Annotated in this window: 111 protein-coding genes and 1 riboswitch; of the genes, 71 read left to right on the plus strand and 40 right to left on the minus strand. The window is 72.3% G+C overall.

All coding sequences use genetic code 11. The annotated features are described in order from the left end of the window. Positions 1-80: 80 nt before the first annotated feature. On the minus strand, positions 81-767 hold the full coding sequence (locus tag ACTWLT_RS24135; RefSeq protein WP_445320338.1) for a hypothetical protein: 687 nt from the start codon (positions 765-767) through the stop codon (positions 81-83). 70 nt (positions 768-837) lie between these two features. Here ACTWLT_RS24135 and ACTWLT_RS24140 point away from each other — a divergent pair, with 70 nt between their 5' ends. Genes ACTWLT_RS24140 through ACTWLT_RS24150 form a run of 3 tightly spaced genes read left to right on the plus strand, consistent with a single transcriptional unit; the run spans position 838 to position 5,224 of the window. After that, complete coding sequence (locus ACTWLT_RS24140) at positions 838-3,456, plus strand: valine--tRNA ligase (RefSeq protein WP_445320339.1); 2,619 nt, start codon at positions 838-840, stop codon at positions 3,454-3,456. Further along, entirely contained in the window at positions 3,453-4,787 is a 1,335-nt protein-coding gene (locus ACTWLT_RS24145) for a bifunctional folylpolyglutamate synthase/dihydrofolate synthase (RefSeq protein ID WP_445320340.1), read from the plus strand. Before ACTWLT_RS24140 ends, ACTWLT_RS24145 begins: the two co-directional genes overlap by 4 nt. Next, positions 4,784-5,224: a DUF4233 domain-containing protein gene (locus ACTWLT_RS24150; RefSeq protein WP_445320341.1), complete on the plus strand. Its 441-nt coding sequence runs from the start codon at positions 4,784-4,786 to the stop codon at positions 5,222-5,224. The genes ACTWLT_RS24145 and ACTWLT_RS24150 overlap by 4 nt, the downstream gene beginning before the upstream one ends. 12 nt (positions 5,225-5,236) lie before the next feature. Here ACTWLT_RS24150 and ACTWLT_RS24155 read toward each other — a convergent pair whose 3' ends face one another. Continuing rightward, entirely contained in the window at positions 5,237-6,661 is a 1,425-nt protein-coding gene (locus tag ACTWLT_RS24155; protein WP_445320342.1) for a VOC family protein, read from the minus strand. A gap of 142 nt (positions 6,662-6,803) precedes the next feature. Here ACTWLT_RS24155 and ndk point away from each other — a divergent pair, with 142 nt between their 5' ends. Further along, complete coding sequence (ndk, locus tag ACTWLT_RS24160) at positions 6,804-7,229, plus strand: nucleoside-diphosphate kinase (RefSeq protein ID WP_252420166.1); 426 nt, start codon at positions 6,804-6,806, stop codon at positions 7,227-7,229. 36 nt (positions 7,230-7,265) lie between these two features. On the opposite strand, the gene sigJ is transcribed toward ndk, so the two are convergent. The 4 genes from sigJ to ACTWLT_RS24180 all read right to left on the minus strand — a co-directional run bounded on the left by sigJ (position 7,266) and on the right by ACTWLT_RS24180 (position 11,227). Beyond that, on the minus strand, positions 7,266-8,189 hold the full coding sequence (gene sigJ, locus ACTWLT_RS24165) for an RNA polymerase sigma factor SigJ (RefSeq protein WP_445320343.1): 924 nt from the start codon (positions 8,187-8,189) through the stop codon (positions 7,266-7,268). Next, on the minus strand, positions 8,138-8,569 hold the full coding sequence (locus tag ACTWLT_RS24170; protein ID WP_256483702.1) for a carboxymuconolactone decarboxylase family protein: 432 nt from the start codon (positions 8,567-8,569) through the stop codon (positions 8,138-8,140). The genes sigJ and ACTWLT_RS24170 overlap by 52 nt, the downstream gene beginning before the upstream one ends. Before the next feature lie 117 nt (positions 8,570-8,686). Beyond that, a complete protein-coding gene (locus ACTWLT_RS24175; RefSeq protein WP_445320344.1) occupies positions 8,687-9,862 on the minus strand; it encodes an acyltransferase family protein in 1,176 nt (391 codons plus the stop codon). Between the two features lie 159 nt (positions 9,863-10,021). Beyond that, complete coding sequence (locus ACTWLT_RS24180) at positions 10,022-11,227, minus strand: acyltransferase family protein (RefSeq protein ID WP_445320345.1); 1,206 nt, start codon at positions 11,225-11,227, stop codon at positions 10,022-10,024. Positions 11,228-11,590: 363 nt separating this feature from the next. On the opposite strand from ACTWLT_RS24180, the gene ileS reads away from it, so the two are divergent. Next, complete coding sequence (ileS, locus tag ACTWLT_RS24185; RefSeq protein WP_445320346.1) at positions 11,591-14,737, plus strand: isoleucine--tRNA ligase; 3,147 nt, start codon at positions 11,591-11,593, stop codon at positions 14,735-14,737. Positions 14,738-14,895: 158 nt separating this feature from the next. Beyond that, complete coding sequence (locus ACTWLT_RS24190) at positions 14,896-15,585, plus strand: lysophospholipid acyltransferase family protein (protein WP_445320347.1); 690 nt, start codon at positions 14,896-14,898, stop codon at positions 15,583-15,585. 13 nt (positions 15,586-15,598) lie between these two features. On the opposite strand, the gene ACTWLT_RS24195 is transcribed toward ACTWLT_RS24190, so the two are convergent. Continuing rightward, positions 15,599-16,945: a hypothetical protein gene (locus ACTWLT_RS24195; protein ID WP_445320348.1), complete on the minus strand. Its 1,347-nt coding sequence runs from the start codon at positions 16,943-16,945 to the stop codon at positions 15,599-15,601. A 118-nt stretch (positions 16,946-17,063) separates the two neighbouring features. Here ACTWLT_RS24195 and ACTWLT_RS24200 point away from each other — a divergent pair, with 118 nt between their 5' ends. From ACTWLT_RS24200 to ACTWLT_RS24250, 11 genes are all read left to right on the plus strand, one after another. Then, a complete protein-coding gene (locus tag ACTWLT_RS24200) occupies positions 17,064-19,058 on the plus strand; it encodes a TIGR03960 family B12-binding radical SAM protein (protein ID WP_445320349.1) in 1,995 nt (664 codons plus the stop codon). A 269-nt stretch (positions 19,059-19,327) separates the two neighbouring features. After that, positions 19,328-19,768: a hypothetical protein gene (locus tag ACTWLT_RS24205; RefSeq protein ID WP_252420148.1), complete on the plus strand. Its 441-nt coding sequence runs from the start codon at positions 19,328-19,330 to the stop codon at positions 19,766-19,768. Positions 19,769-19,778: 10 nt separating this feature from the next. Next, positions 19,779-21,248: a hypothetical protein gene (locus ACTWLT_RS24210; RefSeq protein ID WP_445320350.1), complete on the plus strand. Its 1,470-nt coding sequence runs from the start codon at positions 19,779-19,781 to the stop codon at positions 21,246-21,248. A 10-nt stretch (positions 21,249-21,258) separates the two neighbouring features. Beyond that, positions 21,259-22,623, plus strand: a complete 1,365-nt coding sequence (mycP, locus tag ACTWLT_RS24215; RefSeq protein WP_445320351.1) for a type VII secretion-associated serine protease mycosin — start codon at positions 21,259-21,261, stop codon at positions 22,621-22,623. A 240-nt stretch (positions 22,624-22,863) separates the two neighbouring features. Continuing rightward, positions 22,864-23,583, plus strand: coding sequence for a TIGR03936 family radical SAM-associated protein (locus ACTWLT_RS24220; protein WP_308209609.1), 720 nt, complete (start codon positions 22,864-22,866; stop codon positions 23,581-23,583). A 131-nt stretch (positions 23,584-23,714) separates the two neighbouring features. Continuing rightward, positions 23,715-26,774 carry an Rne/Rng family ribonuclease gene (locus tag ACTWLT_RS24225; RefSeq protein ID WP_445320352.1) on the plus strand — a complete coding sequence of 1,020 codons (3,060 nt, stop codon included), beginning with the start codon at positions 23,715-23,717 and terminating at the stop codon, positions 26,772-26,774. A 118-nt stretch (positions 26,775-26,892) separates the two neighbouring features. Beyond that, positions 26,893-27,396, plus strand: coding sequence for a hypothetical protein (locus tag ACTWLT_RS24230; protein WP_445320353.1), 504 nt, complete (start codon positions 26,893-26,895; stop codon positions 27,394-27,396). A gap of 166 nt (positions 27,397-27,562) precedes the next feature. Beyond that, on the plus strand, positions 27,563-27,877 hold the full coding sequence (gene rplU / locus ACTWLT_RS24235; protein ID WP_074313742.1) for a 50S ribosomal protein L21: 315 nt from the start codon (positions 27,563-27,565) through the stop codon (positions 27,875-27,877). 11 nt (positions 27,878-27,888) lie between these two features. Then, positions 27,889-28,143, plus strand: coding sequence for a 50S ribosomal protein L27 (gene rpmA, locus ACTWLT_RS24240; protein ID WP_007464062.1), 255 nt, complete (start codon positions 27,889-27,891; stop codon positions 28,141-28,143). Between the two features lie 92 nt (positions 28,144-28,235). Beyond that, a complete protein-coding gene (gene obgE, locus ACTWLT_RS24245; protein WP_445320354.1) occupies positions 28,236-29,705 on the plus strand; it encodes a GTPase ObgE in 1,470 nt (489 codons plus the stop codon). 70 nt (positions 29,706-29,775) lie between these two features. After that, positions 29,776-30,225: a GNAT family N-acetyltransferase gene (locus ACTWLT_RS24250; protein ID WP_252420136.1), complete on the plus strand. Its 450-nt coding sequence runs from the start codon at positions 29,776-29,778 to the stop codon at positions 30,223-30,225. Positions 30,226-30,249: 24 nt separating this feature from the next. Here the strand turns inward: ACTWLT_RS24250 and ACTWLT_RS24255 are convergent, their stop codons facing one another. Then, positions 30,250-30,909: a DUF6766 family protein gene (locus tag ACTWLT_RS24255; RefSeq protein ID WP_445320355.1), complete on the minus strand. Its 660-nt coding sequence runs from the start codon at positions 30,907-30,909 to the stop codon at positions 30,250-30,252. A gap of 71 nt (positions 30,910-30,980) precedes the next feature. Then, positions 30,981-31,472, minus strand: coding sequence for a DUF4383 domain-containing protein (locus tag ACTWLT_RS24260; protein WP_252420132.1), 492 nt, complete (start codon positions 31,470-31,472; stop codon positions 30,981-30,983). A 230-nt stretch (positions 31,473-31,702) separates the two neighbouring features. Between ACTWLT_RS24260 and ACTWLT_RS24265 the strand changes: the two genes are divergently transcribed. The 3 genes from ACTWLT_RS24265 to ACTWLT_RS24275 are packed head-to-tail and all read left to right on the plus strand — an operon-like array spanning position 31,703 to position 33,619. Beyond that, positions 31,703-32,473, plus strand: a complete 771-nt coding sequence (locus ACTWLT_RS24265; RefSeq protein WP_445320356.1) for a hypothetical protein — start codon at positions 31,703-31,705, stop codon at positions 32,471-32,473. Between the two features lie 31 nt (positions 32,474-32,504). Further along, complete coding sequence (locus tag ACTWLT_RS24270; protein WP_252420128.1) at positions 32,505-32,972, plus strand: phage holin family protein; 468 nt, start codon at positions 32,505-32,507, stop codon at positions 32,970-32,972. Further along, on the plus strand, positions 32,969-33,619 hold the full coding sequence (locus ACTWLT_RS24275) for a DUF3618 domain-containing protein (protein ID WP_445320357.1): 651 nt from the start codon (positions 32,969-32,971) through the stop codon (positions 33,617-33,619). Before ACTWLT_RS24270 ends, ACTWLT_RS24275 begins: the two co-directional genes overlap by 4 nt. Positions 33,620-33,786: 167 nt before the next feature. Here the strand turns inward: ACTWLT_RS24275 and ACTWLT_RS24280 are convergent, their stop codons facing one another. Together ACTWLT_RS24280 and ACTWLT_RS24285 are read right to left on the minus strand one after the other, a co-directional pair. Further along, the gene (locus tag ACTWLT_RS24280; protein WP_445320358.1) at positions 33,787-34,932 is read right to left on the minus strand and encodes a glycosyltransferase family 2 protein; all 1,146 of its coding nucleotides are present in this window, start codon (positions 34,930-34,932) and stop codon (positions 33,787-33,789) included. Further along, on the minus strand, positions 34,929-35,669 hold the full coding sequence (locus tag ACTWLT_RS24285; protein ID WP_445320359.1) for a class I SAM-dependent DNA methyltransferase: 741 nt from the start codon (positions 35,667-35,669) through the stop codon (positions 34,929-34,931). The genes ACTWLT_RS24280 and ACTWLT_RS24285 overlap by 4 nt, the downstream gene beginning before the upstream one ends. Before the next feature lie 148 nt (positions 35,670-35,817). Between ACTWLT_RS24285 and ACTWLT_RS24290 the strand changes: the two genes are divergently transcribed. Next, a complete protein-coding gene (locus ACTWLT_RS24290) occupies positions 35,818-36,453 on the plus strand; it encodes an SRPBCC family protein (protein ID WP_445320360.1) in 636 nt (211 codons plus the stop codon). After that, positions 36,450-37,619, plus strand: coding sequence for a zinc-dependent alcohol dehydrogenase (locus tag ACTWLT_RS24295; protein ID WP_445320361.1), 1,170 nt, complete (start codon positions 36,450-36,452; stop codon positions 37,617-37,619). Before ACTWLT_RS24290 ends, ACTWLT_RS24295 begins: the two co-directional genes overlap by 4 nt. Positions 37,620-37,666: 47 nt before the next feature. Here ACTWLT_RS24295 and ACTWLT_RS24300 read toward each other — a convergent pair whose 3' ends face one another. Beyond that, complete coding sequence (locus ACTWLT_RS24300) at positions 37,667-38,965, minus strand: cytochrome P450 (protein ID WP_445320362.1); 1,299 nt, start codon at positions 38,963-38,965, stop codon at positions 37,667-37,669. A gap of 243 nt (positions 38,966-39,208) precedes the next feature. Here ACTWLT_RS24300 and ACTWLT_RS24305 point away from each other — a divergent pair, with 243 nt between their 5' ends. After that, positions 39,209-39,616 (plus strand): hypothetical protein, encoded by a 408-nt coding sequence (locus ACTWLT_RS24305; RefSeq protein WP_445320363.1) that lies wholly within the window; start codon positions 39,209-39,211, stop codon positions 39,614-39,616. An 81-nt stretch (positions 39,617-39,697) separates the two neighbouring features. Here ACTWLT_RS24305 and ACTWLT_RS24310 read toward each other — a convergent pair whose 3' ends face one another. After that, positions 39,698-39,916: a DUF397 domain-containing protein gene (locus ACTWLT_RS24310; RefSeq protein WP_030491749.1), complete on the minus strand. Its 219-nt coding sequence runs from the start codon at positions 39,914-39,916 to the stop codon at positions 39,698-39,700. A gap of 69 nt (positions 39,917-39,985) precedes the next feature. On the opposite strand from ACTWLT_RS24310, the gene pepN reads away from it, so the two are divergent. Further along, positions 39,986-42,502 (plus strand): aminopeptidase N, encoded by a 2,517-nt coding sequence (pepN, locus tag ACTWLT_RS24315; RefSeq protein ID WP_445320364.1) that lies wholly within the window; start codon positions 39,986-39,988, stop codon positions 42,500-42,502. Positions 42,503-42,550: 48 nt separating this feature from the next. On the opposite strand, the gene ACTWLT_RS24320 is transcribed toward pepN, so the two are convergent. After that, complete coding sequence (locus ACTWLT_RS24320) at positions 42,551-43,765, minus strand: FAD-dependent oxidoreductase (RefSeq protein ID WP_445320365.1); 1,215 nt, start codon at positions 43,763-43,765, stop codon at positions 42,551-42,553. A 157-nt stretch (positions 43,766-43,922) separates the two neighbouring features. Beyond that, complete coding sequence (locus ACTWLT_RS24325; protein ID WP_445320366.1) at positions 43,923-44,585, minus strand: PadR family transcriptional regulator; 663 nt, start codon at positions 44,583-44,585, stop codon at positions 43,923-43,925. Between the two features lie 143 nt (positions 44,586-44,728). Between ACTWLT_RS24325 and nadD the strand changes: the two genes are divergently transcribed. From nadD to ACTWLT_RS24350, 5 genes are all read left to right on the plus strand, one after another. Next, positions 44,729-45,325 (plus strand): nicotinate-nucleotide adenylyltransferase, encoded by a 597-nt coding sequence (gene nadD, locus ACTWLT_RS24330; RefSeq protein WP_252417960.1) that lies wholly within the window; start codon positions 44,729-44,731, stop codon positions 45,323-45,325. Between the two features lie 110 nt (positions 45,326-45,435). Continuing rightward, positions 45,436-45,843 carry a ribosome silencing factor gene (gene rsfS / locus ACTWLT_RS24335; protein ID WP_252417959.1) on the plus strand — a complete coding sequence of 136 codons (408 nt, stop codon included), beginning with the start codon at positions 45,436-45,438 and terminating at the stop codon, positions 45,841-45,843. Continuing rightward, positions 45,840-46,469 carry a histidine phosphatase family protein gene (locus ACTWLT_RS24340; RefSeq protein WP_445320367.1) on the plus strand — a complete coding sequence of 210 codons (630 nt, stop codon included), beginning with the start codon at positions 45,840-45,842 and terminating at the stop codon, positions 46,467-46,469. Before rsfS ends, ACTWLT_RS24340 begins: the two co-directional genes overlap by 4 nt. 86 nt (positions 46,470-46,555) lie before the next feature. After that, positions 46,556-47,410: a DegV family protein gene (locus ACTWLT_RS24345; RefSeq protein WP_445320368.1), complete on the plus strand. Its 855-nt coding sequence runs from the start codon at positions 46,556-46,558 to the stop codon at positions 47,408-47,410. A 3-nt stretch (positions 47,411-47,413) separates the two neighbouring features. Next, positions 47,414-48,187: an SDR family NAD(P)-dependent oxidoreductase gene (locus tag ACTWLT_RS24350; RefSeq protein ID WP_445320369.1), complete on the plus strand. Its 774-nt coding sequence runs from the start codon at positions 47,414-47,416 to the stop codon at positions 48,185-48,187. A gap of 31 nt (positions 48,188-48,218) precedes the next feature. Here the strand turns inward: ACTWLT_RS24350 and ACTWLT_RS24355 are convergent, their stop codons facing one another. Beyond that, positions 48,219-48,464 (minus strand): flavin reductase, encoded by a 246-nt coding sequence (locus ACTWLT_RS24355; RefSeq protein WP_445320370.1) that lies wholly within the window; start codon positions 48,462-48,464, stop codon positions 48,219-48,221. Next, positions 48,461-48,742 carry a hypothetical protein gene (locus ACTWLT_RS24360; RefSeq protein WP_445320405.1) on the minus strand — a complete coding sequence of 94 codons (282 nt, stop codon included), beginning with the start codon at positions 48,740-48,742 and terminating at the stop codon, positions 48,461-48,463. Before ACTWLT_RS24360 ends, ACTWLT_RS24355 begins: the two co-directional genes overlap by 4 nt. Positions 48,743-49,035: 293 nt before the next feature. Between ACTWLT_RS24360 and ACTWLT_RS24365 the strand changes: the two genes are divergently transcribed. Beyond that, entirely contained in the window at positions 49,036-49,785 is a 750-nt protein-coding gene (locus tag ACTWLT_RS24365) for a DUF5753 domain-containing protein (protein ID WP_445320406.1), read from the plus strand. After that, entirely contained in the window at positions 49,782-49,976 is a 195-nt protein-coding gene (locus ACTWLT_RS24370; RefSeq protein WP_445320407.1) for a DUF397 domain-containing protein, read from the plus strand. Before ACTWLT_RS24365 ends, ACTWLT_RS24370 begins: the two co-directional genes overlap by 4 nt. An 84-nt stretch (positions 49,977-50,060) precedes the next feature. Here ACTWLT_RS24370 and ACTWLT_RS24375 read toward each other — a convergent pair whose 3' ends face one another. After that, a complete protein-coding gene (locus ACTWLT_RS24375; protein ID WP_445320371.1) occupies positions 50,061-50,822 on the minus strand; it encodes an inositol monophosphatase family protein in 762 nt (253 codons plus the stop codon). A 138-nt stretch (positions 50,823-50,960) separates the two neighbouring features. Between ACTWLT_RS24375 and ACTWLT_RS24380 the strand changes: the two genes are divergently transcribed. Next, positions 50,961-51,194, plus strand: a complete 234-nt coding sequence (locus tag ACTWLT_RS24380; RefSeq protein WP_445320372.1) for a holin — start codon at positions 50,961-50,963, stop codon at positions 51,192-51,194. Between the two features lie 148 nt (positions 51,195-51,342). Here the strand turns inward: ACTWLT_RS24380 and ACTWLT_RS24385 are convergent, their stop codons facing one another. Then, entirely contained in the window at positions 51,343-52,530 is a 1,188-nt protein-coding gene (locus ACTWLT_RS24385) for an erythromycin esterase family protein (protein ID WP_445320373.1), read from the minus strand. A gap of 189 nt (positions 52,531-52,719) precedes the next feature. Here ACTWLT_RS24385 and ACTWLT_RS24390 point away from each other — a divergent pair, with 189 nt between their 5' ends. The 4 genes from ACTWLT_RS24390 to ACTWLT_RS24405 all read left to right on the plus strand — a co-directional run bounded on the left by ACTWLT_RS24390 (position 52,720) and on the right by ACTWLT_RS24405 (position 57,522). Then, a complete protein-coding gene (locus ACTWLT_RS24390) occupies positions 52,720-53,556 on the plus strand; it encodes a ComEA family DNA-binding protein (RefSeq protein ID WP_445320374.1) in 837 nt (278 codons plus the stop codon). Further along, entirely contained in the window at positions 53,553-55,946 is a 2,394-nt protein-coding gene (locus tag ACTWLT_RS24395; RefSeq protein WP_445320375.1) for a ComEC/Rec2 family competence protein, read from the plus strand. The genes ACTWLT_RS24390 and ACTWLT_RS24395 overlap by 4 nt, the downstream gene beginning before the upstream one ends. 176 nt (positions 55,947-56,122) lie before the next feature. Continuing rightward, complete coding sequence (holA, locus tag ACTWLT_RS24400) at positions 56,123-57,103, plus strand: DNA polymerase III subunit delta (RefSeq protein ID WP_252417986.1); 981 nt, start codon at positions 56,123-56,125, stop codon at positions 57,101-57,103. Continuing rightward, the gene (locus ACTWLT_RS24405) at positions 57,100-57,522 is read left to right on the plus strand and encodes a hypothetical protein (RefSeq protein ID WP_252417948.1); all 423 of its coding nucleotides are present in this window, start codon (positions 57,100-57,102) and stop codon (positions 57,520-57,522) included. Before holA ends, ACTWLT_RS24405 begins: the two co-directional genes overlap by 4 nt. Positions 57,523-57,621: 99 nt before the next feature. Here ACTWLT_RS24405 and rpsT read toward each other — a convergent pair whose 3' ends face one another. Together rpsT and ACTWLT_RS24415 are read right to left on the minus strand one after the other, a co-directional pair. Beyond that, entirely contained in the window at positions 57,622-57,888 is a 267-nt protein-coding gene (gene rpsT, locus ACTWLT_RS24410; protein WP_252417947.1) for a 30S ribosomal protein S20, read from the minus strand. Positions 57,889-58,085: 197 nt separating this feature from the next. Beyond that, a complete protein-coding gene (locus ACTWLT_RS24415; protein ID WP_445320376.1) occupies positions 58,086-59,138 on the minus strand; it encodes a phosphotransferase family protein in 1,053 nt (350 codons plus the stop codon). Between ACTWLT_RS24415 and ACTWLT_RS24420 the strand changes: the two genes are divergently transcribed. The 8 genes from ACTWLT_RS24420 to ACTWLT_RS24455 all read left to right on the plus strand — a co-directional run bounded on the left by ACTWLT_RS24420 (position 59,137) and on the right by ACTWLT_RS24455 (position 67,037). After that, the gene (locus ACTWLT_RS24420; protein ID WP_445320377.1) at positions 59,137-59,673 is read left to right on the plus strand and encodes a DUF4240 domain-containing protein; all 537 of its coding nucleotides are present in this window, start codon (positions 59,137-59,139) and stop codon (positions 59,671-59,673) included. The two genes, ACTWLT_RS24415 and ACTWLT_RS24420, sit on opposite strands and share 2 nt — an antisense overlap. Before the next feature lie 134 nt (positions 59,674-59,807). Further along, a complete protein-coding gene (gene lepA / locus ACTWLT_RS24425; RefSeq protein WP_252417944.1) occupies positions 59,808-61,685 on the plus strand; it encodes a translation elongation factor 4 in 1,878 nt (625 codons plus the stop codon). A 368-nt stretch (positions 61,686-62,053) separates the two neighbouring features. Continuing rightward, positions 62,054-62,338, plus strand: coding sequence for a GlsB/YeaQ/YmgE family stress response membrane protein (locus ACTWLT_RS24430; protein ID WP_074313648.1), 285 nt, complete (start codon positions 62,054-62,056; stop codon positions 62,336-62,338). Positions 62,339-62,721: 383 nt separating this feature from the next. Beyond that, the gene (locus tag ACTWLT_RS24435; protein ID WP_179780540.1) at positions 62,722-63,006 is read left to right on the plus strand and encodes a GlsB/YeaQ/YmgE family stress response membrane protein; all 285 of its coding nucleotides are present in this window, start codon (positions 62,722-62,724) and stop codon (positions 63,004-63,006) included. A 222-nt stretch (positions 63,007-63,228) separates the two neighbouring features. After that, a complete protein-coding gene (locus ACTWLT_RS24440) occupies positions 63,229-64,515 on the plus strand; it encodes a sugar ABC transporter substrate-binding protein (protein ID WP_445320378.1) in 1,287 nt (428 codons plus the stop codon). After that, on the plus strand, positions 64,512-65,498 hold the full coding sequence (locus ACTWLT_RS24445) for a carbohydrate ABC transporter permease (protein ID WP_252417942.1): 987 nt from the start codon (positions 64,512-64,514) through the stop codon (positions 65,496-65,498). Before ACTWLT_RS24440 ends, ACTWLT_RS24445 begins: the two co-directional genes overlap by 4 nt. Then, positions 65,495-66,325: a carbohydrate ABC transporter permease gene (locus ACTWLT_RS24450; protein WP_252417941.1), complete on the plus strand. Its 831-nt coding sequence runs from the start codon at positions 65,495-65,497 to the stop codon at positions 66,323-66,325. The genes ACTWLT_RS24445 and ACTWLT_RS24450 overlap by 4 nt, the downstream gene beginning before the upstream one ends. A 70-nt stretch (positions 66,326-66,395) precedes the next feature. Further along, on the plus strand, positions 66,396-67,037 hold the full coding sequence (locus tag ACTWLT_RS24455) for an MOSC domain-containing protein (protein WP_445320379.1): 642 nt from the start codon (positions 66,396-66,398) through the stop codon (positions 67,035-67,037). Positions 67,038-67,103: 66 nt separating this feature from the next. Here the strand turns inward: ACTWLT_RS24455 and ACTWLT_RS24460 are convergent, their stop codons facing one another. The 3 genes from ACTWLT_RS24460 to ACTWLT_RS24470 all read right to left on the minus strand — a co-directional run bounded on the left by ACTWLT_RS24460 (position 67,104) and on the right by ACTWLT_RS24470 (position 70,376). Continuing rightward, positions 67,104-68,006: a phytanoyl-CoA dioxygenase family protein gene (locus ACTWLT_RS24460; protein WP_252417939.1), complete on the minus strand. Its 903-nt coding sequence runs from the start codon at positions 68,004-68,006 to the stop codon at positions 67,104-67,106. A 222-nt stretch (positions 68,007-68,228) separates the two neighbouring features. Next, a complete protein-coding gene (locus tag ACTWLT_RS24465; RefSeq protein ID WP_445320380.1) occupies positions 68,229-69,089 on the minus strand; it encodes a hypothetical protein in 861 nt (286 codons plus the stop codon). A gap of 498 nt (positions 69,090-69,587) precedes the next feature. Then, complete coding sequence (locus ACTWLT_RS24470) at positions 69,588-70,376, minus strand: enoyl-CoA hydratase-related protein (RefSeq protein WP_445320381.1); 789 nt, start codon at positions 70,374-70,376, stop codon at positions 69,588-69,590. A gap of 19 nt (positions 70,377-70,395) precedes the next feature. Between ACTWLT_RS24470 and hemW the strand changes: the two genes are divergently transcribed. Beyond that, complete coding sequence (gene hemW / locus ACTWLT_RS24475; protein WP_445320408.1) at positions 70,396-71,619, plus strand: radical SAM family heme chaperone HemW; 1,224 nt, start codon at positions 70,396-70,398, stop codon at positions 71,617-71,619. A 60-nt stretch (positions 71,620-71,679) separates the two neighbouring features. Here hemW and ACTWLT_RS24480 read toward each other — a convergent pair whose 3' ends face one another. After that, positions 71,680-72,321 (minus strand): DUF4870 domain-containing protein, encoded by a 642-nt coding sequence (locus ACTWLT_RS24480; RefSeq protein ID WP_445320382.1) that lies wholly within the window; start codon positions 72,319-72,321, stop codon positions 71,680-71,682. Between the two features lie 223 nt (positions 72,322-72,544). Here ACTWLT_RS24480 and hrcA point away from each other — a divergent pair, with 223 nt between their 5' ends. From hrcA to ACTWLT_RS24495, 3 genes are all read left to right on the plus strand, one after another. Continuing rightward, a complete protein-coding gene (gene hrcA, locus ACTWLT_RS24485) occupies positions 72,545-73,567 on the plus strand; it encodes a heat-inducible transcriptional repressor HrcA (protein WP_445320383.1) in 1,023 nt (340 codons plus the stop codon). Between the two features lie 73 nt (positions 73,568-73,640). Continuing rightward, a complete protein-coding gene (gene dnaJ, locus ACTWLT_RS24490; RefSeq protein WP_252417984.1) occupies positions 73,641-74,786 on the plus strand; it encodes a molecular chaperone DnaJ in 1,146 nt (381 codons plus the stop codon). Positions 74,787-74,809: 23 nt separating this feature from the next. Beyond that, positions 74,810-75,544: a 16S rRNA (uracil(1498)-N(3))-methyltransferase gene (locus ACTWLT_RS24495; protein ID WP_445320384.1), complete on the plus strand. Its 735-nt coding sequence runs from the start codon at positions 74,810-74,812 to the stop codon at positions 75,542-75,544. A 174-nt stretch (positions 75,545-75,718) separates the two neighbouring features. On the opposite strand, the gene ACTWLT_RS24500 is transcribed toward ACTWLT_RS24495, so the two are convergent. After that, a complete protein-coding gene (locus ACTWLT_RS24500) occupies positions 75,719-76,480 on the minus strand; it encodes an SDR family NAD(P)-dependent oxidoreductase (protein WP_445320385.1) in 762 nt (253 codons plus the stop codon). Between the two features lie 92 nt (positions 76,481-76,572). Between ACTWLT_RS24500 and ACTWLT_RS24505 the strand changes: the two genes are divergently transcribed. The 8 genes from ACTWLT_RS24505 to ACTWLT_RS24540 all read left to right on the plus strand — a co-directional run bounded on the left by ACTWLT_RS24505 (position 76,573) and on the right by ACTWLT_RS24540 (position 84,045). Then, complete coding sequence (locus tag ACTWLT_RS24505) at positions 76,573-76,932, plus strand: histidine triad nucleotide-binding protein (protein WP_252417931.1); 360 nt, start codon at positions 76,573-76,575, stop codon at positions 76,930-76,932. Further along, positions 76,929-78,326, plus strand: coding sequence for a serine hydrolase domain-containing protein (locus ACTWLT_RS24510; RefSeq protein WP_445320386.1), 1,398 nt, complete (start codon positions 76,929-76,931; stop codon positions 78,324-78,326). The genes ACTWLT_RS24505 and ACTWLT_RS24510 overlap by 4 nt, the downstream gene beginning before the upstream one ends. 131 nt (positions 78,327-78,457) lie before the next feature. After that, positions 78,458-79,516 carry a PhoH family protein gene (locus ACTWLT_RS24515; RefSeq protein WP_252417929.1) on the plus strand — a complete coding sequence of 353 codons (1,059 nt, stop codon included), beginning with the start codon at positions 78,458-78,460 and terminating at the stop codon, positions 79,514-79,516. A gap of 15 nt (positions 79,517-79,531) precedes the next feature. Further along, entirely contained in the window at positions 79,532-80,005 is a 474-nt protein-coding gene (gene ybeY / locus ACTWLT_RS24520) for an rRNA maturation RNase YbeY (protein WP_252417928.1), read from the plus strand. Then, entirely contained in the window at positions 79,981-81,402 is a 1,422-nt protein-coding gene (locus ACTWLT_RS24525; protein WP_445320409.1) for a hemolysin family protein, read from the plus strand. Before ybeY ends, ACTWLT_RS24525 begins: the two co-directional genes overlap by 25 nt. Next, positions 81,395-81,781 carry a cytidine deaminase-like protein gene (locus ACTWLT_RS24530; protein WP_252417926.1) on the plus strand — a complete coding sequence of 129 codons (387 nt, stop codon included), beginning with the start codon at positions 81,395-81,397 and terminating at the stop codon, positions 81,779-81,781. Before ACTWLT_RS24525 ends, ACTWLT_RS24530 begins: the two co-directional genes overlap by 8 nt. Positions 81,782-81,789: 8 nt before the next feature. Next, positions 81,790-82,686, plus strand: coding sequence for a GTPase Era (gene era / locus ACTWLT_RS24535; protein ID WP_445320410.1), 897 nt, complete (start codon positions 81,790-81,792; stop codon positions 82,684-82,686). Between the two features lie 189 nt (positions 82,687-82,875). Further along, positions 82,876-84,045, plus strand: coding sequence for an acyltransferase family protein (locus tag ACTWLT_RS24540; protein ID WP_445320387.1), 1,170 nt, complete (start codon positions 82,876-82,878; stop codon positions 84,043-84,045). Here the strand turns inward: ACTWLT_RS24540 and ACTWLT_RS24545 are convergent. Continuing rightward, on the minus strand, positions 84,032-84,841 hold the full coding sequence (locus ACTWLT_RS24545; RefSeq protein ID WP_445320388.1) for a DUF4097 family beta strand repeat-containing protein: 810 nt from the start codon (positions 84,839-84,841) through the stop codon (positions 84,032-84,034). The genes ACTWLT_RS24540 and ACTWLT_RS24545 overlap by 14 nt on opposite strands. A 102-nt stretch (positions 84,842-84,943) precedes the next feature. Between ACTWLT_RS24545 and recO the strand changes: the two genes are divergently transcribed. The 5 genes from recO (at position 84,944) to ACTWLT_RS24570 (ending at position 88,008) form a co-directional block, all read left to right on the plus strand. Continuing rightward, complete coding sequence (gene recO, locus ACTWLT_RS24550) at positions 84,944-85,819, plus strand: DNA repair protein RecO (RefSeq protein ID WP_252417923.1); 876 nt, start codon at positions 84,944-84,946, stop codon at positions 85,817-85,819. An 8-nt stretch (positions 85,820-85,827) separates the two neighbouring features. After that, positions 85,828-86,628, plus strand: coding sequence for an isoprenyl transferase (locus ACTWLT_RS24555; protein WP_252417982.1), 801 nt, complete (start codon positions 85,828-85,830; stop codon positions 86,626-86,628). Positions 86,629-86,696: 68 nt separating this feature from the next. Further along, positions 86,697-86,882, plus strand: coding sequence for a hypothetical protein (locus ACTWLT_RS24560; RefSeq protein ID WP_252417922.1), 186 nt, complete (start codon positions 86,697-86,699; stop codon positions 86,880-86,882). A 167-nt stretch (positions 86,883-87,049) separates the two neighbouring features. After that, complete coding sequence (locus ACTWLT_RS24565; RefSeq protein ID WP_252417921.1) at positions 87,050-87,250, plus strand: thioredoxin reductase; 201 nt, start codon at positions 87,050-87,052, stop codon at positions 87,248-87,250. Beyond that, complete coding sequence (locus ACTWLT_RS24570; protein WP_445320389.1) at positions 87,247-88,008, plus strand: pirin family protein; 762 nt, start codon at positions 87,247-87,249, stop codon at positions 88,006-88,008. Before ACTWLT_RS24565 ends, ACTWLT_RS24570 begins: the two co-directional genes overlap by 4 nt. Positions 88,009-88,044: 36 nt before the next feature. Here the strand turns inward: ACTWLT_RS24570 and gnd are convergent, their stop codons facing one another. Together gnd and ACTWLT_RS24580 are read right to left on the minus strand one after the other, a co-directional pair. Beyond that, a complete protein-coding gene (gene gnd, locus ACTWLT_RS24575) occupies positions 88,045-89,487 on the minus strand; it encodes an NADP-dependent phosphogluconate dehydrogenase (protein ID WP_445320390.1) in 1,443 nt (480 codons plus the stop codon). Positions 89,488-89,590: 103 nt separating this feature from the next. Beyond that, positions 89,591-89,887, minus strand: coding sequence for an MTH1187 family thiamine-binding protein (locus ACTWLT_RS24580; RefSeq protein WP_445320391.1), 297 nt, complete (start codon positions 89,885-89,887; stop codon positions 89,591-89,593). A 289-nt stretch (positions 89,888-90,176) separates the two neighbouring features. Between ACTWLT_RS24580 and ACTWLT_RS24585 the strand changes: the two genes are divergently transcribed. Next, entirely contained in the window at positions 90,177-90,602 is a 426-nt protein-coding gene (locus ACTWLT_RS24585) for a hypothetical protein (protein ID WP_445320392.1), read from the plus strand. 134 nt (positions 90,603-90,736) lie between these two features. On the opposite strand, the gene ACTWLT_RS24590 is transcribed toward ACTWLT_RS24585, so the two are convergent. From ACTWLT_RS24590 to ACTWLT_RS24600, 3 genes are all read right to left on the minus strand, one after another. Beyond that, positions 90,737-91,537, minus strand: coding sequence for an energy-coupling factor transporter transmembrane component T family protein (locus ACTWLT_RS24590; RefSeq protein WP_445320393.1), 801 nt, complete (start codon positions 91,535-91,537; stop codon positions 90,737-90,739). A 19-nt stretch (positions 91,538-91,556) separates the two neighbouring features. Next, on the minus strand, positions 91,557-92,972 hold the full coding sequence (locus tag ACTWLT_RS24595) for an ABC transporter ATP-binding protein (protein WP_445320394.1): 1,416 nt from the start codon (positions 92,970-92,972) through the stop codon (positions 91,557-91,559). Between the two features lie 138 nt (positions 92,973-93,110). After that, a complete protein-coding gene (locus ACTWLT_RS24600; protein ID WP_445320395.1) occupies positions 93,111-93,701 on the minus strand; it encodes an ECF transporter S component in 591 nt (196 codons plus the stop codon). 77 nt (positions 93,702-93,778) lie between these two features. Next, positions 93,779-93,883, minus strand: a riboswitch (TPP riboswitch). A gap of 105 nt (positions 93,884-93,988) precedes the next feature. On the opposite strand from ACTWLT_RS24600, the gene ACTWLT_RS24605 reads away from it, so the two are divergent. The 5 genes from ACTWLT_RS24605 to ACTWLT_RS24625 all read left to right on the plus strand — a co-directional run bounded on the left by ACTWLT_RS24605 (position 93,989) and on the right by ACTWLT_RS24625 (position 99,143). Then, positions 93,989-94,819 (plus strand): alpha/beta fold hydrolase, encoded by an 831-nt coding sequence (locus tag ACTWLT_RS24605; RefSeq protein WP_445320396.1) that lies wholly within the window; start codon positions 93,989-93,991, stop codon positions 94,817-94,819. Positions 94,820-94,847: 28 nt separating this feature from the next. Then, positions 94,848-95,654, plus strand: coding sequence for an AAC(3) family N-acetyltransferase (locus ACTWLT_RS24610; protein WP_445320397.1), 807 nt, complete (start codon positions 94,848-94,850; stop codon positions 95,652-95,654). Next, positions 95,651-96,400: a sugar isomerase domain-containing protein gene (locus ACTWLT_RS24615; RefSeq protein ID WP_445320398.1), complete on the plus strand. Its 750-nt coding sequence runs from the start codon at positions 95,651-95,653 to the stop codon at positions 96,398-96,400. The genes ACTWLT_RS24610 and ACTWLT_RS24615 overlap by 4 nt, the downstream gene beginning before the upstream one ends. Positions 96,401-96,516: 116 nt before the next feature. Next, positions 96,517-97,017, plus strand: coding sequence for a DUF6328 family protein (locus tag ACTWLT_RS24620; protein WP_445320399.1), 501 nt, complete (start codon positions 96,517-96,519; stop codon positions 97,015-97,017). Positions 97,018-97,136: 119 nt separating this feature from the next. After that, positions 97,137-99,143 (plus strand): acyl-CoA dehydrogenase family protein, encoded by a 2,007-nt coding sequence (locus tag ACTWLT_RS24625; protein WP_445320400.1) that lies wholly within the window; start codon positions 97,137-97,139, stop codon positions 99,141-99,143. A gap of 33 nt (positions 99,144-99,176) precedes the next feature. Here ACTWLT_RS24625 and ACTWLT_RS24630 read toward each other — a convergent pair whose 3' ends face one another. The 8 genes from ACTWLT_RS24630 to ACTWLT_RS24665 all read right to left on the minus strand — a co-directional run bounded on the left by ACTWLT_RS24630 (position 99,177) and on the right by ACTWLT_RS24665 (position 103,709). After that, positions 99,177-99,344 (minus strand): hypothetical protein, encoded by a 168-nt coding sequence (locus tag ACTWLT_RS24630; RefSeq protein ID WP_252417909.1) that lies wholly within the window; start codon positions 99,342-99,344, stop codon positions 99,177-99,179. A 10-nt stretch (positions 99,345-99,354) separates the two neighbouring features. Next, the gene (locus tag ACTWLT_RS24635; RefSeq protein WP_445320401.1) at positions 99,355-99,975 is read right to left on the minus strand and encodes a hypothetical protein; all 621 of its coding nucleotides are present in this window, start codon (positions 99,973-99,975) and stop codon (positions 99,355-99,357) included. 106 nt (positions 99,976-100,081) lie between these two features. Continuing rightward, complete coding sequence (locus ACTWLT_RS24640; protein ID WP_252417907.1) at positions 100,082-100,480, minus strand: Fur family transcriptional regulator; 399 nt, start codon at positions 100,478-100,480, stop codon at positions 100,082-100,084. Further along, positions 100,477-100,776: an ArsR/SmtB family transcription factor gene (locus ACTWLT_RS24645; protein WP_252417906.1), complete on the minus strand. Its 300-nt coding sequence runs from the start codon at positions 100,774-100,776 to the stop codon at positions 100,477-100,479. The genes ACTWLT_RS24640 and ACTWLT_RS24645 overlap by 4 nt, the downstream gene beginning before the upstream one ends. 43 nt (positions 100,777-100,819) lie before the next feature. Next, positions 100,820-101,686: a metal ABC transporter permease gene (locus ACTWLT_RS24650; protein WP_252417905.1), complete on the minus strand. Its 867-nt coding sequence runs from the start codon at positions 101,684-101,686 to the stop codon at positions 100,820-100,822. A gap of 2 nt (positions 101,687-101,688) precedes the next feature. Beyond that, positions 101,689-102,450, minus strand: coding sequence for a metal ABC transporter ATP-binding protein (locus ACTWLT_RS24655; protein ID WP_445320402.1), 762 nt, complete (start codon positions 102,448-102,450; stop codon positions 101,689-101,691). Beyond that, positions 102,447-103,397, minus strand: coding sequence for a metal ABC transporter substrate-binding protein (locus ACTWLT_RS24660; protein WP_445320403.1), 951 nt, complete (start codon positions 103,395-103,397; stop codon positions 102,447-102,449). Before ACTWLT_RS24660 ends, ACTWLT_RS24655 begins: the two co-directional genes overlap by 4 nt. 54 nt (positions 103,398-103,451) lie before the next feature. Beyond that, positions 103,452-103,709: a hypothetical protein gene (locus ACTWLT_RS24665; RefSeq protein ID WP_445320404.1), complete on the minus strand. Its 258-nt coding sequence runs from the start codon at positions 103,707-103,709 to the stop codon at positions 103,452-103,454. 29 nt (positions 103,710-103,738) lie between these two features. On the opposite strand from ACTWLT_RS24665, the gene ACTWLT_RS24670 reads away from it, so the two are divergent. The 4 genes from ACTWLT_RS24670 (at position 103,739) to dusB (ending at position 107,314) form a co-directional block, all read left to right on the plus strand. After that, positions 103,739-104,080 carry an antibiotic biosynthesis monooxygenase gene (locus ACTWLT_RS24670; RefSeq protein WP_252417901.1) on the plus strand — a complete coding sequence of 114 codons (342 nt, stop codon included), beginning with the start codon at positions 103,739-103,741 and terminating at the stop codon, positions 104,078-104,080. A 24-nt stretch (positions 104,081-104,104) separates the two neighbouring features. Next, complete coding sequence (locus ACTWLT_RS24675; RefSeq protein ID WP_252417900.1) at positions 104,105-104,584, plus strand: hypothetical protein; 480 nt, start codon at positions 104,105-104,107, stop codon at positions 104,582-104,584. Positions 104,585-104,697: 113 nt separating this feature from the next. Continuing rightward, the gene (locus ACTWLT_RS24680; protein ID WP_252417899.1) at positions 104,698-106,077 is read left to right on the plus strand and encodes a glycine--tRNA ligase; all 1,380 of its coding nucleotides are present in this window, start codon (positions 104,698-104,700) and stop codon (positions 106,075-106,077) included. 64 nt (positions 106,078-106,141) lie between these two features. Further along, positions 106,142-107,314, plus strand: coding sequence for a tRNA dihydrouridine synthase DusB (dusB, locus tag ACTWLT_RS24685; RefSeq protein WP_308209493.1), 1,173 nt, complete (start codon positions 106,142-106,144; stop codon positions 107,312-107,314). Positions 107,315-107,452 lie beyond the last annotated feature (138 nt).

The raw sequence follows: 107,452 nt of genomic DNA on the forward strand, positions 1-107,452 counted from the left end.
CCCCCATTTTGGGGGTGGCCCTGACGCATTTCCGTATCCGGAACAGGGGCCGGCACTCTCCCGTGCCGGCCCGCCGTTGGTCAGCCCCGGGTCTGCATGTCGGCGCGCAGGTTACGCAGCAGGCCCCCTGCGTCGCCGACCGAACGCCCCGGGAACATCGCCATCACGACGCTGCCGTGGTCGGCCCAGCCGCACACCGCGAAGTCGCCGCCTTCGCCGCTGGTGCTGCCGCACTTCATGACGCCGCCCAGCTCGCCTGCGGGCACCTCCCGCAGGCCGGTCACCGCGCCGGTCTCGTCGGACATCAGGCCGAAGAGGCTGTCCAGGTCCCGCTCCGGCTGCCAGAGCAGGGTGGTGCCGCCGAAGATGAGCACCGACCGCTTGTCGTCGGCCGGGTCGCGGTAGACCGTGCCGAAGCTGGTGTCCAGCTCGATGTCGGCGGCCAGGCCGCTGCGCAGGTAGTCCGCCGTGCTCTTGGCCCGCTCGCTGTCGTCGCGGGTCAGGCCCGCCACCCGGTCCGGCGAGGTCAACTGGGTGTCCTTCTGCTGCGCGACCCGCCACCCGCCGACACCCAGCACTCCCGCGCCGGCCAGGCCGACGACCAGTGCGGCCGCCCAGCCGATCCTGCGGCGCCGGGACCAACCACCCCGCGGCTCGTCGGGGTCGCCCCCGGGGTCCCGGGTGCTGAGCTGGATCGGCTCCTCGGTGAGCTCAACCGGCTCGCGACCGTCGTCGAGCGGGCGCTCAGTGAGATGTGCGTCGGACATAGCCGACACCGTACGCGAATGGCAGGTGGTGCACGTCAGGTCCGCGGAAGCCCTCCGTAGACTTTCCAGGGTGACCGACAGACTCGATGCCCGACGCCCCGACGCCCCCACCCTGGCCGGCCAGTACCAGCCCGGCGAGGTAGAGCAGCGACGGTACGAGCAGTGGGTAGCCGCCGGGCACTTCCGGGCCTCCGCCGACAGCGACAAGCCTCCCTTCACCATCGTCATCCCGCCGCCGAACGTCACCGGCTCGCTGCACATGGGCCACGCGTTCGAGCACACGCTGATGGACGCGCTGACCCGGCGCAAGCGCATGCAGGGCTTCGAGGCGCTCTGGCTGCCCGGCATGGACCACGCCGGCATCGCCACCCAGAACCTGGTCGAGCGTCAGCTCGCCGGCGAGGGCCTCTCCCGGCACGACCTCGGCCGGGAGAAGTTCGTCGAGCGGGTCTGGCAGTGGAAGGCCGAGTCCGGTGGGGCGATCCTCGGTCAGATGCGGCGCCTCGGCGACTCGGTCGACTGGGACCGGGAACGCTTCACCATGGACGCGGGCCTGACCCGCGCCGTCCAGACGATCTTCAAGAAGCTCTTCGACGAGGGCCTCATCTACCGGGCCAACCGGATCATCAACTGGTGCCCGCGCTGCCTCACCGCGCTCTCCGACATCGAGGTCGAGCACACCGACGACGACGGTGAGCTGATCTCCATCCGGTACAGCGACGAGGTCGTGGTGGCCACCACCCGGGCCGAGACGATGCTGGGCGACACCGCCGTGGCGGTGCACCCGGACGACGAGCGGTACCAGCACCTGATCGGCACCGAGGTGGAAGTGCCGCTGACCGGCCGCCGCATTCCGATCGTCGCCGACGCGCACGTCGACCCGTCCTTCGGCACCGGCATGGTCAAGGTGACCCCGGCGCACGACCCGAACGACTTCGAGATCGGCCAGCGCCACGACCTGCCCGCGCTGACCGTCATGGACGAGCGGGGTGTGATCACCGTGCCCGGCCCGTTCGAAGGGCTGGACCGGTTCGAGGCGCGGCCCGCGATCGTGGCGGCGCTGCGCGAACAGGGTCTGATCGTGGCCGAGGAGCGGCCGTACGTGCACGCGGTCGGCCACTGCTCGCGGTGCAAGACGACCGTCGAGCCGCGGCTGTCGCTGCAGTGGTTCGTCAACACCGCCCCGCTGGCGCAGGCCGCCGGCGACGCGGTCCGCGACGGCCGGGTCCGCATCGAGCCCGCCGAGCTGGCCAAGCGCTACTTCGCCTGGGTCGACAACATGCACGACTGGTGCATCTCCCGCCAGCTGTGGTGGGGGCACCGGATCCCGGTCTGGTACGGCCCGCAGGGCGAGATCGTCTGCGTCGGCCCGGACGAGCAGCCGCCGACCGGGGACGGCTGGCGGCAGGACGAGGACGTGCTGGACACGTGGTTCTCCAGCGCGCTCTGGCCGTTCTCCACCCTCGGGTGGCCCGAGCAGACCCCGGACCTGGCCAAGTTCTACCCGACCAGCGTCCTGGTCACCGGCTACGACATCCTCTTCTTCTGGGTCGCCCGGATGATGATGTTCGGCCTGTACGCGATGGACGGCCGGCAGCCCTTCGACGTGGTCGCTCTGCACGGCATGGTGCGTGACGAGCACGGCAAGAAGATGTCCAAGTCGTTCGGCAACGTGGTCGACCCGCTGGACTGGATCGACCGGTTCGGCGCCGACGCGACCCGGTTCACCCTGGCCCGCGGTGCCAACCCGGGCCAGGACGTCCCGGTCAGTGAGGACTGGTGCCAGGGCTCCCGCAACTTCTGCAACAAGCTCTGGAACGCCACCCGCTTCGCCCTGATGAACGGGGCGCACACCTCGGGTGACCTGCCGGCCGCCGAGCAGCTCTCCACCGTCGACCGGTGGATCCTCTCCCGGCTGGCGCACGTCACCGCCGAGGTCGACGAGCAGTTCGAGTCGTACGAGTTCGCCAAGGTGTGCGACCTGCTCTACCACTTCGCGTGGGACGACGTCTGCGACTGGTACGTCGAGCTGAGCAAGCCGGTGCTCGCCGAGGGCGGTGCGCGTGCCGACACCACCCGACGGGTGCTCGGCCACGTGCTGGACCAGCTGCTGCGGCTGCTGCACCCGGTCATCCCGTTCGTCACCGAGGAGCTGTGGCTCGCGCTGACCGGTGGCGAGACGGTGCAGAAGGCCGCCTGGCCGGTGGCCGACCGTTCGCTGATCGACGACGCCGCCGAGGCGGAGCTGGCCAGCGTGCAACGGGTGATCACCGAGATCCGCCGGTTCCGTTCCGACCAGGGGCTGCGCCCGACGCAGCGGGTCGCCGCCCGGCTGGACGGGCTGACCGGGGCCGGCATCGCCGCCCACGAGCCGCTGATCCGCTCGCTCGCCCGGCTGGACCCGGTCGACGAGGACTTCCAGGCCAGCGCCACGCTGGCCATGCCCGGGGCGGTGGGTGTCGCGTTGGACACCCGGGGGTCGATCGACGTGGCCGCCGAGCGGGCCCGGCTCACGAAGGACCGCGCGGCGGCCGAGAAGGAGGTCGCGCAGGCCCGGGCGAAGCTCGACAACCCGGCCTTCATCGGCAAGGCCCCCGAGCCGGTGGTCGCGAAGATCCGCGACCGGCTCGCCACCGCCGAAGCCGACCTGGTTCGGATCGACGCTGCTCTGGAGACGCTTACCTCGTGACCGACCCCACCGATTTCGCCACCGCCGAGGCCGAGCTGGCCGCCCGCGGCTTCACCCGTATGGTCTTCAAGCTGGACCGGATCGAGTCGCTGCTGGACCTGCTCGGCAGCCCGCAGCGGGCGTACCCGGCGATCCACCTCACCGGCACCAACGGCAAGACCTCCACCGCGCGAATGATCGACTCGCTGCTCCGGGCGTTCGGCCTGCACACCGGCCGGTACACGAGCCCGCACCTGGAGACCATCCGGGAGCGGATCAGCCTGGACGGCGAACCGGTCAGCGAGGAGCGCTTCGCCGCCGTGTACCGGGAGATCCGGCCGCTGGCGGAACTGGTCGACGCCGGCTCGGACGAGCCGCTGACGTACTTCGACATGACCACGGCGCTGGCGTTCGCGACGTTCGCCGACGCTCCGGTCGACATCGCCGTGGTGGAGGTGGGTCTCGGCGGTGCCGAGGACGCCACGAACGTCATCCAGGCCGGGGTCTGTGTCATCACCCCGATCGGCCTGGACCACACCGAGTGGCTCGGTGACACGCTCCAGGACATCGCGCTGGCCAAGGCCGGCATCATCCACCCGGGTGCCACCGTGATCTCGGCGGCGCAGGAGGAGGAGGCGGCCCGTCCCCTCCTGGAACGCTGCGCCGAGGTGGGCGCGACCATCGCCCGCGAGGGCGCCGAGTTCGGCGTGCTGAGTCGGGCCATCGCGGTCGGCGGCCAGGTGCTCACCCTCCAGGGGCTCGGCGGCATCTACGACGACGTGTTCATCCCGCTGCACGGCGCGCACCAGGCGCAGAACGCCGCGGTGGCGCTCGCCGCGGTGGAGGCGTTCCTCGGTGCCGGGACCACGCGGCAGCTGGATATCGAGGCGGTCCGGGAGGGCTTCGCCGAGGCCAGCTCCCCGGGTCGGCTGGAGCGGGTCCGGAACGCCCCGACCGTCCTGCTGGACGGCGCGCACAACCCGCACGGGATGGCCGCCACCGTCACCGCGTTGCAGGAGGAGTTCGCGTTCAGCAAGCTGGTGGCGGTCGTCGGCGTGCTCGCCGACAAGGACGCGTCCAGCCTGCTGGAGCTGCTGGAGCCGGTGGTCGACCTGGTGGTGGTCACCCGCAACAGCTCGCCACGGGCGATGCCGACGGCGGAACTCGCCGAGCTGGCCGCCGAGATCTTCGGCGAGGAGCGGGTCGAGGTGGCCGAGGAGATGCCGGACGCGATCGAGGTGGCGGTTGCGCTGGCCGAGGAGGACGTCCCCGGTGAGCTCAGCGGGGTCGGGGTCCTGGTCACCGGGTCGGTGGTGACGGTGGCCGACGCACGTCGGCTGCTGAAGCGATGACCGGCCCGGAGCGGGACCCGCAGGCCCCCGAGTTTCCGCCCACCGACCCGCCCACGGCCGAGCAACCCGCAGCCGATGAGCCGGCTCCCGGTCAGCCGCGACGGTCCGGGCTGCGCAACCCGGAGCGGGCGGTACGCGGCCTGGGTGCCGGGACACTCGGCCTGGAGGCGCTGGTGCTGCTGCTGGCCATCCAGCCGATCCGCGTGGTCGGCGGCGACCTGAGCGGCGCCGCGATCGGTGTCGTGGTGGCCCTGGCGGTGGTCGCCATCCTGCTCGCCGGCATGATGCGCCGCCCCTGGGCCTGGCACGCCGGCACCGTCCTGCAGGGCCTGCTGCTGCTGGCCGGGCTGCTGCACTGGTCGCTGTTCGCGTTGGGCCTCATCTTCGCCCTCGTCTGGGCGTACGCGTTGCACGTCCGCCGGGTCATCCTCGGCTGACGCCCGACCGGGTCAGGCGTCGGCGCGTTCCCGCCACTGGGTGAGGGCGATGCCGTGGCCGTCCGGATCGCGGAACGCCGCCGCCCACACCTCCAGCCGGGTGCCCCGGTTCACCACGCGCGGCGCGTACGTGAAGCGGACACCCGACTCGCGCAGCCGCCCGTACGCCGCCTCGATGTCGTCGACCTCGAGGTTGACGTGCACGAGACGGCGGCTGATCGGCGCCGCCCCGGTCACCTCCCGCAGCACCAAGCGAGTCGTGCCGGAGGCGAGCACGGCGTTGCCGGCGCCCTGGTCGACCTCGGTGAAGCCCAGCACGTCACGGTAGAAACCGAGCGACCGGGCCAGGTCGGTGACCAGCAGGGTGAGGCCCACCCCGCTGATCGGGGCGGCCGGGTCCGCGGCGGCGCCCTCGTCGTACCCGAAGATCGCCTCGTCCAGCTCCTCGGCGGTGACGGCCTCGCGTGCCTCGCCCGGCGTGGTGGGATCGTCCAGCGGCAGGTCGAGCGGGTCCAGCGGATCCGTCGCGAACGGGCCGGACCGCTGCGCGGGAGGTTGCTCGAAGCGGTGCGGGGCCGGTGGGTCGAAGGGCCCGTCCGCCGCCGGGGCGGGCCGGTCGTCCGCCGGCTGGTCGAAGCGGTCGGCGTCGGGCTCGTCGAAATGCTCCTCGGCGGGCGGACGCGGCGCGGGAGTGGCGCGCCGGGGCAGCCCGCCGCCGGCCTGCTGCTCGACCAGGACACCCTCCAGCACCACCGGGCCACCCGGGCTCTGGTGCACCACCACCGGCTCGCGCTCCTCGGGCGGGACACCGAGGTCGTCGCGCAGCGGGTTGGGGTCGAGAGGGTCGCGGAACACCTCGCCGGCGCGCGGATCGCGGAAGTCGTCCCGGAAATCGTCGTCCGGCGCGCGATCGGCCCACGGCGGCGCGTCCTGCTGGATCAGCACCTCGTCCAGAGGTTCGGCGTCGGCGAACTCCGGCGGGAGGTCGGCGACGGCCGCGGCGGTCTCGGCGTGGGTGAGCACCTCGTCCCAGAGGACCTTGACGTGGCGCTGGTCGTCCAGCGCGACGCGGATCGGCAGGGTCTGGCCCAGCGACGGCCACTTGGAGACCGGCACCCGTGGCTCGATGATCTTCTTGGATCGGGGCGGCAGGCCGGGCGCGTCGATCACCAGTTGCAGCTCACAGCGGCCGAACGCGTACTGGGTGGGTGGCTCGGAGGCGCTGTGCACGTGCCCGACGCCGACCACCCAGGTGCGCCCGCCGCCGCGCACGGTGGCCAGCGCGATCGCCAGCACCAGCAGGGCGACGCCGAGCGCCACGATGGCCCAGCTGGTCATGCCCAGCCCGAAGAGGACGACGAACGTGGCCACGGTGCCCAGCACCGTGCCGATCAGCTTGCGTACCGGCGCGATGGGTCGGTTCCCGCCATTCGCCACAGTGGACCTCCCGGGGGTCAGGGCCAGGCTAGGCCGGATCGGCCGCCGGGGGAAAGACCGGCCGCCGCGCCGGCGCCGGGACCGGGTCGCTAGGCTGACCGTACCGACCCCGAGCGTTCAGCGCGTACAGGAGGAACCCAGCGTGTCCAGCAACAGCCCGGATGAGCGCAGCCTCGTTCTGATCAAGCCCGACGCGGTCCGCCGCGGCCTGGTCGGCGAGGTCCTCTCCCGCTTCGAGCGCAAGGGGCTGCGGATCGACGCGATGGTGTACCGGACGATGGACGCCGCGCTCGCCGACGAGCACTACTCCGAGCACGTCGACAAGCCGTTCTACCCGCCGCTGAAGGACTTCATGACCGGCGGCCCGTTGGTCGCCCTGGTGCTCTCCGGCGACCAGGTCATCGACGTGGTCCGCGGGCTGGTCGGCGCGACCGACGGGCGCAGGGCCGTCGCCGGCACGATCCGGGGCGATTTGTCGCTGTCCAACCGGGAGAACCTGGTGCACGCCTCCGACTCTCCGGACAGCGCCAAGCGCGAGATCGCGCTCTGGTTCCCCGACCTCGGCTGAGACGCCCCAGCGCGGTCTGGCCGGCGGCGCCCCGTCTCAGTCGACCGGCCGCAGCTTCTCCGGATTACCGATCACGTAGATCCCGGTGATCCGGCCGTCTGCCGCCGTGACGCTCACCGTGTACCGGGTGCCGTCCTCGCGGGTCGTCAGCGCGGCGGGTTCCCCGTTCAGCTCCAGCCGTTGGACGGCCCAGCGATGACGCCGACCGTAGATCCCGGCGAAGAAGCGGGCGATCCGATCCGCTCCGCTGATCGGCTTGCGGGCGGCCGACACCCGGCCACCACCGTCGCTCCAGGCGGTGGCGTCCGCGGCGACCAGGCCGGTGAGCGTCGCCAGGTCGCCCTCCCGGGCGGCGGCCAGGAACGCGTCCAGCAGCCGTTCCCGTTCGGAGCGGCTGGCGGTGAACCGCCGCTGCTCCTGGCGTACCCGCGCGGTCGCCCGGTGGTGCAGTTGCCGGCAGTCCTCGGGAGTCCGATCCAGGATCTCCCCGATCTCGGCGTAGGGCAGTTCGAAGGCGGTGTGCAGGACGTACACCGCGCGCTCCGGCGGTGTGAGCCGCTCCAGCACGTGCAGCAGCGCGGTGGACAGCGAGTCGCGCATCTCCGCGCGGTCCAACGGCCCGAACGGGGAGGGCGCGGTGGGCACCGGCTCGGGCAGCCACGTACCCACGTACGTCTCACGGGTGGCCTGCCGCGACCGCAGCCGGTCCAGGGCCAGCCGGGTCACCACCCGGGACAGGTAGCGGCGCGGCTCGTCCACCGCCGACCGGTCCACGCCCAGCCAGCGCAGGTACGCCTCCTGGAGCACGTCCTCGGCGTCGTCCCGGCTGCCGAGCAGGCGATAGGCGAGCCCAAGCAGCATCGGCCGGTGCGCCTGGAGCGCACCGGCCGCCTCTGCTGCCCCGGTCGTCACACCTGCGCCGGAGGCTCCAGCCGCATCGTCACCGCGATCCGATTCCACACGTTGATTGTGGCGATCGCGACGACCAGGTCGGCCAGTTCCTTCTCCGACCAGACCTTTGCGGCGGTGTCCCACACCTCGTCCGGCACCCCGTGCTCGCCGAGCCGGGTGACCGCGTCGGTGAGCGCCAGTGCGGCGCGCTCCCGCTCGTCGAAGAACGGTGCCTCCCGCCAGGCGGCGACCGCGAACAACCGCCGGCTCGACTCGCCGCTGGCGAGGGCGTCCCGGCTGTGCATGTCCACGCAGAACGCGCACCCGTTCAGGATCGACGCCCGCAGCTTGACCAGCTCCAGCACCGTGTGGTCGACGTTGGTCTGGACGTACGACTCCATGCCCATGACGGCCTTGTACGCCTGAGGTACCACCTCGGCCGGGTTCATCCGTTGCACGACTACCTCCCTGATCGGTCCGACACCGTCACGACGGGCGGGGCGGGGTGTGCCGTGACAACCGGCCGCTGTGACGCCGATCATGCCGGCCGCGGCCGGCCGTGGGAGTCAGCCGCGGCCGGCCGGGACGGTGTCCGCCAGCACCTCGCGCGGGCGGGGGATCAGCTCGACCGGGCGGGCCGCGTCGGCGTCACCCGTCGGGCCGGCCTGCCCGGTGCTGTCGCCGTCGCGCGGACCGCGTCGGGTCACCCGGGCGGCCAGTCGACGGCCCACCTCGATCATGGGTAGCTCGACCCACCGGTAGAGCACGTCCGCGACGACCAACGCCACGACCACGGCACCGAGGAACACGGCGGTGCTGCGACGCCCCATCGCCGGCAACAGCCCGATCGCCACCCGCGCCGCGATGGACTGGACGAGGTACATCGAGTACGACCGCTCGCCGATGAAGACCAGCGGACGCAACCCCAGCCCCCGGGCGAGCACACTGCGCGAGAGCAGTGCCGGCAGCAGCAGGGCCGCCCCCGCGGCGTAGGTGCCGATCAGCGCCTCCTGGCCGAACCGGATCGGCCAGTACTGCACGGCGACCTGGAACGCGACGAAGACCACGATCACCGCGGTGGCCGTCACCGGGTGCGTCAGCGGTCGGACCAGCGCGAAACCTCGCCGGTGGTGCATGACCACCGCGGTCAGGCAGCCGAGCAGGATCGCCACGTAGTGGATCGGCCAGCTCAGCCAGGCGATGTCCGGCGGGATCATCGCGATGAACAGCACGATCAGGCCGGCGGTGACCGCCAGCCGGCGGCGGAAGGCGGCGGTCACCAGGACGAACGCGATGGCCGGCCAGAACAGGTAGAACTTCTGCTCGATCCCGATGGTCCAGGAGTGCAGGTACGGCGCGGTGCCCGGCAGGAGTTCGTTGATGAACAGCAGGTAGTACTTCATCAGGCGTTCGATCGTCTCGGCGCTGCCGCTGAGCCGGGCCAGCCCCCAGGTCAGGAAGAGCACCAGCAGGTAGACCGGCATGATCCGGAAGAACCGCCGCAGGTAGAACGCGCGCAGCGAGACCCTGCCGTACCGGTGCTCCTCACGCAGCAGCAGCGTCGTGATGAGGAAGCCGGAGAGCACGAAGAACAGGTGCACGCCGATCCAGCCGGTCAACCACTTCCAGGACGGGCCACCGTAGTGGAAGGCGAACACCATGATGGCGGCCACCGCCCGTAGTCCGTCCAGGGCGGGAAATCGACGCATGGCCTGGAATTCGTCGTATCGAAGCGAACGCACCGGCGAAGTTTGCGCGAGGGCGCCAGCCGGGTCAAGCCGGCCGGACAGCCGCCGTTTCCGCTCTGGTCACCCACACCGCCGATCGCGGCCAAGCCGCGATCATGACGTTGGCGGGCGGATGTGCCGCTGATCCGCCCGCCAACCTCATGATCGACCAGGTCAGAGGGGGGTGTAGGTCGCAGATGCGGGGCGGTCGTCGGGGACCCAGGCCGGCTCGGGGCGTTCGGGGAGACGGTTCTGCGGGAGCGGCAGGTGGGGCACGTTCCGGTCGGCGGGCGGGGCCGGTTCGGTGGGGGCGACCACCGGCGCCGGCGGGGACGTCCGGCCGCTCGCGGAGAGCCGTCGCCCGACCTGGATCATCGGCTGCTCCACCCACCGGTACAGCAGATCGGCGGCGAGCAGTCCCACCACGGTGGCGGCCACGAACAACTTCGTCCCGCGCGTCTCGTACGACGGCACCAGCCCGACGACCACCGCCACGGCGAGCTGCTGCACCAGATAGAGCGAGTAGGAGCGCTCACCCACGAACACCAGCGGCCGCCAGGAGAGCAGCTTCTGCGGCAGCCCGGGGGCCAGCATGGCGGGAAGGAGCAGTGCCACCGCCACCGAGTAGCCGGCGATCATGATCTCCAGCCGGGGGTGCTCGGTGGCCGGCCAGTAGTGCAGCGACAGGTGCGCGGCGACGAACCCGATGGACACGACCACGGCCACCACGGGACGGGTCAGGGGCCGGACCAGCGCGTACCCCCGGGGGTGGTGCATGACGATCGCCAGCAGGCAGCCCAGCAGGATCGACACGTAGTGGACCGGCCAGTAGGGCCAATCGGGCGTGAACGGGATCATCGCCGCCAGGCCGACGATGGCCAGCAGTGTCGCCGTGAGCCGGCGGCGGGCGCTCGCGGCGGCCAGCACGAAGGCGAGCAGCGGCCAGGCCAGGTAGAACTTCCACTCGATGGCGATCGTCCACGAGTGCAGGTACCCCAGCGTCGGCGCGAACTCGTTGACCATGAGCAGGTAGTGCGGCATCGAGTCGGAAACGGTCGAGCCCTTGCCGTTGAGGTGCGCCAGCGCGTACGTCGCCGCGAGCACCACGAAATAGACGGGCAGGATCCGGAAACCGCGCCGGATGTAGAAGGACCGCAGCGAGACGCGGCCCCGCCCCTCCTCCTCCCGCAGCAGCAGCGTGGTGATGAGGAAGCCGGACAGCACGAAGAACAGTTGAACGCCGGCCCAACCGGAGGTCCACGCCCAGCTCGGCCCACCGAAGTGGAAGGCGATGACGATCACCGCGGCGATCGCGCGGAGCCCGTCGAGGGCGGGAAACCGGCGCATCGCGCGGTACTGGGCGTAACTGATCTCGGTCACCCGGGGAATTCTGGTCACCGCCGCGATATCGAGTCAAGGCGGCGCGGCCGGGGCGGAAGCGGTGGTTCGGGCGGCGGCGGCATTACTCGGCGGCGGACCGGTGGGCGGGTCGAGTATCGTTGAGCACCGTAAGGCGATGACCCGGCCATCACCGGTGAGCCTCCGGAAGAACAGCCGGGTGACCGGCTTAGTAGAACCGGACGGGTCCGGCCCGTCACAGCCGGCCAATGAGCGGGCGGTCGCACGTCGACCGCCAAGCGGGGTGGTACCGCGGACCACCCGGGGGCGTCGTCGAGGCGTACCCGGACGGTTCGTCCTCGCAGACCCACTGACGAGTGAGCTGCGCGAGGAGAGCGACCCCCGATGGCCTATCCACTGCACGACCCGTCCGCCGCCGGTGTCCCGGCGAGCCCGGACCTGCCCGCGGTCGAGCGCCGGGTGCTGGAGCACTGGACGGCCGACAAGACCTTCGAGGCCTCCATCGAGGCCCGCCCGGCCGGTGTCGACGGCAAGAACGAGTACGTCTTCTACGACGGCCCGCCGTTCGCCAACGGCCTGCCGCACTACGGTCACCTCTTCACCGGCTACGTCAAGGACGTGGTGCCCCGCTACCAGACCATGCGCGGCCGGCACGTCGAGCGGCGCTTCGGCTGGGACTGCCACGGCCTGCCCGCCGAGGTGGTGGCCGAGAAGCAGCTCGGCATCACCAGCAAGGCGGAGATCATCGATCTCGGCGTGGCCCGGTTCAACGAGGCCTGCCGCACCTCGGTGCTGGAGTTCACCCAGGACTGGGAGCGGTACATCAACCGGCAGGCCCGCTGGGTCGACTTCACCAACGACTACAAGACCCTCGACCTGGACTACATGGAAAGCGTCATGTGGGCCTTCAAGACCCTGCACGACAAGGGTCTGATCTACGAGGGTTTCCGGGTGCTGGCGTACTGCTGGCGCTGCGAGACGCCGCTGTCGAACACCGAGACCCGGATGGACGACGTCTACCGGGACCGGCACGACCCGACGCTGACCGTGTGGTTCGAGCTGACCGCCGACGAGAGCGCGCCGGAGCTGCTGCGCGGGCCGGTCAAGCTCGGCGTCTGGACCACCACGCCGTGGACCCTGCCGTCGAACCTGGCGCTCGCCGTCGGCCCGGACATCGAGTACGCGGTGCTGGAGCGCGACGGGCAGCGCCACGTCGTCGGCGCGGCGCGGCTGGCGGCGTACGCCAAGGAGCTGGAGGGCTACGAGCAGGTCGGCACGGTGTACGGCCGGGACCTGGTCGGGCGCCGCTACACCCCGCTCTACGACTTCCTCGTCGAGCAGGCGGGCGAGAACGCCTACCAGGTGCTCGGCGCGGAGTTCGTCACCACCGAGGACGGCACCGGGGTCGTGCACCTGGCCCCGGCCTTCGGCGAGGACGACCAGAACGTCTGCAACGCCGCCGGCATCCCCACCGTCGTCACGGTCGACGACCACACCCGGTTCACCGGGCTGGTGCCGCCGTACCAGGGTGAGCAGGTCTTCGACGTCAACAAGCCGGTGATCCGGGAGCTCAAGGAGCGGGGGGTGGTGCTCCGGCAGGACACCTACACCCACTCGTACCCGCACTGCTGGCGCTGCGACACCCCGCTGGTCTACAAGGCGGTGTCGTCGTGGTTCGTCGCGGTGACGAAGTTCCGGGACCGGATGGTCGAGTTGAACCAGGAGATCAACTGGACCCCGGGGCACATCAAGGACGGCTCGTTCGGCAAGTGGCTGGCCAACGCCCGCGACTGGTCGATCAGCCGGAACCGGTTCTGGGGCTCGCCGATCCCGGTCTGGAGGTCCGACGACCCGAACTACCCGCGCCTCGACGTCTACGGCTCGCTGGCCGACATCGAGCGGGACTTCGGCGTACGCCTGACCGACCTGCACCGGCCGGCGGTGGACGAGCTGGTCCGGCCGAACCCGGACGACCCGACCGGGCGGTCGATGATGCGTCGGGTGCCGGAGGTGCTGGACTGCTGGTTCGAGTCCGGCTCGATGCCGTTCGCCCAGGTGCACTACCCGTTCGAGAACGCGGACTGGTTCGAGCACCACTACCCGGGTGACTTCATCGTCGAGTACATCGGGCAGACCCGTGGCTGGTTCTACACGATGCACGTGCTGGCCACGGCGCTGTTCGACCGGCCGGCGTTCCGCAACTGCCTGAGCCACGGCATCCTGCTCGGCTCGGACGGGCGCAAGATGTCCAAGAGCCTGCGCAACTACCCGGACGTCTACCACGTCTTCGACGCGTACGGCTCGGACGCGATGCGCTGGATGCTGATGTCCTCGCCGGTGCTGCGCGGCGGTGACATGGCGGTCACCGAGTCGGGCATCCGCGACGCCGTCCGCCAGGTGATGCTGCCGCTGTGGAACGTCTGGTACTTCTTCTCGCTCTACGCCAACGCGGACGGGTACCAGGCGCGGCGCCGCACCGACTCGACGCACCTGCTGGACCGGTACGTGCTGGCCAAGACGAACGAGCTGGTGTCGACGGTCGGCGCGCAGATGGAGGCGTACGACATCTCCGGCGCCTGCGCCTCGGTCCGGTCCTACCTGGACGCGCTGACCAACTGGTACGTGCGCCGCTCCCGGGACCGGTTCTGGTCCGGGGACGTCAATGCCTTCGACACGCTGTGGACGGTGCTGGAGACGCTCTGCCGGGTGGTGGCGCCGCTGGCGCCACTGACCGCGGAGGAGATCTGGCGCGGGCTGACCGGGGAGCGTTCGGTGCACCTGACCGACTGGCCGGAGGCGACCGAGTTCCCGGCCGACCACGACCTGGTCTCCGCGATGGACGCCACCCGGGCGGTGGCCTCGGCGGCGCTGTCGCTGCGCAAGGCCAAGGGGCTGCGGGTGCGGCTGCCGCTGCCCAAGCTGGTCGTGGCCTCGCCGGCGGCGGAGCAGCTGCGCCCGTTCGCGGACCTGGTCGCCGACGAGGTCAACGTGAAGGCGGTGGAGTTCAGCGCGGAACTGTCCGAGTACTGCCAGCAGGTGCTGACCGTGGTGCCCCGGGCGCTCGGCCCGCGGGTCGGCAAGCAGGTCCAGCAGGTGATCAAGGCGGTCAAGGCGGGCGAGTGGGAGCTGGTCGACGGCGCCCCGGTCGCCGCCGGGGTCACCCTGGCCGAGGGCGAGTACGAGCTGCGCCTGGTCGCTGCCGACGCCGAGCACTCCGCGCCGCTGCCCGGCGGCGAGGGCGTGGTGGTGCTCGACACCGAGGTCACCCCGGAGCTGGCCGCCGAGGGGTTGGCCCGGGACGTGGTCCGGGTGGTGCAGCAGGCCCGCCGGGACGCCGACCTGGACGTCTCGGACCGGATCGTGGTGTCGGTGTCGGCGTCCGAGGAGGTACGCGCGGCCGTGGCCGCGTACATCGACTTCGTGACCGGTGAGGTGCTGGCCGACTCCGTCGACTTCGACGAGGGCGTCGACGGCTTCGTCGGCGAGGTCGGCGAGGGTGACCGGGTGACGGTCGTGGTCCGCAGGGTATGAGTGGTCGGGGACGGACGGTCCAGCCTGGCCCGTCCGTCCCCGGATCCCGCTCCCGGGCCGCCCCCACGGCTCCCCGACGCCCGCCACCCGCTCCGGGCGGTGTGCGGGCGTCGGCTAACGTGACACCGCCTGTGCAACACACGACCGCCGGAGGACCAGTGCCCCTGCTCTACACCATCGGCAAGCTCACCGTGGCGCCCACGCTGCGGTTGGCGTTCCGCCCGACCGTGGAGGGGCTGGAGCACGTGCCGGAGACCGGCGGCGCGGTCTTCGCCGGCAACCATCTCTCGGTGGCCGACGAGCTGTTCCTCGGCACGGTGGTGCCGCGGCACCTGGCGTTCTGGGCGAAGTCGGAGTACTTCAAGGGCACCGGGGTCAAGGGTGCGATCTCCAAGTTCGTCCTCACCGGCCTGGGTGCGATCCCCGTCGAGCGGGCCGGTGGACGGGCGGCGCTGTCCGCGTTCGACGCGGCCATCCCGGCACTCAAGGGCGGAGACCTGGTGGTGGTCTACCCGGAGGGCACCCGCTCACCGGACGGCAAGCTCTACCGCGGGCGGACCGGGGCGGCCCGGCTGGCGCTCTCCGCCGGCGTGCCGATCATCCCGGTGGGCATGATCGGTACGGACAAGGCGCAGCCGATCGGCGCCCGGGTGCCGCGCCCCGGGACGGCCAAGATCACTGTGCGGTTCGGCAAGCCGCTGGACTTCACCGGCCGGCCGGATGACCGCACCTCGCTGCGGCAGATGACCGACGAGCTGATGAGCGAGATCCAGAAGCTCACCGGCCAGGAGTACGTGCCGCGCTACGCCCCGCCCCGCGCCCACCCGGACCCGACCCGCGGCGCCTGACCCACCCCGGTTCTCAGCTCCGTTCGGGCTGGACGATCTGCGCGCGCAGCGTGTTCAGCAGGTTCGCGCTGTCGGCGACGGAGAGCCGGGTGAACACGCCGGTGGCGATGCTGCCGTGGTCGACCGAGGTGCAGACCACCACGTCACTGCCCGAGGAACGGCCGGTCGCGCAGCGTTCGTGCCGACCCCGCACACCGGTGTCCACCGTCTCGGGGGCGTCCAGCGCGTAGCGCTCGCTGAGCCGGGTGATCTCCGCGTCCGCGTCCGCCTCCGGGCTGAACCGGAAGCCGGTGCCGCCGAAGATCGTCACCCGTTTGCCGTCCGCGGTGCCGTAGACCCCGGCGAAGGTGTCCTCGGCCAGCCAGTGCTCCTGGCGGACCTCGTTCTCCAACTGGCGGGCGGCCTCCGTGCTGCGGCTGTCCTGGCGCAGGCTCAGATCAGCCACCTGCTCCGGCACTGCCGCCCGGGCGGGGTACTGGGCCGAGATGGGGAAGCCGTAGTAGGCCGGGCAGCCGCAGCAGCAGGCCAGGGTGAGCAGCAGCAGCCAGGGCCAGCGGCGTCGCCGGCGGACCTTGACGGGCACGTACCCCTTGGGGGCCTGCCAGCCCGGCGGCGGTGTCACCGGTGGTGGTGCGGCTGATCGCCGGCCCCGGCGCTGCTTGGGCAGTGCGGGCGGAGGCGCGGGCGGAGACACCGGCCGGGCGGGCATGGCGGGCATGGTGGGCTGGACGGCCGGCGGCCGTGGAGCGGCCGGTGGCGACACCGGATGTGCCCCGACCGGGGGAGCGGGCGGACCGGACCACTGCCGGGTCGCCGGCGGGGCCGGGTAGTGCAGCGTCGGGGGCAGCGGGGGCAGCTCGGCGTGCGGCAGGTCCCAGCCGCCGGTGTCCACGCCGGCCCACGGGTCGACCGGGGTCCGCTGCTCGGGCGGCTCGTCCGGCGTGAGCGGGGGAGGCGGCGGCGGAGGGGTCGGCTCGGCCGACGCGCCCCAGGCCCGCCTGCGCGGCAGCGGAGGTGGCACCGGCGCGGAACCGCTCCACCGGGGCGTGGTGGCCGGGTCGGCGGGGGATTCGGCGGTAGCGGCGGGTGCGGGTCTGTCGGCCGGTCGCGGCTCGTCCGCCGGTGGGGCCTCGTCCGGGCCGACGGCCTGATCGGTCGGCGGTTCCGGCCGGTGCGGTGCTTCCGGCTGGTGCGGTGCTTCCGGCCGGTGCGGTGCTTCCGGCTGGTCCGAGGGTTGCGGCTGGTCCGACGGTACGGGTGGGGAGGTCGGCTCGTCGGCGACCGCCGGATCCTGGTCCGGCTCCGTGCCCGGGGTGCTCCCGTCGGCCGGACGGCCTGCTCCCGGCTGGGGCTCCGGCATCGCGGCAATCTCCTCTCGCGCCGGTCCGAGGTTAGTACCGTGCCGCCAGCCCCGCCGACCGGGCGTCATGGCGGCGTGCGCGCGGTCACGGCCGGGCGGGCGCGTACCCTTGGGCATCATGAGTGCCCCGTCCACGACGCCGCGCCCGGCCGCGACCAATTCCGTCTGGCCCCGGCTGGAGCCGCTGCTGCCCCAGGTCACCAAGCCCATCCAGTACGTCGGCGGTGAGCTGGGTGCGGTGGTCAAGGACTGGGACGCCGCGACCGTGCGCTGGGCGCTGATGTATCCCGACGCGTACGAGGTGGGCCTGCCCAACCAGGGGGTGCAGATCCTCTACGAGGTGCTGAACGAGCTGCCCGACACCCTCGCCGAGCGGACGTACGCGGTCTGGCCGGACCTGGAGAACCTGATGCGCACGCACGGCGTGCCGCAGTTCACCGTCGACGCGCACCGGGCGGTCCGCGACTTCGACGTGTTCGGCATCTCCTTCTCCACCGAGCTGGGCTACACCAACCTGCTCACCGCGATCGACCTGGCCGGCATCCCGATGCTGGCCGCCGACCGCACCGACGCCGACCCGGTGATCGTGGCCGGTGGGCACGCCGCGTTCAACCCGGAGCCGATCGCCGACTTCATCGACGCCGCCGTGCTCGGCGACGGCGAGGAGGCGGTCCTGGAGATCACCGCGATCGTCCGGGAGTGGAAGGCGGAGGGCTCGCCCGGTGGCCGCGACGAGCTGCTGCTGCGGCTCGCCCGCACCGAGAGCGTCTACGTGCCGCGCTTCTACGACGTGGACTACCTCCCCGACGGCCGGATCCAGCGGGTCGTGCCGAACCGGGCGGACGTGCCGTTCCGGGTGCACAAGCGCACGACGATGGACCTGGACGCCTGGCCGTACCCGAAGAAGCCCCTCGTGCCGCTGGCCGAGACGGTGCACGAGCGGTACGCGGTGGAGATCTTCCGCGGCTGCACCCGGGGCTGCCGCTTCTGCCAGGCTGGCATGATCACCCGCCCGGTGCGGGAGCGGTCGATCACCACGGTCGGGCAGATGGTGCGCGACGGGCTGGAGTTCTCCGGCTTCTCCGAGGTGGGCCTGCTGTCGCTCTCCTCGGCCGACCACTCCGAGATCGGCGACATGTGCTCGGGCCTGGCCCAGCAGTACGAGGGTACGAACGTCTCGCTGTCGCTGCCGTCGACCCGGGTGGACGCCTTCAACATCGACCTCGCGCAGGAGCTGTCCCGCAACGGCCGGCGCACGGGCCTGACCTTCGCTCCGGAGGGCGGCTCGGAGCGCATCCGCAAGGTCATCAACAAGATGGTGTCGAAGGAAGACCTCATCCGCACCGTCGTCACCGCGTACAGCAACGGCTGGCGGCAGGTGAAGCTCTACTTCATGTGCGGCCTGCCCACCGAGACCGACGCCGACGTCCTGGAGATCGCGGACATGGCGCACGAGGTGATCAAGGCCGGCCGGGCCGCGACCGGCTCCAAGGACATCCGCTGCACGGTCTCCATCGGCGGGTTCGTGCCGAAGCCGCACACCCCGTTCCAGTGGGCTCCGATGGAGCGCCCGGAGGTCATCGACCACCGGCTCAAGATCCTCAAGCAGGCGATCAACTCGGACCGGTCGCTGGGCCGGGCGATCGGCTACCGCTACCACGACGGTGAGCCGTCGCTGATCGAGGGCCTGCTCTCCCGGGGTGACCGCCGGGTCGGTTCGGTGATCCGCAAGGTGTGGGAGAACGGCGGCCGCTTCGACGGGTGGAGCGAGCACTTCTCCTACCAGCGCTGGGTGGACGCGGCGGCCGAGACGCTGCCCGCGTTCGGGGTGGACCTCGACTGGTACACCACCCGTCAGCGCGACGAGCTGGAGGTCCTGCCCTGGGACCACCTGGACTCGGGCCTCGACAAGGACTGGCTCTGGCAGGACTGGCAGGACTCGCTGTCGGAGTACGAGCAGGACGACTGCCGGTGGACACCGTGCTTCGACTGCGGTGTCTGCCCCTCCATGGACACCGAGATCCAGATCGGCCCCACCGGCCGGAAGCTCCTCCCGCTCACCCCGCTGGGTGGCAACGGCATGAAGGTGCCGGCGGGCGACCACCCCGCCTGATCGCGGGGCAGCGCCGGGTGCCGGTCACCCGCTACTCTCCATAGTCGACACGTCACCCACCGGGCTCATGCCCGGTGGGTGACTGCTCGTGGGCCCGTTGGCCCTGGTCGGGCTCGGCATCGCGTCGCCGGTCCCCGCAGCCACGCCACTGACATCGACGTCTGTGACTGCGAGACGACACCGCTCGGGGCTGCCGTGACTTGGCGTTACTCGATACGCTGCGTCTGACATGGACCGACCCTGCGGGTCGGGAAACGGGGAGGAAGCGCATGGCTGGCATCACGCCGCCGAACACCGGCGATCTGCACGTCAGCGTTGAGGATCTGGACGCCGCGGCAGCGTACGTCGAGCGCCTCAAGCAGTACGTCGACGACACCATCTGCTACGAGATGGAGCGCATCAAGGAGCGGATGAAGGGCGACAGCGCCAACGCCCAGACCGTCCCGAACGGCACCCCCTTCGGGGCGTACGAGGACGCCCGCATGCAGTGGCAGGCGTTGACCCGGTCGACGGCCAACATGGAGGCGCACCTCAAGGCGCTCTCCCAGAGGCTCGCCGCGCTCAAGAAGGGCACCGAGGACATCGCCCAGGCGTTCCGCGACACCGAGGCACGCAACGCCGCCAACGGCTCGGAGATCGAGCGGCTGCTCGAGTCGGCGGCTCCGCCGCCGCAGGCCGCCGGCGCGCCCACCTACCCGTACACGGCCTGAGGGGGACGGCATGGCTGGAGGAACCTGGGAGCGGTGCGTCCGCGAGGTGACGCTCTCCGCGGACCCGGAGACGGTCGGATCGGTCGGGATGGGGTGGAACAACCTCTCCGCCGGCCTGGGACATCTACGCGACGCGCTCGTCGGCCGATCGTTCGTCGGCCCGATCGCGACCGGCACCGAGCGCCCGCACGTCGGCGGTCTGCCCGGCATGCTCGCGGGCTGGAAGGGCAGCGGCGGTGACGCGTACCGCGAGCACCTGGGTGAGATCGGCAAGCAGATCGAGGATCTGATCACCGACGCGAGCAACGTGAGTGGTGCTTTGACGCGGATCGAGGGTGACATCCGCAAGGCGGTCTCCTCGATCCCGATCCCGCTGATGGACGACTTCGGCCTGAACGAGTGGAGCCTGCCCAACGGCACCGAGCTCGACGACGCCCGCGACGGCGAGAGCACGACCGGCTTCCTCGCCGCGCTGCGTCAGGACTACCAGAACAACCAGGCGTCGTACGCCGACGGCGCGTTCCGCGACAAGGCCGACGACCTGGAGGCGACCATGAAGGTCGACGGCCAGGCCGGCGACAATGAGCGGGGCGGCTTCTGGGACACGAAGTCCCACCTGGACAACTGGTACCGGGACAACCAGCAGGCGGCGAACTCCGCGATGTCGCCGCTGCCTCAGGCGGTGGTGGCCGAGCGTCCCAAGCTGACCCTCGCCGGGCCGGACGGCAGCAACGACGCATCGGACGACTACCGCCCCGACACCCGGATCCCGCCGCAGGGTCGGCCGGACATCGGTGGTGGTGGCGGCGGTGGAGGGGCCGACATCGGTGGCGGCCCCACGATCGGCAGCAGGCCGCCGGGCATCGGCGACACCGGCGGCCCCACCACCGGCGGCCCGTTCTCCCCGCCCCCCACGGCCGATTTCGGCGGCGGCGGCGGTTCCTCGTCCGGCGGCTCCGGGCAGTTCACGCCCCCGCCCACCGGGTCCGGTTACCCGGGCGGCGACGACGGCTACAGCACCGGTCTGGCCGGTGCCGCGCCCAGCGGCGTCGGAAGCCTGGGTGGCCTCGGCGGCGGTGCCGGCATCGGTGGTGCCGGTCTCGGCGGTGCCGGCGGTGGTCTCGGTGGTGGTGCCGGTCTCGGCGGCGCCGGTGGTGGGATCGGCGGCGGCGTGGGCTCGGCCGGCGGGATCGGCATGGGCGGCATCCCCGGCATGGTGGGCGGCGGAAACGGCAAGGTGCCGCCGATGACGAGCGCGGCGACCGCGTTGCGCAACGCGACCGGTGCCGGCGGCGCGGGCGCGGGTGCGGGCGGCGCGCGTGGCGGGATGGCCGGCGCCGGGATGATGGGCGGCGGAATGATGGGCGGCCAGGGCGGTGCCGGGCAGGGCGGCACCGGCTCGGAGCACTCGTCGTGGTTGACTGAGGACGACGATCCGTGGGGCTCCGGTGACGGAGCGTCCCCGGGCATCCTGCGATGAGGACGGACGGATGAGGGTGAACGTCGGAGCGCGCCGGCCGGTCACGGCCTGCCTGCTCGCGGGGCTCCTGGTGCTGGGGGTCGCCCAACCGGCGGCCGCCGCACCCCGGCGGGCCGAGCAGTGGTATCTGGACGAGCTCAAGATCGATCAGGTGCACAAGCTTTCGACCGGGCGGGGCGTGGTCGTGGCCGTGCTCGACAGTGGCGTCGACGCCAACCATCCGGACCTGCGGGGTCAGGTTCTTCCCGGCGGCCGCAGCTACGGCGCCTCCGGCGACGGGCGCGTCGACGACGAGGGGCACGGCACGCACATGGCCGGCATCATCGCGGCGACGAACGCCAGCCGCGACGGCGTGGACGGCATCGCCCCGGGTGCGAAGATCCTGCCCATCAAGCTGCACGAGGGCGTCGGCACCAACCGGGACTCGGCCGTCGCCCTCGGCGTCCGGATGGCCGTCGACGGCGGCGCCAAGGTGATCAACATGTCCCTGGGTGGGCCGGGGGCGGCCAGTCCCGACGAGGAGAGCGCGATCAGGTACGCGCTGGACCGCGACGTCGTCGTGGTCGCCGCCGCCGGCAACACCGCCAAGGGCAGCACCGACGTGGACAATCCCGCCAACGTTCCCGGCGTGATCGCGGTGACCGGGACGACCCGGGGCGGCAACTTCTGGTCCGGCTCGGTCCAGGGGCCGGCTGCGGTGATCGCCGCGCCCGGCGACGGCATCTACAACGTCGGCCCGGACCGGGGCTACGGCTGGGGCGACGGCACCTCGGACGCCACCGCGATCGTCTCCGGTATCGCGGCGCTGATCCGTGCGAAGTACCCGGACCTCGACGCCGCCAACGTGATCAACCGGATCATCCGAACTGCCCGGGATGCCGGCCCGTCCGGCCGCGATCCGCAGTACGGTTTCGGCCGGATCGATCCGGTGACCGCGCTGAGCGCGGACGTGCCGACGGTCAGCGCCAACCCGCTGCTCGACCCGGCCGCCGCGACGGGCCCGGAGCCCGCCCCGACGGCGGGTGCCGACGAGGAGTTCGACGTCACCCAGCACGGCGACCGGGGCGGCCCCACGGACCAGCAGGTCATGGTGGTCGTCATCGGCATAGCCGTGGCGCTGGTGCTGCTGCTGGGGCTGGTGGTCTTCCTGATCTGGAACCGGCGTCGGTACCGCCGCGAGGCGAGCATGTCGGCCGACGTACCGGACGGCCTGCTCGACCAGGCGCCTCCCGGCGGGTACGCCCCGCCCGGCGCCTACCAGCCGCCCGCCCCGGGGCAAAGTTACGGCCCGCCCAGTGGTTACGCCCCGCCGCCCGGTTACGCCCCGCCTCCGGGGGCGCCGCCCGCCCCGCCGTCCAGCGGCAACCGTTCCTGATCGTCGTGGCCGGCCGGTGACCTGCGTCGCCGGCCGGCCGTCGGCGTTCCGCGGCGGGCCGTCAGGGCCTCGCCGCCCCTTTTGAACCCGTTTCGTCTGGCGTTTCGGCCGCCCCGGCTGCGTACCGTCACGAGCCCTGCGCCAGGATGGGACGGACACGCAGGTCCACCCGAGGAGCCCACGATCGCCAAGAAGCCTCAACCCGAGGGCGGCCAGGCGCCGGTCGTCCAGCGCGTCCGCATCCGGTACGCCAAGCGGGGCCCGCTGCGATTCACCTCCCACCGGGACTTCGCCCGGGCCTTCGAACGCGCGCTGCGCCGTGCCGCCGTGCCGATCGCCTTCTCCCAGGGCTTCACCCCGCACCCGAAGATCTCCTACGCCAGCGCCGCGCCCACTGGGGTGGCCAGTGAGGCGGAATATCTGGAGATCGGCCTTCAGGCGCCGGTCGACCCGGAGGCGCTGCGGGCCGCGTTGGACGCCGCGCTCTCGCCCGGGCTGGACGTGCTGGACGCCGTGATCGTCGCCGGGGGCAGCCTGCCGGACCGGATCGAGGCGTCGCTCTGGCACATCGAGCTGCCCGAGGTCGACCCGGCCGTGCTGCGCGCCGCCGTGGACGCCTTCAACGCCGCCGACGAGGTGCTGGTCGAGCGGATGACCAAGCAGGGCCGCCGCACCTTCGATGCTCGGGCGGCCGTGATATCGATCGATGTCCTGGAGGCGACGCCGACGCCTTCCGGGGCGCCGGCCGTACCGTGTGCGATACTCGAACTGGTCGTGCGGCAGGTCACCCCGTCCGTACGGCCCGATGACGTCCTTTCCGGCCTCCGCGTGGTGGCCGACCTGGAGCCGCCGGTCTCGCCGAGGGTGACCCGGCTGGCTCAGGGCACGTTGACCGCGCAGGGTGCGATCGTGGATCCGTTGGATGCGGACCGCGGCGGGGCAGCCATCGTTGGGCACTGACCGACGGTCAGTGCTCTGGCAGGCAGACTTCGGCGGTCGCGCACCACGCGCGCCCGGCGGAAACACTTTTGCGGCAACCCTGCGTGGCAGCGCTCACCCGCGCCCGGGGCAGCCAGAACTGGAGAACGTCCATGCTCGAGAACGAGCCCGAGGGCGGCGAACGGACCGGTTCACAGCCGGCCGGCGACACCGCTGACCAGAGCACCACCGCCGACGGCGCCGCCGCGGCGAACCCCACCGCCGCCGCCTCCGCGGAGCCGGCCGGCGCGGAGAGCGCCGAGCCCGCCGCCCCGGCGCGGCGTAGGACGACCCGCCGTCGGGCCGCCCCGCTCAACCAGCCGGAGCAGGCCGAGGCGCCGGTCGAGGCGTCCACCGGCGGGGTCGGCAGTGACGAGTCGCCGCAGGCGGAGGTCTTCGCCCCGGTCTCCGGCGACCTGGACGCCGCCCCGAAGACCACCCGGCGGCGCCGCAAGGCCGCCCCCGTGGAGACGACCGCCGACGAGCCGCTGGTCGCGGCCTCCGCCGAGGAGGCGTCCGCTGAGGTCGTTCCGCCGGTCAAGGTGACCCGTACGCGCCGGAAGAAGGCCACCCCGCCGCCCGTCGTCGAGGAGCCCGCCGCCGTCGAGGAGCCGGCCGCTGTCGAGGAGCGTCCTGCTGTCGAGACTCCGGCGGAGTCGGACCTGCGCGAGGCGGAGGCCGAGCTCGAGGAGACGGAGACCGCCCCGGGCGAGACCGCCGCCGAGCCGTCCCGGACCAGTGGGGCGCAGGAGCGCTCCGGTGAGGTGCCGCCGGGCGTGGCCGTGGCTTCTGTGGCGAACGAGCCGATCGAGCCGGCCGATGTCGTCGAGCCGGAGCAGCCGCGGACCCGCCGCCGCCGTGCCGCGCTCTCCGCGCCCACCGTGCTGTTCATGGCGCCGCAGCCGGACGCCGTGCCGGTGACCCGGCCGGCGGAACCCGCTCCGGTCGTCGAGGAGCCGGCCGTGGAGGAGGCCGCCGAGCCGTCCCGCCGGCGGCGGCGCGGTCGCCGCGACGCCGAGCCGGTCGAGGTGGTCGAGGCGATCGAGGCCGAGGAGGAGCCGACCGAGGAGGCCGACGAGGCCGCCGAGGCGGATGAGGACGACGAGGACAGCGCCGCCGCGCGCCGTCGCCGCCGGCGCGGTCGCCGCGGCCGGGGCCGGGGCAAGGGCGGTGCCGACGACGCCGAGGACGACGAGTCCGAGGAGGCGGCGCAGGCCGAGGAGGAAGAGACCGCCGAGGCCGAGGCCGAGGGCGACGAGGACGAGGAGTCCGAGGGCGGGGACGGGTTGACCCGTCGCCGCCGGCGTCGCCGCCGCCGGGGCGCCGGTGACACGGAGGGGGCCGCCGACGACGGCGTACCGACCGTGGTCAAGATCCGCGAGCCGCGCCGGACCGTCGACGAGGTGCAGGGCGTGTCGGGCTCGACCCGGCTGGAGGCCAAGCGCCAGCGCCGCCGCGACGGTCGGGAGCAGCGGCGTACGCGGCCGCCGATCCTCAGCGAGTCGGAGTTCCTGGCCCGCCGCGAGGCGGTCGACCGGGTGATGGCGGTCCGCCAGCGTGGTGACCGCACCCAGATCGCCGTCCTGGAGGACGGGGTGCTGGTCGAGCACTACGTGACCCGCAACTCGTCCGGCACGATGGCCGGCAACGTCTACCTGGGCAAGGTGCAGAACGTGCTGCCCAGCATGGAGGCGGCGTTCGTCGACGTCGGCCGGGGCCGCAACGCGGTGCTGTACGCCGGCGAGGTCAACTGGGACACCTCCGGTCTGGAGGGGCGGGCCCGCTCGATCGAGCAGGCGCTGCGCTCCGGCGACTCGGTGCTGGTCCAGGTCACCAAGGACCCGATCGGGCACAAGGGCGCGCGGCTGACCAGCCACATCGCGCTCTCCGGCCGGCACCTGGTCTACGTGCCCAACGGCAACGCCTCCGGGATCAGCCGGAAGCTGCCGGACAACGAGCGCAAGCGGCTGCGCGACGTGCTCAAGAAGATGGTTCCGGACGGCGCGGGCGTGATCGTCCGTACGGCCGCCGAGGGCGCCAGCGAGGACGAGCTGGCCCGCGACGTCAAGCGGTTGCAGGCGCAGTGGGAGGACATCCAGGCCAAGGCTGCCGAGGGCGGCGCTCCGGTGCTGCTCTACGAGGAGCCCGACCTCGTCATCCGGGTGGTCCGAGACCTGTTCAACGAGGACTTCCGCGAGCTGGTGATCGAGGGCGAGCAGTCGTACGAGATGGTCGAGTCGTACCTGTCGCACGTCTCCCCGGACCTGGTGGACCGGGTGCGCCGGCACGTGGGCACGAGCGACATCTTCGCCGAGTACCGGATCGACGAGCAGATCATCAAGGGCCTGGACCGCAAGGTCTTCCTGCCCTCCGGTGGCTCGCTGGTGATCGACCGCACCGAGGCCATGACGGTCGTCGACGTCAACACCGGCAAGTACACCGGCTCCGGGGGCAACCTGGAGGAGACGGTCACCCGCAACAACCTGGAGGCGGCCGAGGAGATCGTCCGCCAGCTCCGGCTGCGCGACATCGGCGGCATCGTGGTGATCGACTTCATCGACATGGTGCTGGAGTCCAACCGTGAGCTGGTGCTGCGCCGGCTGACCGAGTGCCTGGGTCGGGACCGCACCAAGCACCAGGTCACCGAGATCACCTCGCTCGGTCTGGTGCAGATGACCCGCAAGCGGATCGGCGCGGGCCTGCTGGATTCGTTCAGCGAGACCTGTGAGTGCTGCAAGGGTCGGGGCGTCATCATCCACACCGAGCCGGTGCCGGAGAAGCCGCGCTCCGGCGGGGCGGGGGAGAAGGTCAAGGCGGTCGCCTCGTCGGTCGCCGCCCCGGCCGCGGAGCAGGGCACGGCGTCCTCCCGTCGCCGGGCGCGTAAGAACGCCCCGGCCGAGCGGACGGCGGTCGAGGTCGTCGACACCGACACCAGCGCCGAACCGGACGCCGACTACGTGGACACCATGGGCTACGACCTGTCCCGCTACGAGTCGGACACCGCGGCCGCGCCGGCTGTCTCCGACGCCCAGCAGGGCGAGTCGGCCCGGCTGGCCGCCGCGGACGACCCGGACGCGCTCGCCGACGGCGACGCCGACGAGGAGAGCACCGAGGGTGGTGGCGGCCGTCGTCGATCCCGCCGGGGTGGCACTCGGCGGCGGACCCGCCCCTGACGCACCTGACCGGCCCGGTGTTTGACGAGGCCCCTCTCCCGGCAAAGTGACGGGGGAGGGACCTCGCCGATCCGGCCACCCGGCCCAGGATCGGCCCTCCCCGGTCAGGAGAAGAAACATGCGTCGTCTGCTCGCCGTCACCCTGCTGGTCACCACGCTCGTCGCCGGGGGCGGCTGCTCCACCGACCGGCCCGCCGGGCAGGGGCAGGGCGAGACGACCGGCCCGGCCTCCGGGTCCGGGGGCCTCCCCGCCGGCTCGACCGCCACGCCGGTGGGTGGTGGCCCGGCGGGCGGCAACGCCGCGCAGGTCTGCGCCGCTGCCCAGGAGGCGGGCACGGCGGCCGTCCGGACGTACGTGGCGGAGCTGGGTCAGATGATCGCGGCGGTGGGCGCCGGGGACAGCGTCACGGCCGAGGCGGCCCGCAAGCGGGCTGAGGCGGCGCTGGCCGGCTGGCGGACCGCGCTGCGGGAGCAGTCGGCCCGGGCCACGGACGCGCAGCTCAAGACGCTGCTCACGGACATCGGCACCGAGGTCGCCGCGCTCGGCGCCGACGTGGAGTCGATCGACGAGACCGAGCTGGACCGGCTCCAGCAGCGTCTCGATCAGCTGTGCGCGCGCTGACCAGGGCGGGCCGGTTTGGGGTCGGGGCCAGCAATGGCGTACTCTTGCCTGCGGCCCACCTTTGGTGTGCCGAGTTCCCGTGTGCCCGCGCCGCCGTGCACTGCTACCCGGCGAGCCGCCGCGGGGACGACCGCCAGCAGCCTCAACGACAGGGAGTCCGCCTCCGATGTACGCGATCGTCAAGACCGGCGGCAAGCAGTACAAGGTCGCCGAGGGCGACGTGATCGAGGTCGAGAAGCTCACCGGTGCTCCCGGTGACGCGGTGAAGCTCACCGCGGTGCTCCTCGTCGACGGTGACGACCTGGTGACCGACGCGGCGAAGCTTGCCGAGGTCGCGGTGTCCGGCGAGATCGCCGCGCACACCAAGGGCCCGAAGATCAAGATCCACAAGTTCAAGAACAAGACCGGCTACCACAAGCGCCAGGGTCACCGCCAGCCGTTGACCCAGGTCAAGGTGACCGGCATCTCCAGCGGGAAGTAGGTCGTCCTCCAATGGCTCACAAAAAGGGTGCGTCCAGCTCGCGTAACGGTCGTGACTCCGCGGCCCAGCGACTCGGCGTGAAGCGCTTCGGTGGTCAGGTCGTCAGCGCGGGTGAGATCATCATCCGGCAGCGTGGCACCAAGTTCCACCCCGGTGACCTGGTCGGCCGTGGCGGCGACGACACGCTGTTCGCGCTGTCGGCCGGTGCGGTCCTGTTCGGCACCAAGCGCGGTCGCAAGACCGTCAGCATCGTTCCGCAGCAGTAGCTCTCAAGCTAAGCGGGCCGCGACCTCCGGGTCCCGGCCCGCTTAGCTTTTTTCGCAGTGCGAGGTCGGACCTCGCTGGAAGGATTGACGCCGTGGCGACGTTCGTTGACCGGGTCGTTCTGCACCTGCAGGCCGGCGATGGCGGGCACGGTTGTGCCTCGATCCACCGCGAGAAGTTCAAGCCCTTCGGCGGGCCGGACGGCGGCAACGGCGGGCACGGCGGCAGTGTGTCCCTGGTGGTCGACCCGCAGGTGACCACGCTGCTCGACTTCCACTTCCGCCCGCACGTCAAGGCCGACAGCGGCAAGGGTGGCGCGGGGTCGAACCGGGACGGGGCCAACGGCCAGGACCTGGTGCTCAAGGTGCCGAACGGCACCGTGGTGCAGACCCTCGACGGCACCGTGCTGGCCGACATGGTCGGTGCCGGCACCACCTTCGAGGTGGCCCGCGGCGGGCGTGGCGGGCGCGGCAACGCCTCGCTGGCCAACGCCAAGCGCAAGGCTCCCGGCTTCGCCGAGCTGGGTGAGCCCGGCGACCAGTTGGACGTGGTGCTGGAGCTCAAGAGCGTCGCCGACGTGGGCCTGGTGGGCTTCCCGTCGGCCGGCAAGTCGTCGCTGATCTCGGTGATCTCCGCCGCCAAGCCCAAGATCGCCGACTACCCGTTCACCACCCTGGTGCCCAACCTCGGCGTGGTCCGGGTGGACAACCACACCTTCACCGTCGCCGACGTGCCGGGCCTGATCCCGGGCGCGGCCACCGGCAAAGGGCTGGGCCTGGAGTTCCTGCGGCACATCGAGCGCTGTGCCGTGCTGGTGCACGTCATCGACTCGGCGACCCTGGAGCCGGGCCGCGACCCGGTCGCCGACATCGAGACCATCGAGGCCGAGCTGAACGAGTACGGCGGGCTGGCCGACCGCCCGCGACTGGTGGCCGTGAACAAGGTCGACGTGCCGGACGGCCGCGACCTCGCCGAGATCGTGCGCCCCGACCTGGAGGAGCGCGGCTACCGGGTGTTCGAGGTCTCCGCAGCCACCCGGGAAGGGCTCAAGGAGCTCACCTACGCGATGGCAGAGCTGGTCGACGCGCAGCGCAAGGCCGCGCCGCCGGCCGAGCCGACCCGGATCGTCATCCGGCCGACGGCCGTGGACGACGAGGGCTTCACCATCACGGCCGAGACGGACGGCTCGTTCACCGTCCGGGGCGTCCGGCCGGAGCGGTGGGTCAAGCAGACCAACTTCGACAACGACGAGGCGGTCGGCTACCTGGCCGACCGGCTGGCCCGGCTCGGGGTTGAGGACAAGCTGGCCAAGGCCGGCGCGCAGCCCGGCGACCTGGTCCGGATCGGTGCGCGCGAGTTCGACTGGCAGCCGACGCTCTACGCCGGCGTGGAGTTCACGCCCGGCAACCGGGGCACCGACGTCCGGCTGGAGGCGAGGTCGAACCGGGCACGTGCGGCGGAACGGCTCGCCGCCCGCAAGGCTCGCCGTGTGCGCTCGGGTGACGAGGTGGGCGCCGACGCGTCCGACGACGTCGCGGACATCGACGAGGACGACGCCGAATAGCCCGTTGCGCTCCGTGATCGGGTTGATTGCCGGAAACCTCCGCGAAATCAGCCCGGCCTAGCGTTGGGTGATGCTGATCGAATCGCGGCCCGCCATCGATGCGGAGATCTCCGCCCTCGTCATCGCGCAGCAGCGTGAGCTGCGCGAGGCCGACGGCGGGTTGGACGGGCAGGTCACCGTCACCCACGACGACATCCGCTACCTCGCGGTGGTGCTGAACGGCCGGGCCGTCGCCTGCGGCGGGCTCCAGTCGCTCGACGCCGCCACCGGCGAGGTCAAGCGGATGTACGTCCGGCCGGCGTACCGGGGGCGGGGGATCGCCCGCCAGTTGCTCGGCGCGCTGGAGGAGTTGGCGTTCCGGCAGGGGCACTCGGTGGTCTGCCTGGAGACCGGCACCTACCTGCCGGCCGCCATCGGGTTGTACACCTCGTGCGGCTACGACCCGATCCCGGTCTACGGCGAGTACGTGCACAACCCGTACAGCGTCTGTTTCGCCAAGCGGCTGCCGGTCGCGGCCTGACGGCCGTGCCGCCGCACCCGGCGCTCAGGCGCCGGTGCTGGCGTGCTCGACCGTGACCGGCTTGGACTCGGGTGAGGCGTGCTGGCGCAGGACGATGCTCAGCAGGATCAGCGCGCCGACAGCCAGGAACTCGCTCTGCCAGTTCTGCATCGACTGGAACCAGAAGTCGCTGGTGCCGAGGAAGTCCCAGGCGCCGATCGGCGGTGCCCCGCTCTGCAACGCCTGCTCCTGGTTGTAGGCGGCGGTGCCGCCGAGCAGGTGCCCGACGAACGACCCGGCGAAGATCAGCAGCAGTGCGATGGACAGGCTGTTGCGGTAGACCACCAGCGGCAGGCCGCCGACGCGCACCGGCCACGGCGACTGCGGGGTGGCCCGGCGCTCGTCGTCCTCCGGCCGGTCGGTCTGGTCCATCGGCTTCGACTCGGCCGAACCGCGCTGCACCAGGTACGCGGTGAGCAGCACGTACCCGCCCATCTGGAGGAACTCGGACTCCCAGTTCTCGAAGACCGCCTCGGCGAAGTGCCCGGTGGTCAGGTACGCCGGCCAGCTCAGCGGCGCGGCCCCGAACTCGGTCAACTCCTCGTTGTGGGTCTGCCACCCGAAGATGCTCTGCAAGACCAGGAAAACCAGGAACGCGCCGAGCATGGCGATGCTCAGCGCGTTGTCGCGTAGCCACCGAGGCATGTCGTCCTCCTTCAAGGATCAACCCCCCGTTACCCACACTCCTGCGACGGCGAAACCGCCGCTACGCCAGGTCAGGGCCGGTCGAGGGGGGTGTCCAGCCGCCCACCGGTGCCTGCCCGGTTGGACAGCAGCAGCCCGAGCGCCAGCATGCCGAAGCCGAGCGCGAGGTGCAGCCAGTTGTCGGCGTCGTTGATCGGGAGGATGTTCGCCCCGCTCTCCGGGTCGATCCCCTCGATCGCCAGGCCGTACAGCCAGAGGGCCAGGTAGCTGGCGCCGCCGACGGCCAGGAAGAGCCGGGACCCGGCGACGCTGCGGGCCAGCACCAGGCCGGCCAACCCGTACAGCAGGTGCACCGCGTTGTGCAGGATCGACACCTGGAACAGCCCGAGCAGCTTGGCGTCCGAGTGGTGCCCGGCGAACCTCAGCTCGCCGTAGTCGGTGGTGATGCCGGGGATGTAGCCGAGGATGCCGACCAGCAGGAAGACACCGGCCACGGCCAGCGCGGCCGACTGCACCCGGGGCCGGGAACCCGCCGATCGGGCCCCTCGCGCGTCTCGTGCCATCGCTGCCCCCTCCGTGGATCTGTCAGCCCTGCGAACCTCACTGTCCGCGGCGGCGACGTGACGCAGCCCGACGATCCTCCATTTTGAAGTTGATCCGACCGGCCGCGCAGAGAAATGCACGAAGAGGTATGGAAGCCGGAACGGAGGGTAGGTGAATTGTCGCCGGCGGCGGCGACGCAGCCGAATCCCCCCAGCACAACCGCGACGACTTTCCGAGCGGAAGGGAAATCATGACTTACGATCTGTCACCCACGACTTCCACGTACGGGCAGGAGTCGACCAACGGCGGTGGCGTCCGCGATCAGGCGCGCCAGGTCGGTTCCGAGGCCGCGCAGGCCGGCGGGGCGGTCGCGCAGACCGCCAAGGAGCAGGGCACCGAGGTTGGCCGCGAGGCTGCCCGGCAGGCCCGCAACCTGTACGGCGAGGCCCGCACCCAGCTCGCCAGCCAGACCGGCGAGCAGCAGCGCCGGGCCGCCGGTGGGCTGCGTTCGCTGGCCGACGAGATGCGCTCGATGGCCGAGCAGGGCGGCCAGGCCGGCCCGGTGAGCGAGTTGGCCCGCCAGGCCGCCGACCGGGTCCACGGCGTGGCCGGCTGGCTCGAGGAGCGCGAGCCCGGTGACCTGATCACCGAGGTACGCGACTACGCGCGACGCAACCCGGGCACCTTCCTGGTGGGCGCGGCGGTCCTCGGCGTGCTGGCCGGCCGGCTGACCCGCGGCATCTCCGCCGCCGGCGACGACTCCGGCAGCGGCTCCCCGACCTACCGGGGTGCCGGGGCGTACGACCCGGAGCAGACCGCGGTGATCCCGACTCCGCCGGCGCCCCGCGCGGTGCCCGACGCCGTCCCGCCGGGCGGCTACCTCGACCCGACCCCCGGCACGTACACCGAGCCGACCTCCGGCGGTTACACCGAGCCGACCGGCACCGGCCAGCCGCTGCCGCCGGTGAGCCAGACCGACCCGCTGCCCGGCGTGCCGTCCAGCGGCACCACCCGCCCGTGAGCGACCGAGTCATCCGAAGGGAGGCGACGGCATGAGCATGCCGACGCAGGGGTCCGGACTGGGCTCCGGATACCACCCCGACGCGGGTGCCCCGCACACCGCGGCGGAGGTGAAGGGCAGCTCCATCGGTGAGCTGCTGCGCCAGGTCACCAGCGACATGTCGACGCTGATGCGCCAGGAGGTGGAGCTGGCCAAGGCCGAGATCCGCCAGGAGGGCAAGAAGGCGGGCAAGGCCGCCGGGCTCTTCGGCGGTGCCGGCTTCGGCGGCTACATGGTGGCGCTCTTCCTGTCGCTGGCCCTCTGGGCCGGGCTGTCCAACGTGATGGACGCCGGCTGGGCAGGCCTCATCGTGGCCGTCATCTGGGCCGTGATCGCCGCGGTTCTCTACTCCATGGCCAAGAAGAACGCCGAGCGCGTACGCGGCCTCAAGCAGACCAACGACAGCGTGCAGCGGATCCCCGACGCGCTCAAGCCCCACCCGGAGGGAGTCACCCGATGAGCACCGATCCCGACCAGATCCGCCGGGAGATCGAAGCCACCCGCAACAGCCTCAGCTCCGATGTGGATGCGCTGGCGTACAAGGTCAGCCCCAGCCGCATCGTCGACGACCGCAAGCAGCGGGCCCGCTCCGCGCTGCAGAATGTGAGGGACAAGGTCATGGGAACCGCGTCTGACCTCGGCCACGGCACCGGCCACGCCGCCCACTCGGTGGGCGACCGCGCCTCGTCGGCGGCTTCCAGCGTCAGCGACGCCGCGCACTCGGCGGCCTCCAGCGTCAGCGACGCCGCGCACAGCGCGCCACGGGTGATCCGGCAGAAGTCGGAGGGCAACCCGCTCGCCGCCGGCCTGATCGCCTTCGGTGTGGGCTGGCTTGCCTCCTCGCTGATCCCGGCGTCCCGCCGCGAGCAGCAGGCCGCGACCCAGATCAAGGAGAAGGTCGGCGAGCACAGCGGCGCGGTGAAGGAGAAGCTGGGCGAGGTGGCCAGCGAGCTCAAGGAGGAGCTGCGCGAGCCGGCCCAGCAGGCGGCCGAGTCGGTGAAGTCCACCGCCCAGGACGCGGTGCACGCGGTCAAGGACGACAGCAGGTCGGCCGCGCAGGACGTGAAGGACCAGGCCCAGCAGTCCCGCCAACAGGTCATCTCCTGACCACTCTCGACGAACGACAGCTCGCGGCCATCCCCCGAGGATGCCCGCGAGCTGTCGTTTCCGCGCCCTGCCCCTGACCTTCCGCGATCTTGCAGTTTCGGCCCGGCTTATGCCGGCTTCGCGTCGATTCGTCCGGGCAGCAAGTGCAAGATCGCGGGGCTGGAGCGTCAGTGGGGGTGGTGGGGGTGGGGGTGGTGGGGGTGGTGGCGGTGGCGGAGGGTGCGTTCGGAGTGGGCGGCGCGGCGGACGCGGCCGCCGGCGTAGCGGACGCCGCCGAACAGCACCCGCCGGCCCACGGCAAGCCAGGCGCAGACGCCGCGCTCCAGCAGCCACAGCGGCGCGGCCAGCGCGGTGCTCGGCGGGAAGACCGCGCCGCCGCCGGCCCGCCGCCGGCCCAGCTCGGCCAGGCCGACGGTGGTGGCCGCCGCGCCGAGCAGCAGCCCCGGCCGGCGGGACGCGACCGCCGCCGCCAGCGCCGGCACGACCGCGAGCGAGGTCAGCAGGCGGACCGGCTGCGCCAGGTCGTCGTACGCCTGGCGTACGCGCTGGCCGCGGAAGTGCGCGGCGTCCGGCGGCAACCGGCGGACGTACAGGCCGCGCGGCGTCGCCTCGGTGCCCCCGTACGCCCGCACGGTGCGGATCAGCTCCAGGTTCTCGAAGAGCACGTCCGGGTCGTAGCCGCCCATCGCGAGGAACGTGCTCCGGCGTACCGCCAGGGTGCCCGGGTAGTCCGCGCCGAGCGCGCGGTTGAGCAGCGTCCGCCCGGTGTCCCACCAGGCGTGCCAGGGCAGCGGGTCGAAGTAGTTCTGCGGCCGTACCAGGTCGGCCCGACCCAGCAGCCGGTGGACCCCGCGCAGCGCGGCCTCGTCGTAGCGCACGTCGTCGTCGGCGATCACCACGTGCTCGTGGCGGGCGGCGCGGACGCCGGTGAGCACCCCGGTCACCTTGCCGTTCACCCCGCGCAGGGCCGGGTCGGGCGGTAGGTGCCGGACCAGCCCCCGCCATGCGGCGGCGTGCCGGGTGAACAGGTCGGGCGGTGATCCGTCGACCACGGTCACCTCGACCCGGCCACCCAACCAGCGCAGGTAGTCGGTCAGCTCGGCCAGGCCGGCGTCGTCGGACCAGCGCAGCGGCAGCACGTACGCCAGCGGCAGGTGCGGCGACCGGACACCCGCCCGACGCCGCTGTGCGGCCCGGCCGCCGGCGAGCGGCGCGCCCCCGGCCGGGGCGGGCGTGCCGCCGGGGCGGGTGGTGCCGTGGCGGCGGTCCCCGGGGCCGCCGGGCGGGCCGGCCGGACGGGTCGGGGCGCTCATGCCGACACCGGCCGGCGGTAGACCGACACGTGGTCGCGGCTGTCGTCGGCGAAGGGCCGGCCGCTCCAGTCGGCCCACCGGTGTTCACGGACGAGCCCGGCGAGCTGGGCCATCAGGTCCAGCTCGGCGGGCCAGGCGTAGCGGTGGTTGGCGGGCAGCAGGTCCACCCCCGTGCCGGTCAGCCGGACCTTCGTGGTGGTCATCCGCTGCTCGGCCGGGTGCAGCAGGGCCGCCTCCAGCAGCACCTCGTCCTGCGCCACCCGGACGGGCCGCAGCGCCGCGCCGGCCCGGAAAGCGCCCGGGTCGGGCACCCACGCCTCGACGACGAACCGGCCACCGGGTCGCAGGTGGGCGGCGGCGTTGCGGAAGCAGGCCACCTGGGCGGCCTGGTCGGGCAGGGCGAAGATCGTGTTGAACGCCAGCAGGACCAGGCTGAACTCGCCCGGCACCCGGGTCGAGGCGAAGTCGCCGATGGCCACCTGGATGCGGTCGCCGCCGGTCTTCTTGTGCAGCCGCCCGGCCATCTCCGACGATCCCTCGACACCGGCCACGGTGAGCCCGCGCTCCTGCAACGGCAGCGCCAGCCGGCCCGTCCCGATCCCGAACTCGCAGACCGGCCCGCTCTCGGCGAGCGCCGCCAGCCGGTCGACCGCCTCGGTCGGGTCCAGGTGCGCGAAGGCGTCGTCGTAGACGTCGGCGGGTATGTGTCGGCCGTACTCGCTGGCGTCGAAGGGCACCGCTGCCTCCCGGACGTGGGATGGGACGTCCGCAGCAGGTGCCCGCATTCCGGCCGATCAAACCGGTATGTCGTTTCGACAGGTCGACGTCGGGTAGCGCTGCGGGTGCGGGCGGTCCATTCCCGGGCCCCCGGGTGGAGGAGACGACATGACCAACGGAACGAGGTGGGCGCTGCTCGGCGTCACCGCGGCGACCGCGGTCGGCGTGGGGCGGACGGTGGCGCGCCGCCGCCACCGGCACCAGCCCGAGCGGCAGGACGGCTGGTACGTCGTGCGCCGCGGGGTGACCGTGGACCGGCCCCGGGACGCCGTGATCGGCTTCTGGACCGACCGGGAACGGTTGGACCAGGCGCTGGCCGGGTGGGCGGTCCTGGAGCAGCTCGACGACCAGCGGTGGCGCTGTGTGGCGCGCGACCCGTCCGACGGGGGCACCGAGTGGCGGGCGGAGATCACCGTCGACGGGCCGGGGACGCTGCGCTGGCGGGTGGAGGACGGTCCGGTGCCGCAGGAGGGCCGCGTCGAGCTGGCCGACGCCCCGCAGGGTCGGGGCACCGAGATCCGGGCCGAGCTGCGGTACCGCTCCGGCCCGCTGCGCCGGGCGTTCGGCCTGGTCACGAGCCACGAACCGGACCTGGCGTTGCGGGACACGCTGCGCCGGGTCAAGGCGCTCATCGAGTGCGGCCAGGTGATCGACACGCGGCGTGACCCGTCCGGCCGGAGCCCGGCGCAGGAGAAGGCGACCGACAAGGTCCGGGAGAAGCTGATGACGGGAGGACGGGCGTGAGGGCGCTCTGCTGGGAAGGCGTCGGCAAGCTGGCGGTACGCGACGTGCCGGAGCCCCAGGTCCGTGCCGACGGGGACATCATCGTCCGGGTGCGGGCCAGCAGCGTCTGCGGCTCGGACCTGCACCTGATCAACGGGTACCTGCCGGCGATGCGGGAGGGCGACATCCTCGGCCACGAGTTCATGGGCGAGGTGGTGGAGACCGGGCCGGGCGTACGGCGGCACCGGGTCGGCGACCGGGTGGTGGTCGGGTCGGTGGTCGCCTGTGGCGGCTGCTGGTACTGCCGGACCGAGCAGTACTCCCTCTGTGACAACTCCAACCCGCAGCCCGTGTTCACGGAGAAGCTGTGGGGGCACTCGCCGGCCGGGATCCTGGGCTACTCGCACGCGGCGGGCGGCTACTCCGGTTCGCACGCCGAGTACATCCGGGTGCCGTTCGGCGACGTCGGCGCGTTCCCGGTGCCCGACGGGGTGCCGGACGACTCGGTGGTCTTCGCGTCCGACGCGATGCCGACCGGCTGGATGGCCGCGGACTTCTGTGGGTTGACCGGCGGCGAGGTGGTCGCGGTCTGGGGTGCGGGCGGGGTCGGTCAGATGGCGGCCCGGTCGGCGCAACTCCTCGGCGCCGAGCGGGTCATCATGATCGACCGGTTCCCTGACCGGCTGGCGACGGCCGCCGACCGGGTCGGCGTCGAGACGATCAACTACGCGGAGACCGACGTGCTGGAGGCGTTGCGGGAGTTGACCGCCGGCCGGGGGCCGGACGCCTGCATCGAGGCGGTCGGCATGGAGTCGCACGACGTCGGGGCGGCGTACGGGTACGACCGGGTGAAGCAGGCGGCGCGGTTGCAGACCGACCGGCCCACCTCGGTCCGGCAGGCGATCATGGCCTGTCGCAAGGGCGGCACGGTGAGCATCGTCGGCGTGTACGCGGGTCTGATCGACAAGTTCCCGCTCGGCGCGGCGATGAACAAGGCGCTCGTCCTGCGGATGGGGCAGATGCACGCGCAGCGCTACATCCCGATGCTGCTCGACCGGCTCGCCGCCGGCGAGATCGACCCCGGCTACCTGGCGACCCACCCGCTCCCGTTGGAGCAGGGCGCCGAGGGCTACGAGCTGTTCGAGAAGAAGCAGGACGGCTGCCTCCGCTCGGTCCTGCACCCCTGAGCCGCTACGCGCTGGTCTCGCAGGTGCCGTCGCCGTGACCCGCCGGGTCAGTTCTGTCGGTGCGGCGCCTGTGAGGTCGACGCGGTGGTGCGCTCGGCTCCGGCGGTGCGGCGGATGGTGGTGAGGATGAGGCCGGTCGGTGGCAGGGCGGGCATCCGGTGCAGGTCCAGGGCCAGGTTCTGCGGGGGCACCTCGTAGCGCATGGTGCTGGTCAGGTTGGTGACCGCCCGCTTCATCAGGTCAATGGTGATCCACTCACCGGCGCAGCGGTGCCCGGTGTCGGGGTCGCCGCCGCCCTGCGGGACCAGCTCGAACGGGTCCACGCGGCGGCCGGCGAACCGCTCCGGGCGGAACAGCTCGGGCTGCGGCCAGAGCGCCGGGTGGTGGTTGGTGCCGTACAGGTCGAGCAGCACCCGCCGGCCCTGCGGGAAGTGGTGGCCCTGCCAGTCGAAGGAGTGTCGGACCCGGGCCGCGGCGAGCGGGAAGAACGGGTAGTAGCGGCGTACCTCCTGGACGAACTGCCCGGTGGTCTCGTCGTCGTCACGGACCCGGTCCCGCCACGCGGGGTGGTCGTGCAGGGCGAGGGCGGCGAAGACGATGAACCGGTCCACGGCGACCGTCGGCCGCAGCACGTTCAGCAGCTCGACGGCGGCGATGCGCCGGGGGAGCAGCCGGCCCCGGGAGTCGCGGTGCTCGGCGATCACCCGCAGGGCGCTGCCGTCCGGCACGGAGAGGGTGCCGACCCGGGTGCGTTCGATGACGTCGGCGAGCCAGCGCTCGGCGCGGCCACGGGCGAGCAGACCCCGCCAGTGCCGGGGGCCGACCAGCGCCGGGGCTTCGATCATGGCGTGCAGGTCGACGGTACGGCGGTCGACCTGCGACGGGGCCAGCGGCACCCCGGCCCAGGCGCAGACGGCCCGGGTGAGCAGCCGGCCCAGCTCGTCGTAGAGGACCACCGGCGCGGCGGCCTCCCACGCGGGGAGGCGGGCCTGCCACTCGTCGTCGAAGAGCTGACCCAACCGGCGGATCGCGGTCGGGGTCATGATCGACATGAGCATCGCCTTGCGGTCCCGGTGCTCCGGGCCGTCCAGCCCCTGCACCCCGCCCCGGCCGGTGAGGGTCCGCTGCACCCGCAGCGGCATCGCCGTGCGCCGCTGGCAGCGCTCGGTGTCGTAGAACAGCTCCGCCGCCGCCCGGCCGCGCATGCAGATCGTCCGGGTCAGCAGGATCCGGGTCTGGAAGATGTCGCTGCCGTACCGGTCACAGCGGTCGCTGACGAACCGGTAGCCGGCGCGGAGGAACGCGAGCGTGCTTTCGGGGCTGCGGTCGACTGGCATGGTCGCCATCGGGTCTCCTCACGCGCGGGTGCCCGGTGCGTCTACCCAGGTCGGCGCTCCTGAACCCCGCCGCGGACCGACGCGGTGGTACGCCGTCCGCCCGGTTCGCGACGGCCACCGGATCGGCGTCCGCTGGCCCCTCCCACCGGCGCGGAAACCTGGTTGGCTTCTCGGTGGGTGGCCGGCCGGAAACGGGGGCCGGGGCCGGGTGGCCGGCGGCGTGGCCGCGACCACGGATCACGGGGAGGGTGGATGCGGGACAACAGGTCGCCGTACTGGCGGCAGCGGCGGGCGGTCGGGGCGCTCGGCATCGGCCGGGGGCGGGACGGCGCAGGGCTGATCCGTCCGCCCGGGCGACCGAGCCGGCCGCACCGGTTCTTCACCGTGCATCTGGGCTTCACCGCGCCGGGCGCGGCCGACGCGCGTGAGGTGGCCGTGGCGTACGCCGAGTCGCTGAGCCTGCTCCGCCCGGAGCTGGCGCTCGGTGCGGCGGCCCTGTCACCGGCGGACGCCTGGCACCGGGCCGAGCGGCTGTTCTGCGGGGCGGTCGGCCCGGACGGGGAGCGCTGCGTCGACGTGGCCGACCATCCAGGTTTCCACCACGCCCCGGGGCCCGGCGGCCTGGGCTGGGGCGACGGTGACGGCCCCGGCGACGGGTGACCGGCGGTCGACCACCAGCGTCGCCGTGCCGGTGTCCCGAGGCGGGGCACCGGCACGGCGGTCAACGAACCGGGCCGACCGTCAGTCCAGGTCGAACTCGCCGTCCTGCGCGCCGGCGACGAACGCGTCCCACTCGGCCTGGGTGAAGACCAGCACCGGCCCCTCCGGCTCGGCGGAGTTGCGCATCCCGATCAGGTCGTCGACGAACGCGACCTCGACGGCGCTGTCGGAGGTGTCCCCCTCGGCCCGCTGCCAGACCGCCCGAGAGAGGTCGAAGTCGCCCTTGGGGTGCTGCGCCATGGTTCTTTCCTCCAGTGCCGAGGGTCGTGTGGTGACCGCGTGCGGATCCCCATCGGGCAGGATAAGCGGATGCCCAGCCTGACCCGTGTAGAGGCGACCGCGCGTGGCGCGGCGATTACTGTCGAGTCTTATCAGGTGGACCTCGACCTGACCGGCGGCGCCGACCTGTTCCGCTCGCGTGTCGAGATCCGGTTCCGGGCGACCCCCGGCACCGCGACCTTCGCCGAGATCAAACCCGCCACACTCCTGGCGGTACGCCTCAACGACCGCGACGTCGACCCCGGCGTGCTGACCGACAACCGGCTGCCGCTGAGCGACCTCGACGCGGAGAACACCCTGGTCGTCGAGGCGGAGATGGCGTACTCCAACAGCGGCGAGGGGATGCACCGCTTCGTCGACCCGGCCGACGGTGAGACCTACCTCTACGCGGTGACGTTCCTCGACAACGTGCAGCGCGTCTTCGCCGCCTTCGACCAGCCCGACCTCAAGGCGTCGTTCACCCTCGCGGTGACCGCCCCTCCGGAGTGGACGGTCGCCAGTAACGCCGAGCTGGCCGCCAACCCCTCGCCCGGTCGCTGGGAGTTCGCCCCGACCGCGCCGCTGGCCACCTACTTCTTCTCGCTGATCGCCGGGCCGTACCACGTGCGGCGGGCCGAGCACGACGGCGTGCCGTTGGGCATCTACTGCCGCCGGTCGCTCGCCGAGCACCTGGACGCCGACGCCGAGGAGATCTTCACCATCACCCGGCAGTGCCTGGACCGGTTCCACCAGCTCTTCACCGAGCGCTACCCGTTCGGCAAGTACGACCAGGCGTTCGTGCCGGAGTTCAACGCCGGCGCCATGGAGAACCCGGGCATCGTCACGTTCCGCGACGACTACGTGTTCCGCTCGGCGGTCACCGACACCCAGCGGGAGCTGCGGGCCACCACCATCGCCCACGAGATGGCACACATGTGGTTCGGCGACCTGGTCACCATGCGCTGGTGGGACGACCTGTGGCTCAACGAGTCCTTCGCGGAGTACCTGGGCACCCGGGTCACCGCCGAGGCGACCCGTTTCGACCAGGCGTGGACCACCTTCGCCATGCGCCGCAAGGCCTGGGGGTACGCCGCCGACCAGCGTCCCTCCACCCACCCGGTCGCGCCGGATGAGGTGGCCGACACCGACGAGGGTCTGCTCAACTTCGACGGCATCTCGTACGCCAAGGGCGCCGGCGTGCTGCGGCAACTGGTCGCGTGGCTCGGCGACGAGGCGTTCCTCGCCGGCCTGAACGCGCACTTCGCCGCGCACCGCTTCGGCAACGCCACCCTCGCCGACCTGCTGGCCAGTCTCACCGCCGCGAGCGGCCGGGACCTGTCCGGCTGGGCCGACGTGTGGTTGCGCCGGCCGCAGGTCAACACGCTGCGCGCCGAGGTCTCCGTGGACGCCGATGGCCGCTACACCGAGGTGGCCGTGGTGCAGACCGCGCCCGAGTCGTACCCGGTGCTGCGCCCGCACCGGATCGGTGTGGGCCGCTACTCGGCGGACGGCACCGTGCGACGCGACGAGGTGGACCTCGACCCGGTCACCGACGGCGGCCGGACGGTGCTCGGCGAGCTGGCCGGGCAGCCGGCGGCCCGGCTGCTGCTGCCCAACGACGGCGACCTCACGTTCGCGAAGGTGCGCCTCGACCCGGCGTCGGTGGACGCCGTGCCGCTGGTGCTGCCGGGGCTGGCCGACCCGCTGGCGCGGGCGGTGCTCTGGAGCGAGGCGCTGGACGCGGCGACCGACGGGGAGCGACCGGTCACCGGCCTGGTCGACCTGATGGTCGCGGCGCTGCCCGCCGAGACCGAGGTGATCATCGCGGAGGACGTGCTCACCCTCAGCCGCTCGCTGGTCGACCGCTACCTCGACCCGCTGACCCGGTCCGCGGCGCTGGCCCGGGTCGCCGGGGCGTGCCGGCAGCTTCTCGACGGCGCACCGGCGGGGGAGTCGTTGCAACTCGCCGCCGCGCGGGCCTGGATCGCCGCGACCACGGACGCGGACCTGCTCACCGGCTGGCTCGCTGGCCGGGCAGTGCCGGCGGGGCTGAAGGTCGACGCCGAGCTGCGCTGGTCCGTACTGCGCCGGCTGGTGGTGCTGGGTGCCGCCGGCGAGGCGGAGATCGCCGCCGAGGCGGCCGCCGACCCCAGCGCCACCGGCGCGGAGCGGGCCGCCCACTGCCGGGCGGCCCTGCCCGACCCGGTCGCCAAGCAGGCGGCATGGGACATCATCGTGCGGGACACCGAGCTGTCCAACCGACTGTTGGAGGCGACCGCCGAGGGGTTCTGGCAACCCGAGCAGCCCGAGCTGACCGCCGCGTACGTGCAGCGGTACTTCGTGGACATGCCGGCCGCCGCGCATCGGCGTACCGCATGGACGGCCGACCGGGTGGCCTCCCTCGCGTTCCCCCGCTACGCGGTCGCGCAGCCGACCCGGGAGGCGGCCGCGGCGCTGCTGGCCCGCGACGACCTGACGCCGGGCCTGCGACGGGTGGTCACCGACGCCGACGATGACCTGCGCCGCGCGCTGATCGCCCGGACCGCGGTGGCCGCCGCGACGGCCTGAGACGCCTCGGGTGCGGGGTGGCCGGAGAGGCCACCCCGCACCCGGCGTTCAGCGCAGCGCGGGCTCCGCCGTGACCGGGGCGTCCCAGTCGATGACGTAGCGCTGCTCGTGGGCGACCGTCTTCTCCGGGTCCATGGCGGTGCGCACCAGCAGGGGCATCAGCAGCGGCATGAGCGTCCGGGCGACCGGTCCCGGCGCCTTGGCCTGGTTGATGCGGGCCGCGCGGGCCGCCACCTTCTCGACGCGGGCGCGGCGGAGCCGCTCGAACGCGGCGAACGCCGACGCCACGTCCGGCAGGTCACGCAGGCAGCGGGCGAGCTGCACCGCGCTCTCGATGGCCAGTGACGCCCCCTGCCCGGAGCTGTTCGACGGCGCGTGCGCCGCGTCGCCGACCAGCACCATCCGCCCCCGGTGCCAGTGCGGCACGGGCGGCATGATCTGGAGCGCGCCGACCACCTGGAGCTCGTCGGCGCTGCTGGTGGCCGTCAGCTCCCGGCCCGGATCGTCGTCGCCGTAGGCGGTGCGCAGCGTGGACAGCCACTCCGTCGACGGCACCGTGCGGGCCTCGACCAGGCTCAACGGCCGCTGGTGTGGCAGGTTGGCCCCCCATCGGGTGCCGCCCCCGGGCTCCGGCCAGTAGAGGTAGTAGCCGCGTCGCCCGAACGCGAAGGTCATCGTGCCGGGCTCGACGTCCACCTCGTGCCGGGCCACCGCCTCGAAGCCGAGCAGCCCGGTGAACCTCGGGCCGGGCGCGGCCGGGTCGATGAGACCACGCACCGTGGACCGGATGCCGTCGGCACCGACCAGGATGTCGGCGGTGGCGGTGCTGCCGTCCTCGAAGCGGGCGGTCACGCCGTTCCGCGTCTGCTCGGCGTCGACGAGCCGCTTGCCGTAGACGAAGGGGACCCCCTCGGCGACCGCCCGGTCGTGCAGCACCCGGTGCAGCTCGGCCCGGTGCACCACGCGCAGCGGCGGCACCCCGGCCAGCATGGGCAGGTCGATGCGGCGACGACCGACGGCCATGACGCTGCGTTCGATCGGCGTGGCGATGGCGGTCACCGCCTGGTCCGCGCTGACCGTGCGCAGCGCGGCCACGCCGTTGGGCGCGAGCGCGAGGGTGCCGCCGATGCCGCCGACCCCGCTGGCGGTGGCGGGGTACGCCTCGTGGACGGTGGCGGTGATGCCGGCGCGGTGCAGCGCGAGTGCGGTCACCGGGCCGGCGATGCCGCCGCCGACGACGATCGCGGTTCGTACCGTGGTCATGTTCTCTCCCTGGGGTTCGTCGGTGTGCGCGTACGAACCGACCTGGGAGGGACCCCGGCTATCCTCTGGTTGCCGCTTCGGGCCGGATGCCTTCCCAGGTGTCGGTTCGAGGTATGGGCTCCGGCGGGGTGTTGGCGCACCCCGCCGGAGCCGTCCGTCAGTCGGGGGTGTCGAGGTTTCCGTTGCTGGTCCTCTCTGCCAGCGCGGTCAGCTCGGCCGGCATCGCGCCGGTCTCGTGGAAGGCCCGCCAGGTGTCCAGCCCCGGATAGCTGCCGGAGGTGAGCTCGGCGAGCAGTGCCCGCAGCCAGGACGCTTCCGCGCCCCGCATGGCCAGGTCGTACTCGGTCTCCACCAGGAACAGGCGGGGGATCTCCCGCAGGTGCGCGTCGAGCGTCTCCCGCTCCTGGCGGATCGTGTCCTCCAGCCGGTCGAGGCGCTGCCGCAGCAGGTCGGTGGCCTCGTCGGGGTGCAGTGCGGCGAGCACGGACAGGCCGGCGCGGAAACGGGGATGCTCCGGCATCGGGGTGGAGACCAGCTCGCGGGCCCAGTCGACCAGCTCCGCCCGCCCCGCGTCGGTGATCCGGTAGACGGTGCGTTCCGGTCGCCGGCCTTCGCGGAGGCTTTCCACGGCCTCGATCATGTCGTGTTTGTCCATGTTGCGGATCACCGTGTAGAAGGATCCCCACTTGAAGTCCATGTCCTGGTCCTTGCCCCAGGCGCGGAGTGCGGTGGCGATCTCGTACGGGTGCATCGGCCGCTGGACCAGCGCGGACAGCACGGCCAGCGCCAGCAGGTTGCCGACCTTGCGCCGCTTCGGCACGACAACCCTCCCGTCCTCGCTTCCGATTACTCGTATACGAGTATAGGCGCGCGGAACATCCCGCCGCGACCCTCGGCCGTGACCCACTCGCTTCCCGGACGGGCCGGAACGGTCCGCCGAGACGCCCGGCCTACGATCACGGGGTGGAGGAAGATATCCGGCGGATCGGGATCATGGGTGGCACCTTCGACCCGATCCACCACGGGCACCTCGTCGCGGCCAGCGAGGTGGCTGACCGGTTCGGCCTGGACGAGGTCGTCTTCGTCCCCACCGGGCAGCCGTGGCAGAAGGCCGACGAGCCGGTCAGTCCCGCCGAGGACCGGTACCTGATGACCGTCATCGCCACCGCGTCCAACCCTCGCTTCCAGGTCAGCCGGGTCGACATCGACCGGAGCGGGCCGACCTACACCGTCGACACGCTGCGCGATCTCCAGGCCGAGTACGGCCCCAAGGTGCAGCTGTTCTTCATCACCGGCGCGGACGCGCTGCAACGCATCCTGTCCTGGAAGGATCTGGACGAGATCTTCGAGCTGGCCCACTTCATCGGGGTGACCCGGCCGGGTTTCGCGCTCAGCGACAAGCATCTGCCGGCGGACACCGTCAGCCTGATCCAGGTGCCGGCGATGGCCATCTCGTCGACCGACTGCCGTGCGCGGGTGGCCCGGGGCGAGCCGGTCTGGTATCTCGTGCCCGACGGTGTGGTGCAGTACATCGCCAAGCGACGCCTTTATCAGCGCTGATGGTGCCCGGTATGGCCCATTTCATCCGCGTAAACGGCCAGAACTGACAAGTCGGGGCGTCGCCGGGTGTGAGACGCTTGGTGGATCGCACGGTTGATCGAAGGAGAACGGTGACAGTTTCCGAACGCGCTCACGAGCTGGCAATGGCTGCCGCCCAGGCCGCCGCCGACAAGAAGGCGCAGGACATCGCGATCATCGACGTCGGCGACCAGCTCGCCATCACCGACGCGTTCCTGCTCGCCGCCGCCCCCAACGAGCGTCAGGTGCTCGCCATCGTCGACGCCATCGAGGAGCGCCTGCTGGAGCTTCCCGAGAAGGCCAAGCCGATCCGGCGCGAGGGTGAGCGTGGCGGCCGCTGGGTGCTGCTCGACTACGTCGACATCGTGGTGCACGTCCAGCACACCGAGGAGCGCGAGTTCTACGCGCTCGACCGGCTCTGGAAGGACTGCCCCACCATCCCGTTCGTCGACCGCGACCTGGTCGAGGCCGAGGCCGGCGGGTCGACCGCAGCCGAATGACCCGTCTGATCGTCTGGCGGCACGGCAACACCGACTGGAACGCCGCCAACCGCGTGCAGGGGCAGACCGACGTACCCCTCAACGAGCTGGGGCGCGACCAGGCCCGCGCCGCCGCGCCGCTGCTCGCGTCGCTGCATCCCGACGCCATCGTTTCCAGCGACCTGAGCCGCGCCGCGGAGACCGCCGCCGCGTTGGCCGCGCTGACCGGGCTGCCGGTCCGCAGCGACGCCCGGCTGCGCGAGCGGCACTTCGGCCAGTGGCAGGGCCTGCACCTCACCGAGGTCGCCGAGCGCTTCCCCGACGAGTACGCCCGTTGGCGCGCCGGTGACCCGGCCCCCGGCGCCGACCTGGAACCTCTGCGCGACCTCGGCGAGCGGGTCTCCGCGGCGCTGCGGGAGGCGGCCGACACGGCGCCCGGCGGCACCGTGGTGATCGCCACCCACGGTGGCGGCTCCCGGCAGGGCGTCGGTCACCTGCTCGGCTGGGACCACCGTGTGCTGCGCACCATCGGTTCACTGGCCAACTGCCACTGGACCGAGCTGCGGCACGACGACGTCCGGGGCTGGCAACTGCGGGCACACAACGTCGGCGTGGTCAGCGCGCCGGCCGTCGTCGACGCGGTCTGACCGCCGTCGCGCCCGGGCCGGCTTCCGCTGACCGGCGTCCGCCCGCGTCTCGGCGTTCGGCGCCCCGATCGGCTAGCGTGCCGGGCATGCCCGTCGCGGTCGTCATCGACTCCACCGCCTACCTTCCGCCCGACCTGGTGCAGGCGCACCGACTGACCGTCGTCCCGTTGACCGTCGTGCTCAACGGAGCCGAAGGGTTGGAGGGGGTGGAGACCCAGCCCTCCGACGCCACCCGGGCGCTCAGCGGCCGGCGGGTCACGGCCAGCACCTCGCGGCCGGCACCCGAACAGTTCGCGCGGACGTACCGCCGGCTGCTCGACGCCGGCGCCGACGGAGTCGTCTCGGTGCACCTCTCCGCCGGCCTCTCCGGCACGGTGGAGGCGGCCCGGCTGGCCGCCGCCGACCTGGACGGCCGCGTCGAGGTGGTCGACAGCCGCTCGGCCGGCATGGGCCTCGGCTTCCCGGCCATCGCGGCCGCCAGGGCCGCCGAGACCGGCGCCGACCTGACCGGGGTACGCGACGCCGCGCTCGCCGCCGTCGCCCGGACCACCGTCTGGTTCTACGTCGACACGCTGGAGTTCCTCCGCCGGGGCGGCCGGATCAACGCGGCCGAGGCGCTGCTCGGCACCGCCCTGTCCGTCAAACCGATCATGCACATGCCGGACGGCGCGATCGTGCTGCGGGAGAAGGTGCGCACCGCCAGCAGGGGAGTCGCCCGACTGGTCGACCTGGCCGTCGAGGCGGCCGGCGACGACGAGGTGGACCTCGGAGTGCACCACCTGGCGGCGCCGCAACGGGCGGATGCGCTGCTCGCCGCGCTGACCGAACGGCTGGGTGAGCGGCTGCACGACACGTACGTCTCCGAGGCGGGCGCCGTGGTCGCCGCGCACGCCGGTCCGGGGTTGGCCTGCGTCGTCGTCCACCGCCGACCGAAGGGCTGAGCCGTGCCCACGTCGTGCGTGGTGACCGGGGGTGGCCGTGGTGTGGGCCGTGCCGTGGTGGAACGGCTGGCGGCGGCCGACGGCATCGTCGTCGTCATCGAGCACGACGCCGAAGCGCTGGACTGGCTGGCCGGGCACCGTGCCGCCGACCGGTTGATCGCGGTGGTCGGCGACGCGGGCGACGAGCGGGTGGCCGAGCGCGCCGCCGAGCTGGCGGAGCGGGCCGCGCCGCTGACCGGCTGGGTGAACAACGCGGCGGTGTTCCGGGACGCCTCCCTGCACTCGACGTCGGCCGACGCGGTGCTGGACCTCATCGGGCAGAACCTGCGCCCGGCCGTGGTGGGCGCCGCCGTGGCGGTCCGCCGGTTCCTGGCCGCCGGCGCGGGTGGAGCCATCGTGAACGTCTCGTCGCACCAGGCCCACCGACCGGTGTCCGGCGCCCTGCCGTACTCGACGGCGAAGGCCGCCGTGGAGGGGCTGACCCGGGCGCTGGCCGTCGAGTACGGGCGGCACGGCATCCGCGCCAACGCGGTCGCGCTCGGCTCGATCGCCACCGAACGCCACACCGATTTCCTGGCCGCGCAGGAGCCCACCCAGGCCGAGTGGATCGACGCCGAGTTGGCCCGGTTGCATCCCGTGGGCCGGATCGGGCGGGCCGACGAGGTGGCGGAGGCCGTCGCGTACCTGCTGTCGCCCGCGGCGAGCTTCATCAACGGGGTCACCCTGCCGGTGGACGGGGGACGGGCCGTGCTCGGCCTCGACCCGGAGGCCCGCTGAGCCCGTCGTCACGGTCGGGTCGTTTCTCCCGTCAACGGGCGCGAGCCCAGTCGACGAAGCGGTCCGTGAGGTTGACGGGCGGGTTGCTCGGGTTCAGCGCGGTGAGGTCGCGGGCTGCTTCCTCCTGAAGGGACGCCAGGTGCACCAGCAGGGCCGGACGGTCATCGCGGTACTCGCCGAGGAGACGCAGCTTCGCGGCCGAGCAGGGCCAGGCGATCCCGCAGGTTCGGCAGCGCCAGGACGGCTTGAGCACGGGGTGTTCCGAGCGCCAGGTCATCCGCCGACCCTCACCGGGTTCCGGCCAACCGAGCGGCGGCGTCCCGGAACGACCGCAGGGGCGACCACGAACTGCGCACCCCCGGGTATGACGTACAGCGACCGCCGGGCCAGCGCCATGCCGTCAGGCCCAAGCTGGTAGGCGTCGATCCACAGCCAGCCGTCGTACGCGGTCCAGTCCAGCACCCGGATGACCCGGACCGTGATGGGTCGGAAGAACTGCGGGCTCGCCGCACGGGTCAGCAGCAGGACGTCGCCGGACCGAACGCTGCGGGCGATGCGGCCCGGCACGACCGGGCGGGCGGGCGGCGACGTTGGCGGTGGCGTCAGTGGCGGGCCAGTGGGCTTCGGCTGCGGCTTGTCGTTCGGCACAGTGCGCCCCTCGAACTCGTTGGGAGGGGCCGCCCCGGTGAGTGCTCGCCCGCAGGGCGGCCCCGCTACGAACGCGTCCGCCGGGTTCGGGTCCCTGCCGGCCGCGCCGTCTACGAAGCACCCTGCCAACTGTTGCCGAACCAACACACTGCGTAGCAATATCTCCTGTGGACGTGCAGAACGTTCCGGGAAGGATTCAGATGAACCACGCGGTCATCGAAGCGATGTCGGCATCGGGCGAGACGGCGGACAGCCTGGCAGGTCAGATAGGCGTCGATCCGAAGACGGCAGCCAAGTGGGCCAACCCGGGACGTATTCCGCAGACTCGCCATCGGGCAAAGGTGGCGGCAATCCTCGGCCGCGAAGAGACGGACCTTTGGCCCGACCTGTTCAAGCGGCGAGAACCAGCATGGTTCCGGCCGTGGACCGACATCGAGCGCGAGGCTGTCGCATTGCGGTGGTACGAGTCCGCTGTGTTACCCGGCCTCCTTCAGACCGAGGCGTACGCGCGAGCAGTGTTGAGCAGTGGGCACTGGGCTGGCGACGATATCCAAGGGCACGTCGAGACCCGCCTTCGCCGTCAGGCTGCCGTGTTCAATCGGCCTCGTCCACCGCTCACCGTCTTCGTCATCGACGAGGCAGCACTACGCCGGGGGCAACCCGACATCATGATCGACCAGATAGATCACCTGATAGCGCTCGCCGAGCGGCCGGCCATCATGGTTCACGTGGTCCCGCTGACGGCTGGATTCCATCCCGGGCAAGCAGGACCGTTCGTCATCGCCAGCACACCCGCAGGTGACGATGTCGGCTACCTCGACGACCAGGCATCTGGGCGCATCAGTAATGACGTTGCTCCGTTGTGGGCGGTGTGGGATACCGTGAGGTCGGTAGCGCTACCGCGAGACCTGACCATCGATCTGATGAGAGCGCGAGCATGGATGACCTGACCAGCGCCCGCTGGCGCACCAGCACCCGCAGCAGCTCGAACGGTGGGGCGTGCGTCGAGGTCGCCGACAACCTTCCCGGCGTCGTCCTCGTCCGCGACACGAAGGACCGTGACGGCGGAACGTTGACCTTCGGGCCGGCGGCCTGGCAGAGCTTCGTGAACCTGGCCAAGGGGATCGGCACCGCAAGCTGACCAGAGGCAAGGAGAGCCCCGGTCACCCGTGACGGGTGTGCCGGGGCTTATCTGTCACCGCCGGAGGCCGCCTGGTCCTGACGGTCAGGGGCGCGCCGGGTACTGGAGCGCGGTGAGCAACTGACTGTGCAGGTTGGCGTTGGAGTACAGGCCGCCGCCCTGATCGCCCGCACGTCCTCCGGTTCGATCGGTGAAACGGCCGCCCGCTTCCTCGACGAGAAGGATCCATGGCGCGTGATCCCAGATGTGGTAGCGCTCGACCAGGAAAGCATCGATCTCGCCACGAACAAGCTCGACGAGCGGGAGAGGGCTCGCCGGTGGGCGGGCACTCGGTGGGAGACTGGATCTGGACGCATTGTCCAGAGCATCGAACCGAGCCTCAGCCAACATCGACGTGGCGCTGACTTCGAGGCGTTTCGGTTCGGCCTCCTCACGGGGCCAGGACGATTCGAAAGAACCGCCGCCCCGGGTCGCCCACCAGCAGCGTCGCAACGCAGGAGCGGTGACGACCGCAAGCTCGGTGCTCCCGGCAACCTCCAGCGCGATGTGCACTCGCCAGTTCGGATCTCCCCGGCTGAAGAACGACGTGCCGTCGACCGGGTCGATGATCCAGACCCGATCGGACTGACCGTGGTGGCCGAATTCCTCGCCGAGCAGCGCATCTTCTGGCCTCGCCGCGGACAACGTCTCGCGAAGCAGTCGCTCGACTGCCCGGTCGGCTTCCGTGACCGGTGTGCCGTCGGCCTTCAGCGTCGCCGAGACACCGGACTCGAAGTAGGCGAGCGCGAGATCCGCCGCCAGATCCGACGTGTCGAACGCGAGTTGTAAGTCAGCAGCGCTGTCCACGACCGGCGACGCTATCAGCCCAGCGGCCCGCCTCAGAGTGCCGGCCAACCCCGAACAACGCGACAAGCACCAACCGCTCCTGACCAGGCATTCTTGGCACATGGGCCATTCCGCGAACCTATCCCCGGAGGCATCACCATGTTCACCACGAAGTTCTGGAAGGCCACCGCCGAGCGGGCGGTGAAGAGCGCCGCGCAGGGCCTGTTGCTCTACTGGGGCGCCGACGTCGCGTTCAACGCGTGGCAGGCGGACTGGGCGGCGGCTGGTGGCATCGCGTCCGGCGCCGCTGTGCTGTCGGTGCTCACCTCACTGGTCAGCGCGAAGCTGTCGGGAGAGCCGGACTCGCCGAGCCTGGTCAGGAGCGAGTGGTAGCCGCCTGGGTGTGGTCACGCGGCGAGCGCCGGAGTCGGTCAACGCGGCGAATCCCGGTCGGGTGAGGCGCTGATGATTCGGACGGCCGGGGCGCAGCTCGCTGGATCCCGCCGGCACCGGCAGATGCCCGACTGGTGAATGCCGTCCCTCAGCCGGTGATGTGCAGGATCGTGTCGGCTCCGTCGACGGTCGCCTGGTCGAGCGGGAAATAGCCCTGCTGCGGGAGGGTGTCCGTGCGGGTGCGAGCGGGGGAGACCTCGGTGGCCGGGATCAGGCCCCAGCCGGTGATGCGGTGTTGCAGGAAACCCTCGAAGGTGTCCGGATCAGGCTCGCCCAGCTTGATTGCCGCACTGCTTCCGAGGCTGGCTGCGATGAAGTGGTAGCTCCCGATCCGCAGGGAGTCGACGATGGCCCCGGCGCCGAACCAGTTGGCGCTCATGTCGCCCATGCTCCAGGTGCTTCCGTTTCGTTGCAGGTGCGTGTTGTGGGCGAAGACCATCGTCGGGCCGCGCCCCGCTTCGACGCTGCGGATGTCGAGCAGATTGCGCGCCATCAGCGTGTCCCGCGTGGTCAGCAGGAGGCAGATCCGATCGCTCTGGGCGAGGGGCTGCGCCGCCTGCCAGTGATAGTGCAGCAGCGCGAGGCCGGCATCGAGGTGCGTCTTGGCCCGGAGCCACTCGGCGCATGAGGTCCTCGCGATCAGCTCCGGTGCGCGGGCGTACAGCTTCGTGAGCAGATCCTCGCCGATCTTTCGCAGCCGCTCGGCCTCGGGACTGGTGCCCATGGACAGGGCGAAGTCGAGGATCGCCTCATCGCGGCTCCAGCGATGGTCGTCTCCGGCGATGCCGGCGATGTCGAGGTTCTCGACGTGGAGATAGTCGCGTGCGTACTCGAAGTAGCTTCTCGGGCTGGGTGCGCTGGTGTTCTCGGTCGGGGCGTCGAAACCGTGGAAGGTCAGGCGCTCCTGCGCCTGTCGGTTCTCGTTGTACTCCCGCATCCAGGCGACCAGCCGCCGATTGGCGTCCAGGGCGCCGAAGTCGTGGGAGAACCCCTCGGCCATCACCGAGTCGAGGTCTCCGGTGCCGTGCAGGACATGGTCGTTGACCGCGAGCGCCGCGACGCGATCGGTCTCCAGGGCGATCGAACGGAAGCCGAGCTCGACCAGTTGGGCGAAGAGCTCGTTGCGGACCGCGCCGAACGCGGGCTCCTGGTGGGTCGGCTCGCCGAGGGCGAGAAGGTCACATGGCTCGGGTACGAAGTCTCGAATGTCCTGGCTCATGTGGCTCAAACGTACCATTGAAACATCGGTTGAGACTTTTCCCGATGAGCAGCGCATGACCTCGCGGCGAACCCTCAAACAAGCGGTGAACCACCCGGTGGGCGACGGGCCTGGCCTGACCTGGACGCCCGACGACCGCTAGCACGACGGAGGCATGATCAGGCGGTTGTCCACAGTGGCGTCGCTTGTCCACAGGACGACCACAAGCCCGCCCGCTGCCCGCGTCCGCCGCCATAGCGTCGCGTCGTGTCGCACGACGAGGAGACAGAGGTACGCCAGCGCCTGCGCCGGTTGGCCTACCCGCCAGCCGGGGGACAACCGCCTGAGGGGGCGCCGCTGTCGGGCGTACCTCCCCGGGGCTCGCCGTCACCCCTCGTCGAGATGCCGCCGCTCGCCGAGCCGGAGGCCGGCGTGCCTCCGGCTCCGGACGGCCTGACGGCTTCGGCGGGGTCGCGGCTCCCCGGGCCTCGGGCGTTCGACCCCGGGCGGCGTGGCGTGCGGGCGCTGGCCGTCGTCGCCGCCGTGGTGGTGCTGGCCACCGCCGGGTGGGCCTGGCGGTCCAGGCCGCAGCAGGAGGCGGTGGCCCCGCTGGCCAGCGAGGCCGCTCCGGCCACCTCGGCGGCCGGCGACCCCGGCGTGTCCGGCTCGGGCGAGCTGGTGGTGGCGGTCGCCGGCAAGGTTCGCCGGCCCGGGTTGGTGCGGTTGCCGGCGGGCGCCCGGCTCGCCGACGCCGTGCAGGCGGCCGGCGGCGCGCTGCCCGGTGTCGATGTGGCGCTGCTCAACCCCGCTCGCAAGGTCACCGACGGGGAGCTGATCGTCGTCGGGGTGACACCACCGCCGGTGCCGGGTGGTCCGGCCGGCCCGGCGGCGGGCGGGGCGGCACCCGCCGCCGGGCCACTGAACCTCAACACCGCCACGCTGGCGCAGCTCGACGCGCTGCCCGGGGTCGGGCCGGTGCTCGCCCAGCGCATCCTCACCCACCGGGACCAGCACGGCGGCTTCAAGTCCGTCGGTGACCTGCGCCAGGTCGACGGGATCGGCGACGCACGCTACGAGCAGCTCAAGGACCTGGTGACGGTGTGAAGGCCCCACCCGCCGCCCGTGCGCAGCCGCCGGATCCCTCGCCGCCGGACCTGCGGCTGGCCGGGCTCGCCGTGGCCGCCTGGCTCACCGCGCTTGCCGGCCTGCACCTCGGCGCCCGCCCGCTCCTGGTGGTGGCCGCGGTTGCGGCCACCCTCACGGTGGTCGGCGCCCTGCACCTGCTCGGCCGCCTCGGCCGCCCCCGGGCGACCGCCCGCCGCTACGGCTGGATCGCCGTCGCGGTCGGCCTCGGAGTGGTCTGCGGCGCGACGGCCACCGCCGCCCGGCTCGCCGTCCGGGACGCACCGCCGATCCGCGTCCTGGCTGAGCAGCGCGCCCCGGTCACCGCGGACCTGGTCGTCCGGGACGATCCACGCCCGATCCGGTCCGCCGGGCGGCCGGGCATGCTGCTGGTGCCGACCGAGCTGGTCCGGCTCACCGGTCCGGACGGTCGACGGGTCCGAGCGTCGGTGCGGCTGCTGGTTCTGGCCACCGATCCGGCCTGGCGGGGCCTGCTGCCCGGGCAGCGCCTCACCGCCGATGGCCGGCTCGGCGTTCCACGCGGCGGTGATTTGACCGGAGCGGTGCTCAGCACCAACGGCCCTCCCGAACGGCACGGTGCGTCGTCCTGGGCCCAGCGCGCCGCCGGGACGCTGCGCGCCGGCCTGCAACGGGCCTGCGAACCGCTCCCCGATGAGCCGGGCGGCCTGCTGCCAGGGCTGGTGGTGGGCGACACCAGCCGGCTGCCGCCCGGCGTCGAGGAGGACTTCCAGGCCACCGGCATGACGCATCTGAACGCCGTTTCCGGGAGCAACGTGGCGATCGTGGTGGGGGCGGTGCTGTTGCTGGCCCGGTGGGCGCGGGCCGGCCCGTGGCTCGCCGCCGGGCTCTGCGGGGTGGCACTGGTGGGTTTCGTCATCCTGGTGCGCCCGTCGCCGAGTGTCGTCCGGGCCGCCACGATGGGAGCGATCGGGCTCGCCGCGCTGGCCGCCGGCAGACCCCGGGCCGCGCTGCCCGCGTTGGCCGCCGCCATCGCCGTGCTGGTGCTGGCCGACCCGGAGCTGGCCGGCGATGCCGGGTTCGCACTGTCCGTGCTCGCCACCGGTGGTCTGCTGCTGCTCGCCCCCCGCTGGCGGGACGGGTTGCGCCGACGGGGCGTTCCGGCCGGGCTGGCCGAGGCGCTCGCCGTCCCGGCGGCCGCGCAACTGGCCTGCGCGCCGGTCGTCGCCGGCCTGTCCGGCACCGTCAGCCTGGTGGCGGTGCCCGCGAACCTGCTGGCGGTGCCGGCCATCGCGCCAGCGACCGTGCTGGGCGTGGTGGCGGCCACCGTGTCGCCGGTCTGGCCCGCCGGCGCCGAGTTCGCCGCATGGCTGGCGAGCTGGCCGGCCTGGTGGCTGGTGGTCATCGCCAGGCAGGGCGCCCGACTGCCGGCCGGCACCCTGCCGTGGCCCGGCGGGGTGTCCGGTGCCCTGCTGCTGGCCGGGTTGACCGTGGCGTTGCTGGTCGCGGTGCGCCGGCCGTTGGTGCGCCGGCTGGTGGCGGTGGTGGGTGTCGCCGCGCTGCTCGGTGCCCTCCCGGTCCGGTTGGTGGCCTCCGGTTGGCCGCCGCCCGGCTGGGTGGTGGTGGCCTGCGCGGTCGGTCAGGGCGACGCGCTGGTGCTGCCGGTCGCCCCCGGTCGGGCCGTCGTGGTGGACGCCGGGCCGGAGCCGGCGGCCGTGGACGGCTGCCTGCGCCGGCTCGGCGTGCGGGAAGTGCCGCTGCTGGTGGTCAGCCACTTCCACGCCGACCACGTGGGCGGGGTGGCCGGGGTGTTCCGGGGCCGCCGGGTGACGGCCGTGTTGACGCCACCGTCGACGGATCCGGCGGGCGGCCGGGATCTGGTCCATTCGGTGGCGACCGCCGGGCGGGCCCCGCTGCTGACCACCGTGGCCGGTGCCCGCCATCCGGTCGGCGGGGTCGACCTGCTCGTGCTCGGCCCGCCGTACCCGCTGGCCGGCACCAGATCCGACCCGAACAACAACTCCCTGATGCTGCGCGCCACCGTTGCCGGAGTGCGGATCCTGCTGCCCGGCGACGCCGAGACCGAGGAGCAGCACGCGGTGCTGGCGCGGGTGGCGCCGGGCCACCTGCGCGCCGACGTGTTGAAGGTCGCCCACCACGGCTCGGCGTACCAGGACCCGCAGTTCCTCGACGCGATACGGCCAGCCGTCGCGCTGGTGACCGTGGGCACCGGCAACACCTACGGGCACCCCAACCCGGGGCTGCTCGCTCGGCTGAGCAGGGGTGGCGCCCGGGTGCTCCGCACCGACACCGACGGTGACCTGGCGGCGATCCGGACGGGCGCCGGCCTGGCGGTGGTCCGCCGAGGGGTGCCACCGGGCCGGCAACCCTGAACCGGCCCACGACGGGCAACAGAGGTTCCTGGAAATTGCAGCGTCACCGACGAAATGGTGGGCGTATTGAGGATTGTGCGGTGGATTACGATGAATGTCGGGATTTGCACTGAGTGCGGGCTGCGCCGACTGAGCAGCGAATGACCAGGCACGATCCCGCCGTGGGCCGTGCGAATATGGGCGGCGTGACCCCCGCCGACCTCGCCCCCATTCTGCTCGTCCTCGGTGACGAGGAACTGCTCGCCACGCGCGCCGTGACCGAAGCTGTCGCAAGGGTCCGCAGCGTCGATCCCGAGGTGGACGTTCGCGAGTACCAGGCCGGGGCGCTCACCGTCGGCGAGATCGCCGAGATGCTCAGCCCGTCGCTGTTCGGCGGGCGGCGGCTGCTCATCCTGCGCTCCGGCCAGGATGCCCGCAAGGATCTGGTCGCCGCGCTGCTGGCGTACGCGAAGAACCCCGACCCCGAGGTCCAGCTCCTGGTGCTGCACCTGGGCGGCGCCAAGGGCAAGGCGTTCGCCGACGGGCTGCGGTCGGCGGGCGCGACAGTGGTCCCGGCGGCCAAGCTCAAGGGACACCGCGACCGGGTGGCCTTCGTCCGCGACGAGATCCGCCGGCTCGGCGGCAAGTGCACCGACGACGCCGCCGAGGCGCTGATCGCGGCCGTCGGCAACGACCTGCGCGAGCTGGCCGCCGCCTGCTCCCAACTGATCGCCGACACCGACGGGCGGATCGGCGCCGACACCGTCGCCCGCTACTACCGGGGCCGGGTCGAGGTGACCGGCTTCACGGTGGCGGACGCCACGATGGTCGGCGACGTGCCGGGGGCTCTGGAGGCGCTGCGGTGGGCTCTGCACGTCGGGGTCGACCCGGTGCCCATCGCCGACGCCCTGGCCGACGGGGTGCGTACGGTGGCCCGGGTGGCTTCGGCCGGGCGGGGCAACCCGTACCAGCTCGCCAGCAGCCTCGGAATGCCGGCGTGGAAGATCGAGCGCGCACAGCGGCAGGGGCGGGGCTGGACGCCGGAGGGCCTGGTACGGGCCATGCAGGTCGCCGCCGAATGCAACGCGGCCGTCAAGGGCGGCTCGGACGACCGGGCGTACGCCCTGGAACGCGCGGTCTTCTCGGTGGCGGCGGCCCGGCAGGGCAGCAGCCGGTGACCGGGCCGAACCGTACGGCGTGGGCCACCATCCCGGCCGACGAGGAGCGCTACCGGCCGCTCTACGCCCGGCTCCTCGGCCTGCGGTTCGTCAACCCCGGTGGGGTGCTCTGCTTCCTCTTCTTCGAGGGCACCATCGCGCTGGCCGTGCTGCTCGCGCTCGCCGAACTGGTCACCTGGTGGGCCGTGCTGGTGCTGCCGGCCGTGGTGGCGGCGATGGTCAAACTCAACGACATGGTGGCCGCGATGGTGGTCCGCTCCGCCGCGCTGGTGCCCGAGCAGGAACGGGACCGCTTCCGCCGGCAGATGGAGCCGGTGGTCGGCCGGGCCCGGGTCGAGTGGATCTCGCACAGCGTCACCGGCGTGGTGGTCGACGCCGATCCGGTGCGGCCCACCCACCGCTCGGACCGGTCGGACTGACCGACGCCGACGCCGGCACGGCCGCCAGCGACGGTGGCCGGACATGCGGAAGCCCCGGACCGGAGTCCGGGGCTTTCCGAATCAGTCTGACGGCAGTCGTCAGGCGGAGAGTGCACCCACGCGCTTCGCGATCGCGGACTTGCGGTTCGCGGCCTGGTTGGAGTGGATCACGCCCTTGCTGACGGCCTTGTCCAGCTTGCGCGAGGCCTCCTGCATCAGCGCGGTGGCCTTCTCGACGTCACCGGCCTCAGCAGCCTCGTTGAACTTCCGGACGGCGGTCTTCAGCGACGACTTGACCGACTTGTTGCGCAGCCGGGCCTTCTCGTTCTGCCGGTTGCGCTTGATCTGGGACTTGATGTTCGCCACGCGACAGCCTCGTCTTGATAGCTCGGGTTGGTCAGCTTGTGCGCGGCATGACGAACATGCGTCATCGCTGCGCGAAGAGCCAGGTTACCAGGTCGCCCGGGACGAGCCAAAACGGCTCGGCCCTCGCGCGGCCGAACGCGCCGGTCACCCGGCCCGCCGGGACCACACTACGCCCGACACTCAGCCGAGCCGGCCCGTCACCGCCAGCCCTGGCGGTGGGCGAGCCAGTCGAGCGCGTGTCCGCCGCTCCACCGCTGGTGGGCGGGCAGGTGCGGCGAGGCCGTCACCGGTGCCGCCTCGGCGCCGGTGAGGTAGTAGCCGGCCAGCGCGGCCAGGCTGGCGTCCAGCGCGTCGGGGGGTGCGTCCGCGGTCGCCGGGTGCGTGGCGAAGAGCCGGTCGGCGTCCAGGCCGCTGGCGTACGCGGTGATCAACAGGCCGGCCAGATCGAACCAGGCCGGCCCGTGGCACACCCAGGTCCAGTCGCAGAACCAGGCCCGGCCGTCGGCACCGATGAGCACGTTGTCCAGCCGCAGGTCGCCGTGGATCAGACCGGTCGCCCCGGCGGCGTACCGGGGGAGGCGGGACTCCAACGCCACCAGCTCGGGCAGCCGGCCCCGCACGGGCTCGGGCAGCGCCGGTGACGGCTCCCGGCCGGCGGCGACCTCCTCCCACCAAAGGATGTCCGACCGGGCCAGGTCCGCCAGGTGCGGCAGGCCGAGCGCGGTGAGCCCGGCCGGCGGCTCGGCCAGCGCGGCGGCGACCTCGGCGTACCCGGCCAGGGTGGCGTCCAGTTCGGCCGGCACCCAGGGCAACTGCGGCGTGTGGCCGTCGACGGCGTCGGTGCAGAGCACGAACCAGCCGGCCTCGGACAGCGTCCAGCGGGGGCGGGGCGCCGGCAGGCCGCCCGGCAGCCGGTCGAGGATCGCGGCCTCCCGGGCGTACCAGTCGACCAGATGCGGTTGCTCGGCGGCGGGTGCGGCCTTCACGAAGGCCCGGCCGCCGTCGGCGGTGTCGAGCACGGCCGCGAAGCCCCGGGTGAAGCCCGCGCCCGCGACCCGGACGGTGACCACCGGCGCGCCGAGGCGCTCGGCTGTCGCGTCCCGCAGCGCCGCCGGCAGCGCCGACCACGACGGGCGCAGCGCGCTGGCGTGGTACGGCACCGGAGGCAACGACGTGGGCGACGACACCCCACCATGCTGCCCCGGGGTACGTGCGCGGCGCGCGGCGACACTGCGAGACTGCCAAGCCATGAGGACCGAGGACTTCTGGGAGCTGATCGACCAGGCCCGCGCCGGCGGCGGGGGTGAGCCGGGGCCGGTCGCCGCGCGGGCCGTCGCCCTGCTCGCCGAGCGCGATCCGGAGGACATCGTCGGGTACGCGCGGCACCAGGCGCGGGTGCTGGCCGCCTCGCACAAGGCGGATCTCTGGGGAGCGGCGTACCTGATCAACGGGGGCGCCTCGGCGGACGGCTTCGAACACTTCCGGGGCTGGCTGATGACCCAGGGCCGGGCGGTCTTCGCCCGCGCCGTCGCCGACCCGGACTCGCTGGCCGAGCTGCCCCAGGTGCGGGCCGCCTCGCTCACCGGTGAGGAGTTCTCCGCCGAGCGGATGCTGGCGGTCCCGTGGGATGCGTACCGCAGGGCCACCGCGGCGGAGCTGCCGGCGGACCGGGAGCCGGTGCGCGCGCCGGACCTCAACGACTTCTGGGACTTCGACGACGAGGAGGAGGCCCGCCGGCGGTTGCCCCGGCTGGCGGCGCTCTTCGTGGAGCCGCCGATGGAGTGACGGTCCGGGCGGTGCGGCGCGGGTCGGGGCGGGGAGGATCGCCCGCGCAGCGGACGCGCCCCGGCGGCGTGGGATCATAGAGGGGGTCGGCGTCGCGCCGGCCCGCTCACGTCAGCCGATCAGAACGGACCGCTGTGCCACCGACGCCCGATTCCGCCCGGAACGCTCCCGGTGCCACCGAGCCGGCTGTTATCCGGAACTTCGGCATCATCGCCCACATCGACCACGGAAAGTCGACCCTGGCCGACCGGATGTTGCAGCTCACCGGTGTGGTCGACCCACGGCAGATGCGCGCCCAGTACCTGGACCGGATGGACATCGAGCGCGAGCGCGGCATCACCATCAAGAGCCAGGCCGTCCGCATGCCGTGGACCATCCGCGAGGGCGAGCGGGCCGGCGAGCACGCTGTCCTCAACATGATCGACACCCCGGGGCACGTCGACTTCACCTACGAGGTGTCCCGGTCGCTGGCCGCCTGCGAGGGTGCCGTGCTGCTGGTCGACGCCGCGCAGGGCATCGAGGCGCAGACCCTGGCCAACCTCTACCTGGCCCTTGAGAACGACCTGCGCATCATCCCGGTGCTCAACAAGATCGACCTGCCGGCCGCCCAGCCCGAGAAGTACGCCGAGGAGCTGGCCCACCTGATCGGCGGCGACCCCGCCGACTGCATCCGGGTCTCCGGCAAGACCGGCGAGGGCGTGCCGCACCTGCTCGACGAGATCGTCCGGCAGTTCATCCCGCCGACCGGCGACGCCGAGGCGCCCGCCCGGGCGATGATCTTCGACTCGGTGTACGACGTCTACCGCGGCGTGGTCACCTACGTCCGGGTCATCGACGGCCGGATCAGCGCCCGCGACCGGATCAAGATGATGTCCACCGGTGCGGTGCACGAGCTGCTGGAGATCGGCGTCATCTCGCCGGAGATGGTGAAGGCCGAGGCGCTCGGTGTCGGCGAGGTCGGCTACCTGATCACCGGTGTGAAGGACGTCCGGCAGTCCCGGGTCGGTGACACGGTCACCATCAACAGCCGGCCGGCGAAAGAGGCGCTGGGTGGCTACAAGGACCCGAAGCCGATGGTCTACTCCGGCCTCTACCCGATCGACGGGTCCGACTACCCCAACCTGCGTGAGGCGCTGGACAAGCTCAAGCTCAACGACGCCGCGCTGGACTACGAGCCCGAGACCTCCGGCGCGCTCGGCTTCGGCTTCCGCTGCGGCTTCCTCGGCCTGCTCCACCTGGAGATCATCCGGGAGCGGCTGGAGCGCGAGTACAACCTCGACCTGATCTCCACCGCGCCCAACGTGGTGTACCGGGCGATCACCGACGACGGCGAGGAGATCGTCGTCACCAACCCCAGCGAGTACCCGACCGGCAAGATCGCGGAGGTGTACGAGCCGGTGGTGCGGGCCACGGTGCTGACGCCCAACGACTACGTGGGCGCCGTGATGGAGCTGTGCCAGGGCCGGCGGGGCAGCCTGCTCGGCATGGACTACCTCTCCGCCGACCGGGTCGAGCTGCGCTACACGCTGCCGCTCGCGGAGATCATCTACGACTTCTTCGACCAGTTGAAGAGCCGCACCAAGGGCTACGCATCGCTCGACTACGAGCCCTCCGGCGAGCAGGCGTCGGACCTGGTGAAGGTGGACATCCTGCTGCACGGCGAGCCGGTGGACGCGTTCAGCGCCATCGTGCACAAGGACAAGGCGTACAACTACGGCGTCACGATCGCCGCCAAGCTGCGCACCCTGATCCCGCGCCAGCAGTTCGAGGTGCCGATCCAGGCGGCCATCGGCAGCCGGGTCATCGCCCGGGAGACCATCCGGGCGATCCGCAAGGACGTGCTCGCCAAGTGCTACGGCGGTGACATCAGCCGTAAGCGCAAGCTGCTGGAGAAGCAGAAGGAAGGCAAGAAGCGGATGAAGATGGTCGGCCGGGTCGAGGTGCCGCAGGAGGCCTTCATCGCCGCCCTCTCCTCCGACTCCGGCGACGGCAAGTCCGCCGGCAAGAAGTGACCCTGACGCCGCCGCGGCGGCGCTGATCGACGAAGACGGCCGGTGTCCACGGCCGGGCCTGGTCCTGACGACCGGTCCGGCGGGGCACCGGCCGTCCGGCGTCCGGGCGTCCGTCTGGCGGTTCGTGTCCGGCGTCCGGCGCCCCGCGGAGAAATTTTTCTGCGCCCGGCGCATGGTGGACGACCCCACGACATGGCCTCCTACCTGGATGGACGCGCTCCCACACCAATCGACGCACCCGATCCGGCATTGACGTGTGCCGCTGCTGCGCGAGGTGAGTCGGTTTGGATTTTTGGCGGGTCGGGAACTTAGCGGTCACGACAGGAAGCACACATTGTGTGTCAGACATTCTTTGAAGGAGGGCGATCGTGGAGCTCACCGTGTGGGGCATCATCACTGCGCTTGTTGTTGGTCTCATCGTCGGCGCGCTGGGCCGCCTGGTCGTCCCGGGCCGGCAGAACATGCCCATGTGGCTGCACATGCTGATCGGTGTCGGCGCGGCTCTGCTGGGCACCGTGCTGGCGCGGGCCATCGGCATCGCGACCGAGACGAACGGCATCGACTGGGGCGAGCTGCTGGTGCAGGTCGTGGTGGCGGCCATCGCGGTCGCGCTGGTGGCCGGCGTGGGTCGCCGCCGCAGCGTCACCCGATAACCCGCGCAACAGCACTCCGTACCACTGCGACACTTCGATGGGCGCCCGGCCGACAGGTCGGGCGCCCATCGGCGTCCGCCCCTCTCCGGAAGACGTCTCGCGTCCGGCCGCCCGCCGGCCCCAAGATCCGCGCAGTTTCGCCGGAAGTGCTGCCTCAACCCGTTGGGAGGCAGCACTTTCAGCGATGGTGCGGGGATCGTGGCGTCGAGCGGCCGAAGACCGGCCACCGGAGGCGGGCGGGTGGCGGTGCAACCCGCCCTTGTATGCCCGATCGTGATCGTCTGGTGAGCGAAGTCGGTTTGGGATTTCGACCGGTCGGGAACTTAGCGGTCACGACAGGAAGCACACATTGTGTGTCCGACATTCTTTGAAGGAGGGCGACCGTGGAGCTCACCGTGTGGGGCATCATCACCGCCATCGTTGTTGGTCTCATCGTCGGCGCGCTGGGCCGCCTGGTCGTCCCGGGCCGCCAGAACATGCCGATCTGGCTGCACCTGCTGATCGGCGTCGGCGCCGCTCTGCTGGGCACCGTGCTGGCGCGGGCCATCGGCATCGCGACCGAGACGAACGGTGTCGACTGGGGCGAGCTGCTGGTGCAGGTCGTGGTGGCCGCGATCGCGGTCGCGCTGGTGGCCGGCGTGGGTCGCCGCCGCAGCGTCACGCGGTAACGACCCGGCATCACCGCACTACCGAAAGAGCGCCCGGCCATCGGCCGGGCGCTCTTTCGTGCTGCGGTGCCCGACTTCGGCCCGATGCCACAGCCCCTCTCGCCGACCCCCTGCGGTACGGTCGCCTCGCCTCCACCTCCGCGCCCACTGTCGTAAAGGAAATCTTCGTACTAAGGTGCGGCGTGGAAGGTTAGTTCCAGGCGGCGCGAGGGGAGAAGTGGCGTGAACAGGTGGAAGCGGCTGGCCCCGGTCACCGCCGTGGTGGCCTCGGCCGCGATGGTGCTGACCGGCTGCGGGGGCTCCGATGAGGACGCGGCCGACAACAGCAAGCTCACGGTCTGGATGATGGGCGAGGGCGGCGACGCCCAGAACACGTTCCTGGACGGCGTCGAAACCGAGTTCCGGCAGAAGCACCCCGACACGGACGTGGTGGTGCAGTACATCCCCTGGCTGGAGGCGCCCAAGAAGTTCCAGGCCGCGCTGGCCGGCGGTGAGGGGCCGGACATCACCGAGCTGGGCAACACCGAGACCCAGGGCTGGGCCGCCCAGGAGGCGCTCGCCGACGTGAGCGGCCGGATGAGCGGCTGGACCGACGGCAAGGACCTGCTGCCCGACCTGGTGCGCAACGCGCAGCTCGACGGCAAGCAGTACGGCGTGCCCTGGTACGCCGGAGTGCGGGCCATCTACTACCGCACCGACTGGTTCGCCGAGGCGGGCGTGCAGCCGCCGAAGACCTGGGACGAGCTGGTGACCGCGGCCAAGACCGTGCAGGCGAAGAAGCCGGGCACCTACGGCATCGCGCTGCCCGGCAACTCCGAGTTGCCCTTCTACTCCTTCCTCTGGGGTGCCGGCGGCGAGATCGCCACCAACCAGGGCGGCACCTGGAAGTCCGGCTACACCACGCCGGAGGCGCAGCGGGCGGTCAAGTTCTGGACCGACCTGGTGACCGTGCACAAGGTGGCCCCGCCGGCCGCCGCGGGCTGGAACGAGATCGACGCCCGCACCCAGTTCGCCACCGGCAAGGCGGCCATGGCCTTCGCCGGCAGCTGGCAGCAGGGCGCCATCAAGAAGGACAACCCCGAGATCGAGAAGGTCTGGGGTACGTTCCCGATCCCCGGCCCGGACGGCAAGGCCGCACCCGGTTTCGCCGGTGGTTCGGACGTGGCGATCTGGAAGGACAGCGAGCGCCAGGACCTGGCCTGGGACTACCTGACCGTGCTGCTCAACAAGAAGAACTCGCAGAGCTTCGCGAGCAGCCTCGGCTTCTTCCCGGTCTACCAGGACCTGGTCGCCGGTGACGCGTACGCCAACGACAAGGTCATGGCGGCGTTCGCCACGACCATGCAGAACACCAAGCTCACGCCGCTCACCCCGAAGTGGGTGGAGGTCAGCCGGACGAAGACGGTGACCCAGGCGATGAACAGCTCGGTCATGAAGGGTCAGAAGACGGTCGAGAAGGCTACCGCTGACGCGGCCGGTGAGATGGAAAGCATCCTCAACGCCAAGTGACCACGCTGACCGAGGTGCCGGAGACGGCCGCCGCGCGGGAGACCCCCGCGCGGCGGCGTCGCCGGGTTGACCGCCTGCCCTACCTGCTGCTCCTGCCCGCACTGGTGATCATCGGGGTGCTGCTGCTCTGGCCGCTCGGCCAGGTGGTGGCGATGTCCTTCTACCGGCTCAACAGCGTCCGGCAACTGCGCGGCGACCGGGAGTGGCCGTGGGTGGGGCTCGGCAACTACACCCAGATCCTCTCCGATCCGTTCTTCCTGACCGTGCTGCGCAACACGGTCCTGTTCGCCGTGGCCAACGTGCTGCTCACGATGGTTCTCGGCACCCTGGTCGGGTTGCTGCTCAACCGGCTCGGCCGCAAGATGGCCACCTTCGTGGCCAGTTGCGTGATGCTCGCCTGGGCCACCCCGGCGCTGACCGGCACGATCGTGTGGAAGTGGATTTTCGACGACACGAGCGGCCTGGTCACGTGGCTGTTCAACGCGCTGCCCGACGGCCTGTCCAACGGCCTGTTCGGCCGCAGCGACTGGACCGGCTACGGGTGGTTCAACTCCCCGCTGCTCTTCTTCGCCATCCTCACCCTGGTGGTGGTCTGGCACTCGTTCCCGTTCATCGCGGTGAGTGTGCTCGCCGGCCTGAAGAGCGTGCCGAGCGAGCTGCACGAGGCGGCCCGGGTGGACGGCGCCAGCGCGTGGCGGGTGTTCTGGCGGATCACCTTCCCGCTGCTGCGCCCGGTCTTCGGGATCCTGATCGTGCTCTCCACCATCTGGGACTTCAAGGTCTTCACCCAGCAGTTCGTGCTGGCCGGCGGCACCCAGGACCGGCCGACGTTCATGCTCTCCATCTACTCCTACGCGGAGGCGTTCTCGCCGCCGCCGAAGTACGGGCTCGGTGCGGCCATCGCGGTGATCCTCACGCTGATCCTGCTCGTGGTCACCGGCTTCTACGTACGGATGGTGCTCAGGCAGGAGGACGAGTCGTGAGGAAGGTGGCCCTCAACGCCGCCGGGCTGCTGGTCGCGCTCTTCGCGGCGTTCCCGGTCTACTGGATGATCTCCACCTCGTTGAAGCCGAGCAGCGAGATCTTCTCGTCCACTCCGCAGCCGGTGCCGACCCACCCGACGCTGACGCACTACCGGGAGATCCTGACCGGCAACCTGATCCCCGGCGTGAGCTTCTTCGACTTCTTCCTCAACAGCGCCCTGGTCGCCGTCTCGACGGTGGTGCTCAGCGGCCTGGTCGCCCTGCTCGCCGCGACGGCGGTGGCCCGGTTCCGGTTCAAGCTGCGGACCAGTTTCCTGATCATGCTGCTGGTGGTGCAGATGATCCCGTTGGAGGCGCTGGTCATCCCGCTGTTCCTGATGATCCAGCGGCTCGGGCTCTACAACACCCTGCCCAGCCTGATCCTCACGTACCTCGGCTTCTCGCTGCCGTTCGCGGTCTGGATGCTGCGCGGCTTCGTCGCCGCCGTACCCAAGGAGTTGGAGGAGGCGGCGGCCATCGACGGGGCCAGCCGGGCCCAGACGTTCCGCCGGATCCTCTTCCCGCTGGTGGCCCCCGGCCTGGTCGCCACGAGCATCTTCTCCTTCATCACGGCGTGGAACGAGCTGATCTTCGCGCTGACGTTCATCAACGACCAGGGCCGCTACACCCTGCCGGTGGCGATGACCTTCTTCTTCGGCCGCGACGACACCAACTGGGGGCCCGTGATGGCCGCCTCCACCCTGTTCACCCTGCCGGTCATCATCTTCTTCCTGCTGGTGCAGCGGCGGATGGTCTCCGGCCTGGTCGCCGGCGCCGTCAAGGGCTGACCGGCCGGCACGCCGGAGCGCGGTGATCGGCGGACGCGGCCGGCGCCGGGTCGCCACTAGGCTGATCGCCATGACGGGCAGGGTGGCATCGGTGAACCTCGGCGTGGTGACCGAGGCGGAGTGGGCCGGCGACGCGAGCGGTCGCAGCGGCATCGACAAGCGACCCGTCGACGGGCCGGTGCCGGTGCTCGCCGGTGGTCTGGCCGGCGACTTCATCGGCGAGCGGGCCCACCACGGCGGGCCGGACAAGGCCGTCTACGCGTACGCCGAGGAGGACGCCGCCTGGTGGTCCACGGAGATCGGCCGCGGCGTCCGGCCCGGCGGGTTCGGCGAGAACGTGACCACCTACGCGATCGACGTGACCGGGGCGGTGATCGGTGAGCAGTGGGCGATCGGGACGGCGGTGCTCCAGGTGACCATGCCCCGTACCCCCTGCACGACGTTCGCCGGCTTCTGGGGAATGCCCGACCTGATCCGGCGCTTCACCGTGCGTGCCACCCCGGGGGCCTACCTGCGGGTGCTGCGCGAGGGTGAGGTGGGTGCCGGCGACCCGGTCGAGGTCGTCGAGCGGCCCGCGCACGGGGTGACCATCGGCGAGGTGTTCCGAGCGACCAGCCTGGAACCGGAGTTGCTGCCCCGGCTGCTCGACGCGGAGGACCTGCCGGAGCCGATCCGGGAGAAGGCCCGCCGCCGACTCGCCAGCCGCGGCTGACGGACAACCGCCGGACGCGCGGGAGCCCCTGCCATCGTCGGATGACAGGGGCTCCCGATCAGCGGGTCAGCGGAGCCAGGGGATGTTGCGGTCCAGCAGACCGCGCTCCTTGAGCTCCTTGCGCAGCGGGATCTCGTCGTCGACGTACCCGTCCCAGTTGATGCCCCAGTAGTTCGCGGTGTGGGTGCCCTCACCGATCAGCTGGCGCTGCACCGGCGTGCGGTTGCGGTACCACTCGCCGTCCAGGTCGGGGTGCAGCTCGTCGAGCGGGCGGATCCACCGGTAGGTGTAGCCGACGAACAGCATCTTGCGGGTGATGGTCGACAGGTTCGTCGACCGGGAGTGCCACTGCCGGCGGTCGAAGATGAAGGCGTCGCCCGGGTTGGCGGTGATCTCCACCGTGCCCTCCGGGTCGGGGTTGTGCACGCTCAGGTCGGCGGGCCGGGGCAGCGAGTTCCACAGGTGGCTGCCCGGGATGACCTTCGTGGCGCCACGACCGGTCTCGGAGAGGTCGGAGAGCACGTACGCGACCTTGAGCGAGAACATCGGGCGGGGCAGGTTCGGGTCCATGGTCTCCGGGTCGGAGTTCTGGCGGTACCCGTCCTGGTGCCAACCCCAGTACGGCTTCTCCGGCTCCAGGGCCGGGGGAGTGACGTCCAGGTGGTTGTGGTGGGTGTAGATGTTCCAGCCGGCCAGCCCCCACATGTACGGGAAGGCGATCGGGTGGGTGAGCAGCTCGCCGAAGAGCTCGTCGCGCTCCAGGAAGCCCAGCAGGTGCAGCGTGCCGTCCTTCTTGGTGTTGCCCTTGGCCTGCTCCTCCGCGTAGACGCGGTCCACGGCCGCCTCCAGCGCCGCCCGGTGGTCCTCCGTCAGGACGTTGCGCAGCAGGAGGAAGCCCTGCTCGTGGAACTCCTTGCGGTCAGTGTCGCTGATCGGTTCGTAGCCGGTCCGGTCGCCGTAATCGAACACCGTGTCGTACCCCTCCCCATGAGGTGGAACCATTTCTGGCACAGGCCGCCGATCGTAACGCGATCACCTCGGCGTCGGGGAGTGCGCGCGGCAGGAAAGAACCGCTGCCGGACCATATGAAGCGAAACCGCTCCGCAGAGTGATATTTCGACAATCAATAAGGCGTTTTGAAGGGTTTTGTCCGATTGTGCGGTGACTGCCGGTTAAGAGATCCGGGCCCGGTCACCCTTCGGCGAACACCTCGGCCACCACCTGGCCGGTCGCACCCTGCTCGCCGGTCACCTGGCCCCACGTGCCGTTCCGGGCGGTCCATTCCAGGTCGCCGAAGCGGACCCGCTTCACCCCGTGGTCCTGGGCGTGCGACACCAGCCAGTGCGCGTACCGCCAGCCGTCGCGCTGGTCGCCCGCGGTCACCGCCAGCCCGGTCTGCCCGGCCGTGTCCGTGCCGGACAACCCCCAGTCCAGCATCAGGTTGCGGGTCAGCTGCGCTGCCGCCGCCGCGCCGCGCATTACCGGGGTACGCCCCACCGTGCAGGCGACCGCGCCGGTGGCGTCGCCCAGCAGCGCCCGGCTGAGCACCTCGGAGTCGTCGGCCCACTTCTGGTACGCCTCGGGGAAGGCTGAGCGCTGCACGCGCTGCGCGGCGTCGGTGACCCGCATCTTCTCCCAGCCCCGCACCTTCTTCAGTGCGGCGTAGAAGCGGTTCGCCGCGTAGCGCGGGTCGCGGATCTGCGTCGGGGTGCCCCAGCCCTGGCTCGGGCGCTGCTGGAACAGGCCGACCGAGTCACGGTCGCCGTCGGCGAGGTTGCGCAGCCCCGACTCCTGGTACGCGGTGGCCAGCGCGACCACGACGGCCCGCTCCGGCATCCCACGCTGCGCACCGATCGCCGCGATGGTCGCCGCGTTGGCCATCTGGTCGGCGTCCAGGGCCACCCGGCCGTCGGCCTGGACCGTGCACTTCCGCGCCGACAGTGGCAGCTGCAGACGGTCCCCCACCTGCCGCACGACGAGCCAGACTGCGATCACGGCGACGAGGATGAGAACCACTCCACCCGCCACGGCTGCCCGAGTTCGCACCCACACCCCCACATCGACAGTCCGACAAGCGTACGTCCCTCCGCGACCGGTCCGGGTCGTCCGACCGGTTTCGACCTGGCCGCCCGGCGCAGCTCACCCCGAGGTTCCCGCTTCGGCACCGGTCTCACCTGCCATATCGCCTTCCGTCCGGCTGAATTCGCCGACAATCGGGGCTTGGGCGTTCTCACCGCATTCGGGCTGCCCGCACCGATCCGTGCCAGCCGTCTGACGCTCGCCCGGCTTCGGCCTGTCTCGCGCGTCCGGTCTTCCTCGCGTCCGACCGGGCGTCGTACATCACCGGGGCGAACTACCCGGTCGACGGCGGCGCTACCGCGTGGTGACGGGCTCCGGGGTGCCGCCGTTCCCGGGCGGCACCCCGACCCTCATCGAGGCCCTTTGCTCTGCTTCACCGGACGCACCATCAAACGTCCGCTATTCGGACAGCGAGTGGTGCGCCGGTTGAAGCAGAGCAAAGGACGCACACAGCAACGCCACCCGGAGCGCTCAGACGTCGAGAGCGGGCACCCAGCGCGCCGGTCGTTTCTCCCGGAACGCGGTGACCCCCTCGCGTCCCTCGTCCGAGAGGAAGTAGCCCGTCGACAGAGCGGACAGCCGCGCCAGCTCAGCGCGCAGCTCGGCCGTGCCCGGTTGGCGCAGCAGCTCCTTCGCGCCGGCCAGCGCACCCGGCGCGCCCCGCACCAACGAGTCGCAGTACCGGTGTACCGCCGCGTCCAGCCCGTCCGCCGGCACCGCCGCGGTGACCAGACCGATCTCGGCCGCCCGCCGGCCGTCGAAGGTGTCCCCGGTCAGGTACAGCTCGGCGGCCGCACGCGGGTGCAGCCGGGGGAGCACGGTCGCCGAGATCACCGCCGGGATCACCCCGATCCGCACCTCGGTGAAGGCGAACGTCGCCTCCTCGGCGCAGACCGCCAGGTCCGCGGCGGCGATCAGGCCCAGCCCGCCGGCCCGCGCCGGCCCGGCCACCCGAGCCAGCACCGGCTTCGGGCACTCCCAGAGCGCCGCGAGCACGTCGCCCAGCATCCCGGCCGGCACCGTCCCGCTGGCGTACGCCGCAGCGGTCTCCTTCAGGTCGGCACCCGAGCAGAAGACCGGGCCGGTGTGGTCGAGCACGATCACCCGGACCGCGTCGTCGGCCACCGCGTCGGCCAGCCCGGCCAGCAGCTGGGTCATCAGACCGGTGGAGAGCGCATTGCGGTTGTGCGGGCTGTCCAGGGTGAGGGTGGTCACCCCAGGGGCCGTGGCGACCCGCACGAGGACGTCGGGAGAGGTCATGCCGGGCACACTAGTGGCCATGCCCGGCGTCCTTCCAGATGGTGAGACCGTCCCCGTCGACGGATCGCTGCCCGCCACCGCCACCGCCGCGGTCGGCGAGCGCGGCTTCGGCGTGTACGTGCACGTGCCCTTCTGCGCCAGCCGCTGCGGCTACTGCGACTTCAACACCTACACGGCCGCCGAGCTCGGCGGTGGCGCCAGCCGCGAGGGGTACGCCGACACCGTGCTGGCCGAGCTGGCCCTCGCCGCCCGGGTGCTCGGCGACAGCCCACCGCCCCGCGTCGACACGGTCTTCGTCGGCGGCGGCACGCCCACGCTGCTCCCCGCCGACGACCTGGCCCGCATCCTCGACGGCATCGACCGCACCTGGGGGCTGGCCGCCGACGTCGAGGTGACCACCGAGGCCAACCCGGAGTCGGTCACCCCGGAATCGCTGAAGGTGCTGCGGGCCGCCGGCTACACCCGGATCTCGCTGGGCATGCAGTCCGCCGCACCCGGGGTGCTGGCGATCCTCGACCGCAGGCACAGCGCGGGTCGGGCCACCGCCGCCGCCCTGGAGGCGCGCGACGCAGGGTTCGACCACGTCAACCTCGACCTGATCTACGGCACTCCGGGGGAGCGGGCCGAGGACTTCGCCGCCTCGCTGGAGCAGGTGGTCGCCGCCGGGGTGGACCACGTCAGCGCGTACGCCCTGATCGTGGAGGACGGCACCCGGCTGGCCGCGCGGATGCGTCGCGGCGAGCTGCCGTACCCCAGCGACGACGTCGCCGCGGACCGCTACCTGGCCGCGGAGGCCGCCCTCGGCGCGGCCGGCCTGTCCTGGTACGAGGTCTCCAACTGGGCGCGCACCGACGAGGCCCGGTGCCGACACAACCTGCTCTACTGGACCGGCGCCGACTGGTGGGGGCTCGGGCCGGGGGCGCACAGCCACGTCGGCGGGGTGCGCTGGTGGAACGTGAAGCACCCGTCGGCGTACGCCCAGCGGCTGGCCGCCGGCGCGTCTCCCGGCCTCGCCCGGGAGGTGCTCACGGTCGACGAGGCGCACATGGAGGACGTGATGCTGCGGCTGCGACTGGCCAGCGGGCTGCCGCTGGGGGTGCTCGACGCCACCGGCCGGGCCGGCGCCGAGCGGGCGCTGGCCGACGGCCTGCTGGCCGCCCCGGAGTACGCGGCCGGCCGGGCGGTGCTCACCCTGCGGGGCCGGCTCCTCGCCGACGCCGTGGTCCGCGACCTGCTTCCCTGACCCGGTCGCACCGCCGCGGGTGACGGTGCGCCGGGCCGGCCGGGGGAGCGGCCGACCCGGTCACTTGATGAAGTTGGCGGACATCGGGTAGCGGTAAGGCGTGCCCTCGTTGGCCTTGATCCCGGCGATGATGCCGAACAGGATCTGGATCACCACCACCGCGATGCTGGGCAGGAAGAGCAGGCACCAGCTCACGAAGAGCAGCACGAACGCGATGATCGACCAGAGGATCTGGAAGTTCAGCGCGGCCAGGGCGTGCGCCCGGACGGTCGGCGACTGCTGGCCACGGGCCAGGTAGGCCACCAGCGGGGCGACGAAGCCCAGCGGGCCGAAGCTGATCAGGGCGCCGACGGCGCCGCCGAAGTGCGCGACCAGGGCCCAGGTCTTGTCCTCGTTGTTGGCGAAGCCACCGGCGGGCGGGCCGTACGCGCCACCGGTCGGATAACCGCCGGGAGGAAAGCCACCGGGCGGAGGGTAGCCACCGGGCGGAGGGTAGCCACCGGGCGGAGGGTAGCCGCCTGACGGCGGTTGGTCACCGGTGGGCGGAGGATAGCCACCGGCCGGGGGATAGCCGCCCGGTGCGGGCGCCCCGGACAGTGGTGCGGTGGGTGGCTCGGCCGAGGGGGACGAGGCCGGGGAGGTCGGCTCCGGCGGGTAGTTGCCGGGGTCACCCGCTCCGGGAGGGCGAGGAGGTTCAGTCATGGATGTCACGGTAGGGGTCCACGGCAACGGCGCACCAGAGCGACACCGCCGGCCCGGCAGGCCGCTCGGCCACCCGGCGTCCCGGGCCGCACCGACGGTGCGTCGTTGATCATCGCGCTGGCGGGCACGCCGACGTAGACTGGCACTCGCTACAGTCGAGTGCCAGGACGGCCCGCCGACCCCACCGTGGCCGGCGGCCGACGTGCGACAGGAGGTGCGGAGGATGGGTCTCGACGACCGCAAGCTCGCCGTGCTCCGCGCCATCGTCGAGGACTACGTCTCCACCCAGGAGCCCGTCGGCAGCAAGGCGCTGGTCGAGCGGCACCAGCTTGGTGTGTCCCCGGCCACGGTCCGCAACGACATGGCCGTGCTGGAGGAGGAGGGCTACATCCGGCAGCCGCACACCAGTGCGGGGCGGGTGCCCACCGACCGCGGCTACCGGCTCTTCGTCGACCGGCTGTCCCGGGTCAAGCCGCTCAGCCCGGCCGAGCGCCGGGCCATCGAGCGCTTCCTGGTCGGCGCGGTCGACCTCGACGACGTGGTGCACCGCACGGTGCGGCTGCTCGCGCAGCTGACCCGGCAGGTGGCAGTCGTGCAGTACCCGAGCCTGGCCCGCTCCTCGGTGCGGCACCTGGAGCTGGTGCCGATCTCCACCACCCGGCTGATGCTCGTCATGATCGCCGACACCGGGCGGGTGGAGCAGCGGCTCGTGGAGCTGCCCGGGCCGGTGCCCGCCGACGACGTCACCGACCTGCGCCGGCTGGTCAACGAGAAGCTCGCCGGCGCCCGCCTGTCCGACACGCCGCCGCTGGTGCAGACGCTGGTCGACGAGGCGTCGCCCGAGCTGCGCCCGACGATGGCCACCCTCGCCACGGTGCTGCTCGAGACGCTGGTCGAGCGGCACGAGGAGCGGATCGCGCTGGCCGGCACCGCCAACCTCACCCGCGGCGGCCTGCTCGACTTCCAGGGCTCCCTGCGGCCGATCCTCGAGGCGCTCGAGGAGGAGGTCGTGCTGCTCAAGCTCATCGGCGAGACCGAGCCGAGCACCACCCGGGTGCTCATCGGCGACGAGAACGAGTTCGACAACCTGCGCGCCGCCTCGGTGGTCAGCACGGGGTACGGCCCGGGCGCCACCATCGTGGGCGGCCTGGGGGTGCTGGGGCCCACCCGCATGGACTACCCCGGCACCATCGCCACGGTGCGCGCCGTGGCACGCTACGTGGGCGAGCTGCTGGCCCAGAACTGACCAGTCAGGGCCGACGGCCGGCTGCGGCCGCCGACCGGCGCAACGCGAGACGAACATGAGGACACGGAACGCAGTGGCCAGGGACTACTACGGCATCCTCGGTGTGAGCCGGGAAGCCTCCGACGACGAGATCAAGCGCGCCTACCGCAAGCTGGCGCGCCAGTTCCACCCGGACGTCAATCCGGACCCGGAGGCACAGGAGAAGTTCAAGGACATCAACGCCGCGTACGAGGTCCTCTCGGACGACCGCAAGCGGCAGATCGTCGACCTGGGTGGCGACCCGCTCGCCCCGGGTGGCGGCGGCGCCGGTGGTCCGGGCGGTCCCGGCGGTGCCGGCCCGTTCGTCGGTTTCCAGGACATCATGGACGCGTTCTTCGGCGGCGCGGGGGGCGGCGCGCGTGGTCCGCGCCCGCGGACCCGGCCGGGCGCCGACGCGATCCTGCGGCTGGAGTTGGACCTGCACGAGACGGCGTTCGGCGTCGAGGCCCCGATCACCGTCGACACCGCGGTGCTCTGCACCACCTGTTCCGGCGCCGGAACGGCCGCCGGCACCCACCTGGCCACCTGTGAGGCGTGCGGGGGTCGGGGCGAGGTGCAGTCGGTGCAGCGCACCTTCCTCGGCCAGGTGGTCTCCGCCCGACCGTGCACCGTCTGCCAGGGCTACGGCACCACCATCCCGCACCCCTGCCCCACCTGCGCCGGCGACGGCCGGGTGCGGACCCGCCGCTCGCTGACCGTCAAGATCCCGGCCGGCGTCGAGGACGGCATGCGGATCCGGCTGGCCCAGCAGGGCGAGGTGGGTCCGGGTGGCGGCACCGCCGGTGACCTCTACGTGGAGATCCACGAGCGGCCGCACGACGTGTACTCCCGCAAGGGCGACGACCTGCACTGCCGGGTCACCGTGCCGATGACCGCGGCGGCACTGGGCACCCGGCTGACCATCAAGACGCTGGACAGCGAGGAGACGGTCGACGTCAAGGCCGGCACCCAGCCGGCCAGCACCCTGCGGCTGCGTGCCCGCGGCGTGCCGCACCTGCGGGGCACCGGCCGGGGCGACCTCTACGTCCACCTGGACGTCCGGACGCCGACGAAGCTCGACCCGGACCAGGAGCGGATGCTGCGCGACTTCGCCAAGACCCGCGGCGAGGAGGTCGCCGAGCTGAGCAAGCAGGGCGGCTTCTTCTCGCGGATGCGCGACGCGTTCAACGGCCACGCCTGACCGGCGCGGCTAGCCTGATCATCGTGTCCGCGCCGCTGTTCCTGGTCGAGTCCCTGCCCACCGCCGACGCGTTGACCCTCGACGGTCCCGAGGGGCACCACGCCGCCACCGTGCAACGGTTGCGGGTCGGCGAGGAGTTGCTGCTCTCCGACGGCCGGGGCGGCACGGCGGCCGCGGTGGTCACCGCCGTCGGCCGGGGCAGCCTGGAACTCACCGTCACCTCCCGGGGGTACGCGGACGCGCCCGTACCCCGACTGGTGACCGTGCAGGGCATCGCCAAGGGCGACCGGGGTGAGCTGGCCGTGCAGGCGATGACCGAGGTCGGCGTCGACGAGATCGTGCCCTGGGCGGCGGCCCGCTCGGTGACCCAGTGGCGTGGCGACCGGGGCGTACGGGCCCGGGAGAAGTGGGTGGCCACCGCCCGGGAGGCCGCCAAGCAGGCCCGCCGGCCCTGGCTGCCGGTGGTGGCCGGCGCACCGGACGAGTCCACCGCGACGGTGGCCCGCCGGATCGCGGGCGCCGCCGCCGGGTTCGTGCTGCACGAGGAGGCCGAGGAGCGGCTGACCACCGCCGACCTGCCCTCGACCGGGGAGATCGTCCTGGTGGTCGGCCCCGAGGGCGGCATCGACACGGCCGAGTTGACCGCGTTCCGCGAGGCCGGTGCCCGGCCCGTACGACTCGGCCCGACGGTGCTCCGCACCTCCACGGCGGGCGTGGCGGCACTCAGCGTGCTCGCCACCCGCCTCAACCGCTGGTAGTCCGGCCTCCGAGCGTCTACGCACGCCGGACGGCCAGGCGCGGCCCCCGACCCACCTGCCTGCGCCCTTTGCTCTGCTTCAACGGACGCACCACCGACGGTCATCACGTGTTGCGGTGGTTGAAGCAGAGCAAAGGGCGCGATGAGCAGGGTGGCGACTCGGCGCGCCCGGGGTTCAGCTGCGGAGGTAGGAGGCGCCGTTGAGGTCGACGATGGTGCCGGAGGCCCACTCGGCCTGGGGCGAGGCCAGCCAGTGCACCGCGGCGGCGATCTCCTCCGGCTGGGCGACCCGGTCGAACGGGCTCTGCGCGCGGATCGCCGCGCCGCCCTCACCGCTCAGGTGATCGGTGGTCATGTCGGTGGCCACGTAACCCGGCGCGACGGTGGCCACCGCGATGCCGTACGGCGCGAGTGCCACGGCCAGCGACTGGCCCAGGGCGTTCAGCCCCGCCTTGCTGGCGCCGTACGCCGGCTGCTGCGGCTCACCTCGGAACGCGCCGCGGGACGAGACGTTGACGATCCGGCCGCCGCGCTCCCGCATGTGCTGGGCGGCGCACCAGGTGACGTTGCCGGCGCCGGTCAGGTTGGTCTCCAGCACCTGCCGCCAGCGCCGCTGCCACTCTTCGTAGGAGGCGCCGAAGACCGGGTGCGGATCGTCCCGGCCGCCGTACATCCCGGCGTTGTTGACCAGCACGTCGATCCCGCCGAGCAGCTCGGCGGCCCGGTCGACCATGGCCCGTACCGCCTCCGGTTCGGTGAGGTCGGCGCGGACCACGACGTGACCCGTTCCGGGCAGGTGCGCGCGCACCTCCTCGGCGGCGTCCGCCGAGTCGCGGTGGTGGATCGCCACCCGGTCGCCGCTGGCTGCGAAAGCCGCCGCCACCGCCCGTCCGATCCCGCGCGAGGCTCCGGTCACCAGTACCGCCCGATCCGTCATGCACGGCATCCTGCCGTAGGGGCGCGAACGTCGGGAAGGGACCCTTCCGCCACCGGCGGCGTCGCCCGGGGCACCTTCCTTAGACTGCCCCGATGGGATCCGACTGCCTGTTCTGCCGCATCGTCGCCGGGGAGATCCCGGCCACCGTGGTCCGGGAGACCGCCACGACGCTCGCCTTCCGGGACATCGGCCCGAAGGCGCCGGTGCACGTGCTGATCATTCCGAAGGAGCACTACGCCGACGTGGCCACCCTCGCCGAGGGTGACCCGGCACTGGCCGGTGAGGTGCTGGCCACGGCCGCCGCCGTGGCCGACGACGAGGGGTTGCTCGGCGACGGTTTCCGGTTGATGTTCAACACCGGCGCGTACGGCGGGCAGGAGGTGTTCCACGCGCACGCGCACCTGCTCGGTGGCGCTCCGCTCGGGCCGATGCTCGCCCGGGACCTGGCGTGAACGCGGGGCCGGCGCCGGACAGCCGCGTGGACGAGCGGTTGGGACGACTGGTCCGGCGGGTGCAGGCCGACGCGCGCGTACCGGCGGTGTCGGCGGCGCTGCACCGGGCGGACCGGCCGCTGTGGCAGTGCACCGTCGGCGGCACCGGCACCGACGACGCGCTGGGGCCGCGTACCCAGTTCCGCATCGGCTCGGTCACCAAGACGTTCACCGCGGCGCTCACCCTCCAGTGCCGCGACGACGGACTGCTCGACCTGGACGACCCGGTGGGCCGGCACCTGGACCTGCCGGCGCACGGGGAGCTGACCGTCCGCCGGCTGCTGTCGCACACCGGCGGCCTGCAGCGCGAGCCGTTCGGCGACGTGTGGGACACCCTGCGCGCGCCGGACGCCGACGAACTGGTCGCCGAGCTGGCCCGGGCCGAGCGGGTGTTGCCGCCGGCCCGCCGCTTCCACTACTCCAACCTCGGCGTGGCCGTACTCGGGCAGCTCGTCGCCCGGCTGCGCGGCGGCAGCTGGGCGGAGGTGCTCGGCGAGCGGGTCCTGACGCCACTGGGACTGACCGACACCACCGTGACTCCGGGGCCGGCCGCGGCCACCGGGTTCCTGGTCGACGCGTACTCCGACGAGGCTCACCCGGAGCCGCCGACCGACTTCGGCGGGGTCGGCCCGGCAGCCCAGCTCTGGAGCACCGCCACCGACATGGCCCGCTGGGCGGCGTTCCTCGCCGACCCGGCGGCGCTGGACCCGACCGGCGCGGTGCTCGCCCCCACCACCCTGGACGAGATGCGCTGGCCGGTGACCACCACCGACGAGACGCTCTGGGGTGCCGGCTTCGGGCTGGGGCTGATCCTGGTCCCGCAGGGCGAACGGGTGGTGCACGTGGGGCACGACGGGGCGATGCCCGGTTTCCTGGCGGCGGTCTACGGCCGCCGGGGTGGCGACGGCACGGCGGGCGCGATGGGCGCGGCCGTGCTCGGCTCGTCCGGCACGGCGGCCGAGCTGTTCGACCTGCCGCACCAACTGCTCGCCGCGGCGGTCGAGCACGACCCGGCCGAGATCGAGCCCTGGCGGCCCGGCCCGCCCGCTCCGGCGGCCCTGCGGGGCGTGCTCGGCCGCTGGTGGGGTGAGGGTTTCGAGTACGTCTTCTCCTGGCACGACGGCACGCTGCGGGCACGTGGGGCCGGCGACCCGGCGGGACGCCCTCCGGCGGTCTTCACCCCCCTGCCGGACCGCCCGGACGTGTTCCGCACGGTCTCCGGGCGCGAGACCGGGGAACTGCTGCGGCTGACGCGGGACGAGGCCGGCACGGTGGTCCGGATGCACTGGGCGACGTACCGGTTCACCCGCCACCAGGAGAGCTTCGACCGGTACGACTTCCGGGCCGGGGGTTGATCGCGGCCAGCGGAAATGGGAGCGATGCGGGCCGCGTTGAACGGATACGATGGGTGTAACGTCCGCACGCCGTGCCAGCAGGGCCGGCGCTGAGATCGAGAGCAGGTGCGCAGGGCCCTTCGGCCCAACTTATGACCGGCACCCCACCTCCCGGCCCGCCCCGGGTGCAGACCAGGATCACCGTGCCCGACTCGAAGATCATGGTCAATCTCCTCGGCGCGGGTGACGAGATCCTACGACTCGTCGAACGCTCGGTCACCAGTGACGTGCACGTCCGGGGCAACGAGATCACCATCACCGGTGCCCCCGCGGACAATGCCCTCGCCGAGCGGGTTTTCAGTGAGCTGCTCGAACTCATCGAGAAAGGCGAGACCCTGACCACTGACGCGGTGAAACGTACCGTCGGCATGCTCGAGCAGGGCAGCGCCGAGCGGCCGGCCGAGGTTCTGACGCTCAACATCCTCTCCCGGCGCGGGCGCACCATCCGTCCCAAGACCCTCGGGCAGAAGCGGTATGTCGACGCGATCGACTCGCACACCATCGTCTTCGGCATCGGCCCTGCCGGCACCGGCAAGACCTACCTGGCGATGGCGAAGGCCGTCCAGGCGTTGCAGGCCAAGCAGGTCAACCGGATCATCCTGACCCGGCCGGCGGTCGAGGCGGGTGAGCGGCTGGGCTTCCTGCCCGGCACGCTGAACGAGAAGATCGACCCGTACCTGCGCCCGCTCTACGACGCGCTGCACGACATGCTCGACCCGGAGTCGATCCCGAAGCTGATGGCGGCGGGCACCATCGAGGTCGCCCCGCTGGCGTACATGCGTGGCCGGACCCTCAACGACGCGTTCATCATCCTGGACGAGGCGCAGAACACGACGCCCGAGCAGATGAAGATGTTCCTCACCCGGCTCGGCTTCAACTCCAAGATCGTCGTCACCGGTGACGTCACCCAGGTGGACCTTCCCGGCGGGACGACCAGCGGTCTGCGGGTCGTACGGGACATCCTGGAGAACGTCGAGGACGTGCACTTCGCCCAGTTGTCCAGCTCCGACGTGGTCCGCCACCAGCTGGTCGGGCAGATCGTCGACGCGTACGCCCGCTGGGACGCCGAGCGGGAGAACCAGCAGGCGCAGGGCGTCCACGCCGTGCCCGGGCGACCCGCCCAGGGCGGCCGGGCCGGCCGACGCCGCTAAAGCAGAGGAAAGCTGTTGTCCATCGAGATCGCCAATGAGTCCGGTGTCGACGTCGACACCGACGCCGTGCTCGCCGTCGCCCGGCACGCCCTCGACGAGATGGGGGTCAACCCCCTCGCCGAGCTGTCCGTGCTGCTGGTCGACATCGACTACATGACCGAGCTGAACCACCGATGGATGGGTGGCGACGGCCCGACCGACGTGCTCGCCTTCCCCATGGACGAGGGCAGCGTCGACCACGGCCCGGGCGAGACCGCCCCGAGCGGCGGCGAGCCCGCCCTGCTCGGTGACATCGTGCTCTGCCCCGAGGTGGCGGCCAAGCAGGCGGCGACGGCCGGGCACGCCCCGGCCGACGAACTGCACCTGCTCACCGTGCACGGGGTGCTGCACCTGCTCGGCTACGACCATGCCGAGCCGGAGGAGGAGCGGGAGATGTTCGCGCTCCAGGCCCGACTGCTGGCGAGCTGGCGGTCGACCCGCACCCAGTGATGCCCACTTCACTACTGGCGGCCGGCCCCACGGCCGGCCTGCCCGACCTGCAACTGATCGTCTTCGCGGCCGGCCTGGTCGTGCTCGCCGGCGTGATCGCGATGACCGAGGCGGCGCTCGCCGCGGTGTCACCGGCCCGAGCCGCCGAGTTGGCCCGGGACGGCGTACGCGGCGCCCGCACCCTCCAGGCCGTGGCCGGCGACGTGGTCCGGCACCTCAACCTGCTCCTGCTGTTGCGGCTGCTCGCCGAGCTGACCGCCACCACGCTGGTGGCGCTGGTCGCGGTGGACACGTTCGGCGCCGGCTGGCGGGCCGCGCTGGTCACCGCCGGCGCGATGACCGTCGTCAGCTTCGTGGTGGTCGGGGTCGCCCCGCGCACCATCGGCCGGCAGCACGCGTACGCCGTGGGGCGGGCGGTGGCGCCGCTGGTCCGCTGGCTGGGCCGGGCGCTCAACCCACTCGCGTCGCTGCTCATCCTGATCGGCAACGCGGTCACCCCGGGGCGCGGCTTCCGGGAGGGGCCGTTCGCCACGCAGGTGGAGCTGCGCGAGCTGGTCGACCTGGCCGAGCAGCGCGGCGTGGTGGAGCACGGCGAGCGACAGATGATCCACTCGGTCTTCGCGCTCGGCGACACCATCGCCCGCGAGGTGATGGTGCCGCGTACCGAGATGGTGTGGATCGAGGAGGGCAAGACCCTCTCGCAGGCGCTGGTGCTCTTCCTGCGTTCCGGCTTCTCCCGCATCCCCGTGATCGGCGAGAGCGTCGACGACGTGCTGGGCGTCCTCTACCTCAAGGACCTGATCCGGCGCTCCCGCGGCGGTGACCCGGCCGCCGAGCAGCTGCCGGTGGCCGAGCTGATGCGCCCGGCCACCTTCGTGCCGGAGTCCAAGCCGGTCGACGACCTGCTGTCGGAGATGCAGGCCGCCCGCAACCACCTGGTCATCGTCGTCGACGAGTACGGCGGCACCGGCGGCCTGGTCACGATCGAGGACATCCTGGAGGAGATCGTCGGCGAGATCACCGACGAGTACGATGTCGAACGCCCGCCGGTCGAACGCCTGACCGACTTCTCGGTGCGGGTCACCGCCCGCCTGCCGGTGGAGAATCTGGGCGAGCTGTTCCACACCGACCTGCCCACCGACGAGGTGGAGACGGTCGGTGGTCTGCTCGCCCAGTCGCTCGGGCGGGTGCCGATCCCGGGGGCGGAGGTCGAGGTGGCCGGCCTGCGGCTGGTCGCCGAGGGCACCACCGGCCGGCGCAACCGGATCGACACCGTCCTGGTCAGCAAGGTGGAGCCGGGCGACGAGCAGGACAACGCGGGGCGCGGCGAGCACGCCGGCCCCGGAGACGACCAAGGTCACAATCGAGACGAGGAGAGGCAACCCGCCGATGCCTGAGACACCCGCCGCGCCCGCCGCCCGGCCCACCCCCACCGCGCCGGCCCCGCTGAGTGCCGAGGACGGCAAGCTCGTCGTCCTCGCCCGGGGCGCCCGCGGGCGGGTCGGCGCCGTGGAGGGTGCCGCGGTCCGGGACCAGGACGGCCGGACGTACGCGGCGGCCAGCGTCGCGCTGCCCTCGCTGACCCTCACGGCGTTGCAGTTGGCGGTGGCCTCGGCCGTGGCGGCCGGGGCGAGCCGGCTGGAGGCGGCGGCGGTGGTGACCGAGGCGTCGACGCTGGACGGCGCCGGGCACGCCGCGGTACGCGACCTCGCCGTGGACGCGCCGATCCATGTGGCCGCGCCGGACGGCACGGTGCTCGGCACGGTGACCCAGTGACCGGCGGCGTGAAGGATCCGCAGCCCCGCCCGTACCGGGCCGGGTTCGGCTGTTTCGTCGGCCGGCCCAACGCGGGCAAGTCCACGTTGACCAACGCCATCGTCGGCACCAAGATCGCGATCACCTCGAACAAGCCGCAGACCACCCGGCACGTCATCCGGGCCGTGCTGCACCGGCCGGAGTCGCAGCTGGTCCTCGTCGACACGCCGGGCCTGCACCGTCCGCGTACGTTGCTCGGCGAGCGCCTCAACGACCTCGTCCGGTCGACGTGGACCGAGGTCGACGTGATCGGCCTGTGCATCCCGGCCGACGAGCCGGTCGGGCGCGGTGACCGGTTCATCTCCGGCGAGCTGGCCGAGCTGAAGGCGACCGTGCTGGCGGTGGTCACCAAGACCGACCTGGTGGACAAGCGCCGGCTGGCCGAGCAGCTCCTCGCGGTCAGCGAGATGGGCGACTTCGCGGCGATCGTGCCGGTGAGCGCGGTCTCCGGGCACCAGGTCGACACCCTGGTCGACGTGATGACCGACTACCTGCCGGCGTCCCCGCAGCTCTACCCGGACGACATGCTGACCGACGACCCGGAGCAGGTGCTGGTCGCGGAGCTGATCCGGGAGGCTGCCCTGGAGGGGGTCCGCGACGAGCTGCCGCACTCCATCGCCGTGGTGGTGGAGGAGATGATCCCCGAGGGTCAGGTCATGAAGATCTACGCCGACCTGTACGTGGAGCGGCCCAGCCAGAAGGCGATCGTGCTCGGTCACCGGGCGAGCCGCCTGAAGGAGGTCGGCACCAACGCCCGCCGGCAGATCGAGGAACTGCTCGGCACTCGGGTCTACCTGGATCTGCACGTGCGGGTGGCGAAGGACTGGCAGCGCGACCCGAAGCAGTTGCGCAAACTCGGTTTCTGACGCGTCCCACCGGTCCGGCCGGGCACTCCCGGTCGGTCCGGCGCGGGGTGGGCCGTACCCCTCGGGCGTGATCATCTTCGGTCGAGCCGATGGCAAGATTCACGTTTGCCCGGGGTCGCGGCCGTTTGGTGCCGCCGCCGCGCAGGGTAGGGGACGTACATCCGGTGTCCCCGACCGAGATGCAGGCTGATGCGCAACAGGTACCTCGATGTGCTCCGTTTCCTGGCCATCGTCCGAGTGGTCGTCTACCACGTCACCGGGTGGGCCACCCTCACGCTCGTCTTTCCTGCCATGTCGGTGATGTTCGCGCTGGCCGGCTCGTTGATGGCCGCCACGCTGACCCGCGTCGGGCCGGCCGCGGTCGGTCGCCGGCTGCGCCGGCTGCTGCCCTCGCTGTGGGTCATGGCGGCGGTCTTCGTGCCGGCCATGCTGTTCACCGGGTTGCCGGTGACGCCGCGGCTGCTGCTGTGGCTGTTCCCGGTCGCGGATCCGCCGGCCAACCACTGGGGCGCCCTGGCGCTGAGCGTCATCTGGTACCTGCGCGACTACCTGTGGTTCGTGCTCGCCTCGCCGATCGCGTTCTGGCTGTTCCGACGGGCTCCGCTGCCCACCCTGCTCGCGCCGTACCTGCTGCTGGTGGCGATCGAGGCGGGGATCTACCCGGCGCCACCGGTGCTGCGCGAGTTCGGGCTGTACTTCGGCGCGTGGCTGCTCGGCTTCGCCCACCACGCGGGGATGCTGCGCCGGCTCGCCGGCCGGGTGCTCTACCCGGCGGCGCTGGTGCTCGCGGTGGCCGGCGGCGCGTGGATCGTCGCCCATCCCGGCCCGCGAGGGTACGACCTCAACGACAACCACCTCGGCAACGCCCTCTGGTCCGCCGCGTTCATCCTGATCGCCCTCGGTCGGGCACCGGCGGGCATCTCGTGGTTGGCGCGCAGCCGGTTGGCCGACCGGGCGGTGACCGTGGTCAATCGGCGGGCGCTCACCATCTATCTCTGGCACATGCCGTTCGTGGTGGCGCTCACCCCGCTGGTGGACGTGGTCGGCTGGTCCCACCAGGATCCGCTGGGGCTGGCCATCCGGGTGCTGCTGGTCTTCGCGCTCGTCGGGGTGGTCACCCTGGCCGTCGGCTGGGTCGAGGACGTCGCAGCCCGCCGGGTCCCGGAGCTGGTGCCCGCGGGCCAGTCGGGCAACGCCGGACCGCCGGCCCGGGCCGCTGCCACACCGGCGGCCCGATCCGGCACCGATCCGGCGCCCGTACCCGCTGCCCGCCCGGCGGACGCGACCGTCGGGCGAGCGGTGGTGCCGGCGCAGCGGGTGCCCATGGAGGCGGCCACCGTCGAGATCAGCGCTGGCTGATCGTGACGTTGCCGCTGCCGGCCGAGCCGTCGAGCACCAGGGAAGCGGCCGGGTCGTCGGCGACGGTCACGCGCTCGTCGCCCGAGCCGGCGTTGGACTGGACCCGGTAGCTGCCGGCCGGCACCAGCAGCGTGACGTCCCCGCTGGAGGCGTGGGCGCGGGCGGAGGCCGGCTTGTCCAGCTCCACGGTGACGTTGCCCGAGCTGGCCTCGGCGTCGACCGCGCCGGCCAGCCGGCGGGCGGTGATGTCCCCGGACGAGGCGCGCAGCCGTACCGCCGCGCCGGCCTCGCTGACCTCGATGTTGCCCGACCGGGTCTCCACCCCGAGCGCGCCGGAGGCTCCGGCGATCCGCACGTCGCCCGAGCCGAGCTGCAGCTCCACCGTGCCGACGCGGCTCAGCTCGATGTTGCCGGAGCCGACCTCGCCCCGCACGGCCACGCCCTCCGGCACGGTCACCTCGTAGGAGACGGTGCACCGCGAGCCGCAGTCGGTGTCCAGCACCAGCTCGCTGCCCTCGATCTCGTACCGGGCGTTGTCCGGTTCCCCGCCCTGGTAGCGCACGACCCGCTTGATCCGCGCCTCGGACGCCGGGCCGGTGCCGCGGACGACCACGTCGCCCGAGCCACCCCGCACCTGGATCGCGGTGACCCGGACCGGCTCGGTGTCGTCGTAGTCGAGCCGGCGGAAGGACAGGTTGTCGCACCCGGCGAGCACGATGAGGGTGGTGGCCAGCCCCAGCGCGACGGGGACGGCGGCGCGACGACGGCGCGGGGCGGAGATCCGGTGCAGTGCCATGTCCAGCACGCTACGACCGGTCACGAGTCCGGCGCATCGGGGTTCGTCCGCGCATCCACCCCGAACCGACCCTGATTTCACACCCCGAGGGAGAATGGTCCGATGGCCGGGTACCGCCGACAGCTCTACCGCGACGACGCGGTGGTGCTGCGTGTGCAGAAGCTCGGCGAGTCCGACCGGATCATCACCCTGCTCACCCGCCGGCACGGCCGGTTGCGCGCGGTGGCCCGGGGCATCCGCCGCACCACCAGCAAGTTCGGCGCCCGCCTCGAGCCGTTCGGCCACGTCGACCTCCAGCTCGCCGGCGACCCGAAGGGCAACCACGGCAGCTCGCTGCACACGGTCAGCCAGGTCGAGGGCATCGACCTGTACGGCAAGCGGTTCCTGGGTGACTATCCCCGCTACACGGCGGCCAGCGCGATCGCCGAGACCGCCGAGCGGCTGACCCCGGTGGAGCGGGAGCCGTCGCTGCGGCTGTTCCAGCTCACCGTGGGCGCGTTGAAGGCACTGTCGCGCGGTGAGCACGCCACCACGCTGGTGCTCGACGCGTACCTGCTGCGCGGGATGGCCCTCGCCGGGTGGGCGCCGGCGCTGATCGCGTGCGCGGTCTGCGGCACCCCCGGGCGGCACCGGGCGTTCTCCGTGCCGGCCGGCGGCGCGGTCTGCCCGGACTGCCGGCCGCCCGGCGCGGCCCATCCCGCGCCGGCAACCATCGATCTGATGTCCGCGCTGACCACCGGCGACTGGGTGGTCGCCGACGCCACCGAGAGCGGCGTACGCCGGGAGTGCAGTGGGCTGGTCGCGGCGCACCTGCAGTGGCACCTGGAACGCGCGCTACGCTCGCTGCCGCTGGTCGACCGGGGTCCCTCGGTGGCCGGCACGATCCCGCCGCCGGGGGGCGCCGGGGCCACGATGCTCCAGCCGGGCGGCGACGTCGCGGCCGGGGCGGACGGTGCGAGCAGGGAGAGAGCCGAGTGATCCGATCGATGAGGGCCGGCCGGCGTGAGCCGGTGCCGCCGACACCGCACCCGTCGGGCGCCCGCCCGCCGGCGCTGCCCACCGAGGCGGTGCCGAAGCACGTCGCGGTGGTGATGGACGGCAACGGCCGGTGGGCCAAGGAGCGCGGGTTGGCGCGCACCAAGGGTCACGAGGCGGGGGAGCACAGCCTCTTCGACACCATCGAGGGCGCCATCGAGATGGGCATCCCCTATCTGTCGGCGTACGCGTTCTCGACCGAGAACTGGCGGCGCTCGCCGGACGAGGTCCGGTTCCTGATGGGCTTCAACCGGGACGTGATCCGCCGCCGCCGCGACCAGTTGGTCGACCTGGGCGTCCGGGTGGTCTGGTCGGGCCGGCCGGGGCGCCTGTGGAAGAGCGTCATCTCCGAGTTGCAGACCGCCGAGGAGATGTCGCGTGGCAACTCGACGCTGACGCTGCAGTTCTGCGTCAACTACGGCGGGCAGGCCGAGATCGGCGACGCCGCCGCCGCGATCGCGCGCGACGTGGCGGCCGGCCGGCTGGATCCGGCGAAGGTCACCGAGAAGACCGTGGCGAAGTACCTCTACCACCCGGAGATTCCGGAGGTGGACCTGTTCCTGCGGCCCTCCGGGGAGGAACGGATCTCCAACTTCCTGCTCTGGCAGACCGCGTACGCCGAGCTGGTCTTCCTGGACACGCTCTGGCCGGATTTCGACCGTCGCCACCTCTGGTACGCCTGCGAGCTGTACGCCCAGCGGGACCGGCGGTTCGGCGGCGCGTTGCCCAACCCCGTCGCCCCGGTGGTCTGACGGAGGCTTGGCAGCACCTCACGGTGGGTATCAGTGACGTCAGGAGCCACTGACGGAGGTGAACCCACATGATCCAGAAGCGCATCGCACAGTGGGCGGTGATGGCGGTCGCGGTGCCACTGGCCGCGGCCGGTGCCCGCCGTCTCAGCCACACCCTGGAGGCCCGGCGTGGTCCCTCCGGGGTGAGCCGGTTGCTGACCAAGGGTGCCGACATGATCCGCCCGCAGAAGGCCAAGCGCCGGCGGTTCTGGTAACCCGCGTGACCCTCGGCGCCGCCCCCAGATCTTCCAGGGGGCGGCGCCGCCGCGTGTCCCCACCTGGTCGTTTCGGGGTGGCGACGGGTGGGGGCGGGTAGGGTCCGAAGGTGGCGGGACCACGGCGGTCGGGGGTGGACATGCGGGATCTCCGGTACAAGATGATCATGGCATTGAACGCGGCCGACCTGGGCGACCCGATCTGCGAGCAGGTGGCCGACATCTGCGCGGAGATCGCCGAGCAGCACTGCGCCGAGTTCGGTCACACGCCGCAACTGCGCAGCGGTGAGATCGCCGAGCTGGCCACCGGGGAGCCGGCGCTGACCTGGGCGCCGACGCCCTCCGACACCGGGCAGCGTGCCTGGTGACCGCGTCCGCCCCCTCGGTCGACCTGCGCCGGGCGGAGGACCGCTTCGCCACCCGGATCTCCTGGCTGGACTCCAAGCACTCCTTCTCGTTCTCCCGGCACTACGACCCGGCCAACACCCACCACGGTCTGCTGCTGGTCAACAACGACGACGTGGTCCGCCCGGGTGCCGGCTTCGAGACCCACCCGCACCAGGACATGGAGATCGTCACCTGGGTGCTGCGCGGGTCCCTCGTACACCAGGACTCCACCGGCCACTCCGGGGTCATCTACCCAGGGCTCGCCCAGCGGATGAGCGCCGGCACCGGCATCCTGCACTCGGAGAAGAACGACGCCTGGCGGCTCAACAACCTGGAACCGCACAGCGATCCGGTGCACTTCGTGCAGATGTGGGTGCTCCCCGACGAGGAGGGCGTCGACCCCGGCTACGAGCAGCTGGAGATCGAGGACGAGCTGCTGCGCGGGGGCCTCGTGCCGATCGCCTCCGGGATGGACCGCTACGACGGCGCGTCCGCCATCCGGATCCGCAACCGCTACGCCACCCTGCACGCCGCGCGGCTCGGCTCCGGCGACGAGATCACCCTGCCCGACGCGCCCTACGTGCACCTCTACGTGCCCAACGGCACGGTGACCCTGGAGGGCAGCGGCCCCCTCGGCACCGGCGACGCGGCCCGGCTCACCAGCACCGGCGGCCGGCGGGTCACCGCGGACGAGCCGGCCGAGATCCTGGTCTGGGAGATGCACGCCACCATCGCCTGACCCCACCCCGGGTGGGGCGAGGCCAGGCGTCCGCCGTCAGGCCGGCGATTCGGTGCGGTCACCCGCCCAGGTGGTGTGGAACGAGCCCTCGCGGTCGACGCGCTGGTAGGTGTGCGCGCCGAAGTTGTCCCGCAGGCCCTGGATCAGCGCGGCGGGCAGCCGTTCGGCGCGCAGCGCGTCGAAGTACGCCAGCGACGACGAGAACGCCGGCGTCGGCACCCCCGCCCGGACCGCGTCGGCCACCACGCGCCGCCAGCTCGGCACACCGGCACCGACCGCGTCGGCGAAGTACGGCGCCACCAGCAGCGTCGGCAGGTCGGGCTGCTCGTCGTACGCCTCCCGGATCCGGTTCAGGAACCGGGCCCGGATGATGCAGCCGCCCCGCCAGATCGTTGCCGTGCCGCCGAGGTCGATGTTCCAGTCGTACTCCTGGCTGCCGGCGCGGATGTGGTCGAAGCCCTGCGCGTACGCGACGATCTTCGAGGCGAGCAGCGCGCGGCGGACGTCCTCGATGAACGCCTCCCGGTCGGCCACCTGCCACTTCTCACCGGCGTCGGGAAACGCCCGGTGGGCCGCCGCACGCTGGTCCACGTGCCCGGACAGGGAACGCGCGAAGGTCGCCTCGGCGATCCCGGTGATCGGGATGCCGAGGTCGAGTGCGCTCTGCACGGTCCACCGCCCGGTGCCCTTCTGCTCGGCCCGGTCCTGCACCACGTCCACGAACGGCCGGCCGGAGTCGGCGTCCCGGTGCGCCAGCACGTCCGCGGTGATCTCGATGAGGAAGGACTCCAGCTCGCCGTCGTTCCAGTTGCGGAAGATCTCCGCGATCTCCGCCGGCTCGGCGTCCAGGCCGGCCCGGAGCAGGTCGTACGCCTCGGCGATCAGCTGCATGTCGGCGTACTCGATGCCGTTGTGCACCATCTTGACGAAGTGCCCGGCGCCGTCCGGCCCGACGTGCATGCAGCACGGGACTCCGTCCACGTGGGCGGAGATCTTCTCGAACATCGGCCCGAGCTTCGCGTACGACTCGGCGGAACCGCCCGGCATGATGCTCGGCCCGAGCAGTGCGCCCTCCTCGCCCCCGGAGACGCCGGTGCCGACGAAGTGCAGACCGTGCGTGCGCAACGCCTCCTCCCGGCGGCGCGTGTCGGCGAAGTGGGCGTTGCCGCAGTCGACGACGATGTCGCCCTCCTCCAGCAGCGGCACCAGTTCGTCGATCACCGCGTCCGTGGGCGCACCGGCCTTGACCATCACGATCACCGCGCGGGGCCGCTCCAGCGACGCCACGAAGTCGGCCATCGACTCACCGGGCACGAACGTGCCCTCGTCGCCGTGCTCGGCGATCAGGCTGCGCGTGCGTTCGGGCGAGCGGTTGTGCACCGCCACCGTGAAGCCGTTGCGGGCCAGGTTGCGGGCCAGATTGCGACCCATCACCGCCAGCCCGGTCACGCCGATCTGCGCCGTCGCCTGCTCAGCCATCCGTGCCGCCACCTCTCACCGTCGCACTGCCGTGCTGCGACCGTATCGCGGTGCGCGGCGGTGCGGGCGGCGTCGTCGACAGCCGGTGACCCACCGGTGGCGCTCAGCCCCGGGCCAGCCGATCCTCCACGTGGGCCACCTTCGCGGTGAGGGCGTCGGTCACTCCCGGACGGATGTCGGCCTTGAGCACCACACTCACCCGGGGTGCCTGCGCGCCCACCACGTCGACGGCCCGCTTCACCACCGCCATCACCTCGTCCCACTCGCCCTCGACGGTGGTGAACATGGCATCCGTCCGGTTGGGCAGACCCGACTCGCGGACCACCCGCACCGCCTCGGCCACCAGGTCACCGACGGACTCACCGACACCGAGCGGGGTAATCGAGAACGCGATCAGCATGCCGCCGATGGTGCCAGGAAAACCGGATGCGCCGCCGCCCACCCACGCGATAGCGTGCCGGCATGCGTAAGTGACGCCCCACCTCCGAGCCGGCCCGCAGCCCCGCGCCGCGGTCCGTGCGCTCCCGGGCGTCCCGCATTCTCCACCGCCGTGTGGCGGTGCTGGCGCTGTCGATCCCGGTGAGCAGTCCCTTCCCGATTCGACTGTCGCGCCGCGACGGTCACCAGTCGAGCCGACCGGCCCCGGAGCGCGGGACCGGCAGTGACGGTCGGCACCGAAGGAGGCCCGGATGCCCGCGAGGCGCAAACCGAAGAGGTCCCGTACCACCACACCCACGCCCGCCGGCGCAGACCCGGCGGCCGGCCATGACGCGCTCCTACCAACCCGCCCCGCCGTGGGTCTCGCGGTCGAACCGGCGCTCCTGGTCGAGCCGGCTCTTCCGACAGCGTTGGGTGAGCCGGCAGTGCTGGTCGAGCCGCCGCTGCCGGCGGTGCTGAATCAGTCGGCTCTGCCGGCGGCGGTGCCGGGTGAGCTGGTGCCGCCGGTCGACGTGCCGGCGGTGGTCGACGCGCCGGTGGTGGCAGACCTGTCGAAGGTGGCTGGGCGACCGAAGGCACCGACGGCCGGACCGCCGCAGGGTGGCGGGACGCGCTCGGCCGGCGGACGTGGCCAACAAGCTGGCCAGAGCCGCCGCTACGCCTTCCGCCGCAGCTGACCGACCCGCACCACCCGGCGGCGCTGTCCCCGGGGTTGCGGAGGTGAGGCAGCACCAACACGGATGGTGCTGCCTCACCGCCCCGCGAAGCAGCACCATCCCTGATGGTGTGCGGATCATGCCGGCGCGGCGACTCAGCCGATCAGGGGGCGGAAGGTTCCGAGGAGGATGCTCGTGGCCAGGGCGGTGGCGGCCAGCGCGGCGGCTGCGGCGATGAGCAGGGTGTCCGCGCGGGTGAAGGGCTGGCGGCGGGCCACCGTGCGCGGGGTGCCGGCGTCGAAGCCGCGCGCGTCCATGGCCACGGCCAACCGGGTGCCCCGGCGGATCGCACCGACCAGCAGGGCGAACGCGGTCGAGGTGAACAGCCGCAGCTTCGCCACCGGGTTGCGGCCCGCGTCGACGCCCCGAGCACGCCGGGCCATGCTGATCATCTGCCACTCCTGACCGAGCAGCGGCACCAGCCGGAACGCGGCCAGCGCCCCGATGGCGAACCGGGCCGGTGCCTTCGCGTTCTGGATCAGCGCGTCGGCCAGGTCGGTGGGGTCGGTGGTGGCGAAGACGATCACGCCGGGCAGGGCCACCGCCAGCACCCGCAGCACCAGGCCGAGCGCGGTGAGCAGCACTCCGGTGGTCACCAGCACCGGTCCCACGTCCAGCAGGACCCGGCCGGACCGGTCGGCGGCGAAGAGCACCAGCGTGATCAGGATGCCAGCGGCGCTGACCAGCAGCGGCCAGGCCCGCCGGGCCAGCACCCGGTAGCGGATGCCGAACAGCGGCAGCACGGCGAGTTCGACCGCGATGGCGATCGCCGGGGCCACCGGGTCGAGGGTGGCCAGCAGGGTGAACGAGAACACCAGTGCGGCGGCCACCTTCGCCACCGGGTTGCGGCGGGCCAGCGGCGCACCGGGCGCGGCGACCGGCTCGATGCTGATCATCGGGTGTCGTCCCGGCTGGTCACGGTCGCTCCAGGGTGACGGTGCGGTCGGCGAGCGCGGCGACGAAGTCCACGTCGTGGGTGACCGTCACGACGCCGTGCCCGGCGTCGCGCAAGTCGGCGAAGAGGTCGACCAACTCCCGCCAGGTGCGTCGGTCCTGGCCGAAGGTGGGTTCGTCGCAGATCAGCAGACGGGGCGCCGTGGCCAGGGCCGTCGCCACGCTCAGCCTCCGCGCCTCGCCACCGGAGAGGGTGTACGGGTTGGCGGCGGCGAGCCGGTCCAGCCGCAGCCGGTCCAGCAGCCCGGCCACGGTGTCGTTGACCGCCGCCTCCGGCTGGCCGGTCCGGCGCGGGCCGAGGGCCAACTCGTCGAAGACGGTGCTGGTGACGAACTGGTGCTCCGGATCCTGGAAGACCGACCCGATCCGCCGGGCGAGCGCGGGTGCCCGCCACCGGTGCGGGGGAGTGCGCCGATCCGCCCCGGCCAGCTCGGCGGACGCGGTGACCCGCCCCGTGCCCGGCCGGAGCAGCCCGCCCAGCAGCAGAGCCAGGGTCGACTTGCCGGCCCCGTTGGGTCCGCGTACGGCGAGCGCCTCCCCGGCGCGTACCGCCAGGTCGGTGGCGCCCAGCCGGGGCGGCAGGCCGAGCCCCTCGGCGGTGAGCAACAACTCCCCCGGGGTGGTGGTCGCCGGCCGGGGCGCGATGGGGTGACCAGGCACCCAGACGCCCTCGGCGGCGAGCGCGGCCCCGTGCGTGGCGAAGACCTTCCCGGGCGGGCCGTCCGCGCGGACCCCGCCGCCGGGCTCCAGAACGACGACCCGGTCGACCAGCGGCAGCGCCTCGGCGACCCGGTGCTCGACCAGGATCAGCGTGGTGTCGGCGTCCAACGCGCCGGCCACCGCGCGCCGGACCAGGGTGGCGCCGGCAGGGTCGAGGTTGGCGGTGGGCTCGTCGAGCAGCAGAAGGCCGGGGCGCAGCGCCAGCGCACCGGCGAGGGCGAGGCGTTGCTGCTCGCCGCCGGAGAGCGCGGCGGTGTTCCGTTCCCGGGAGTACGGGAAGCCGACCCGGTGCAGCGCCTCGTCCACCCGGGGCCAGATCTCACCGGCCGGTACCCCCCGGTTCTCCAGCCCGAACGCGACGTCGTCGCCGCAGCGGGCCATCACCAGCTGGGTCTCCGGGTCCTGGAAGACGATGCCGACGCGTTCCCGCGCCTTGCGGGGGTCGAGGCCGTCGATCTCGACGGTGCCCTCCTGCTCGCCGGAGTCCTCCGGCAGCAGCCCGGCCAGCGCGCTCAGCAGGGTGCTCTTGCCAGCCCCCGACGGCCCCAGCAGCAACACCCGCTCGCCCGCCTCGACCCGCAGGTCCACACCGCGTACCGCCCAGGCCCGCCGCCCGGCGTGCCGCCACCCAAACCCCCGCAGCAGTACCCCGCTCACCAACCCCCACCCCTCCCTCCCGTGCCGGCCGCCCGTGTTCCGGTCGTTGATCAAGAGGTCTGCGTCAGTTGGCCGCCCTTCGTTGACGCAAACCTCTTGATCAACGAAGGGGGTGGGGGTGGGGGGTGTGGGGTGGGGTTAGATGGCCGCGCGTTCGCGGCCTACCGGGAAGCGGTCGAGGACGCCGGTGTTGGCCAGGGCGCGGGTGAGCAGCCAACCGCCGGCGCCGGCGATGAGCGTGGCGCTGACGATGGTGAGCAGCGCGTACGGGATGCGGTAGTCGCCGAGCGCGTAGTCGACGTTCCAGACGAAGAAGTCGAACAGCGCGGCGCTGAGCCCGGTCAGCGCGCCGGCGAGCACCGCGGTCGGCAGCCGGAACGACCGGTACCGGAAGGCCGCGAAGGCCAGCTCGGCGCCGATGCCCTGCACGATGCCCTGCGGGATCACCGTGCCGGCCCACTGGCTGCCCAACAGGGCGGAGAGGACCGCGGCCACCGTCTCGCAGTAGAGCGCGGCGCCGGGCTTGCGGATGACCAGCCCACCGAGCACGGCCGGCATCAGCCAGACACCGTAGAGCACGGTCTGCGCCGGCGGGAAGAAGGCGAACGCACCCTCGGTGGCGCTCCAGACCAGGCCCCAGGCCCAGAAGATGACGCCGAAGGCGACCGCGATCACCGAGGCGACCACGATGTCGATGGTGCGCCAGCGGTTGGTGTCGCTGTGGTTCATGTGGATGCTCCCAGTCCAGAGTGCGAACCAGGAGAAGACGCACGCCGCACGCCCGGTTGGCACCGGACGGCGGCGCGGCTGGAGGTCGACCGAACTCCCTGCGCTGGCATTACCCAGATCAGGTTCGAGGGTCTGCGGGCGTGCCCGCACTCTCAGCGCTGTGCGCTCCCCTGTCGGATGTGAAGTTGTCTCGCTGACGCTAGCACCGTGCAGGGTCACCGGCCCAGCAGGGCGACCGCCACCTTGGCGTACGGTCAGCCGGCGCTGCGCTGGGTAGTCTGACGATCATGCGGGTCGACGCGCGAGGTCTCACGTTCGAGGTACACACCGGTGGTCCGTCGGGCGGGGCGCCCGTCCTGCTGCTACACGGCTTCCCCCAGCACTCCGGGGAGTGGGACGAGGTCGTCCCGACGCTGCACACCGCCGGGCTGGCCACGTACGCGCTCGACCAGCGCGGCTACTCTCCCGGCGCCCGGCCGGCGGCGGTCGCCGAGTACCGGATCCCCGAGCTGGTCGCCGACGTGGTGGCCGTGCTCGACGCGCTCGGCCTGGACGCCGTCCACCTGGTCGGCCACGACTGGGGCGCCGTCGTGGCCTGGGCGGTGGCCGCCGTGCACCCCGAGCGGGTCCGCACGCTGACCGCGGTGTCCGTACCCCATCCGGCGGCCATGGCGCACGCGCTCGCCAACGACGGGCAGCAGAAGGCCCGCTCGTCGTACATCGCGCTGTTCCGCAAGGAGGAGAAGGCCGAGAAGATGCTGCTGGCGTGGAACGCGACCGCGCTGCGCAAGCTCCTCGGCGGGGTGGGCGACGCGACCCGGGTGGACCGCTACGCGGACCCGATGCGCGAGCCGGGCGCGCTCACCGCCGCCCTGAACTGGTACCGGGCGATGTCCCGCGCCGACCTGGCCGCCGTCGGCCCGGTCGCGGTGCCGACCACGTACGTCTGGAGTGACCGCGACATCGCCATCGGCCGGACCGCCGCCGAGGCGTGCGCTGAGAACGTCACCGGCGATTACCGCTTCATCCAGCTGCCCGGGGTGAGTCACTGGATTCCGGACGCCGCGCCCGGCCCGCTGGCCGAGGCGATCCTGGCCCGGGTCGCCGGCTCGGCCTGAGCCGCGCCACGCAACGAGGAGGACCACCGTGACGACGGACGCCAGCGCGCCGGGCACCCGACGGACACTCGCCGCGCAGCTTCGGCTGCTGGGCGTACGCCCAGGGGCGACGCTGCTGGTGCACGCCGGGCTGCGCTCGCTGGGCTACGTGTGCGGCGGGCCGCAGGCGGTGGCGCTCGCCCTGCGCGACGTCCTCGGCCCGGACGGCACGATCGTGGTGCCCACCCACACGCCGGACAACAGCGACCCCGCCGAGTGGCGCAACCCGCCGGTACCGGTGGACTGGTGGCCGCTGATCCGCGCGGAGATGCCCGGTTTCGACCCGGCGGTCACGCCGAGCCGGTGCATGGGGGTGTTCGCCGAGACGATCCGCTGCTGGCCCGGCGCGCTGCGCAGCTCGCATCCGCAGGTGTCGTTCGCCGCGCTCGGGCCGGCCGCCGAACAGGTGGTGGGCGGGCACGCCAGGGCCGACATGCTCGGTGAGGGCTCTCCGCTGGCACGGCTCTACGAGCTGGACGCCGACGTGCTGCTCCTCGGCGTGGACCACGGGGTGAACACCTCACTGCACCTGGCCGAGTACCGCCGGCCGGGCCCGCCCCGGGAGCGGGTCGGGGCGGCGGTGCGCACCGCCGACGGTGGCCGCGACTGGGTGTGGTGGCAGGACGTACGGCTCGACGCGACCGACTTCGTCGCGTTGGGCCGGGACCTGGACGCCACCGGTGCGGTCCGTGCCGGACCGGTCGGCGTCGCGACCGGCAGGTTGATGCGCCAGCGGGCGGCGGTCGACTTCGCGGTGCAATGGCTGGCCCGCAACCGGACAACGGAGGACGCATGACGGTGAGCGCCGAGGAATACCTGGCCGTGGTGACCGAGACGATCGGCCGGGTGGCCGCCAGCCAGCGGGAGGCGGTGGGGCGGGCCGCCGACCTGATCGCCGACGCCGTCCGTGCCGACGGGGTGGTGCACGCCTTCGGCACCGGGCACTCGGAGGCCCTCGCCATGGAGATCGCCGGCAGGGCGGGTGGCCTCGTGCCGACCAACCGGATCGCCCTGCGCGACCTGGTGCTGCTCGGCGGGGAGCCGGCCGACCGGCTCGGCCCGCTGCTGGAACGGGATCCGGCGGTGGCGCACCGGCTCTACGAGCTGGCTCCGGTCCGGCCCTCCGACGTCTTCGTGCTCGCCTCGAACTCCGGGGTCAACGGAGCGATGGTGGAGTTCGCCACGCTGGTCAAGCAGCACGGCCACGGGCTGGTCGCGATCACCTCCGCACAGCACTCCGGCCGGATGACCTCCCGGCATCCGTCGGGGCGCAAGCTGGCCGACCTCGCCGACGTGGTGCTCGACAACGGTGCGCCGTACGGCGACGCGACGCTGCCGTTGCCCCGTGGTGGCGCCGTCGGCGCGGTCTCCTCGATCACCGCGGCGCTGTTGGCGCAGCAGGTCACCGTGGAGGTGGTGGCCCGGTTGTTGGCGGCGGGGGAGCGACCCCCGGTCTACCTGTCGGCGAACATCCCGGACGGCGACGAGCACAACGCGGCGCTGGAGGCCCGGTACGCGGGCCGCATCCGGCGTGGCTCCTGAGTCACCGCTCGGACCGGCCGGTGTCGTGAACCTGTTTCGCGCTCGGCCGGGTGGGGCATTGGCGTTGCTGCCGGCGGCCAGGACCGCCGGCAGTACCGTCTGACCGGAGGTAGCGCGTGTCGAAGGAGACCGAGAAGCAGCGTTGGCAGCGCAACTTCGCCGACCTGTTGCAGGAGTTGCGGGTCGCCCAGACCGGCGTACAGATCCTCTTCGCCTTCCTGCTCACGCTGCCGTTCAGCAACGGGTTCGGCGAGACCACCGAGTTCCAGCGGGACGTCTACATCGTCGCCCTGCTCGCCGCGGCCGCCGCCACCGCGTTGATCATCTCGCCGGTGGCGTTCCACCGGGCGCTGTTCCGGCAGGGGCGCAAGCCGGAGCTGGTCCGGTTCGCGCACCGGATGGCCAGCGGCGGGCTCGCCTTCATGCTCATCTCGATGGTCAGCGCGGTGCTGCTGATCACCGACTTCGTGCTGGACCGGCCGATCGCGTTCGTGCTGAGTGGGCTGACCGGGCTCTGGTTCCTCGGCTTCTGGGTCCTCCTGCCGTTCGCCCGGCGCAGCTGGGGTGAGGACGACATCGACGACGAGGACGACGACCCACGGACCCTCGGCGACTGACGCCGCCAGAGCGATGGAACTCGATCTTCACGGACCGCTACCCCTGGGTAACACCCGGGGGTAGCGTGACGGTAGTCGCGCACGTCGACGCAGCCGCACCGATCTTCGAGGGGGCAGCCGTGACCACGACGCAGAACAACCGACCTGCACCGGACGGCCCCGACTCCGGCACCACCCCCAGCACCGCGGGCGCCGCGGCGCCGTTGTCGGCCGAGGCCGGGCAGGTCTCCGAGAAGGAGGCCCGGCAGGTCGCCGAGGCCGCCCGGGAGTCCGCCTGGGACCGGCCCAGCTTCGGCAAGGAGTTGTTCCTCGGCCGGTTCCGGCTCGACCTGATCGATCCGTGGCCTCGCTCCGACCCGGCCGACGTTGCCCGCGCCGAGGACTTCCTCGGCCGGTTCCGCGCCTTCCTGACGTCCGAGGTGGACGGCCAGGCCATCGAGCGGGCCGGGTCCATTCCGGACGCGGTGTTCCACGGGCTGGCCGACCTCGGCGCGTTCGGCATGAAGATCGACCGGAAGTACGGCGGTCTCGGGCTGAGCAACCTGCACTACTGCCGGGCGCTGATGCTGGCCGGCTCGGTCAGCCCGGCGATCGGCGCGCTGCTCTCGGCCCACCAGTCGATCGGGGTGCCGCAGCCGCTGAAGATGTTCGGCACCGCCGAGCAGAAGCAACGGTTCCTGCCCCGGCTCGCCGCCGGTGAGGTCTCGGCGTTCCTGCTCACCGAGCCGGATGTCGGCTCCGACCCGGCCCGGCTGGCCACCACCGCCGAGCCGACCGGCGACGGCACCGGCTACCGCCTCAACGGGGTGAAGCTCTGGGCCACCAACGGCATCGTGGCCACCCTGCTGGTGGTGATGGCCCGGGTGCCGGCCGCCGAAGGTCGGCGCGGCGGCATCACGGCGTTCGTGGTGGACGGTGACAGCGCCGGCATCACCGTGGAGCGGCGCAACGAGTTCGTCGGCCTGCGCGGCCTGGAAAACAGCCTCACCCGGTTCCACGACGTGTTCGTGCCGGCCGAGAACGTCATCGGCGGCGAGGGCAAGGGGCTGAAGATCGCCCTGACCACCCTCAACACCGGCCGGCTCTCACTGCCCGCGATGTGCGTGGGCGCCGGCAAGTGGGCGCTGAACGTGGCCCGCGAGTGGTCCGCCGACCGGGTCCAGTGGGGCCGACCGGTCGGCGAGCACGAGGCCGTCGCCCAGAAGCTCTCCTTCATCGCGGCGACGACGTACGGCATGGAGACCATGCTCGACCTGTGCTGCCTGCTCGCCGACGACGACCGCAACGACATCCGGATCGAGGCGGCGCTGGTCAAGCTCTACGCCAGCGAGATGGCCTGGAAGATCGCCGACGAGCTGATCCAGATCCGGGGTGGGCGCGGCTACGAGACGGCCGACTCGCTGGCCGCCCGCGGCGAACGCCCGGCCGCCGTCGAGCAGATGCTGCGCGACCTGCGGATCAACCGGATCTTCGAGGGCTCCACCGAGATCATGCACCTGTTGATCGCCCGGGAGGCGGTCGACGCCCACCTGTCGGTGGCCGGCGACATCATCGACCCGGAGGCGGGGCTCGGCCGCAAGGCCCGCGCTGGTGCCCGGGCCGGCGCCTTCTACGCGAGGTGGCTGCCCACCCTCGCGGTGGGCAGGGGGCAGAGCCCTTCGGCGTACGCCGAGTTCGGGCCGCTGGCCGCGCACCTGCGGCAGGTGGAGCGGTCATCGCGCAAGCTGGCGCGCTCGACCTTCTACGCGATGTCCCGCTGGCAGGGAAAGATGGAGCGCAAGCAGGCGTTCCTCGGCCGGGTGGTGGACATCGGCGCCGAGCTGTTCGCGATGTCGGCGGTCTGCGTCCGGGCCTTCGCCGAACGGGACAGCCGACCGGAGAACGTCGAACTCGCCGACCTCTTCTGCCGGCAGGCCCGGGTGCGGGTGGATGCGCTGTTCGGTGCCCTCTGGGACAACACCGACTCGGTCGACACGGCCGCGGCGAAACGGATTCTCGCCGGCCGCTACGCCGGCCTGGAGGACGGCGTCATCACCCCGTCGGACGAGCTGCCCTGGGTGGCCCGCTGGTCGCCCGGCCCGTCCACCGCCGAGGATGTCCGACGCCGCATCCCGCCGAAGCCGTGACCGGTGCCGCCCGGCGTGCACCCCGCCGGACGGTCAGCGGGCGACCGCCCAGGCCAGCACCGCCGCCAGGATCAGGCCGTTGAGCCCCGCCAGGGCCAGGTACGCCGCCGGTGGGATCTTCCTGCCCCGGCGGACGAAGGAGACCAGGACCGCGGCGTAGCCGAGCAGCAGGACGGCGATGACGATCAGGAAGTAGAACACGCCGACGACCTTAACGGTCCACCTGGCGGTTCCTGGCACGCAGGCCGAGCTGACGCAGCTCGAGTGCGGCGAGCGCGTCAACCGTGTCGTCGTCGCCGCGCCGCCACGCCTCCGCCACGTCGGGTGCGATCCGGGTCAACCGGCCCAGCGGCTGGGTGGCCAACGCGCGCAGGGCGAGCAGGTCCCGGCCGGCCGGCCCGGCGGCCAGCTTCGCGGCCGAGGAGGCCCGGCGCATCCAACGGACCCGCAGTGGCAGCCAACCGAACAGCACCAGACCGAGCGGGAAGATCAGCACCGCGATGGCGAGGGCGAGGGCGAGCTGGTCGACCAGTTGCTGCTGGTCACGGCCCGCGTCGGCGAGCGACCGGGCGGCGTCGGCGGCTCGCTGGAAGGGCGCGGTCAGCTCGTCGCCGACCAGCGGCACACGACCGACCTTGCTGCCGGCGTCGCCCAGGTTGTCGGCGAGCCCGCTGCCGGCACCCTCCAGCTTCTGCCCGGGTACGGCGAGCTTCTGCACCAGGTCGTGCAGCCACAGCGCGCCGCGGATCGCGACGTACACCCAGGCGACGACGAGCAGGTCGGTGAGCAACTGGCGGATGGCGGTCGGAAAGCGATCGGCGTAGATCTTCACGCGGGACAGCGTGCCACGAACCGCCGGGCACGGCACTCGTCGAATCAGCCGACGCGGAGGTGGCCGAAGCTGAAGGAGGGGGTGTGGAGGGTGCCCGAGGCGTCGGTCAGCGGGCGCAGGCCGGGCAGGTGCCGAAGATCTCCAGGGTGTGGCTGACGTCGGCGTAGCCGTGTTGTGCCGCGACCCGGTCGGCCCAGCTCTCCACCGCCGGACCGGCCACCTCGACCGTGCTTCCGCAGGCCCGGCAGACCAGGTGGTGATGGTGCCCCTCGCTGCACCGGCGGTAGAGGTGCTCGCCGCCCGGCGGGCGCATCACGTCGATCTCACCCGCGTCGGCCAGCCCTTGCAGGGTGCGGTAGACCGTCGTCAGGCCGACCCGCTCGCCGCGCTGCCGGAGCATCGCGTGCAGATCCTGGGCGCTGTGGAAGCCCTCCATCTCGGCCAGCAGGGCGCTCACCGCCGAACGCTGCCGGGTGTTGCGCACCGCCGTGCCGCTCTCGCTCATGATCCCTCCCCGGCATGGCTGACCGCGTCCGCCACGATGTGCGCCACGTGCTCGTCGACCAGGCTGTACGCGATCTCACGGCCCCGGCGTGAACCCCGCACCACGCCCGCGCCGCGCAGCACACGCAGGTGCTGGGAGACGAGCGGTTGGGCGGCGCCCAGCTTCTCCACCAGCTCGTGCACGCACCGCTCGCCGTGGGCGAGCTCGCTGACGATGGCCAGCCGGATCGGCGCCGACAGGGCGCGGAGCAACTCGCTGGCCCCATCGAACCCGTCATAGCCCGTTGCGCTGGTCACCCTGCAACGGTAACCAATACCGCCGACATCCCGCTGATCCGGCTCAGTGGAGCACGACCTCGTGCGGTTCCGGCGCCAGCGCGGCGGTCGGGGTCGCCCGGCGGCGCAACGCCCGCCAGACCCCGCCGGCAACGGCCACCACCAGGAACGAGGCGATCGCCACCAGCACCACCGAGGCACCGGGCGGGGTGTCCGCCGTGGCCGCGACCCAGACGCCGGCGCCCGCGGCGAAGAACCCGAGCGCCATCGCGGCGGTCATCGTGCTCCGGAAGCCCCGGGTGACCTGCTGGGCGGTGGCCACCGGCACCACCATCAGCGCGCTGATCAGCAGCACCCCGACGGCCCGCATGGCGATGGTCACGGTGACCGCGGTGGTGACCGCGATCAGCAGGTTCAGCGTGCGTACCGGCAGGCCGGAGACCCGCGCGTACTCCTCGTCGTGAGAGACCGCGAAGAGCGCCGGCCGCAGCGCGACCATGGTGAAGAGGATGGCCGCGCCGAGCACCGCGATGGTGATCAGGTCGGAGACCTGGATGGTGGTCAGCGACCCGAACAGGTAGGCGTTGAGATTGGTGCTGGTCGCGTCGGAGAGGCCGACCAGCAGTACGCCGCCGGCGATTCCGCCGTAGAAGAGCAGGGCCAGAGCCAGGTCGCCGGAGGTACGCCCGCGGGCGCGGACCAGCTCGATGGCGATCGCGCCGAGAGTGGCGACGATGACGGCCACCAGCACCGGTGAGCGGTTGAGCAGCAGGCCGGCGCCGACGCCGGTCAACGCCACGTGCCCGACGCCGTCGCCGATCAACGCCAGCCGGCGCTGCACCAGGTAGATGCCGAGCGCCGGCGCGGCCAGGCCGATCACCAGCGCGCCGATCAGGGCACGCTGCATGTAGGGGTACTGGAAGAGTTCCATGCTCAGTTGCTCCACAGCCCGGCGGGCTCGTCGGGACCGTGCGGGTGCACGTGGTCGTGGTCGGGCTCCGCGTGGTGGCCGGCCGGGTCCGGCACGGTGCCGTCGTGACAGATGCCACCCTGGTGGACGACGATCGCCCGGCTGATCACCGGTCGCAGCGGGCCCAACTCGTGGGCCACCAGCAGCACCGTGCCGCCGTCGGTGACGAAGTCGCGCAGCGCACCGGCGAACGCCTCCTGGCTGGCGGCGTCCACCCCGGCCGTGGGCTCGTCGAGGACCAGCAGCTCCGGCTGGCCGGCCAGCGCGCGGGCGATCAGGGTGCGCTGCTGCTGGCCGCCGGAGAGGGTGGCCACCGGGTCGGAGGCCCGGTCGGCGAGCCCGACCGAGCGCAGCGCCGCGTCGACGGCGGCCCGGTCGGCCGCACCCGGCGGGCGGAGCACGCCACGGCGGGCCAGCCGGCCGGAGGCCACCACCTCGCGGACGGTGGCCGGCACGCCGCCGCCGGCGCCCAGGCGCTGCGGGACGTACCCGATGCGCTCCCACTGGCGGAAGCGGCGCAACGGGCGGTCGAAGAGGGTGACCGAGCCGGCGGTGAGTGGCACCAGCCCGAGCACGGCGCGGATCAGCGTGGACTTGCCGGAGCCGTTGGCGCCGAGCACCGCGACCACCTCCCCGGCGGTCACGGTGAGTGAGACGTCCCGGAGCACGGGGCGGCCGTCGTAGCCGACCGCCCCGTGTTCGACGGTGATGACGGGTGCGCTCACGAGCAGCTCAACGCCGTCCGCAGGGTCTGCAGGTTGGTACGCATCACCGAAAGGTAGTCCCCGTCGCTGCCAGCGGCGAGCCCTTCGATCGGGTCCAGCACCGCGGTCCTCGCGCCGACCTGACCGGCGATGGTCTCGGCGACCTTCGGGCTGACCAACGTCTCGAAGAAGATCGTGGTGGCCCGGTGCTCCTTCGCCTCCTCGATCACCTGCGCGAGGCGCTGCGGCGAGGGCTCGACGTCCGGGCTCAGCCCGGTGATGCCGACCTGCTCGAGGCGGTACCGGTCGGCCAGGTAGCCGAACGCGGCGTGGCTGGTCACGATCTCGCGTCGCTGGCAGGTCTGCAGGCCCTGGTTGAACTCGCCGTCCAGCGTCGTCAGGTCGGCGCGCAGCGCCGCGGAGCGGGCGGTGTAGTCGGCGGCGTGGTCCGGGTCGGCCTTGCCGAGCCGCTGGGCGAGCTGGTCGCCGATGCCGGCCAGCCGGGTCGGGTCGAGCCAGACGTGCGGGTCCTTGGCGCCGTGCTCCTCCTTGCCGTGCTCCTCCTCGCCCTCGTGGTTGTGCCCACCGGCGGTCGCGTCCAGCAACGGCTGCACGCCGGTGACGTCGAACACCCGGTCGCCGTCGCTCTGCGCGACGGCCTCGTCCACCGCCGGCTGGAAGCCCTTCAGGTAGACGATCAGCTCGGCGTCGCTGACCTGGCCGACCTGGCTGGGGCTGAGCTCCAGGTCGTGCGGCTCGGCGCCGGGCTTGGCGAGGTTGGTGACGCGGACGGCGTCGCCGCCGATCCGCTCGGCGAGGAACTGGAGGGGGTAGAACGCGGCCACCACGTCGACCCGTTGCGGGTCGGCGCCGGCGGCACCGCCGGTGGAGCAGCCGGCTGCGGCACCCAGGGCGAGCAGCGCGGTGGTGGCGGTGGCCAGGACGCGGGATGTGGTGCGGTTGGTCATGCCGCCAACTGTCCGTCGTAACGATAATGATTGTCAAAAACGCATGATTGCATGTCAGAGCAGCTTTGCCAGGCCCACCGTCACCAGCAGGGTCAGCATCAGCAGCCGGACCACCCGGGTCTGCGGAGCCTGAACCGACCAGGTGGTCGCCAACAGGGCGACCAGGCACGCGGCGAGCGCGAGCGTCAGCAGCCCGCCGACGACGCCGGGCGTGAAGAACGCGACCAGCACCACCACCAGGGTGAGCAGGAACACCGACGTCGGGTTCGCCCCGGCCAACCGGGCCAGCAGAGGGCGCTGCGTACGCTGCATCCCACAGACTCTACGAGGAGGAACCCCGGGTGCTGGTGACCAACCGGTTCGTGGTCGACGTCGATGTCGCCGACGACTTCACCGAACGGGCGCACGCCGCCCTCACCGCGCTGGCCGCCCGACCGGGCTACCTGCGCGGACAACTGGTCCGGGCCCTCGACGACCCCCGGTACTGGACCCTGGTCACCGAGTGGGAATCCGTCGGCACCTACCGGCGGGCCCTGGGCGCCTTCGAGGTCAAGGTGAGCGCCGTGCCGTTGCTCGCCGAGTCGGTGGACGAGCCGTCCGCGTACGAGGTGCTCGCCAGCGCGGCACCCGGCGGGGCCGTGGTGGTCGCCGAGAGTGATCGGGCTGCTGGTCCTTACCGCTGAGCCGTCGGGCACTACCCTGCTCCTATGACCGCACCCGCCCCACCGCCCGGTCCCGGGGTGGCTCCGCCGTTCGCCGCGCCGCCCACCGAGGGCCGTCGGACCCGGCTCTGGATCGGCCTCGGCGTCGGCGCGCTCGCCGTGCTGCTCTGCTGTGGCGGAGGCGGCACGGCCGTGGTCGGCCTCGCCGTCACCGGCGTCCAGGCGATCCGTGAGCAGGGCCGCACCGTGACCGGCGACTACTACCAGGCGCTGGTCGAGCGGAACTACGGGCGGGCGTACGACCAGCTCTGCGACGACGCCCAACGGCGCGAGTCCCGCCCGGAGTTCGAGCGGCGGGCCGCCGCCGAGCCGCAGGTCGCCGCGTTCCGGGTCGGTGAGGTGGACACCACCAACCTGACCGTGCCGGTGGACGTGACACTCGACGGCGGCGACCGGGAGCAGCAGCAGGTGAGCCTGGGCCAGGACGGTCAGACCGGCGGCATGGAGGTCTGCGGGGTGAGCTGACCCGCCACCGGTATTCTGCTGGGCTCGGGGCGACGGTGGTCGTACCGTTGTCCCGAACCGACCGATCCATCCACATCTGCCCCCGCCGACCGCCAGCCGGCGTAGGAGGAAACATGCCCGCAGACCGTATCGACGCCGTCGTCAGCCTCGCCAAGCGTCGAGGCTTCGTCTTCCCCTCCAGTGAGATCTACGGGGGCACCCGATCGGCGTGGGACTACGGCCCGCTCGGCGTGGAACTCAAGGAGAACGTCCGCCGGCAGTGGTGGAAGACCATGGTCCAGCAGCGCGACGACGTCGTCGGCCTCGACTCCGCGGTGATCCTGGCCCGCAAGGTGTGGGAGGCGTCCGGCCACATCGCCGAGTTCGTCGACCCGCTCACCGAGTGCCAGTTCTGCCACAAGCGGTTCCGGGCGGACCACCTGGAGGAGGCGTACGAGGCCAAGCACGGCAAGCCGCCGGTCTCGCTCGCCGAGCTCAACTGCCCCAACTGCGGCAACAAGGGCACCTTCACCGAGCCGAAGATGTTCAACGGCCTGATGAAGACCTACCTGGGCCCGGTGGAGAGCGACGAGGGGCTGCACTACCTGCGCCCGGAGACCGCCCAGGGCATCTTCGTCAACTACAAGAACGTCGAGACCGTCGCCCGCAAGAAGCCGCCGTTCGGCATCGCGCAGACCGGCAAGTCGTTCCGCAACGAGATCACCCCGGGTAACTTCATCTTCCGGACGCGCGAGTTCGAGCAGATGGAGATGGAGTTCTTCGTCGAGCCGGGCACCGACGAGCAGTGGCACGAGTACTGGCTCCAGGAGCGCTGGAACTGGTATCTCGACCTGGGTCTGTCGGCGGACAACCTGCGCCTGTTCGAGCACCCCAAGGAAAAGCTCTCCCACTACTCGAAGCGGACCGTGGACATCGAGTACCGCTTCCAGTTCGGCGGCACCGAGTTCGCCGAGTTGGAGGGCGTCGCCAACCGCACCGACTTCGACCTCTCCACGCACAGCAAGCACTCCGGCGTCGACCTGTCGTACTTCGACCAGACCAAGAGTGAGCGCTGGATGCCGTACGTCATCGAGCCGGCCGCCGGTCTGACCCGCGCGGTGCTCGCCTTCCTGCTGGAGGCGTACGACGAGGACGAGGCGCCCAACACCAAGGGCGGCGTGGACAAGCGCACGGTGATGCGGTTCGACCCGCGGCTGGCCCCGGTCAAGGTGGCGGTCCTGCCGCTGTCCCGCAACGAGGCGCTGTCGCCGAAGGCGAAGGACCTGGCCGCGCTGCTGCGCAAGCGCTGGGTGGTGGAGTTCGACGACTCGCAGGCGATCGGCCGCCGTTACCGCCGGCAGGACGAGATCGGCACCCCGTTCTGTGTGACGGTCGACTTCGACACCCTGGACGACAACGCCGTGACGGTCCGCAACCGGGACACCATGGCCCAGGAGCGGGTCTCCCTGGACCAGGTCGAGCGCTACCTGATCGAGCGCCTCCCCGGCTGCTGAGACGGTGGGTACGGGGCTTCGGCCGACGCGGAAAGCGCCGGTCGGGGCCCCGTACACTTGTCCGGTGACCGCCTCGACCCTTCCTGCGCTGCGCCCGTTGACCCTCGGGCGGTACCAGGTGTGGCCGCCGGTGGTGCTCGCGCCGATGGCCGGGATCACCAACGTCGGGTTCCGTCGGCTCTGCCGGGAGCAGGGCGGCGGCATCTACGTCTGCGAGATGATCACGACGCGGGCGCTGGTCGAGCGCAACCCGAAGACGCTGCGCATGATCGCGTTCGGTGCGGACGAGCAGCCGCGGAGCCTCCAGCTGTACGGCACCGACCCGGAGATCACCGCCGCCGCCGTGCGGATCGTGGTCGAGCGCGACCTGGCCGACCACATCGACCTCAACTTCGGCTGCCCGGTGCCCAAGGTGACGCGTCGGGGCGGCGGCGCGGCGTTGCCGTGGCGGCGCCGGCTCTTCGCCCGGCTGGTGAAGGCCGCGGTGGACGCCGCGGCACCGGCCGGGGTGCCGGTCACCGTGAAGATGCGCAAGGGCATCGACGACGACCACCTGACGTACGTCGAGGCCGGGCTCGCCGCGCAGGACGCCGGGGTGGCCGCGGTCGCCCTGCACGGGCGGACGGCCGGGCAGCGCTACTCGGGCACCGCCGACTGGGACGCCATCGCCACCCTCAAGCAGGCCCTCGACGTGCCGGTGCTCGGTAACGGCGACATCTGGGAGGCCGACGACGCGCTGCGGATGGTCGCGCACACCGGGGTCGACGGCGTGGTGATCGGGCGGGGCTGCCTGGGCCGCCCGTGGCTCTTCGCCGACCTGGAGGCCGCCTTCAACGGTCGGCCGGAGCGGCGGATGCCCACCCTCGGCGAGGTGGCGGTGACCATGCGCCGGCACGCCGAGCTGCTGGTCGACCAGTTCGTCGCGGGCGCGCGCAACCCGGCCCGTGGTGAGCGGGACGGCTGCACCGACTTCCGCAAGCACGTCGCCTGGTATCTCAAGGGCTTCCCGGTCGGCGGCGAGCTGCGCCGTTCGCTGGCGATGATCGAGAGCCTGGCTCAACTCGACGATCTGCTCGGCAAGCTCGACCCGGCGGAGCCGTTCCCGGTGGCCGCCCTGGGTCAGCCGCGTGGGCGGACGAACTCCCCGGGCAAGGTCTTCCTGCCCGACGGCTGGCTGGCCAGCCGGGACGACGACGTCGTACCCGAGGGCGCCGAGATGGACGACTCCGGCGGCTGACCCTGCTGGCGCCGCTATCGAGCTGATGTCGCAGACGAGTCAGCGCTCGGCGATACACCGAATCGCTTACGACATCAGCTCCAGGACCAGGGAGCCATCCCGTTCCCCGGCCGGACGGCACTGATCCGGGCATGACGA

Source organism: Micromonospora yongxingensis (assembly GCF_052601155.1).

Bases quoted from the DNA above. Each gene is read 5' to 3' on its own strand.
- ACTWLT_RS24135 (WP_445320338.1), bottom strand. From the start codon at position 767: ATGTCCGACGCACATCTCACTGAGCGCCCGCTCGACGACGGTCGCGAG.
- ACTWLT_RS24150 (WP_445320341.1), top strand. From the start codon at position 4,784: ATGACCGGCCCGGAGCGGGACCCGCAGGCCCCCGAGTTTCCGCCCACC.
- ACTWLT_RS24170 (WP_256483702.1), bottom strand. From the start codon at position 8,569: ATGAACCCGGCCGAGGTGGTACCTCAGGCGTACAAGGCCGTCATGGGC.
- ileS (WP_445320346.1), top strand. From the start codon at position 11,591: ATGGCCTATCCACTGCACGACCCGTCCGCCGCCGGTGTCCCGGCGAGC.
- ACTWLT_RS24195 (WP_445320348.1), bottom strand. From the start codon at position 16,945: ATGCCGGAGCCCCAGCCGGGAGCAGGCCGTCCGGCCGACGGGAGCACC.
- ACTWLT_RS24200 (WP_445320349.1), top strand. From the start codon at position 17,064: ATGAGTGCCCCGTCCACGACGCCGCGCCCGGCCGCGACCAATTCCGTC.
- ACTWLT_RS24205 (WP_252420148.1), top strand. From the start codon at position 19,328: ATGGCTGGCATCACGCCGCCGAACACCGGCGATCTGCACGTCAGCGTT.
- ACTWLT_RS24210 (WP_445320350.1), top strand. From the start codon at position 19,779: ATGGCTGGAGGAACCTGGGAGCGGTGCGTCCGCGAGGTGACGCTCTCC.
- mycP (WP_445320351.1), top strand. From the start codon at position 21,259: ATGAGGGTGAACGTCGGAGCGCGCCGGCCGGTCACGGCCTGCCTGCTC.
- ACTWLT_RS24225 (WP_445320352.1), top strand. From the start codon at position 23,715: ATGCTCGAGAACGAGCCCGAGGGCGGCGAACGGACCGGTTCACAGCCG.
- ACTWLT_RS24230 (WP_445320353.1), top strand. From the start codon at position 26,893: ATGCGTCGTCTGCTCGCCGTCACCCTGCTGGTCACCACGCTCGTCGCC.
- rplU (WP_074313742.1), top strand. From the start codon at position 27,563: ATGTACGCGATCGTCAAGACCGGCGGCAAGCAGTACAAGGTCGCCGAG.
- rpmA (WP_007464062.1), top strand. From the start codon at position 27,889: ATGGCTCACAAAAAGGGTGCGTCCAGCTCGCGTAACGGTCGTGACTCC.
- ACTWLT_RS24250 (WP_252420136.1), top strand. From the start codon at position 29,776: ATGCTGATCGAATCGCGGCCCGCCATCGATGCGGAGATCTCCGCCCTC.
- ACTWLT_RS24255 (WP_445320355.1), bottom strand. From the start codon at position 30,909: ATGCCTCGGTGGCTACGCGACAACGCGCTGAGCATCGCCATGCTCGGC.
- ACTWLT_RS24260 (WP_252420132.1), bottom strand. From the start codon at position 31,472: ATGGCACGAGACGCGCGAGGGGCCCGATCGGCGGGTTCCCGGCCCCGG.
- ACTWLT_RS24265 (WP_445320356.1), top strand. From the start codon at position 31,703: ATGACTTACGATCTGTCACCCACGACTTCCACGTACGGGCAGGAGTCG.
- ACTWLT_RS24270 (WP_252420128.1), top strand. From the start codon at position 32,505: ATGAGCATGCCGACGCAGGGGTCCGGACTGGGCTCCGGATACCACCCC.
- ACTWLT_RS24275 (WP_445320357.1), top strand. From the start codon at position 32,969: ATGAGCACCGATCCCGACCAGATCCGCCGGGAGATCGAAGCCACCCGC.
- ACTWLT_RS24280 (WP_445320358.1), bottom strand. From the start codon at position 34,932: ATGAGCGCCCCGACCCGTCCGGCCGGCCCGCCCGGCGGCCCCGGGGAC.
- ACTWLT_RS24290 (WP_445320360.1), top strand. From the start codon at position 35,818: ATGACCAACGGAACGAGGTGGGCGCTGCTCGGCGTCACCGCGGCGACC.
- ACTWLT_RS24300 (WP_445320362.1), bottom strand. From the start codon at position 38,965: ATGGCGACCATGCCAGTCGACCGCAGCCCCGAAAGCACGCTCGCGTTC.
- ACTWLT_RS24305 (WP_445320363.1), top strand. From the start codon at position 39,209: ATGCGGGACAACAGGTCGCCGTACTGGCGGCAGCGGCGGGCGGTCGGG.
- ACTWLT_RS24310 (WP_030491749.1), bottom strand. From the start codon at position 39,916: ATGGCGCAGCACCCCAAGGGCGACTTCGACCTCTCTCGGGCGGTCTGG.
- pepN (WP_445320364.1), top strand. From the start codon at position 39,986: ATGCCCAGCCTGACCCGTGTAGAGGCGACCGCGCGTGGCGCGGCGATT.
- ACTWLT_RS24320 (WP_445320365.1), bottom strand. From the start codon at position 43,765: ATGACCACGGTACGAACCGCGATCGTCGTCGGCGGCGGCATCGCCGGC.
- ACTWLT_RS24340 (WP_445320367.1), top strand. From the start codon at position 45,840: ATGACCCGTCTGATCGTCTGGCGGCACGGCAACACCGACTGGAACGCC.
- ACTWLT_RS24345 (WP_445320368.1), top strand. From the start codon at position 46,556: ATGCCCGTCGCGGTCGTCATCGACTCCACCGCCTACCTTCCGCCCGAC.
- ACTWLT_RS24355 (WP_445320370.1), bottom strand. From the start codon at position 48,464: ATGACCTGGCGCTCGGAACACCCCGTGCTCAAGCCGTCCTGGCGCTGC.
- ACTWLT_RS24365 (WP_445320406.1), top strand. From the start codon at position 49,036: ATGAACCACGCGGTCATCGAAGCGATGTCGGCATCGGGCGAGACGGCG.
- ACTWLT_RS24380 (WP_445320372.1), top strand. From the start codon at position 50,961: ATGTTCACCACGAAGTTCTGGAAGGCCACCGCCGAGCGGGCGGTGAAG.
- ACTWLT_RS24385 (WP_445320373.1), bottom strand. From the start codon at position 52,530: ATGCGCTGCTCATCGGGAAAAGTCTCAACCGATGTTTCAATGGTACGT.
- holA (WP_252417986.1), top strand. From the start codon at position 56,123: ATGGGCGGCGTGACCCCCGCCGACCTCGCCCCCATTCTGCTCGTCCTC.
- ACTWLT_RS24420 (WP_445320377.1), top strand. From the start codon at position 59,137: ATGAGGACCGAGGACTTCTGGGAGCTGATCGACCAGGCCCGCGCCGGC.
- ACTWLT_RS24415 (WP_445320376.1), bottom strand. From the start codon at position 59,138: ATGGCTTGGCAGTCTCGCAGTGTCGCCGCGCGCCGCGCACGTACCCCG.
- ACTWLT_RS24455 (WP_445320379.1), top strand. From the start codon at position 66,396: ATGACGGGCAGGGTGGCATCGGTGAACCTCGGCGTGGTGACCGAGGCG.
- ACTWLT_RS24470 (WP_445320381.1), bottom strand. From the start codon at position 70,376: ATGACCTCTCCCGACGTCCTCGTGCGGGTCGCCACGGCCCCTGGGGTG.
- hemW (WP_445320408.1), top strand. From the start codon at position 70,396: ATGCCCGGCGTCCTTCCAGATGGTGAGACCGTCCCCGTCGACGGATCG.
- ACTWLT_RS24480 (WP_445320382.1), bottom strand. From the start codon at position 72,321: ATGACTGAACCTCCTCGCCCTCCCGGAGCGGGTGACCCCGGCAACTAC.
- hrcA (WP_445320383.1), top strand. From the start codon at position 72,545: ATGGGTCTCGACGACCGCAAGCTCGCCGTGCTCCGCGCCATCGTCGAG.
- ACTWLT_RS24500 (WP_445320385.1), bottom strand. From the start codon at position 76,480: ATGACGGATCGGGCGGTACTGGTGACCGGAGCCTCGCGCGGGATCGGA.
- ACTWLT_RS24505 (WP_252417931.1), top strand. From the start codon at position 76,573: ATGGGATCCGACTGCCTGTTCTGCCGCATCGTCGCCGGGGAGATCCCG.
- ACTWLT_RS24515 (WP_252417929.1), top strand. From the start codon at position 78,458: ATGACCGGCACCCCACCTCCCGGCCCGCCCCGGGTGCAGACCAGGATC.
- ACTWLT_RS24530 (WP_252417926.1), top strand. From the start codon at position 81,395: ATGCCTGAGACACCCGCCGCGCCCGCCGCCCGGCCCACCCCCACCGCG.
- ACTWLT_RS24540 (WP_445320387.1), top strand. From the start codon at position 82,876: ATGCGCAACAGGTACCTCGATGTGCTCCGTTTCCTGGCCATCGTCCGA.
- ACTWLT_RS24545 (WP_445320388.1), bottom strand. From the start codon at position 84,841: ATGGCACTGCACCGGATCTCCGCCCCGCGCCGTCGTCGCGCCGCCGTC.
- recO (WP_252417923.1), top strand. From the start codon at position 84,944: ATGGCCGGGTACCGCCGACAGCTCTACCGCGACGACGCGGTGGTGCTG.
- ACTWLT_RS24555 (WP_252417982.1), top strand. From the start codon at position 85,828: ATGAGGGCCGGCCGGCGTGAGCCGGTGCCGCCGACACCGCACCCGTCG.
- ACTWLT_RS24560 (WP_252417922.1), top strand. From the start codon at position 86,697: ATGATCCAGAAGCGCATCGCACAGTGGGCGGTGATGGCGGTCGCGGTG.
- ACTWLT_RS24565 (WP_252417921.1), top strand. From the start codon at position 87,050: ATGGCATTGAACGCGGCCGACCTGGGCGACCCGATCTGCGAGCAGGTG.
- gnd (WP_445320390.1), bottom strand. From the start codon at position 89,487: ATGGCTGAGCAGGCGACGGCGCAGATCGGCGTGACCGGGCTGGCGGTG.
- ACTWLT_RS24580 (WP_445320391.1), bottom strand. From the start codon at position 89,887: ATGCTGATCGCGTTCTCGATTACCCCGCTCGGTGTCGGTGAGTCCGTC.
- ACTWLT_RS24585 (WP_445320392.1), top strand. From the start codon at position 90,177: ATGCCCGCGAGGCGCAAACCGAAGAGGTCCCGTACCACCACACCCACG.
- ACTWLT_RS24590 (WP_445320393.1), bottom strand. From the start codon at position 91,537: ATGATCAGCATCGAGCCGGTCGCCGCGCCCGGTGCGCCGCTGGCCCGC.
- ACTWLT_RS24600 (WP_445320395.1), bottom strand. From the start codon at position 93,701: ATGAACCACAGCGACACCAACCGCTGGCGCACCATCGACATCGTGGTC.
- ACTWLT_RS24605 (WP_445320396.1), top strand. From the start codon at position 93,989: ATGCGGGTCGACGCGCGAGGTCTCACGTTCGAGGTACACACCGGTGGT.
- ACTWLT_RS24615 (WP_445320398.1), top strand. From the start codon at position 95,651: ATGACGGTGAGCGCCGAGGAATACCTGGCCGTGGTGACCGAGACGATC.
- ACTWLT_RS24640 (WP_252417907.1), bottom strand. From the start codon at position 100,480: ATGAGCGAGAGCGGCACGGCGGTGCGCAACACCCGGCAGCGTTCGGCG.
- ACTWLT_RS24650 (WP_252417905.1), bottom strand. From the start codon at position 101,686: ATGGAACTCTTCCAGTACCCCTACATGCAGCGTGCCCTGATCGGCGCG.
- ACTWLT_RS24660 (WP_445320403.1), bottom strand. From the start codon at position 103,397: ATGACCAACCGCACCACATCCCGCGTCCTGGCCACCGCCACCACCGCG.
- ACTWLT_RS24665 (WP_445320404.1), bottom strand. From the start codon at position 103,709: ATGCAGCGTACGCAGCGCCCTCTGCTGGCCCGGTTGGCCGGGGCGAAC.
- ACTWLT_RS24675 (WP_252417900.1), top strand. From the start codon at position 104,105: ATGACCGCACCCGCCCCACCGCCCGGTCCCGGGGTGGCTCCGCCGTTC.
- ACTWLT_RS24680 (WP_252417899.1), top strand. From the start codon at position 104,698: ATGCCCGCAGACCGTATCGACGCCGTCGTCAGCCTCGCCAAGCGTCGA.